Raw genomic sequence first — 112,173 nt, 5'->3', positions numbered from 1 at the left:
CCTCAAGGCCCCGCCGGCCCGACCGCGCCGCTTGCTTGGCGACGCGGGGCGGTGCGCGCGGTGATCAGGCCGTGGCCTGCCCCGCCCGTGACCCCTCCGGTTCTATCTTCGATCCCGATGCGCTTTATGCCGCCGACCCTATTGACTTTGCGGCGAAAGGATCATGATATATTATATATCAAGACGAAAAGGGGACGCGAATGGTCACGATCAACTGTGACATGGGAGAGGCTTTCGGCATTTACCGGTTCGGTGACGACGAGGCCTGCATGCCCTTTGTGACCCATGCCAACATCGCCTGCGGTTTCCACGCGTCCGACCCGGTCGTCATGGCGAAGACCGTGCGCCTGGCCAGGAAGGCGGGGATCAAGGTCGGCTCGCATCCGGGCCTGCCGGACCGGGAAGGCTTCGGGCGCCGGCCGATGCGCATGACCCGCGAGGAGGTCTCGGCGCTCACCATCTACCAGACGGGCGCGCTGGAAGGTTTCCTGCGGGCCGAGGGCGTGAAGCTCTCCCACATCAAGCCGCACGGTTCCCTGTTCGGCATGGCGCAGAACGAGCCTGAAGTCGCCGAGGGGATCGCGGATGCGGCCGAGGTGTTCGGCGTGCCGGTCATCGCCTTTTCCGATTGCTGCATGTCCGAGGTCTTCACCCGGCGCGGCATCCCGTTCAGCTGCGAATTCTATGTCGACATCGACTACGGCGACGACGGGCGGCAGATCATCTCCCGCGAGCACCCGCCGATCTCGGCGCAGGAAGTCGCGGAGAAAGTGCGCCGCGCCATCGATACCGGCCTGACCCGATCGGTCAACGGCAAGGATGTGCAGGTGGTGGCCGAATCGATCTGCGTCCACTCCGACACGCCGAATGCCATCGAGGTCGCCCGGGCGGTCTTCGACGAGTTGAACCGCAGCGGCAAGCTTTCCAGGGATTAGGGCGATGCGCACGCTGGCCGGACAACCGTTGCAGGAGGACATCGTCGAGGCCATCGCCCCGGCCTTGCGGGCGATCGCCGCGTCGATCGGCCCCGAGGGCCGTCATGTCATCTATTGCAACGGCGGCCGCGTGCAGGCTGCGCGCACCGGCAGCGAGATCGCCCGCCGGATCTGTTCGGATCATTTCGCCGGGCGCCTGCTGAAGGAAGCGCTTGTCGATGCCGAGCGGCAGTTCGGCGATGGAACCGCCCGACTGGCCGTGATGGCCGGCGCGGCCCTTGCCGAAGGGCGCCGGGCCGGCGAGGCGGCGATTGAGACGGATCGCCTCGTCGAGGCGCTCGCCTTGCTGCGGCCGAAGCTGGACACGGCCTTCGCGGAAGAGACCCGCGGTTGCGACACCGGCGCCGGGCTCGTCGCTGCCGCCGGGGTCGATGCCACGCTCGCCGGCCTCATTCTCGAAGCGGACGCCGCGGCCGGGCCGGGCGGGCTGGTCGAGGTTACGGAAGCGCTGGAAAGCGCCGTGACCGGGGTCGACGGTTTCAGCTTCGAGGCGCGCCATGTCGGGGCGGGCGAACTGGCGGCGATGGACGATGTCCATGTCATCGTCGCCAACGAGATGCTGACGGATTTCAGGACGCTCGTTCCCGTTATCGAGGGATTTGCCGAGCGCGGCAAGGCGCTGCTCGTCGTGGCGCGCGGCATCGAGGGCGCGGCGCTGCAACTGCTTGAACGGAACCGCAAGGCCGGCGTCGTCAAGACCGCGGGGCTCGTTCCGGGCGACGCCGGGCCGCGCGCCGTCGAAATCCTGGAAGACCTCGCGGCGGCGAGCGGCGCGACGATGATCTGCGCCCAGGCCGGCACCTCCATCGAGGCGCTGAAGCCCGCCATGCTGGGCAGGGCGGCGAAATTCCGCTTCGAGCGCGGGCGGGTCCATCTGGCCGGCGCTGAGGGTGCGCCGGAGCGCATCGCCATGCGCATCGCGCTGGCCGAGGCCGAGATCCGGGCGAAACGCTACCTGCCGCTCGATCGCGAACATGCCGAGCGCCGCCGTGCGCGCCTCGCCGGACGCTGGGTGGAACTGGCTGTCGCCCGCGGGTTCGAATCCGCCGTGCAGATGGAAAGCGCGCGCCGCGCCCTCGTTGCGCTCCGCGCCGCACGTACGGAAGGCGTCATCGCCGGCGGCGGGCGCGGGCTGGAGAACATCGCCGACCGCCTGAGGAGCGTCGCCGCGCACGATGCCGCCGGGCGTGCCGCTGCCGCCATGGTCGACGCGGCCCTGCGGGCGCCGGGCCGGTGCCTTCGCCGCAACGCCTCGGAAACACCCTCGCAGGCGCGCGGTGCCATGCCTGCCTCCGTCGCGGATCCGGCGCGGCTTTCCCGCGACGTGCTGGACGTTGCGCTTTCGCTTGCGGTGCGCCTTGCCGGGATCGGCGGGGCGGTCCTGCGCCATTGAACCTGAATATCGGACAAGAGTGAGACCAGAGCACATGAACAGCGACGTCGTGGATCCGATGCTTGAGATCGAGGATCTCGTCCACTGCTACGGCCCGGTGAGAGCGCTTTCGCATGTCTCCGTCTCCGCCGCCAAGGGGGAGTTCCTGACGATCCTCGGCTCCAGCGGATCCGGCAAGACCACGATGCTGCGGGTGATCTCGGGCCTCGAGATGCCGACATCGGTAAAGAGGCTGCGGATCGGCGGCCAGGACGTCGCCCGCCTTCCGGCGGCCAAGCGCAACTGCACCACCGTGTTCCAGAGCTATGCGCTCTTCCCGCACATGAACGTCGTGGAAAACGTCGCCTACGGCCTGAAGATCCGCAAGGTGAATGCGGCCGATGCGCTGAAGGAGGCGCGGCGGGCGCTGGCGATGGTGCAGCTCGAAGGCAAGGCGGACCGGCGGATCGGGCAGTTGTCCGGCGGCGAGCGCCAGCGCGTGGCATTGGCCCGCGCCGTGGTCACGCAGCCGGCCGTGCTGCTGCTGGACGAACCGCTGGGAGCCCTGGACGAGCGCTTGCGCCAGGACATGCAGATCGAGCTGATGGAGCTCCAGCGCAGCCTGGGCATGACCTTCATCTACATCACCCACAGCCAGGAGGAAGCCCTGACGATGAGCGACCGCGTCGTCCTGATGCGGTTTGGCCAGATCGTCCAGAGCGGCAGCCCGCTCGATCTCTTCGACCGGCCGGAAAGCCGCTTCGCCGCGGGTTTCATGGGCTACGAGAACATTCTGGAAGCGACGCTGGTGGCGCGGGAAGGGACCCTCGGCACGGTCGAGTTCCCCGGCGGGCTGCGCATCCGCGGCGTGGTCACGGCGACCGGCCCGAAGGTCGGCGATACCGTCGCCATCGCGCTGCGTGCCGAGCGCATCTCGCCGGTTTCGACCGTCACGCCCGACAGCGTCGAGGCGACGATCACCAGCCGCATCTACCGCGGCAAGTACACCGACGTCACCGTCGCCACGGGCGCGGGGCCGCTGCGCCTGCGGAGCTGGCATGGCGGGGCAGGCGAGGCCGAGGAAATACAACGGGTTGGCTGGAACACGACGGATGCCGTGATCTTCGCCGCGCAGTGAAATGCAAGCCAGGAAAACCAAAAGGGGATCTACGATGACAGACAGATTTTCGACATACAGCCAGTTCCAGCTCAGCCGCCGCCAGATGCTGGCGGGCATGACGGCGCTGGCCGGCGCCGCCGCGGTCGGCGGCCTACCCGGCATGGCGGGCGCGCAGGACGTGGCGTCCGTGAAGATTTACGGCGTCCCGACGGCCGCCCTGAAGGACTGGACCCCGATGGAGAAATCCATCGGCGTGCGCGCCGAGCTCAGCGGCTCCAGCAATGACGTCGGCGTCTTCATGCGCGACGTCATGGGCGCGAACATGGGCGACAGCGTCGACATGTTCGTCTTCGAATCCGGCACGGAGGACATTCTCGGGCCGCAGGGCTTCTACGCCCCGCTCGACGAGGCCAATCCCGAACTGACGCTATGGGAGCGCACGTCCGACGACTGGAAGCGCTCGCCCGTCGTGCAGGACCGCGAGGGCAAGCAATGGGGCGTGCCCGTTATCGGCAATGCCGACAGCTTCGGCTACTTCCCGGAAAAGCTCGGCATGGCGCCCGACAGCGAGGACGAGCTCTCCTGGTCGCTGATGTTCGACGACGAGAAGACCCGCGGCCGCGTCGCCTACGGCAATGCCTATACCTATTCGATGGGCGTGGCCGCGCTCTATCTCCAGTCGAAGGGCGTGGCGACCTTCGCCGACATCGCGGACCTCAAGCCGGAGGAAGCCAAGGTCGTGGCGGACTTCCTGATCGAGCGCAAGAAGGCCGGTCAGTTCCGCACGCTCTACGGCGCCTTCGAGGAGCAGATCCAGCTTCTCACCAACAAGGAAGTGGACGTCATCAACTGCTGGGAGCCGGCGGTGCGGGAAGCCAATCTCAAGCTGGGGCCGGACGCCACGCGCTATGCCTACACCAAGGAAGGCTACTTCAAGTGGGGCCACGGCGCCTACATCGCCGCGCAGGCCGCGGACCGCGACAATCTCACCGCGATCTACAAGGTGCTGAACTACTTCCTCGGCGGCGAATACCGCGCGCTTCAGGCGCGTGACCGCGGCTATGCCGGCCCCAACATGGATCTCGGCGTCGAATATGCCGAGAAGAACGGCTGGAGCGCGGACGAAATCGCCGCGCTGAAGGCGACGGAAGCCAAGGTGAACAAGAAGTTCTCCAAGCCGTATGTCTCGACCACCACGCCGGACAATGCCGGCGCGATGGAAGAGGAATGGCAGCGCTTCCTCAACGCCTGAGCGAAGACAGGCTCCGGGCCCGCACCGACATGGGCCCGGAGCCGTCAACGATCCGGAACTTCTTTGGATGAGTGAGATGCAACAGTTTGCAGGCGCCTCGGAAACGACGACGGCCGGCCGCCAAGGCTTCCTGCGCGCGTTCGCCGGAAGGCTCGCCGACATGAACCTGGCCGTGACGGCCATCCTCGTGACCTGGTTCGTCCTGGTCATCGTGCCGATCGTCGTGCTTTTCGCGTTCAGCTTCTTTTCCACCGTGCAGTTCCGCACGGTCTACGAGCCGACGCTCGACACCTGGATCGGACTGTTCTCCTCCGGCCGCTGGGAGGTGACGCTGCGCACCCTGCGCATCGCCCTGACGGTGACGGTGATCGAACTGCTGATGGCGTTTCCCTTCGCGCTGTGGCTCGCCAAGGGCTGCCGCTCCGCCACGGGCCGGGCCGTCTGCCTCGCCATGCTGACGATCCCCTTCTTCCTCGACATGTCCTCGCGCACCATCGTCTGGCGCGCCATCCTCGGCCAGTCAGGGCTGATCAACACCATGCTGCTCGGCGCGGGCATCGTCGATACGCCGGTGGAATGGCTGCTCTATTCGGAAGTCGCCGTGCATTTCGGCATGATCGTCAGCCTCTTCCCGCCGATGGTGATGCCGATCTACCTCGCGATCAACCTGATCGACGATACCCTGCTCGAAGCCAGCAACGACCTCGGCGCATCGCCCTGGCAGACGCTGACCCGCGTCATCATCCCGCTTTCGCTGCCGGGCATCATGGCCGGCGTGGTGTTCTGCCTCGGTCCCGCGCTCGCCGCATGGGTCGAGCCGGGCATGCTGGGCGGCGGCTTCGTCAACCTCATATCCAATTCGATCGAGAGCGCCTATTCGGCCCTGCGCTATCCCGTCGTCGCGGCCCTGTCGGCCTTCGTGATCCTGCTGCTGCTCCTGCTGCTGGCGGCCATGTACCTGATCGCGCGCCGCTTCGGTGATCCGTCCTCCTCCGTAAGCGTCCTGAAGGGGTGAGACCATGACAAGCCAACACCCCCTGAAGCTGCGCCCGATCGCCTCGAAGCTCGAGCCCAGCTATGCGCCGATCTGGAAGCGCCTCGGCAAATGGAGCGGGTTCGCCATGCTGGCGCTCATCTATTTCCCGCTGCTGTGGCTGATCCTGCTGTCGATCAGCCAGAACCCGCTCGGCGGCATTCCCGGCGCGTTCTCGCTGGAGCATTATCGCGCGCTCTTTTCCAGCAGCGCCTGGCACAAGCCCATGCTGGCAAGCCTCGGCATCGGCGTTGCCGTCGGGCTGATCTGCGCCATCGCCGCGACGATCATCGGCCGGGCCCTGCCGACGCTGAACAGCCCCGGCCGCGTGCTCTTCATGTTCGTCATCCCGCTCTTCGTGCCGGGCATGTCGATGGGGGCGGCCCTGTTCATCTTCGCAAGGGCCGTCCTCAACCTGAAGCTCGGCTTCTGGTCGGTCGCGCTCGGCCATTTCGTCTGGGCGTTTCCCTTCGCGCTGCTGATCGTGCTGGTGGTGACGATCCGCTTCGATCACCGGCTGGTCGAGGCCGGCAAGGATCTCGGCGCCAGCAACTGGCGCGTCTTCTGGGACATCGAGTTCCCGATCCTGATGCCCGGCATCGTCAGCGCGGCGCTGTTCGGCTTCCTGATGTCGTTCAACGAGGTCATGCGGTCGATCTTCCTGCGCGGAACCGCCGAGACCATGCCGGTCTGGAGCTGGGTCCAGGCGGCGGCCCAGCAGAGCCAGGTGCCGATCATCTTCTCGCTGGCCTCGCTGGTGCTGCTCATCACCCTGCCGCTGCTGTGCGGCGTGTTCTGGCTGCTCTTTGCGCGGGTGGGCCGGTCATGGGCATGATGGCGCGGTGCAAGGCCGCCGACGGCTCAGTCCGCCGGCGTGCGCAGGAGGCGCGGCAGCAATGCCTTGGCGGCCAGCTTCAGGTCGTCGGCCATCGCCTCGCGCGCCGCGACGGCGTCCCGGTGCTTCATCGCCGCCAGGATGTTGCGGTGCTCGTCATTGGCATGCTCGCGGTAATGGTCGGCGTCGAACAGGCCGTTGAAGACCGGGCCGACCTTCAGCCAGAGCCCCTGGATGACGAGAAGAAGCTCGGGATTGCCCGACTTCTCGTAGATGCTGAAATGGAACTCCCGGTTCAGCTTCAGGTAGGCGCGGGCATCGAAGGTCAGCGTGGTCTCGGCGATCCGGCCGATCAGCGCTTCCATCCGGACGAAATCCTCGTCGGTGAAGAGGGGCGTCGCCAGCTCGGCGGCCATGCCCTCCAGCGCCACGCGCATCGGCAGGAGATGGTTGAAGCGCTCGACCGTCATCTGCGGAACGACGATCTGGCGGTTGGGCAACTGGACGAGCAGCCGCTCGGCGACCAGCCGCTGCAACGCCTCGCGGATCGGCGTTGCGGAAATCCCGAAACTGTCGGCAAGGTTGCGGATGACCATGGGCTGCATCGGCGCGAAGGTCCCGTCGGACATGCCCTTGAGGATTTCGCCGTAAGCCCTGTCACTCAGCGGTTCCCGCTCGATTTTGGTCATTTTGCCCATTCCCCCGGCAGTTGCGGCGCATGTTGCTCGTCTTTTCGTCAATACACGAGCGCGCATCGTCTGGCGACAAGATATATCATATATCTAAACAGGTTTGTTCGCCGCCCAGCGGTCCCGCGGGCATCATTTTCGCTCTGGCAGAGGCGTCTTCATGCTGCATGAAACTCTACGTTTTTTCCCCGGCGGCGACCGTGCCGTCGAGGTGGAACTCGGCGACGGGATGGACTTCACGCTGAATTTCACCGTCCACCGGCTCGTGGCCGCGATCCGCGAGGCGGCGATCCCGGCCATCGAGGACATCATCCCCGAGCTGGCATCGCTCCAGATCAACTACGACCCCGACAGGATGTCCTACGAGGATCTCGTGCGGGAGATCGCGGCGATCTACGAGCGCATCGGAACGGGCATTTCCGGCACGCTGCCGAGCCGGCTGGTGACCATGCCGGTCTCCTATTTCGAGGCGGAGACGACGGCATGCATCGAGGACTATCGCAGGACCTATCCCGAAAAGCGCGCCGATCCCGACCTCCTGTGCGCGCTGAACGGGCTTGAGGACAGGGCCGCGCTCGCCCGGCGGCATTCCGCAACGGAGTACTGGGTCGCCGCCCTCGGCTTCTGGCCGGGCCTCTGCTCGCTTCTGCCGCTGCACCCCGGCTCGCGCATCACCGCTCCCAAGTACAACCCGCCGCGGACCTGGACCCCGAAGGGCGCGGTCGGCATCGGCGGCGCGCTCTCCTGCATCTACCCGGACCGCACGCCCGGCGGCTACCAGTTGATCGGCAGGTGCCCCGCGCCGATCTACGACGGCGCGCAGCGCCTGCCGGCCTTCCGCGACAGCCTCGCATTGCTGCGGGCCGGCGACAGGGTGCGCTTCCGGCCCGTCAGCGCCGAGGAATGCGCCTGGATCGACGCCGAGGTCGCCGCGGGCCGCTACGAGCACGACATCGTCGAATACCAGGTCTTCTCGGTCGACCGCTATCTCGACTGGGCGAGGGCCCATGGAGAAAAGGCATGAGCACGCATTCCATCACCGTCCTGAAACCCGGCCTTGAGACCACGGTTCAGGAACTGCCGGGCCGGATCGGTTACCTGGAACAGGGGTTCCCCGTCTCCGGTCCTTTCGACAAGTGGTCGTTCCGGCAGGCGAACCTGCTGGCCGGGAACCCGCGCGATGCCGCGGCGCTCGAATGCCAGTTCCTCGGCCCCGCGCTGCGCTTCGAGTGCGACGCCGTGGTCGCGGTCACCGGCGCGGACATGCGCCCGAAGCTGGACGGCCAGCCGGTGCCGATGTGGCAAAGCGTGCAGGTCGCCGCCGGACAGGTCCTGGAACTTGCCGCCGCCTATACCGGCGCGCGCGGCTACATCGCCGTCTCCGGCGGCATCGACACGCCCGTCGTGCTCGGCTCGCGCGCCGTGTTCCACATGGCGCGGGTCGGCGGCCAGGCGCTGGCGAAGGACCAGATCCTTCCGCTCGGCGCGCAGCCCGCCGGTCCCCGTGATCTCCTTGCGGTCCCCGAAGCCGTCCGCCCGCCGTTCCCCACCGACAGGACATGGCAGATCGAGGCGCTCGCCGGTCCGAACGACGACTGGCTGGACGACGCCTCGGTGGAGATGTTCTTCTCCGCCGACTGGTCGGTCCAGGCCAAGAGCAACCGCACGGGGATTCGCCTCACCGGGCCCGAATTCGGCTTTGCCGGGCGGGCGCTGTCGAAGGGCAGCGACCACGGCCAGGATCCCTCCAACATCATCGACCACGGCTATCCTCTGGGCGCCGTGAACCTGGCGGGCCAGACGCCCATCATCCTCGTCAACGATGCCCCGAGCACCGGCGGCTTCATCAATCCCTTTACCGTGGCCAGCGCTGCGTTCTGGAAACTCGCGCAGGCCAAGCCCGGCGACATCCTCCGTTTCCGCCGGGTCGACCGCGAGGAAGCGGCCCGCCTTCGCGCCGCGCTCGAAACGGTGACAAGTGCAGGAGTGACCGTTCGTGTCTGAAAGTCTGAATACCGTATCCACGAGCGATCCCGTTCACGGCGCGCTCGGCGGAACGCTGAACAGCCCGCCGCCGGCCATCGACGAGGCGACGGCGGTCCGGCTGATGAAAACCCATTTCGGCATAACGGGCGTGGCGGAGACCATCGCCTGCGAGCGCGATGCCAATTTCCACATCGTCGCCGATGACGGCCGCGGCTTCACCCTGAAGGTGTCGAACCCGGCGGAGCCCGAAATCAACACCAATTTCCAGACCGAGGCCCTGCTCTGGCTGCAGGCGCGCGATCCCGGCCTGCCGGTGCCCAAGGTCGTGCGCACGCTCGACGGCAGGAGCGAGTTCCCGCTCGTGCTGGAGGACGGACGGTCCAGCGTCATCCGCGTCCTCACCTGGCTTGAGGGCGTTCCCGTCGTCCGGGTCGGCGTGACCCCGGCGCTGCGGCGCGACATGGCCCGCTCGCTGGCGCGGCTCGGCGCCGCCTTCGAGGGGTTCGACCATCCCGCTTCGGGCCATGAGATCCTCTGGGACGTCAAGAATGCCGCGACCCTGCGGCCCTTGATCGAGGCCTTGAAGGAGCCGGACCTGCGCGGCCAGCTCACGGCGGAGCTCGACCGTTTCGAGCGCGCCGTCCTTCCCGTCCTTCCGACGCTGCGCCAGCGCGTGGTGCACAACGACCTCAACCTGCACAATGTGGTGCTGGATCCGGCCGATCCCGACCGGATCACCGGGATCCTCGATTTCGGCGACATGGTGAAGACGCCGCTGATCATCGACCTGGCGGTGGCCGCCTCCTACCACACGCAACTGCCGCAGGAGAATCTGGCGGCCGTCTGCGACATGGTGCGCGCCTATCATGCCGTGCTGCCGCTGGAGCGGCGCGAGGTGGAGGTGCTGCGCGATCTCGTCGTGGCGCGGCTGATGACGACCGTCGCCATCACCGAGGGACGCGCCGCGCGCTACCCGCAGAACGCGGCCTACATCCTGCGCAACAACGGTCCCGCCCGCGAGGGACTGCGTCTTTTTGCAACTCTTCCCCGAGATCAGGTCACGGCGGCGCTCATGGCCGCGTGCAACATGGAGTGAGCTATGAATACCCAGGAATCGATGGTCAATGCCTTTATAGAAGGCGCTGCGGAGCTCGACGAGGCGACGGCCTCCATGATTGCGGAACGCAAGGCGCTGCTTGGGCCCGCCTACCGGCTGATGTACGAGCGCCCGCTGCACTTCGTGCGCGGGGAGGGCGTGTGGCTCTATGATCCCGAGGGCAACGCCTATCTGGATGCCTATAACAACGTCACCTCGATCGGCCATTGCCATCCGAAGGTGGTCGAGGCGATCCGCGAGCAGGTCGGCGTGCTCGCCACGAATACCCGCTACCTGCACGGCGGGGTGCTGAGCTACGCAAGGCGCCTGCTGGCCACCATGCCGTCCGAGGTCGAGCATCTCATGTTCACCTGCACGGGCTCGGACGCCAACGACCTCGCGGTACGGATCGCCCAGGCGCATACCGGCGGCAAGGGCATCGTCGTGACGGAGACGGCCTATCACGGCATCACCCAGGCGGTGTCGGAATTCTCTCCGTCGCTGGGCGAGAACGTCAATCTCGGCGTGCATGTGCGCACCGTGCCGGCGCCCGATTCCTACCGCTCCGGCAATGTGGCCGAAGAGTTCACCGCCGCCGTCGAGGCCGCCATCGCTGATCTGCAGCGCCACGGCATCAAGCCGGCGCTCTTCATCTGCGACGGCCTGTTCGCGAGCGACGGCGTCTTCGACGGGCCGGCGGGCTTCCTCAAGGGCGCGGTCGATGCGATCCGCGCGGCGGGCGGCGTCTACATCGCCGACGAGGTGCAGTCCGGCTTCGGCCGCACGGGCGAGGCCATGTGGGGCTTCCAGCGCCACGGCGTCGTTCCCGATCTCGTGACCATGGGCAAGCCGATGGGCAACGGCTTTCCGGTGGCGGGCGTTGCCGCGCGCGCCGAGCTGCTCGCCGAGTTCGGCAAGAAGGCACGCTATTTCAACACCTTCGGCGGAAATGCCGTCGCCGTTGCCGCCGCATCGGCCGTCCTCGACGTCATCGAGGAGGAGAACCTCCTGGAAAACGCCCGCACGATCGGCCTTCACCTCAGGCAAGGCTTCGAGGCGCTCGCCCGCACGCATCCATGCATCGGCGACCTCAGGGGCGCGGGGCTTTTCCTCGGCGTCGAGATCGTTTCCGACCGGGCTCGCAAGACGCCGGACGGCGCCACCGCAACCCGCATCATCAATGGCCTGCGTGACGAGAACGTCCTCATCTCGGGCTGCGCCAAGGCGGCGAACGTCCTGAAGATCCGCCCGCCGCTCGTGTTCTCGCGCGAGAACGCGGACGAACTGATCGCCAAGCTCGGCCGCGTGCTGCAACGCCTGTCCTGAACCAAGCAAGCCTTCCGGAGATATCCATGACCATCAAGACTATCGAAGCGATCCTGCCGGGCGTCATCTACCTGTCCTCTTCGCCCGATGCCCCGCCTTTCAAGAACGCCGGCGACAAGGTCGCCGCGGGCGAGACCGTGGCGCTGGTCGAAGTGATGAAGTCCTTCCTGCCGGTCGAGGCGGATGCCGAGGGCACGTTCCTCGGCTACTCCGTCGAGAGCGGCAGCAATGTCGAGCCGGGCGAGGCCGTCTGCCGGATCGAGAGCGCGCAATGAGCGCCCCGATCCGCAAGCTGCTCGTCGCCAACCGCGGCGAGATCGCGGTGCGCATCATCCGGGCCGCAAAGGAACTCGGCATCGCGACCGTCCAGGTCGTCAGCGAGGCCGACCGCGACATGCTGGCGGCGCGGATGGCCGACGAGACGATCGAGATCGGACCGGCGGCAGCCGCGAAGTCCTATCTGAATGTCGACAATGTGCTCGATGCGCTGCGCCGCAGCGGCGCGGACGCCCTGCATCCGGGCTACGGGTTCCTTTCGGAGAATGCCGGGTTCGCGCGGGCGGTCACGGATATGGGCCGCATCTTCGTCGGGCCGGATGCCGATACGATCGAGCGCATGGGCGACAAGGTGAATGCCCGTCGGGCCGCCATCGAGGCGGGCGTGCCCGTCGTGCCCGGCAGCGAGGGGCGTCTCGACGATGCCGGGGACGCGCTGAAGCTGGCCGGCGAGATGGGCTATCCCGTCATGGTCAAGGCCGCGGCCGGCGGCGGCGGGCGCGGCATCCGCGTCGTGCGCAGCGCCGGGGAGCTTGCGGCTGCAGTGCCGCAGGCGATCGCCGAGGCCAGGGCGTCCTTCGGCGACGGCGGGCTCTACATGGAAGCCTTCATCGAGAATGCGCGCCATATCGAGGTGCAGGTGCTCGGCGATGGCAAATCCGTCGTGCATCTCTTCGAGCGCGAATGCTCCCTGCAGCGCAGGCGCCAGAAGGTCTGGGAGGAGGCGCCCGCCGCCGCGCTCCCGCCGGAGATGCGCGAGGCGCTTTGCGCATCGGCGGTGCGGCTGGCAAGCGCGGTCGGCTATCGCGGCGCGGGCACGATGGAGTATCTCTACGATCCCGCCCGCAAGGCGTTCTATTTCATCGAGATGAACACCCGCATCCAGGTCGAGCATCCCGTGACCGAGATGATCACCGGCGTCGATCTCGTCCGCGAGATGCTGACGATCGCCGGCGGGGCGGCCCTGTCGATGACGCAGGACGACATCCGCTGCGACGGCCACGCGATCGAGGTCAGGATCAATGCCGAGGACCCGGCGCGCAATTTCCTGCCCAGTCCGGGTCCGGTCGACCGGTTCAAGGTGCCGCACGGAGACGGCATCCGCTTCGATACGGGTTTCGACGCCGGCAGCCGGGTGCCGCCCTATTACGATTCCCTTGTCGGAAAGCTGATCGTCAGGGGCGCCTCCCGCGCCGAGGCCATCGCGCGCCTGGCGGCGGCCCTGAAGGAGACCGAGATCGGCCCCATCGCCACGACTCTCGCCCTGCATCGGGCGCTGGCGGAGGCACCGGACGTCCTTTCGGGCGAGGTCTCGACGCAATGGCTGGAGACGTGGCTGGCGGAAAGCCCGCCCGGCCTCTAGAGCAATTCCAGCAAAAGTGCGCAGCGGTTTTGCGTCCGGAATTGCGTAGAAACAAAAGGATAGAGCGTTTTCGCGATTCGAAGAAAAGCGGAATTGCTCTAGCGCTTCAGCGATGTCCCGGCTCCGTGACCTTTCGCCTGCGGAGCCGGCACCCGCTCAGGCCGGTCCGCGAGAGCAGGCCGTGGCCGGCAGCAGAAGGGCGCCGAGCGCCCCGTGGCTTTCCACCGCGGTCCTCGCGCCGGCCTCGCAAAGCAGGCGGCGCTGGGCGTCGCGGTGGCCTTCGAGATGGCTGCCGCCGAGAAAGCCGATGCACGCCATGCCGGCGGCTCCTGCCGCCTCTGCGCCCGCCACGGCGTCCTCCACCACCACGCTTTCGCCTGGGGCATATCCCATTTCGGCCGCCGCATGGAGGAAGAGGTCCGGCGCCGGCTTGCCGCGCGGCACGGCTTCCGCGCTGAAGGCCGCGCCGGCGAACCGGTCCGTAAGGCCGAGGCAGTCGAGCGCGAAACCGATCCGCTGCGGACTGCCGCCCGACGCGATGCAGCAGGCGATGCCTTGCCGCTCCAGATCGTCCAGCAGCCCGGCGATGCCGTCCATGGCGGCAAGCTCGGAACGATAACGCCGGTAGAGGCGCGCGTGCCAGACATCCGGGAAATCGGGCACGCACGGCGCGCCCGTCCGCTCGGCGATATAGTCCATGTGGCGGGCGGTGGACACGCCGAGGAAGAGGGCGCGGGCTTCCTCGTAGGAGACCGCCGCGCCGCGTTCCGTCATCTCCGCCGCCAGCTCCTCCAGCGCGATGGCCTCGCTGTCGGCGATCACCCCGTCGAAGTCGAAGATGACCAGGCGGATGGTCTCCGGAATCCGCGCCGTCATCGCGTCACTCGCCATAGGGCAGCCAGATCGTCTTCACCTGCGTCGCGCGGCGCAGGTATTCCTGGCCCTGGCCGAAGCGCGGATCGCGCCAGTCGCGCAGGCGCCCCTGGTCCGCCCAGACCGGCTTGAGGTTGCCGGCGGATGCCGTTTCCACCATGCGCGAGCCATCCTCGCCGCCGCAATACCAGAGGGCCGACACGTCGTCGTGCTCGGCGAGCGTCCTGGCCAGAACGTCGCGCTCGCCCGTCAGGAGATTGACGACGCCGGCGGGAATGTCCGACGTCTCGAACACCTGGTAGAGGCGGGCGGCGACGAGGGGATGGGCCTGCGAGGCGACCGCCACCACCCGGTTGCCCATGGCGATCGCCGGCAGCACCAGCGACAGCAGGGCCAGAAGCGGCGCCTCGTCGGGCGCCACGATCCCGATCGTGCCGTAGGGCTCGTTGACGGTCATCGTCACATGCTGCGACTTCGTCGCCGTCACCGCGCCGTCGAACTTGTCGGCCTGGGCGGCATACCAGAAGCAGCGGCGGATCGCGGCGTCGACCTCCTCCTCGGGCTTCGCCACGGCGCCCGTCGCGGCGAGAGCGGCGGTGAATTCATCCCGGCGCTGGCCGAGGTTCTCGGCGAGGAAATAGAGCACCTGCGCGCGGTTGTGCGCGGTCACGCCGCCCCAGCCCTTCGCGCCGTTCGCCGCCTCGACGGCGTTGCGCACGTCCTTGCGGTTGGCAAGGCCGGCCTGGCCGATGCCGGCGCCGCCCTTGCCGCGCACGGTGTAGCTCTGCCCGCCGTCCGGCCGGACCTGCTTGCCGCCGATATAGAGCTTCGCCGTGATGTCGATTGCGGCGCGGTCGGCCTTGCCGGCGGCGGGGGCGACGTCGACCGGCGCGGCGGTGGCCGCGCGGGGCTTGCCCTGCCGTTCCCAGCCGGTGGAAAGATATTCCAGCATGCCCGCCCGGCCGCCCTCGCGCCCGTATCCGCTCTCGCGATACCCGCCGAAGGGGGCGGCCGCATCGAACATGTTGGTGGCGTTGATCCACACCACGCCCGCCTTGACGCGCGCGGCAAGGTCGATCGCGCGGTTGACGTTCTCCGACCAGACCGAGGCGGCAAGGCCGTAGCGCGTGTCGTTGGCGAGCGTCACCGCCTCGTCGGGCGTGCGGAAGGTCGCCGTGGTGGCGACGGGGCCGAAGATCTCGACCTGCGAAACGATGTTCGCCGGCTGGCTCTCCGTGAAGAAGCCCGGCGTGCAGAAGGCGCCGCGCTCGGGCAGCGTCACCGGCGCGAGGTTGAGTTTGGCGCCTTCGGCCTCGCCCGCCTCCAACAGGGACTGGATGCGGGCGAGCTGCTTCATCGAGACAACGGCGCCCATGTCCATCGTCTTGTCGAGCGGGTCGCCGACGCGCAGCCGCGCCATGCGGGCCTTCAGCTTGTCGAAGAAGCGCGGCGCGATCCCTTCCTGCACGAGAAGGCGCGAACCGGCGCAGCACACCTCGCCCTGGTTGAACCAGATGGCGTCCACCACGCCTTCGACGGCCGCGTCGAGATCGGCGTCCTCCAGCACGATGAAGGGCGACTTGCCGCCGAGTTCGAGGCTCAGCTTCTTGCCGGAGCCGGCGATCTGCCGGCGGATGGTGCGGCCGACCTCCGTCGAGCCGGTGAAGGCGACCTTGTCGACATCGGGGTGGCCGGCGATCGCCGCCCCGGTCTCGCCGTCGCCCTGCACGATGTTGACCACGCCCGGCGGCAGCCCTATCTCGTCGAGCAGTTCGGCAAAGGCGAAGGCGGTCATCGGCGTGAGATCGGCCGGCTTCAGGACGACCGTGTTGCCGGCCGCAAGCGCCGGAGCCACCTTCCAGGCGAGCATCAGCAGCGGAAAGTTCCAGGGAATGATCTGGCCGCACACGCCGACCGGACGGTGCTGGGGGAACTCGTCCGCGACGAGCTCGGCCCAGCCGGCATGATGATAGAAGTGGCGGGCGACGAGCGGGATGTCGATGTCGCGCGTCTCGCGGATCGTCTTGCCGTTGTCCATGGTCTCCAGCACGCAGAAGAAGCGCTCGCGCTTCTGGATGTGCCGCGCGATCGCATAGAGATATTTCGCCCGCTCGTGGCCGGAAAGCGCCGACCACCGGGGAAATGCCGCGCGCGCCGCGGCGACCGCGGCGTCGACGTCGGCCGCCGTGCCCTTGGCGAGGCGGCCGATGATCTCTTCCGTCGCCGGGTTGACGACGTCGAGAAGCTCGCCGTCCGCCGGCGTGAACTTGCCGTCGATATAATGGCCGATGCCGGTGGCGCGGGCGGAGAGCCAAGCCTTGACCTCTGCATTGCTTTCGGGGGCGGGGCCGTATTCCATGGTCTGCATGATGTCCTTGATGGAAGGCATGGTCTAACCTCAGGCCAGCGCGTGGCGGTTGGCGGCCGAGTAGCGGCCCGTAACGTGGTGTTCGAGCTGGCGTTCGATGTCGCCGAGCATGGAGGAGGCGCCGATGCGGAAGAGATCGGGCATCATGAAGCGCGTGCCGAGCTCCTCCTTCATGAGGATCAGCCAGTTCATCGCGTCCTTGGCGGTTTTCAGCCCGCCGGCCGGCTTGAAGCCGACCATCTGGCCGGTGCGGCCGTTGTAGTCGCGCAGCGCCCGCACCATGGTCAGCGAGACCGGCAGCGTCGCGTTGACGTCCTCCTTGCCGGTCGAGGTCTTGATGAAGTCCGAGCCGGCCTGCATGGCGACCATGGAGGCCTTGTAGACGTTGGAAAGCGTCTTGAGGTCGCCGGTCGCCAGGATCGCCTTCATATGCGCCTCGCCGCAGGCCTCGCGCATCTGCCGGATCTCGTCGTAGAGCGCCGCCCAGTCTCCCCGCAGTACATGCTCGCGGGTGATGACGATGTCGATTTCCTTCGCGCCCTGCTCGACGGCATAGCGGATCTCGGCCAGCCGCAGCGGCAGCGGCATCAGGCCGGCAGGAAAGCCCGTGGCGACCGAGGCCACCGGGATGCCGCTGCCTTCGAGCGCCCTGACCGCATGCGCCACCATGGTCGGATAGACGCAGACGGCACCGACCGTCAGGCGCTCGATGCCGAGCGCTTCCAGGATGTCGGCGCGCACCGGCGCCCTTGCCTTCGCGCACAGGCGCTTGACGCGCCCCTCGGTGTCGTCGCCGGACAGCGTGGTGAGGTCGATGCAGGTGACCGCGCGCAGCAGCCAGGCCGCCTGCCAGTCCTTCTTGACGGAGCGCCGGGTGGGCAGGCTCGCGGCGCGGCGCTGCGCGGCCGACAGGTTGACCGTGTGGGTCTCGAACCAGTCGGGTGTCAGCGGCGTGCCCTGCGGGCGGGCGAAATGGTCTGTCATGGTGGGTTCCAGCGTTTTTCCTTGGGGTTTCATGCCCGGCCTCTGCGGATGTCGATGAAGCGGTTGAGGAGGATGGCCGCGATGATGATCAGGCCCGTCACGGTCATCTGGTAGAACGAGCCGAGGCCGAGGAGGTTGAAGATGTTGCGCAGCACCTGCAGCAGCATGACGGCGAAGAAGGTGCCGAGGACGCCGCCCCGCCCGCCGAACAGCGAGGTGCCGCCGAGCACCACCGCGGCGATGGCGTCGAGCTCCAGTCCCTGCGCGGCCGTCGGCTGGCCGATGCGCAGGCGCGACGTCAGCAGGATGCCCGCAAGCGCGCTCATGATGCCGGAAACCGTGAAGACCAGCACGAGGATGCGCGTCGTCGGCAGGCCGGAAAGCCGCGCCGCCTCGGCATTGCCGCCGGTCGCGTAGACGGATTCGCCGAAGACCGTCAGCCTGAGCAGCGCGCCGGCGGCAACGCACAGCACGACGAAGATCAGCCCCATCGAGCTGACCTGCAGGCCGGGCAGGACCGGAACCATCGTCGACGAGATCGCCCCGAAGGACGGCGGGAGGCCGGAGACGGGAACGCCGTCCGTCAGGAGATAGGTGATGCCGCGGAAGGAGACGAGGCCCGCCAGCGAGACGATGAAGCTCGGCACCTCGGCAAGCGCGGTGATGAGGCCGATGACGGCGCCGGCAAGCGCGCCCGTCAGGATGGTGAGGGCGAGGGCGGGCAGGATCGGCATGCCGCCGGCAAGCAGCACGGCGACCAGCATTCCGCACAGCGCCACGACCGAACCGACCGAAAGGTCGATATTGCCGGTGAGGATGACGAAGGTCATGCCGACCGCGACCACGCCGACCACGGCGGCCTGCTGGAAGAGGTTGGCGATGTTGGTCGGCGTCAGGAAGTTCGGCGACAGCACCGCCGCGATCGCCACGACGACGAGGAAGATCGCGATGAAATTGTACTCGATCAGGAGATCGGCGATGCGGCGCCCGGAATTGCGCGCCGGCGGAACGCCCGTCGCAGTATCAGTCATGATGGTGGTCTCCGAGAATCTGATGCTTCAGGATGGTGTCCTGGTCGGTCGTGGCGGGGTCGAAGCGGGCGATGTTGCGCCCCTCGTGGAAGACCCAGATCGTGTCGCAGGCCGCGTAGAGCTCGTCCAGTTCGGATGAGGCGACGATCACCGCCGCACCGTCCGCCGCCAGTTCGTCGACCAGCCGGTAGAGGTCGGCCTTGGCGCCGATGTCGAGGCCGCGCGACGGCTCGTCGAGCAGGAGGAGCCTGGCGCCCTTGATGATCCACTTCGCCAGCACGACCTTCTGCTGGTTGCCGCCCGAGAGCTGGACGACCTTCTGTTCGGGCGAGCCGTATTTCGTGGAAAGCTGCCGCAGGACCGGGACGGTCCGCGCCTTCAGGAGGCCGTGCCGGGCAAGGAACTGGCCCTGCATGGCCGGCAGCGTGGCGTTGCGGTAGATCGGCGCGTCGAGGATGAGGCCTTCCGTCTTGCGGCTTTCGGGCACAAGCCCGAGGCCGGCGGCGATGGCGTCGCGCGGCGACCTTGCCTTGTAGGGCCGGCCGTGGAGCGTCATCTGCGCCTCGTGCGGGTCGGCCCCGAAAAGCGCCTTCAGGAAGGAGGTGCGGCCGGAGCCGTTGAGGCCGGTGAGCCCGCAGATCTCGCCGCGCCGCAGTTCGAAATCGCTGATGTCGAGGCCCTGCGCGCCCGTCAGCCTGTTGACCTTCAGCACGACCTCGCCCGTGACGGGCGCGCGCTCGCGGCGCTCCACGAAGGCGCGGTCGCGGCCGAGGATGGCCTCCACCAGCGCGCTGTCCGGCGTGCCCTCGACGTCGAAGGTCTCGATGGTCCGCCCGCCGCGCAGGACCGTCACGCGGTCGCCGATCTCGCGCAGCTCCCCCAGCCTGTGGCTGACATAGAGGATCGCGACACCCTGCGCGGTCAGTTCCCGGATGACGCGGAACACGGCCTTCAGCTCGGTCTCGTTGAGCGCCGCCGACGGCTCGTCCATGATGATGACCCTGGCCTCGCGCGTCAGCGAGCGGGCGATGGCCGTCAGCTGCTGGTTGGCGATGGACAGGTTCCCCACCCGCTGTTCGGGGCCGAAGGTCGCCCCGACCCGGGCCAGCGCCTCGCGTGCACGGGCCTGCCGCCCGCGCTTGTCGAGAAAGCCGAACCGCGAGGGGGGATGGCCGAGGAAGAGGTTTTCCGCGACCGTCAGCTGCGGCACGAGGTCCAGCTCCTGGTAGATCATCGAGATGCCGGCGGCGGCCGCTTCCGCGGGCGCGCGGAAATGCACCGGCTGCCCGTCCACCCGGATATTGCCGGCCGACGGCGACAGCGCCCCGGCGATGAGCTTGAGGAAGGTCGACTTGCCGGCGCCGTTCGCGCCGAGAAGGCAATGGACCTCGCCCCTGCGCACGGCGATATTGGCCTCGTCGAGCGCGACGATGCCGGGCGGGAAGCGCTTCGAGAGGCCCTCGATCGTCAGAACGTCCTGCGTCATACGCCTTCCTCCAGGATGCGGCGGGCGGTCACCTCGTCGGTCACGAGGTCCGTGACGTAGCCGGCGCGCAGGCACGCTGCGGCGATGCGGTGCTTGTCCTCGCCCGCGGCGACGCCGATCACCCGCTCCTTGGCCGCAAGCGATTCCAGCCTGAGGCCGATCGTGCGGTCGTCGAGCTGGCTGTCGGCGACCCGGCCGTCGCGGTCGACGAACCGCCCCATGATGTCGCCGACCGCCCTGAGGTCGCGCAGCCGCGCGATGTCGTCGTCGCCGAGATAGCCCGATCCGAGCAGGACCGACTGGGATGTCAGTCCGCCGAGGCCGAAGCAGAGCACGGGCGCTTCCTCGGCAAGGGCGAAGACCCGGCCGAGGACCGGATCCTGCTCGAGGGCCTGGCGGGTGGATTTCGAGCCGATGATCGCCGGCACGGGAAGCAGCGTCGCCCGCCCGCCGGTCGACTGGGCGAATTCCTCCGCGACGGCGGAATTGCGGCTGTTGGTCGCCGTCAGCGCCGTCGAGCCGTTGATGAGCACGACATGAAGCCCCGGGCACCAGTCCTTCGGCAGGGCACGGGCGACCGCCGACATCGTGCGCCCCCAGCTCACGCCCATGAGGGCGGGCTTCGGGCTGAGGCTCGCCAGATGCGTGGCGGCCGCCTGGGCGACGCTGTCGGTGACGAGCCCCGGATCCTCGATGTCGCCGGTCGGAACGACGATCGCCTCCTTGACGCCGAAGCTGCGCTGCAGTTCCAGCTCCATCGTCGTGCGGCGGCCGGCGCGGGGCGTGATCTCGATGCGCACGATCCCCGCTTCCTTCGCTTCGGTCAGCAGCTTGCCGACCTGCCAGCGCGTCAGCCCGAGCTCGCCGGCGATCTGCGACTGGGTCCGTTCGAGGTCGTAATAGAGCTTGGCGACCTGCACGATCAGGTGGTCGCGCTGGTCGCTCGACGGCAGGCGGGCCGAATAGGGGTTGCGCTCTGCCATCCTCATGCCTCCCTCTGGCGGTCTGCGAGCTGGTGCAGCACGGGCCGCAGCCGTTCCGTCGCGTCCTGGTAGAGCGGCAGCATCCTGTCGAACCATTCGGCGCGCGCCGGATCGGGCAGCAACGCCTTCGACGGCGCAACGCAGGCCGCGGCGGCGGATGCAAGGTCCGCGAAGGCGCCGATGGCGGCGGCGGCCGCCGCGGCGGTTCCCACGAGCGAGAGATTGTCCTCGCGCGCGACCTCGACCGGCTGGCCGATGGCGTCGACCGTCGCCTGGAGCCAGGCCGCGTTCTTGACGATGCCGCCCGCCATCATGACCCGCCCGACGGAAACGCCGCGCGCCTTCAGCACGGAAAGCACGTTGGCCGAGCCGAGCGCGATCGAATCGATCGCCGCGGCATAGACGTCGGCGCGGGTGTGGCCGAGCGTCAGCCCCATCAGCGCGCCGCGCAGCGCGGCATCCCGGTAGGGCGTGCGGTTGCCCATCATGTAGTCCAGCGCCAGCAGCCCCTCCGAGCGCGAGGGAGCGGCGGCCACGTCGGCAATCAGCGCGGCATGGCCCGCCGCATCCAGCCCGAACATCTCGCCGGACAGCCAGTTCAGCATCGACCCCGCCGCCACCTGGCCGCACTCGACCAGCCAGCGGCCGTCGTTGAGCGCATTGGGGTAGGGGCCCCAGAAGCCCGAGACGTCGGCCTCCTGCGCAAGCTGGATGAGCTGCACGATGGAGGTGCCGCCGATGAAGAGCATGCCGCCCGGCTCGATCGTATCCGCGCCGAGAATGCCGATATGGGCGTCTATGCCGCCCTGGGCGACGACCGGCCGGTTTTCCAGCCCCAGCTCCGCGGCCATCCCGGCGCGCATCGGCGCGATGACGCCGCCGACGGGAACGATGCGCTGCGGCAGGCGCTCGATCAGGTCCGCGACGCCGAACGCCTCGTAGATGTCGGGCACGAACCGTCCCTCGGCGCTGTCGTAGTTCCATTTGCAGGCGGCGTTCATCCGCGAGCCGACCCAGTCGCCCGTCAGGTCGAAATTGATGTAGTCGAGCGCCTCGCAGACGATCTCGGCCCCGTTCCAGATCTCCGGCCGGTTGCGCTTGAGCCACATGGCTTTCGGCACCAGCCATTCCACCGCGTCCGATCCGCCGCAATAGCGCATGACGGGGTGGCTGAGTTGGGCCGTGGCGCGCGCTTCGGCCTCCGCGCGGCAATCCATCCACAGGATGGCCGGCGCCAGCGGCGTGCCGTCGCGCCGGCAGATGGCCACCGTGGAGGCGGTCGTGGCGGTGCAGACGGCGTCGACCGTCCTTCGGCCAGCCGCTTCGAGGGCGGCGCGGCCGGCCTGGCGCAAGGCGGTGCGCCACTCGGCGGGAGACTGCTCGGCCCACCCGACCCGCGGATAATGCGTCGCATAGGACGCCTCGGCCTGGGCCAGCATCTGCCGCCGGTCCGTGTCGTAGACCCCGGCGCGAACGCCGCCCGTGCCGAAGTCGAAGCTCAGGATGTGAGCCATGACAGACGTTCCTCCCTAACTCTCCTTCGCCCGGCGGCCCTCCAGAGCCGGGCGCCCCGTCAGGGGCGGAACATGATCTTCGAAAAGAAGAATTCGCGGTCGGTGCGAAGGCGTTCGAAGATCGCGGGCAGTTCCTCCAGATCCAGATCGTGCGTGATCATGAACTCCCACTTCAGCGATCCGGACGCAAGCTTGTCGAGCGTCACGGTCCATTGCGGGCCGGGATAGGGCGCGCCGAAGGAATTCCAGGAGCCGTGCAGCGACACCTCCTGCCGCAGGAAATGCTGGAAGGCCGCATTGGAGAGGGGAACCTCGCCGACGGGGATGCCGATGAAGACGACATGGCCGCCCGGCGCGGCGAGCCGCACGGCCGCGTTGATCGACGTCGGATGCCCGGCCGCCTCGACGATGACGTCGGAAAGGAGTTCCTTCGGCAGTTCGGCCCCGGCCAGGAATGCATGCGTCGCGCCCGCCTGCCGGGCCAGCGCCAGCTTCTCTTCCGACACGTCGATGGCGACGACCTCGCGCGCGCCCATCAGCAGCATCCACTGGATGGCGAAGAGGCCGATCGGGCCGCAGCCGATGACCGCGCCGCGATCGCCCATCCGCACGCCGCCGGCCTTCCAGATCGCATGGAGGGCGATGGAGGCGGGATCGACCATGGCGGCGGCGCGCGGATCGCAACCCGCCGGCGCCTTCAGGAGGTTTTCCACCGGCGCGCAGACCCATTCGGCATAGGCGCCGTCCCGGCGCGAGCCGAAATAGTCGTAGTTGCGGCAGCGCGAGAAATTGCCCGTCGCGCACTGGTCGCAGGTGCCGCAGGGCAGCATCGGCGGAACGGTGACGAGGTCGCCCTTCGAAAAGCCGGTGACCGACGCCCCCAGTTCCTCGATATGGCCGGAGAATTCGTGGCCGCAGATGATGGGCATCTTGTGCGCGCCCTTGACGAGCATGCGCGGCAGGTCCGAGCCGCAGACGCCGACGGCTGCCACGCGCAGCAGCACCTCGTTCGCCCCGGGCACGGGTTTGTCGACATTTTCGAGGCGTATGTCTCCGGGCGTATGGAGTACGGCGGCGCGCATGAAGTGGTTCCTTTGAAAACGAAATGGACTGCGCCGGCGGCAAGGATCCGCCTGCGTTCGGAAAAGCGGGAGGAGCCGTTGGCTCCCCCCACCGCCCTGGGAGTTACTTGTCGAGAACCTGCGGCCGGTATTCGGCGAAGAGTTCGCTGTGCGGGTATTCGCCCACCTTGTCCGGCGTCACCAGCGCCGTGCCGCCGTCCACGAAGGCGGGCACTTCCTTGCCGGCGGCCACTTCCCGCGCGACCTGGATCGTCACGTCGCCGAGATATTGCGGATCGTTCAGCGCGGTCGCGATGTACTTGCCGTCGGCCATGGCGTCGAGCGCCTCGGAGAGGCCGTCGACACCGGCGATCAGCACGTCGTCGCGGCCGTTCTCCTTGAGGACCTGCAGGGCGCCGAGCGCCATGTCGTCGTTGTGCGCGTAGACGACCTTCACGTCGGCATTGGCCTGCAGCAGGTCCTGCATCGCCGTCACGGCATTGGCGCGGATATATTCCGCATAGGGACCTTCGACGATCGTGTGGCCGGAGCCTTCCAGCGCGGCATGGAAGCCGTCGCGCCGGTCCATCATGACCGCGCCGCCGGCATCGCCCTGGATCTCGATGACCTTGGCGCCGGTGACGCCATCGGCCTTCAGCTTGGCGACGACGGCCTCGCCCACCAGCCTGCCCATCGCCTTGTTGTCGCGGCCGACATGGGCGGCGACCTTGCCGCCGGTGACCGGGCGGTCGACGGTGATGACCGGGATGCCGGCGGCGGCGGCCGCTTCCAGCGACGGCGCGACGGCTTCCGGGTTGACGGGGTTGATGATGATCGCGCTGACGCCCTGGGTGATGAGATCCTGGATGTCGTTGTTCTGCTTGCTCACGTCGCCGTTGGCGTCGAGGAACACCAGCGTATCGCCGGCCGCCTTGGCGGCGGCCTCCGCCCCGTTCTTGAGCTGCACGTAGAAGGGCGACTGGAGCGTTACCTGGCTGAAGCCGATCTTGAGGCCTTCGGCATGGGCCGCGATGGGCATGATCGCCATGACGGCGAGAACGGAAACGGCACCCGAAAGACCGGCCAGAAATGTACGACGCGTGTTCATGGATTCCTCCCTGTAGAACCGAGAAAAGCCTTCCCTCCCGGAAGACAACATATGTGATATTATTTCACTTATGTTGCTGATATGGCATCATGCCCCTGGGAAGGTTGTCAATGCGGTTGCGCGGTCGCACCCGACATATCGCGCAACTATTTGAACTTACGCGATATTTATCGAATTCACCCGGCCGGCACCGGCTGGAAGCACGAAAATCGCGGCGCGAAAGTCTCGCCGCACAGTTCGCCCGCGTCAAAATGCCGGCAACATTTGCAGCTTTACAGGGTGGGTCGCGGACCATGCGGCCCGGCCTTCGGTATCGGTTCACGGCCGGCTGGCGATTTTCCTGGAACCATCCGCGAGAATGGACGGGAGATGATATTTTTCGGTGCCGTGTCGGTTTCGCGCCGGTTCGTTCGTCTTAACCGTATCGAGTGGCGATCGGCTGCCTCCGGAGAGGCCCGTCACCACCGAACACCGATGAAACCGAACGAGAGGAGAACACCATGCCCAGCACGATCCGCCTGCACCGCGTCTTCGCCGTCAGGCCCGAGAAGCTCTATCGCGCGTTCCTTGAGCCGGACGCGGTTGCGAGCTGGCTTCCGCCCTACGGCTTCCTGTGCACCGTCCATGAGCTGGATGCGAAGGTCGGCGGCCGTCACAGGATGTCGTTCCGGAATTTCACGACGGGCGAAAGCCACGCCTTCGGCGGCACCTATCTGGACCTCGTCCCGGGCGAGCGCCTCGTCTACACCGACAGTTTCGACGACCCCAACCTGCCGGGCGAGATGAAGGTCACCGTGAGCCTGAAGGCGGTGTCGGTCGGCACCGAGGTGAACATCGAGCAGCAGGGCGTGCCGGACATCATCCCCGCCGAGGCCTGCTATCTCGGCTGGCAGGACTCGCTGGACAAGCTCGCAAAGCTCGTCGTGCCCGAGATCAACCAGTAGCCACGCAAAAAGGAAAGGACGAGCACATGACAGCCGCCAAGAACACCATATGCCTCTGGTACAACGGAGATGCCGAGGCCGCGGCCCACTTCTACGCCGCGACGTTTCCCGACAGCGTCGTGAGCGCGGTCCATCGCGCGCCCGCCGACTTCCCGTCCGGCAAGGCCGGCGACGTGCTGACGGTCGACTTCACGGTCGCCGGCATTCCCTGCATCGGCCTCAATGGCGGATCGGCGTTCAGGCACAGCGAAGCCTTCTCGTTCCAGATCGCCACGGACGACCAGGAGGAGACGGACCGCTACTGGAACGCCATCGTCGGCAACGGCGGCCAGGAAAGCGTGTGCGGCTGGTGCAAGGACAGATGGGGCATCTCCTGGCAGATCACCCCGCGCACGCTGACCGACGCCATGGCCGCCGGCGGCGCCGAGGCAAAGCGCGCCTTCCAGGCGATGATGGAGATGAAGAAGATCGACGTCGCCGCCATCGATGCCGCCAGACGCGGCTGACGTCATCCCGCCCCGGACCGCCGCCGTGCGCCGTCAGGATGTATGGCGGGCGCGATGTCGTCGAGTATCGGGCCTTCCGGGGCGAGGGCCATATCGCCCATGGCGACCGGGCTTCGCTTCGGAGGGGCGCCGGCACGGACGTGCAGCCGTTCTGCGGTCCTCGCTGGAGCACGGCCGGGACGCCGGCCATCGTCCGTGAGGCCTGCAAGGCGGATGCGGCGGTGAGCCTTGTTGCCCGCCGTCATGGCATCGCTCGAGGTCGCTTGGCGGTCTCATTCGAATGGAGCCCGTTTGGGCAGGTTGCGTGCGACCCCGGCAGGCACTGAGAGGCCGCACCGAGGCGTTCCGGCCAATGTGGACCGGACAGCCGCGATGGCGCAATTCGTGTGTTGTCCGGCGCATATCATGCCGTTCCGCCGGTGAAAAAGCGCCAGTATCGCGCTCAACGCACCTCCAGGCCAGACGGGACGCCCCATGATGAATATTGCGCAGATGCAGGAACAGCGACTTGAGGCAATCCGGTTGACGGGAGCGGGAGCCCCGGGGCTGCCGTCCAATCCCTTCTTCGGCGTCGGCCCCATCACGGACGCCACCACCGACGAGGTCGACAGCCGCCTGAGGCGCATCGCATTCGATACCTGGATCGAGAAGACCTACCGCAAGTTCGACGACAGGGGCAACGACATCGGCGGCTTCACCACCGCGGAGATTTCCCGCAGCATGCATCGCGGCTATCCGGCCGACAAGATCCTCGCCGACATGATGCGGGCGATCCATTCCTATTTCGGCTTTCCCGGGACGAACCGCATGGCGGTCGGGCTCGGCGGCGGCCATAGCGGGTATACCGTCTGCGTCCAGCATCTCCTGAATGCCAACGATGCATCCCAGCGCGTCTATGTCGACACGCCCGCGCCGGAAAGCGACCCTTCCAGGGCTGCCGGCTTCTTCCGCCAGTCCTGGGCGACGCAGCTCATCGAGATGCATCGCTTCGCCAGGGAAGGAAACGAGAACCGCATCCATTTCGCCGCGACGGAGGGTGTCATTCCGACGGCGGACGAGCTTTCCGCCCTCGGCATCGCGATCTTCGTCGGCGTCGGCCACGAGACGACCGGGGCCAATGCCTATACGAGCGGGGAGATCCGCGAACTGCTCCGCTGGCTCGACGGCGATCCGGCAAACCGCCATGCGGTCTTCGACGCCACGTCGATGCTCGGCGCGATGCCCTGGGAGCCGGAGCTGGTCGAGGCCGTCATGGCGAAGTGCTGCCTTTTCATGCCGTTCCAGAAGGCGATCGGCGGCATTTCCGGCTATTTCGTAGCCTCCTTCACCCCGCATGCCCTGGCCTTGATCGAGCGGAACCAGCAAAATCCGTCCTGGGCCATCCCGCGCCAGCTCAAGATCGCCCCGCCGGTCGATCCGCGTCAGCCGTTTTCGGCCAGGCGTTCGGTCGATGCCGGCCCGTTCTACGACGCGGCGGAAGACCGCATGCTCGGCGGCGTCATCAATACGTACAGCGCACTCGCCTTCGCCGAAACGACCTTCGGCCTCCTGCAGTCGGAGGCGCGGGTCGGCTCGATCGTGAACCTCAACCGCCGCTCGGCCGCCAACCGTGACGTCATCGACCAATGGGTGAAGACGCATCCGCTCTTCTCGCTGACCGTCACCGATGCCGAACGGCGCGGCGCGGCGGTGACGTTGTTGAAGGTCGAGGATGCCGGCATCACCGATCCCGGCATCCATGCCCGCATCATCGCCCGCTCGAAGCAACTGCTCGGTTATGAAGGCATCACCCATCCGAACGGCGAATACGAGCCCGGCCTCGATGCCGCGCGCTATGTCAACGCCTTCCCCGGCACGCCCGGCGACTACCGCGCCTGGGTCGGCGGCATCCGCGAGCCGGAAGACGTCGTCGCGCTGCTGGAGAACCTGCAATACGCCTATCTGCGCGCCAAGATCGTCGTGCTGGAGGAGGAGCTGGCGAAGAGCAGCGTCACCTTCGAGGCCGCCGCCAGGGCGGGCGAGGCCGTCCGCAAGGACGATCCGTCCCGCGCCTATACCGTGCTGATCGCCGACATGGTGGGCCTGCGCTTCGGCGCCGACGGCCGGCCGGACCACAGCGAGGTCAAGGCCTATATCGAGGAGAAGGGCGGCGTGTTCCATCTCGGCCCGCTCGGCGACCGTGAGGGCCTGGAGAAGGGCCGTATCCACTTCTTCTACCAGCCGGATCTCAGCACCGAGGCGGAGATCCTGCCGCAGACGGACCGGGGCCAGTACGATGCGCTGATCGCCGCGGCCACGTTCATTCCGAAGGCGTCCGTCTTTCCGCTCGGCGGCGTGCGCATCGGCGCGGGCACCGGCAACATGGGGTCCGCGTCCTGGGGCGGCGGCAATGGCGAGGGCGGCGTCGCGCCGCTGATGAACACGCCGGGCATCAACAGCCGCGCCACCGCGCAGATGGCCATGAAGGCCGTCCTCAAGGTCCTGCCGGACCTTCCGGTCGCCACGCTGCATCGCATGGTCGCCGAAGGCGATTTCGATACCGGCCGGCAGCTCAAGGACTTCCCGACCGCCAAGCTGGAGGGCCGGAAGATGGCCGTGCTCGGCTACGGCAATATCGGCCGTGAAGTCGCCAGGCTCGCCAAGGCGTTCGGCATGAAGGTCGCGATCTACGCGCGTGAGCATCACAAGCGCTGGATCGAGGCGGAAGGCTTCGAATATGCCGCAACGCCGGTTGCTGCGGCGACCGGCGCGGATGTGCTCTCCGTTCATATCGGCCTCGGCCGCCTGGATCCTGAGACCGGCGCCTATTCCAATGCCGAAACGGTGGACGCCTCCGTCCTCGGCGCGATGAACGAGGGCGCGGTGCTGGTCAATTACGACCGGGGCGAGGTGGTCGACGTGGCCGCGCTCGACGCGGCGCTCGCGTCGGGCCGCATCGCGCACGCGGCGATCGATGCCGATCTCTTCAAGGATGCCGCGACCGGCAGGCTCAGCGGCCCGATGCTGCCCTACCTGCCGCTCGAGGAGCGCCACAAGGGCAAGCTGGAGCTTCTGCCGCACGCCGCCGCCGACACCGACCACCCCTCGCGGGTGGCCGGCGCCAGGCAGGCCGTCGATCAGATCATGGACGTCATCCGCATCAAGTCCGTCACCAATCTTAAGGGCGACCTGCCGGAGGGCTACGTCTCCGCCGGCAGCCGCACGCCCGCCGGCATCGGCAAGGTGACGAAGCAGGTCGCGGCGACCGCCGCCGCAAAGGCGGATCTTCTGGACGAACTGCGGCAGGCCTCGGAAAACCTTGCCGCCATCGTCGGCGCGCTCTCCGCCGTTTCCGATCCCGGTCATCGCGAACGGATCGTCGATCGCTATACCGGCCTGCTGGCCGAGAGCGCCGACCGGCAGCGCGCGTTGCTGGATCAGCTCGGCCTCTATGGCCCCGCGTAAGCTCCCGGTCGAAAATCGCCGCGCCACGGTCCGATCGACTTGCGAAAGTCGACCGGGCCGTGTCGCCGGCAACCTGCGCCTTTTCATCCCGATGCGTTTCGAGACGCGCAAGCCCCATCCCGGCGACGTCTGCGCCGAGGCCGGCCCGCAGATGGAGGTCTCCGGCGAGCAAATCGCGATCGAAGCGAGGGGGCGTTGTGAACGCGCTCAACGACGCCGACAGCATCGTCATCGTGCCGGCTGGTCAACGCGACCAGGCACAATAACACTCTGGGTTGGCGCATTCCTGTGCAGCAAAGCAAAGGCGTCAACGAAACGGCCGCTTCAGCCAAGTGCGTCTCAATAGCGGTCGGTCAGCAAACGGCCCCGCTGGAAACCCCGGTCGTCAAGCTCCTGATCAGACCGCCACGGGCCTACGAGGGGAATCCTGTCAGTTTTCGTATCGGGAAGTTTTCGTCAGCCCTCGGGATGGCCGCAAATCCTCTTGGCAAGGATTTCCGCTGGTCGGAGTGGAGTGATTCGAACACTCGACCCCCACGTCCCGAACGTGGTGCGCTACCAGACTGCGCTACACTCCGTGACCAGCGGGGCATCGTATAGAACAGGCTTTTCGTTTCGACAAGCGCAAAATATCAAAAAATTACGCCATGTTGGCGAAAATGCCGGGATGCCGCGGATTTTTTTCAAGCGGGCGCGGGCCGGGGGGAACCGCGGGGCGGCTGCGGCGTTCGCCACGCCATGGAACAGATCCTTGCCGACTTCTATCCGAGAACCGAAGTGCCCTATCCGGTCATCCTGGCGCGCATGGTGGGCGCGATCCTGCTTGGCGCGGTGATCGGCGCGGAGCGGGAATATCGCGCCCATGCGGCGGGCCTTCGCACCCATATCCTCGTTGCGCTTTCGGCCTGCGTCTTCGCCATCCTCGCCCTGGAGAGCGTGCACATGGAGGGCCTTGCCGACGAGCAGGTGCGCATCGATCCGCTGCGCGTCATCGAGGCCGTCACGGCCGGCGTCGCCTTTCTCGCCGCCGGCATGATCGTCTTCTCGCGCGGCCAGGTGAAGGGGCTGACGACCGGGGCGGGCATGTGGCTTGCCGGTGCCGTCGGCCTTGCGGTCGGGCTCGGCTACTGGTTCGTCGGCTTCTTCGCCACCCTTGCCTGCTTCATCGTGCTCTTCATCGTCGGCAAGATCGAGGCGCCGGACGACGCCAGCAAGGCGAAGAAGAACGCAGATAGGTGAAGACCTTCCGTCTTCATGGCCGGATGCTGGTGGAACAATCCGGCCGATGGCGCGTTGCGCGATCAACGGAATGATCGAAAGGATACACGGATGGCTCGGGCGTTGATTCTCTGGTTGATGGGCGTGCCGCTCTTTATCGTCGTCTTGCTCTGGTACTTCTTCTTCTGAGCGGGAGACACAGGAAAAAGGGGCCTTGCGGCCCCCTTTTTTTGTCTGCATTTCCGCCGTCTACTCGTCGAGATCGGCAAGGATCTCCGCCGCCCGGCCGGCGCTGGTGTGGCGCACGTCGACATCGTGGCGGCGATTGGCGAAGAGCTCGCTCGCCATGATCTTCCCGGCGAGGTCGGCGGGCAGGGAGATGAGCACGCGCTGGTCGTCCTTGTGGATGCCGCCGAGCTCGGAGCGGCGGCCCGTGATCATGCCGCCGGCCACCGTGTTGTTGGTGTCGGGGTCGATCAGGATGAAGGCGCCGGTCGTGCGGTTCTGCTCGTAGGTGTCGAAGATCGCCTGCTCGTCGAAGGTGAGATGCACCTTGCCGATGGCGTTCATGCCGAGCCTGTCCGCCGCGCCCCACTTGGAGGTCTTGAGGTCGAGCTGGCTCACCGGCTCGACGGTGACGCGCTGGCGGCGCGAGCCGCTCTTCAGCCAGTAGCGTTTTCCCGGTTCGATGCCATCGGGCTGGAGGGCGACGAGCTGCGCATCGAAACCGCGGCCTGTCATCGGCTGGCTGTCGATGGCGACGATCATGTCGCCGCGCGCCACGTCGACCTGCCGGTCGAGCACGAGCGTGATGGCGTCACCCGCCACGGCCGCGTTGCGCACGAGGTCGAAGGTGACGATCTTGGTGACGTTCGCCACCATGCCCGAGGGCAGGACGACGACGCTGTCGCCCGGCTTCACCGAACCGCCGGCAACGGTGCCCTGATAGCCGCGAAAACTTTCGCCGGGGCGGGAGACGCGCTGCACGGGCAGGCGGAAGCCGACCGTCTGGTTGGAGCGGGTGGTGGCCTTTTCCAGCGTCTCGACCAGCGTCGGGCCGTCGTACCAGGGCATGGCGGCGCGGCCGTCATAGACGACGTTCTCGCCCTTCAGCGCGGAGATCGGGATGGCGGTGATCTGCTTGACGCCGAGCGTCAGCGCGAACTCCTTGAAGTCGTGCACGATCTCGATGAAGCGGGCACGGTCGTAGTTCGTCAGGTCGATCTTGTTGACCGCGAGCACGAACTGGCGGATGCCCATCAGCGAGGCGATGGTGGCGTGGCGGCGCGTCTGCTCCAGGATGCCGGCGCGGGCGTCGACCAGCAGCACGGCAAGGTCAGCCGTGGAGGCGCCGGTCGCCATGTTGCGGGTATATTGCTCGTGGCCGGGCGTATCGGCGACGATGAAGGAGCGGCGGTCCGTCGAGAAGTAACGGTAGGCGACGTCGATGGTGATGCCCTGCTCGCGCTCGGCCTGGAGCCCGTCGAGCAGCAGCGCGAAATCGGGCAGGCCGAGGTCGTTCTGCTTGCCGCTGTCGCGGTGGAGCGTCGCGGCCTGGTCTTCCTTGACGGCCTTGGTGTCCCAGAGCAGCCGGCCGATCAGCGTCGACTTGCCGTCGTCGACCGAGCCGCAGGTGATGAGGCGAAGCGGGCGGGAATCGCGGATCGCACGGGCCGGTTCTTCGAGCGGAAGAGCCTCGGCGGTTGCTGTGGCGGAAACGGTCATCTCAGAAATACCCTTCGCGTTTCTTCTTTTCCATGGAGCCGGACTGGTCGCGGTCGATCGCGCGGCCCTGGCGTTCGGAGACGGTGGCCGTCTCCAACTCGGCGATGATGTCGTCGAGCGTCTGGGCATTGGAGCGGATGGCGCCGGTCAGCGGGAAGCAGCCGAGCGTGCGGAAGCGGATGACGCCTTCCTGCTTCACCTCGCCGGGCAGAAGTTCGAGGCGCGAATCCTCGGCAAGGATCATCATGCCGTCGCGCTCCACATAGGGACGCTTCTTCGCGAAATAGAGCGGCACGATCGGGATGTCCTCGGCCTGGATGTAGCGCCAGATGTCGACCTCGGTCCAGTTGGAGAGCGGGAAGGCGCGCACGCTCTCGCCCTGGCGGATCATGCCGTTGTAGACGTTCCACAATTCCGGGCGCTGGTTGCGCGGGTCCCAGCGGTGGTCGGGCGTGCGGAAGGAATAGATGCGCTCCTTGGCGCGCGAGGCCTCCTCGTCGCGCCGTGCGCCGCCGAAGGCCGCATCGTACTTGCCGGCGTCGAGCGCCTGGCGCAGCGATTCCGTCTTCATGATGTCGGTATAGAGCGCCGAGCCGTGGGAGAAGGGCGTGACGTTCTCCGCCGCACCGCGCGGGTTGACGTGCTCGATCAGGTCGAGATCGTATTCCTTGACGATATTATCGCGGAACGCGATCATCTCGGCGAACTTCCAGCCCGTGTTGACATGCAGCAGCGGGAAGGGCACGCGGCCGGGATAGAAAGCCTTGCGCGCGAGATGCAGCAGGACGGAGGAGTCCTTGCCGATCGAATAGAGCATGACGGGACGCTCGAATTCGGCGGCGACCTCGCGGAAGATGTGGATGGCCTCGTTTTCCAGCGCCTTCAGATGCGGATCGAGCGGCGGTTTTTGCGTTGCGTTGTGCTTCGCTTCCGCTTCGTGACGGATATCGGACATTAAACTCTTCACTCCGGATGGGATGCCCTGAGAGGGCTGTTCGGGTCAGGCCGCGCTGGGGGCCGGGATGGGGGAGGCGGCGGCCTCGTGGACGTGCAGGCCGCATTCGCGCTTCTCGTCGTTCTCCCACCACCAGCGGCCGGCGCGCTCCGGCTCGCCGGGCTTGATGGCGCGCGTACAGGGCTCGCAGCCGATGGAGGGATAGCCGCGGGAATGCATCGGGTTCACCGGCACGGCATGGTCGGCGACGTAAGCCTTGATGCGGTCGATGTCCCAGTCGGCGAGCGGGTTGATCTTGATGAGGTTGCGCTCGGCGTCATATTCGGCGAAGGGCGTGTCCGCCCGATTGCCGGACTGGCCGCGGCGAAGGCCGGTGATCCAGAAGGATGCCCCTTCGAGCGCGCGCTGAAGAGGCTTCAGCTTGCGCACGCTGCAACAGGCATGCCGCGCCTCGACGCTCTCGTAGAAGCCGTTGAGGCCGTATTGCGCCGCATAGGCGTCAATGTCGTCCTGCACGGGCATGTAGCGGGTAATGGTGATGCCGTACTGTTCCTCGGTCTCGTCGATGAGGTCGAGGGTCTCCTTGAAGAGCCGGCCCGTCTCCAGCGTCACGACGTCGATGGCAAGGCGGTCGGTGCCGATGGCCGCGGTGATCACCTGGTCCTCGATGCCGAGGCTGGTGGTGAAGACGGCGCGCCCGCCAAGCCCGGCGACGAGCGCGAGGCGCCCGGCAAGGTCGAGGCCGGCCAGTTTGTCGTTCAGGGCTTCCGCGATCCCGTTTCCGGTAAGAGCAGTCATTCCGTTTCCAAGCCTTTGCGAGAATTTGCCGGATTATCGCAGGCTCGGGCGAGGGGAGACAGCAAAACGGATTTCCAAAGCCTCAGGCGCAGGAGCAAATATCTCTCCATCTGCGCCCCGGGGCAGAAATCCTGCCGCCGGGGAAGGCTTTGATATTATTCTATGAATTTAGTAGAAAATAAGGTGCGTCCTTACGAGGCAGGAACGAGCGCATGTGGAAGCTGCCCCTCACCCTCACCGTCTTCCCGCAAGTGTGGAGAGAGGACTTGCCCCACGCAACATTATAGATGTGGGAAGCGGGCGCGGCATATCTCCTTCTCCCCGCTTGCGGGGAGAAGGTGGCCGGCAGGCCGGATGAGGGGCAGCCCTATGAAGGGACATCTTCTAGACAGTTACTGCGACCACCGCCTACCGATCGCTCACCGCTGCCCGCGGATTGACCCACGGCTCCTGATTGGAGCGGGCCAACGGCTGTTTTCCGAGGATGTGGTCGGCCGCCTTCTCGCCGGTCATGATCGAGGGCGCGTTGAGGTTGCCGTAGGTGACGTGCGGGAAGATGGAGCTGTCCGCCACGCGCAAGGCCTCGACGCCGATGACGCGGGTCTGCGGGTCGACCACCGCCATCGGGTCGTCCGCCGCGCCCATGCGGCAGGTGCCGCAGGGGTGGTAGGCGCTTTCCAGGTGCTCGCGCAGGAAGGCGTCGATCTCCGCGTCCGTCTGCACCTTTGCGCCGGGCTGGATTTCCGGGCCGCGGTATTCGTCGAAGGCCTTCTGGCTGAAGATTTCGCGGGTGAGGCGCACGCAATGGCGGAACTTCACCCAGTCCTCCTCGTGGCTCATGTAGTTGAAGCGGATCACCGGATCGGCCATCGGATCGGCCGAGCGGAGCGTCACGTTGCCGCGCGATTTCGACAGGTTGTAGCCGACATGCACCTGGAAGCCGTGGCTCCTGGCCGCCGCCTTGCCGTCATAGGAGATGGCGACGGGCAGGAAGTGATACTGGATGTCCGGCTGCTTCAGCCCCGCCGCCGAGCGCAGGAACGCGCAGGCCTCGAACTGGTTGGAGGCCCCGAGCCCGCCCTTGGAGAGCAGCCACTGCGCGCCCGCCACGCCCTGCCAGAACCAAGGCAGCCAGGAATAGAGCGAGACCGGCTTGGTGGAGACCTGCTGGAAATAGAACTCCATGTGGTCCTGCAGGTTCGCCCCGACCCCCGGCCGGTCCACCTTCACCGCGATCCCCATGTCCTTCAGGTGCTGTGCCGGGCCGATGCCCGAGAGCATCAGCAGCTTCGGCGAATTGAAGGAAGAGGCCGAGACGACGACTTCCCGGTTCGCCTTCACCACCTCGATCTTCCCGTTCCGCTCGATCTCGACGCCGACCGCACGGCCGTTCTCGATGACGATCTTCCGCGCGAAGCAGCGCACGAGGGAAACGTTCTGCCGCTTCATCGCCGGGCGCAGATAGGCGTTCGCCGCCGACCAGCGACGGCCGTTATGGATCGTCTGCTCCATCAGGCCGAAGCCTTCCTGCTTGGAGCCGTTGTAATCGTCCGTCGTCTCGAAGCCCGCCTGCTGGCCGGCCTGGATGAAGGCGTGGAAGAGCGGGTTCGTCACCGGCCCGCGCCGCACATGCAGCGGCCCGTCCGTGCCGCGCCAGCCCGCCTCGCCGCCGAGCGAGGTTTCCATGCGCTTGTAGTAGGGCAGCACGTCCGCATAGGCCCAGCCCTGCGCGCCGAGCGCCTCCCAGCGGTTGAAGTCCTCCGCATGGCCGCGCACATAGACGAGCCCGTTGATGGAGGACGAGCCGCCGAGCACCTTCCCGCGCGGCGCGGTGATCCTGCGGTTGTTGAGGTTCGGCTCGGGCTCGGAGAGATAGCCCCAGTTATAGCGCTTCATGCTCATCGGCCAGGCCAGCGCCGCCGGCATCTGGATGAACGGCCCGATATCCGAACCGCCATATTCCAGCACCATGATCGTATGCCTGCCGTCCTCCGAGAGCCGATAGGCCAGCGCCGAGCCGGCCGAGCCGGAACCGATGATGATGTAGTCTGCGTTCTGCATGGCGGTGTTCTCTTTCGTGTGATGCTTGGCCCCTCATCCGCCTGCCGGCACCTTCTCCCCGCAAGCGGGGCGAAGGGGATGTGGCACGCGCTCAATCCGGCCATGACCACCCCCGATATGGAGGAAACCGGGGCAGCGACTTTCCTTCTCCCCGTTTATGGGGAGAAGGTGCCGGCAGGCGGATGAGGGGCATTCACCATCAAATCAATACGGCGCCTCGACCTTGCCCATGGACACATAGACCGTCTTCAGCTCCGAATAGTGCTCCAGCGCGGCAAGCGAGTTCTCCCGCCCGAAGCCGGACTGCTTGGAGCCGCCGAAGGGGATTTCCACGGGGCAGAGGTTGTAGGTGTTGATCCAGAGCGTGCCGGCCTCCAGCCGGTCGACGACGCGGTGCGCGCGGGTGATGTCCGATGTGAAGACGCCGCCGGAGAGGCCGAACTCCGTGGCGTTGCCGCGTTCGATCACCTCGTCCTCATGGTCGAAGTCGAGCACGCACATGACCGGTCCGAAGATCTCTTCGCGTGCGATGGTCATGCCGTCGATGACGTCGGCAAAGACGGTCGGCTGGATGTAATAGCCGTCGCCCGACACGTCGTTTGGAATGCCGCCGCCGGTGATGAGCGTCGCGCCCTCGGCCTTGCCCTTCGCGATATAGTCGAGGACCTTGTCGCGCTGCGCCTTCGAGACCATCGGCCCGAGCTGCGTCGCCTCGTCCATCGGATCTCCGATGACGATCTTCTCCGTCCGCTCCTTGAGGCGAGCGAGGAACCGCTCCTTGATGCCCTTCTGCACGAAGACGCGCGTGCCGTTCGAGCAGACCTGCCCGGTCGAATAGAAGTTGCCGAGCATCGCCCCGCCGATGGCGCTTTCGAGGTCGGCGTCGTCGAAGACGATGAGCGGCGACTTGCCGCCGAGTTCCATCGTCACATGCTTGAGGTCGGCGGCCGCCGCGCCCGCCACCTTCTTGCCCGTCGGCACGGAACCGGTCAGCGAGACCTTGGCGACGTCGGGGTGGTTGACGAGCAGCGGGCCGGTCGTCCGGTCGCCCTGGATGACGTTGTAGAGCCCCTTCGGCAGGCCGGCCTCGATGAGGATTTCCGCGATCTTCAGCGCGCCGAGCGGGGTGTTCTCCGAGGGCTTGAACACCATGGCATTGCCGCAGACGAGCGCCGGCGCGCCCTTCCAGCAGGCGATCTGCTGCGGATAGTTCCACGCGCCGATGCCGACGCACACGCCGAGCGGCACGCGCTTGGTGAAGGCGAAGTCCTGCCCGAGCGGGATGTAATCGCCGTTGAGCCCCGCCGCCGCGATGCCGCCGAAGAATTCGAAGGCATCCGCCCCCGAGGTCGGGTCGGCGACGATGGTCTCCTGGATCGGCTTGCCGGTATCGAGCGTCTCCAGCTCGGAAAGCTGCCGGTTCCTCTCGCGCATGATCTCGGCCGCACGCTTGAGGATGCGGCCGCGCGCCGTCGGGCTCATCGCGGCCCATTCCTTCTGCGCGCGTTTCGCCGAGGCGACGGCCTTTTCCACGATGGCGGGCGTTGCGGCGTGAAGGCGCGCGATCACCTCGCCGGTGGCGGGATAGAGGCTCTCGAAGGGCGTGCCGGCGGTATCCTCGACATAGTCGCCGTCGATGAAATGCGAGGCTTTCGGTTGGGCTTTCATGTCATTCTCCCCGCGGATAGCGTTTCGATTCCTCGAGATTGTCGAGGTTCATGTGGTTGCGCATGTAGCGTTCGGATGCCTTCTGCAGCGGCTGGTGGTCCCAGGGGTAGTAGGCGCCGTTGCGCAGCGCCTCGTAGACCACCCAGCGCCGCGCCTGGCTCTCGCGCACGGCGGCGTCGAAGGCGGCCATGTCCCAGCGCGCCTCGCGCATCTGTCGGAAGGCCTCCATCGTCGCCCGGATCACCGGATTGTCGGAGGTCGCTAGATTGGTCAGTTCCTTCGGGTCGGCTTCGAGGTCGTAGAGCTGTTCCGGGTCGAGCTCGCAGTGGATGTATTTCCACTTGCCCTCGCGGATGCAGACGAGCGGCGCATAGGAGGCCTCCGCCGCATATTCCATCAGCACGGGCGTCGTGCGCCCCTCGCCGCCGATGACGGGCACGAGGCTTTCCCCGTCCGTCCACGGCATCACCTCGTCCATGGAAATGCCCGCGAGGTCGCAGAGCGTCGGCGTTACGTCGAGATTGGAGGTGGGGGCGAGATGCAGGCCCGGCGTCACGCCGGGACCGGCGATCATCAGCGGCACGCGGGCCGAGCCTTCGAAGAAGTTCATCTTGAACCACAGGCCGCGCTCGCCGAGCATGTCGCCGTGGTCCGAGCAGAAGAAGATCAGCGTCTCGTCCAGCATGCGCGTGCGTGCCAGCGTGTCGACGAGCTCGCCGACCTTCTCGTCGAGATAGGAGATATTGGCGAAATAGGCCTGCCGCGAGCGGCGCACATGCTCGCCGGTGATGGCGAACCTGGCATAATCGCAGGAATGCAGGATGCGGGCGGAATGCGGATCCTGCTCCTCCAGCATGCCGACCTGCGGCATCAGGTGCGCGCAGTCCTCGTAGAGGTCCCAGAACTTCCGCCGCGCCACGTAGGGATCGTGCGGATGGGTGAAGGAGACGGTGAGGCACCAGGGGCGGCGGTACTGGTCGTCGTTCTCTCGGGAGAGCTGGTAGAGCTTCTGGTTCGCGAGGAAGGCGACCTCGTCGTCATATTCCATCTGGTTGGTGATCTCGGCGACGCCCGCGCCCGTCACCGAGCCCATGTTGTGATACCACCAGTCGATGCGCTCGCCGGGCTTGCGGTAATCCGGCGTCCAGCCGAAATCGGCCGGATAGATGTCCGTCGTCAGCCGCTCCTCGAAACCGTGCAGCTGGTCCGGCCCGACGAAATGCATTTTCCCCGACAGCGCCGTGTAATAGCCGGCGCGGCGCAGGTGATGCGCGAAGGTGGGGATGGAGGAGATGTATTCGGCCGCATTGTCGTAGACCTGCGTGCGGCTCGGCAACTGCCCGGCCATGAAGGAGGCGCGGGCGGGCGCGCAGAGCGGGGAGGACGTATAGTTGTTGCGGAACCGTGCCGCGCGCGCCGCAAGCGCCTTCATGTGCGGCGCATGCAGGAAGTCCGCCGGCCCGTCGGGGAAGAAGGTCCCGTTGAGCTGGTCGACCATGATGATGAGGATGTTCGGCTTGCTGGCGGTCACGGGCTGGTCCTTGGTGCGAATGAAGCGGGCATCTGCAGTCTCTAGCGTTCCGGTGTGACAGGTAGCCGCCGGCCTCCGTCATGGCAGGCATCGCCAGCGACGGCGGCAAGCTGGGCATTGACGTAGCTCTCCGTCAGCGCGATCGAGGACTCGATGCTGACCGGCGCGGATTTCAGGCCCTGCCGCAGGTAGAGCCCGTCGATCATCGCGGCCGCGCCGTCGGCGATCTCGCTGGCGTGCCCGGCCGGGCAGAGCCGCTTGAGGCTCGCAAGCAGGTTGGAGTTCAGCCGCCGCGCATAGACGACGAGCAGCCGGCGCACCGCCTCCGAGCGCTGCGCCTCCGAATAGAAGGCAAGCCATGCGGCCACCGTTTCCGGCGCGAACTGGTGCGCCTGGAAATTGACGCGGATGACGGCCGAAAGCCTGTCGCGCGGCGTCGCCGCCGCCTTCAGCGCCGCCACCGCATCGGTGCGCAGCGTGCGCAGGAGGCTGCGGATCGTCTCGATGACGAGCTGTTCCTTGGAGCCGAAATAATGGTGCGCAAGGGCAGGGGAAACGCCGGCATGGCGGGCGATCTCCGACATGGTGACGGTCAGCGAACCATGGTCGCCCACGGCCCGCAGCGTCGCATCCACCAGCGCCTTGCGGCGCACCGGCTCCATTCCAACCTTCGGCATGTCGTTCCCCTGATTTCGGTCAAGAATATTTTTAATTGAGTGATCAATCAATAAAAATCTTGCGCATCGCGGGCTTCGCAATCAGATGTCGCAATGGCGTTTGGATCGTGCTAGCCTGCCTTTGTTTTCATTCATTTTTCGAGGTGCACCATGGTCCTCTCTCCCGGAATGAACCCTGTCTCCGAAGTGCGTGCGAAATGGGGCTGGTTCGTCGCCCTCGGCGTCATCCTGCTGGTCTTCGGCGGTATTGCCGCCGCCAACCTCTTCATGGCGACGGTCGCCTCGGTCTATTATGTCGGCATGCTGATGATCGTCGGCGGCGCGGTGCACCTTGCCCATGCCTTCCAGGTCAAGGCCTGGCGGGAGACGCTCTCCTGGGCGCTGAGCGCGCTGCTCTATCTCGCGGCCGGCGTGCTCGCCTTCGTCAATCCGGTGCTGACCTCGGCCGTGCTGACGCTGCTGATGGCGGCAGCCCTGCTCGTTGCCGGCGTCTTCCGTATCTTCGCGGCCTGGCGCGTGCGGCCGGAGAGCGGCTGGGGCTGGCTGATGGCGGGCGGCGTGGTCACGACGCTGGCGGGTATCGTCTTCATCCTCGGCTGGCCGGTGAACAGCCTCTGGCTGCTCGGCCTCTTCCTCGCCTTCGACCTTGCCATGCAGGGCTGGGCGCTGATTGCCTTCGGCCTGGCGCTGCGCAGGTAGCCGCTCCCGTTCACAGGCCGGCGGAGCGGTTTGACAGCCGCCCCGCCAGCGCCTAGAAATTCCACCGTGGGATGGGGATGGAGCTCCCCGACAACTGCCGTTCATCGGCTGATAGCTCCTGCCAGACCGGCCAGCGATGGCCGTCGACGGCGGGAGCGTTTCTGGCGACCGCCCGAGGGCGGTTTTTTGTTGTCCGCAAACCGGAACGCGAGACCTTTGAGGCAACGGACATGAACTATCTGATCGTCTTTCTCGGCGCGGGCATCGGCGGGGCGGGCCGGCACGGCGTGAACGTGCTCGCCGCGCGGCTCGTCGGCACCGCCTTTCCCGCCGGCACGCTCGTCATCAACGTGCTCGGCTGCCTGGCGATGGGGCTGGTCGCCGGCTTCTTCGCCTTCCGCGGCCACCTGCCGCAGGAGGCGCGGCTTTTCCTGACGACGGGCATCCTCGGCGGCTTCACCACCTTCTCCGCCTTCTCGCTCGATGCGGCGCTGCTGTGGGAGCGGGGCGAAGCGGGGCTGGCGGCGCTCTATGTCGGGGCCTCCGTCATTCTCTCGCTCCTCGCCGTTGCGGCCGGGCTCGCGCTGACGCGCGCGATGCTCGCGGGAGGTGCGGTGTGAAGGGGCTTCTGACGTCCTGGCAGGTCTGGGCGCTCGGCTCGGCGGTCTTCGCGGCGCTGACCGCCATCTTCGCCAAGATCGGCATCGCCGAGGTCAATTCCGACTTCGCGACCTTCATCCGCACCGTCGTCATCCTCCTGGCCATCGCCGTGATGCTGACGCTTGCCGGCAACTGGCAGGCACCCGGCGCGATGCCGATGCGGAGCTGGATCTTCCTCGTTCTCTCGGGGCTCGCGACGGGCGCCTCCTGGCTCTGCTATTTTCGTGCCCTGCAGATCGGCAAGGCCGCTGAGGTCGCGCCGGTCGACAAGCTGAGCGTCGTGCTCGTCGCCGTCTTCGCCGTCCTCTTCCTCGGCGAGCAGCTTTCCACCGCCCATTGGATCGCGGTGGTGATGATCGGTGGCGGGGCCTTGCTGCTGGCGCTTCCAATATGAGCAGTCTCTTTTTCAACTCCTTGTAGTTGTTGAAGTTTCACGAAAGTGTCACGCTGGGGAAACCCTTTCTTCAGGGATCGCGGCGGAGACTTCGCGGCATCGTCCACGCCTCGGAGCCGCGCATGTCCGCCGCCGAATTGCTTGCCCTTCGTCGCTTCGGCGACGGCGAGATCGTCACGCTCGCCAAGCTGGTGATCGAGACGGCCTTCCAGCCGATCGTCGAGGCTTCGACCGGCGCGGTCTTCGGCCATGAATCGCTGATGCGCGGCTTCGACCGCCTCGGCTTCCGCTCGCCGCTCGACCTGATCGACCGCGCCTACGAGGCGGGCCAGCTCCTGGCGCTGGAATACATGGTCAACAGCCGCGCCATCGCCGCCTTCTCGGCGCTGCCGGATTTCCGCTCGCGCACCCTCTTCATCAACCTCGATTCCCGCCTCGTGCCCGATGGCGCGGATCTCGTCGAGCGCCTCGTCGGCCATCTCGGCCGCGCCGGCATCCCGGCCTCCTCGATCTGCTTCGAGATTTCCGAGCGCTTCGACAACGACACGCTGCCCGACTTCGCCGTCCTCGTGCGCAAGCTGCGCCTTGCCGGCTTCAAGCTCGCCATCGACGATTTCGGCGTCGGCCACAACGGGCTGAAACTGCTCTGCGATCACCCGGTCGACTATCTCAAGATCGACCGCCACTTCATTTCAGGCATGGATGCGGACGCCCGCAAGCGCCATCTGGTGCGCAATACCGTCAATGCCGCCCATGTGCTCGGCATCCGCGTGATCGCGGAAGGGGTGGAGACCGAGGCGGAGTTCATCGCCTGCCGCGAGGCGGGCTGCGATCTCGTGCAGGGCTGGTTCGTCTCGCGCCCCGTCACGGATTTTTCGGCGCTGAGCCCGGTCTATGCGCAGGTCGCGCGCGCCGGCGGCACGCGCCGCAATTCCCGCACGCTCGACAGCATCCTCATCCGCCGCGAGATCGAGCATGTCGCGGTGCTGCGCGAGAACGAGAGCCTCGAATCGGTCTTCGAATTCTTCCGCCGCGATCCGAGGCGCACCTTCTTCCCGGTGCTGAACGCCAATGACGAGCCGCGCGGCATCCTGCACGAATATCACGTCAAGGAACTGAGCTATCATCCCTTCGGCCGCGACCTCCTGAAGAACAGGCTCTACCAGAAGAGCCTGTCGCACTTCGTCACGACGGCGCCGATCGCCGATCTCGACACGCCCGCCGAACAGCTCCTCGACGTCTTCACCGGCATGGGCGGCAACGAATGCGTGATCCTGACGGAGAACCTGCGCTATGCCGGCATCCTCTCGGCCTCCTCGCTGCTGAAGATCATCAACGAGAAGCGCCTGAAGACGGCGGAGGACCAGAACCCGCTGACCGGCCTTCCCGGCAACCGCTCGATCCGCGACTACCTGCAGGACAAGGCGCTCGACGGCGACCAGCTAAGGTGCCTGTGCTATTTCGACTTCGACAATTTCAAGCCGTTCAACGATCGCTACGGCTTCCACAAGGGCGACCTTGCGCTCTCGCTCTTCGCCACGCTGCTGCGCCGCGACTTCGTCGGGGAGGATGTCTTCGTCGGCCATGTCGGCGGCGACGATTTCTTTGCCGGCATCTGCGGCCGGCCGGTAGGCGTGGTGCGCGAAACGCTGGAGCGGCTGCTTGCCGATTTCGCCCGCGAGGTGCGCCTGCTCTATTCGCCGGAGGACCAGCTCGCCGGCGAGATCCGCGGCCACGACCGCGCCGGCCAAGCCGCCGGCTTCCCGCTGATGCGCTGCTCGGCGGCGGTGCTCGTCGTCCCCGAGGGCGAGGTGATCGGCGAGGCGGCGCAGATCAGCAGCCGGATCGCCGCGCTGAAGGCCAATGCCAAGGGCGATGCCACGGGGCTCGTCTTTTCCCCGGCGCTGGACTGAAGTTTGAGCTTTCCCCTGGAACCGATTCAAAAGACTCGCGCTTTGGGCTAGAACCGACATTGATGTTCTACGTGAAGCGCGGGAAGGAAAGCCATGTCAGTTCCATCGTCCATGTCCTATGTCGGGCTCAGCGAACATGGCGGGCCGGATAACCTGGCCGTCACCGAGGGGCGCACGCCCGAGGTCCGGCCCGGCGAGATCCTCGTGCGCGTGGAAGCGGCGGGCATCAACCGCCCGGATGTGCTCCAGCGCAAGGGCGACTATCCGCCGCCGCCCGATGCCAGCCCCATCCTCGGCCTCGAAGTCGCCGGCAAGGTCGTGGCGCTCGGCGAGGGCGTGACCGGTCACAAGCTCGGCGACCCGGTCTGCGCGCTCGCCAATGGCGGCGGCTATGCGCAATATTGCGCGGTGCCGGCCACGCAGGCGCTGCCCTTCCCGAAGGGCTACGACGCGGTGAAGGCGGCGGCGCTGCCGGAGACCTTCTTCACCGTCTGGGCGAACCTCTTCATGATGGCGGACCTGAAGCCCGGCGAAAGCGTGCTGATCCATGGCGGCACCAGCGGCATCGGCACGACGGCGATCCAGCTTGCCGCCTCCCTCGGCGCGCGCGTCTTCGCCACGGCCGGCTCGGCGGAAAAATGCAAGGCCTGCCTCGACCTCGGCGCAAGCCGCGCCATCAACTACCGCGACGAGGACTTCGCCGCCGTCATCGCCGGGGAGACCGGCAAGGCCGGCGTCGACGTCATCCTCGACATGATCGGCGCGGCCTATTTCGAGCGCAACGTGAAGTCGCTCGCCCGCGACGGGCGCCTGTCGATCATCGCCTTCCTCGGCGGCGCCGTCGCCGAGCGCGTGAACCTTTCTCCCATCATGCTGAAGCGCCTGCGCGTCATGGGCTCGGCCATGCGCCCGCGCACGGCGGCGGAAAAGCGGAAGATCCGCGACGAACTTCTCCAGAAGGTCTGGCCGCTCCTGGAGGAAGGGCGTGTGGCGCCGGTCATCCACGCGGTCATGCCCTATGCCGAGGCCGCCGCCGCCCACCGCATGATGGAAGAGGGCGATCACATCGGCAAGATCGTGCTGACCGTCGATTGACCGGGCGGAAGGGGCGTCGGCGCGTTCAATCGGGCGCCGCCGCCCGTTCGTGCGGCAGGCGCACGGCGAGCAGGATCGCCAGCGCGGCCGGAAGCGCCAGCAGGGCATAGAGCCAGTGCGCCGCCGTCGATGCGCCTTCGATGCCGCCCGGCTTCACCAGTCCCGTCGAATTGACGATGATGCCCGCAAGGGCCGCCCCGAAGGCCGCGCCCAGCGCCTGCATGGTGGTGATCGCCGCCGAGGCCTTGTCCGTCTCGCCGGCCGGCGCGAGGTGAAGGACATGGGTGACGAGATGCGCCCAGCCCATGCCGATGCCGAAGCCCATGAGGAAGATGAAGACGGTGGCGGTCGCTAGCGGCAGGAGGCCGCCTTCGGGATTGTGCCGGGCGAGCGTGAAGACGAGGAGGGCGGTCGCCAGCGCCTCCATCGCCGCGCCGGCGACGATGACCCGGTTGGCGCTCCGGCCCCTCAGCCCCGCCGTGGCGAAGGCCGCCGCCGTCCAGCCGAGCGCCAGCAGCGCCACGAGGTAGCCCGAGATCAGCGGCGTCACCCCATGCAGCACCTGCAGGAAATAGGGGATGTAGATGTCGGAGCAGACCGTCACCAGCAGCATGAGCATGATGAGGTAGACGCGGGCGAGCGGCGAGGCGAGGCGGATCGTGCCGGCCGGCAGCAGGCGCGCCTCGGCATGCCGCTCGATGGCGATGGCGGCGGTGACGCCGACGACGGCGGCGCCCGCCAGCAGGCCGCGCAGCGCCGGTTCGCTCACCGAGCTTGCGAGCGAAAGCACGATGACGGACGTCACCAGCAGGAGGATCTGCGCGAAGGGCGTCCGCGTCGTCACCCGTTCGCCCTCGCCGGAGGGCAGCAGCCTCGGCGCGGCGAGCGCCATGAGGATGGACAGCGGCACGAGCAGCGCGAAGGCCTCGCGCCAGGCGCTGCCGGCGGCGAAGATGCCGCCGATGGTCGGCCCGAGGAAGGTGGCGATGCCCCAGGCGGCGGCATAGAGCGTGGACGCCGTGCTCCACAGCGGCTCGGGATAGACGAAGCGGATGAAGGCATAGCCGAGCGCGACGAGGAAGCCCGCGCCCAGCCCCTGGATCGCCCGGCCGACGAGCACCGTCTCCATGGTCGGCGCGATGGCGCAGACGAGGCTGCCGATGCCGAACAGCGCCGCGCCGATGACATAGCAGCGGTTCAGCGTCACGCCCTCCGGCCGCACGGCAACGAAGGTCGAGCCGAGCACCGAGGCCGCGACATAGATCGTCGTCGCCCAGGCGAAGAGCGGAAGGCCGCCGATGTCGCGCACGATGGAAGGCATCAGCGTCGCGGTGATGTAGGTCTCCACCGCATGCAGCATGATGCCGCCGCCGAGCATCAGCGTCCCGAACAGGTAGCCGCGGGAGAACAGGCTGGAAAGCCGCGGCGCGGCTTCCTTGGGAACGGTGATGCTGTCGGACATTATCGGCGGCCTTGCGATGCAAAAAGAGGTTGAGGAAGAGGTCGCACGGCTCAAACCGCAGTTCAAGCCGCGACTTTTCACTGAAATCGGTTCGCCAGGCCCTCCTTACGGGGGCCATCCGCCCGAGACCTGCCGCGTCACCAAGTTGAAGCCGTCCGAATATTGATAGCGGCGATCTCCACGACGAAGACGGCGAGGCCCTTTTCGTCGAAGTGGCGGACGGCCGCGTTCCACACCGCGTCCCCGGCGCACAGCCCAGGGTGGTCGAGCTCGTGGAGGTGGAACGCGGCCGGATCGTCGAGATCGAATCGATCGCCGACCCGTCGCGGATCGCCCGCCATGGAGGTGGTGTATCCCTGATGCCGTAAGGCGGCGTCAGGCTGCCGGCTCGAACCGCAGGATTCCCGCGATCCGAGGGGCGGCGCCGGAATCCGAGGGATGGGTGACGCCGTCCATCACGTCTACGGCCGAAAAGTCGAAGGGGCTGGCGCCTTCGATGCAGGCGACGTTGATGCCGAACTGGTTCGGGTTGGAGCGGCGCTGGTGGTGGGTGTAGATGCCGCAGGTCTTGCAGAAATAGTGCTTCGCCGTGCCCGTATTGAACCGGTAGAGCGTCAGGTTGTCTTCGCCCTGCTCGAATTCGATATCGGCAAGCGCCGCGGAGACCGCAATCGCGCCGCGCATGCGGCAGTAGGAGCAGGTGCAGCGGCGGATGGTGTTGAACTCGTCCGTCAGCCGCACGCGGAACCGGACGGTGCCGCAGTGACAGGCCGCCGCATGCTGTCTTCTTTCGTCGCTCATGGTCGCCCTTCGCTCCTGCTCAATCCTGTTGCGGCTTACAATCGGTTGATGACACCGTCATGTCCGGCGCCCGCTAGATGCCGATCCGCCCGATCGCCGGTATCTTGATCGCCGGCCGCATGAGGTCGACGCCGGCGACGAGGCCCATGACGTGCAGTTCGAGGCCGGAGCGCATGCCGGCCGAAACGCCGAGAAGCCCGTAGAGCGTCGCATGCACGTCCCTGCCGTCGGCATCGACGGAAAAGAGCCTGCCCTCCGGCAGGTAATCGCGTCCCACGGCATCCGGCGGCAGCACGACGCCGAGTTCCGGCACGGAGCGCAGCACATGCGCGACGAAGGTGTTGGAGTTCGGCCCCGGCCAGATGCGGTAGGCGCCGGGCTTCGAATAGGGATAGGCGGCGATCGCCGCCTCGATCTTCGGGATCAGCCGGGCCGCCTCCGCGCCGCTGACGCTGACGACCACGCGCGGCGTGTTGGAATACCAGTAGGCGTCCGGCGCATAGGCGTTCCTGCGCACCGGCGTGCCCCAGCCGACCTTGTCGTAGCGATTGTAGGTCGAGGCGTTAGCCGCCTTGGTGACGATCCAGGCATGGCTTGCCACGGCGCCCTTCATGCCGCCCGTCGCGGCCGAGAAGATGTGGATCGTCGCCTGCGGCGTCTCCTTCGCTTTCGGCAGGATGCCGGCGGACGTCCAGTTCGCCACGCGCCAGCTTGCCGGCCGGTCCCGGATGTACCAGTAGCCCGCCGAGGCGAGCGCCGGCATGAGGTAGATCGCGAGAAAGAGGGCGAGGACGTTCCTCAGCAATTTCATCGGGCGCTCCGAAAGCAAGTGGGCAGGGTCGCGGATTTCGGATAATACCGCAGCGGAAATCGGAAATTTGAGGGCATGATCATGGCAAACCCCGTCCTTGTCGAAGTCACGCGCGGTAATCTCGTCGAAAGCCGCCATCGCGGCATGGTCGTCGTGCTGGACGGCGATGGCAAGGTGGTGTTCTCGCAGGGCGACATCGATGCGGGCGTCTTCCCGCGCTCGGCCTGCAAGGCCATGCAGGCCCTGCCGCTCATCGAGAGCGGCGCGGCGGATGCCCATGCCTTCGGCGACCGGGAGCTGGCGCTCGCCTGTTCCTCGCACAGCGGCGAGCCGGCGCATGTGCGCCTTGCCGGCATCATGCTCGCCGCCTCGGGCGTCGACGAGAGCGTGCTCGAATGCGGCTCGCACTGGTCCTTCGAGCAGCCGGTCCTCATCAGCCAGGCGCGCCTGCTCGACCATCCGACGGCGCTGCACAACAATTGCTCCGGCAAGCATGCCGGCTTCGTCTGCGCCGCCTGCCACACCGGCAAGGACCTCGAAGGCTATGTCCGCTACGAGCACCCCGTGCAGGCCGAGATCCGCGGCGTGATGGCGAACCTCACCGGCGCGGCGCTCGCGGTGGACAATTGCGGCACCGACGGCTGCTCGATCCCGACCTATGCCGTGCCGCTGAGAAGCCTTGCCCACGGCTTTGCGAAGATGGCGACCGGCGTCGGCCTCGCTCCCGTGCGCGCCAAGGCCTCGCGCCGCCTGATCGATGCCTGCATGGCCGAGCCCTTCTACGTCGCCGGCACGCGCCGCGCCTGCACCCGCCTCATGGAGGCCGCGCCGGGCCGCATCTTCGCCAAGACCGGCGCCGAGGGCGTCTTCTGCGCCGCGATCCCGGAAAAGGGCATCGCCATCGCCCTCAAATGCGAGGACGGCACCACGCGCGCCGCCGAGAGCATGGTCGCCGCCACGCTCGCCCGCTTCTTCACCGACGAGCCGGCCGTCCATGCGACGCTGATGGCCATGGCCAACCGCTCCATGTCCAACTGGAACGGTATCCATGTCGGCGACATCCGCGTGACGGACGCCTTCGCCGCCTGACGGCGCCGCGAGAAAAATCGCGCGGCCATGTCGGGAAGGCCAGGGCCGGGGCGTCCTTGGGGCATGGGGAGCCGCGGCTCCGCATCAAACAAGAACCAGGAGGATTTCCATGCGCATGATCTTCGTCAACCTGCCCGTCAAGGACCTGCCGGCCACCCGGCGCTTCTTCGATGCGCTCGGCTTCACCTTCAACGAGCAGTTCAGCGACGACACCGCCGCCTGCATGATCGTGGACGAGAATATCTTCGTCATGCACCTGACCGAGCAGAAGTTCGCGCAGTTCGTGACCGGCAAGGTCGGCGATCCCGAGCAGCAGACGCAGGTGCTGACCTGCCTTTCCGCGACGAGCCGCCAGGAGGTGGACGACTTCAAGGCCAGGGCGCTGGCCGCCGGTGGACGCGAGTGGAAGCCGAATATCGAATTCGGCCCGATGTACGGTTGCTCCTTCCAGGACATCAACGGCAATGTCTGGGAAGTCATGCATATGGGCCAGTCGGACGCCTGACCGGCGAGATCCGTCTGCCCGCAAGCGGGAGACGGCGGCGCGGCAGCACCGCGCCGCCGCGCCATGTGGTTGACCGGCCGCCGTCAATCGTCGTGGCTGTGCGCCTCGGCGACGAAGCTCAAGGTGGCGGTATAGCCGATCTTGTCGGCCTTCGGGTCGTTTTCCAGCGGCATGCTGTGATCGACCGAGAGCACGTTGAGCCCGTCGTTGCGGATCGCGACGACGACTTCGCCGTCCGCATCCGTCGGCGCGCTCTTCAGCGAAGCCTGGTTGACATAGTCGAGCGTCACGACCGCGCCGGCCAGCGGCTTGCCGTCGTGCAGCACGCGCAGCCGGATCGGATCCCCGGCCTTGCGGCCGACGGGATTGTCGAGCGGCACGATCTGCAGGTCCTGCCTCGGAAAGGCGGGCAGCGCGCCATGCACATGGATGAGCGCCAGGTTGTTCTTGATGTAATGGCCGGTCTCCTTCGCGTCGGCGACCTTGTCCTTCGGCTCGTTCACCCACTTGCCGTCGGTCTTTTCCGTCCAGTAGCCGTTGTCGAAGGTCAGCGCGATAGCCGCGGGCTCGCCGTCCGGCTTGAGGACCGCGGACTTTTCCCGCTTGTCGACATTCACCGCGACGGGCGCGCCGTCCTCGCCGACGGCGACGGCTTCGACGATGCGGGCCGGATCATAGGCATCGTCGCCGGCGCCATGGCCATAGACGACGCCGAGTTCGCCCCAGCGCTCCGCCACCCAGGCGCCATGCGCCCCGGCCGTCGCGGGAAGGGAAAGGGCGAGCGCGAGCGCGCCCGAAACAGCCATGATCTGCTTCAGCATCTTGGTCTCCAGAATGGTAATGTTATTACGTTACAAGCGCTTTGTGCCCGCTTGCCGCCGGGCTGTCAAGCGCGGTTCGCGAGAAATGAACGGCAGATCAGCCGCGCATCCCGCGCAGCGTCGCGGGGGCCTTGAAATGCCATGCCTCGGCAAGCCGCTGCCGCAGCTCCGCGTCGTCGATCGCCGCGGCGCGCACGAGGAGCGCCGGCCATCCCCTGTAGTGATCGGTTTCGTAATAGATGTCGGGCGCCATCTCGATCAGGCGCTCCTTCTCGTCCACCGGCGCCGTCAGCACCAGCGTCGCGGCGTCCTTGACGCGCACGAAGAGCTTGCCGCCGACCTTGAGCGCCGGCGTGCCGTAGGACGTGCCGGTCTCGACGCCCGGCAGGTCCCCGCTGAGCCGTTGAAGGCGGGCGAGCAGCGGATCCTTTTCATCCGGCATGAAAAATCCTCCCCGGCCAGCATAGACCGGGGAGGGCGGATATTCGAGGCGGGATCAGGAGGTCCGGCTGCCGCAGGCGGGCTTGGCCTCGCCCGGCATCCGGAACAGACCGAACGGCAGGTCGCCGAGCCGGCGCGAATCCATCGTTTCGATCTCGGGATGGGCGAGCGGGTCGCGCATCCAGACCGGAGCCTCCGCGGCATCGATCTTCGCCGTAAGGGCTTCGGCGAGCCTGGAGAAAATCTTGAACATTGCCTTCTCCTTTCGGTTCGTTATCATCGATCAGCCCTGATAATCGCGCCGGAAAACCACAGAGGCAATCGAGTAGTTCGAGACAGGAGTATAGGGAATCTATATGAGAAACCTCAACCGCGTGCACCTGAACGGCCTGCGGGCGCTGGAGGCGGTGGGCCGGCTCGGCTCGCTGCAGGCGGCGGCCGAGGAGCTGGGCGTCACCGTCGGTGCGGTCAGCCAGCAGGTCATCAAGGCGGAAGAACAGCTCGGCCGGACGATCTTCGAGCGCACCGCCCGCGGCATGCGCGAGACGGCGTTCGGCGGGCCGTTCCTCGCGCGTCTTTCGGCGGGTTTCCGCCAGCTTTCCGAGGCGGTCGCCGCTACGCGGCGGCGGGACGATGCGATCCTGACCATCTCCGTCGCGCCGATCTTCGCCTCCCGCTGGCTCATCCACCGCATCGACCGCTTCAGCGCCGCCCATCCCGATATCGGCCTGCGCATCGAGGCCTCGACGAGCCTCGTCGACCTCGCGCGCTCCGATGTCGATCTCGGCATCCGCGTCGGGCCGGGCAACTGGCCGGGCGTCACGGCCGAGTTCCTGATGCCGCAGGTCATGTTCCCGGTCTGCGCCCCGGCGCTGGCGGACACGCTGCGCAGGCCGGAGGACCTTGCCGACCAGCCCGCCGTCATCGACGGCAACGATGCCTTCACCTGGGAGCGCTGGCTGGCGGCGGCGGGCCTCGACGTGCCGCCGCCCAAGGCCCGGCACGTCTTTTCCGATGCCTCGCTGTGCCTCGACGCGGCGCTGTCGGGGCAGGGCGTGCTGCTTGCCTATCCGGTGCTCGCCTCCTGGGCGCTGAAGGAGGGGCGGCTCGTCGCGCCGTTCCCGATCCGGGTGGAGACCGGCATGGGCTATTATTTCGTCACGGCCCCGGGCCTGCCGGAGCCGCGCAAGGTCTCGGCCTTCAAGCGCTGGCTGCGCGCGGCCATGGCGGAAGACGCGGACGGCTATGCCGGCGCGGTCATTCCTGCTCGGCCTGCCGCACCTCCATCATCGCCTTGAAGGCCGGCCGCGACTGGCAGGCGTCGAGCCATGCCTTGACGTGCGGGGCGTCCTCGAAGAGCTGCGGCTGGCTCATCGCGTAGCGGAACACTTCCGCGAGGTTGAGGTCCGCCACGGTGAAGCGCCCGCCGACGACGTGGCCGCTTGCGGCAAGGTGCTGGTCGAGCCGCTGGAAGCTCTTCTTCAGCGCCTTGACGGCGCCGCGGATGACGAGGCGTCCCTGCTCGCTTCCCGCCGCGTTCGCGTCCAGCGTCAGGATGATCTTCACCGCGTGCGGCTCGACCTCCGTCGCCGCCCACATCGTCCATTGCAGCATCTCGGCCTCTTCCGTCAGCGTCTGGCCGGAAAGCGGGCCGCCGTGCTTGCGGGCGAGGTAGAGGTTGATCGCCAGCGATTCCGTCATCACGAAGCCGCCGTCGTCGATGCAGGGGATGAGGCCGGTCGGGTTCACCGCGAGGAAATCCGGCGACTGCGTGTTGAGCGGTGCATCGGCCGCAAGCGGGTCGTCCACGCGGCGGCCCTGGATGACCGGCACGGAGACGAAGGGCAGGCCGAGCTCGCCGGCAAGCCAGTAGGCGCGCGAGGCGCGGGAGCGATAGACGCCGTAGATGGTGAGCATGGATCCTCCGGGGGCAGGCCGCCGTTCGCGGCTTGCGCAAGAACAAAGAGCCCCGGCATGATCGCGGCTAGAAGAAAGCGATCCTGCACGGGCATCGCCGCCACAATAGGCGGCGACCCGGTCGAGCGGTAGGGTGCGGGCCTGATCGATCCATGAATTGTGGTGATGGCGGGCCTTCTTTGCCGCATTGACCATGCGCCACGGCGGGGCTAGAGCAGTTCAAGGTGACATGTCCGCAACCGCGGACGGGAACGGGCGATGACAGGACGCATGACGAGCTGGGCCGTATGCCTGCGCATTCTCTGCGCGCTCGCCCTGCTGTCCGTTGGTTTCGCCCACCAGCCGGCCTCGGCCGCCCAGCCGGGCGTGCTCCTGCTGTCCCAGTATGTGCTGCCCGATGGAACGATCGGCGACCTCTGCCTGGACGATCATGTCGACGGCAAGGTCAGGCATGACACCTCCACCAAATGCGAGGCCTGCCGCATCGGCGGCGCCATGCTGGTGCCGCAGCCGGCCGATCTTGCCGGAACCGTGCACGCCTTCCGCACCGCCGCCGTCCGCCCGCTGGTCGGCCAGGCGCTCGATGCCAGACGCGAGCGCCCCGGCGCGCCGCCCCGCGCGCCGCCCTTCCTGTCGGCCTGATCGCAAGGCGGCTTGCCGCCCTGCGCCCGCAATCCCGCCCGACAGGGCACCCCGCATGTCCGCGAAACATATGCGCCGGCCGGTGCCGCCGCTGCCGCGCATCCTCTTCCGATACGAAAGCCAGAAAGGAACTATCCATGAAACGCATTCTCGCAACCGCCGCCGCGCTCGCGCTCTCGGCCTCCGCCCTCTTCGCCCAGGATTTCACGCTCGGCAGCCTTCAGATCCACAACCCGGCCTCGCGGGCGACGCTGCCTGGCCAGCCCGTCGGCGGCGGCTTCATGACCGTCGTCAACAAGGGCGAGGCCGACCGCCTCGTCTCCATCGCCGCGCCGGACGTTTCCGACGACGTGCAGCTTCACGAGATGGCCATGGAAAACGACGTGATGAAGATGCGCCAGCTCCCCGACGGCATCGAGATCCCGGCCGGCGCCACGGTCGAGCTCAAGCCCGGCGGCCTGCATGTCATGTTCATGAAGATCAAGCATCCGCTCGCCGAAGGCGACACGTTCAAGGCGACCCTGAACTTCGAGAAGGCCGGCAAGGTCGACGTGGACTTCACCGTGGGCGCCGCCAAGCCCGCCGCAATGAAGATGGACGACGCCGCCGGCAATCACGGCCAGGGCGGCTGATGAAGCGGATGAGGGGGCCTGCGGAATGCGCCCCCTCATCCACCATGGCGCCTCCCCGTTCGGGCAGGAAGGGAAGGCGCATCGCGGGACGGGTCAGCCCGTCCTGTTCCGCTCGATCGTCAGGTGCGCGTGGCCGGCGGTGCCGTCGCGGGCAAGGTCGCCCGTGACGCGTTCGTTCCAGCGAAAGCCCGCGATCGCGCCCTGCGGCGTTTCCTCGAAGACATTGCCGGTAACGAGCGCCGTGCCGGCCTCCTCGACCACCGTCACGCCGCAGCCGACGGGGCTGCTGCGCACCAGGTTGCCGCTGACGACGAGGCCGCGCATGTAAGGCCCCCAACCGAGCATCAGCCCCCATTTCGCCGCGTTTTCGATGGTGTTGCCGGTAACGGCCGTGTCGGCCTCCACCGCGATGCCGAAGCCGAAGCCCGCGCCCTCGTGCACATAGGGGCCGTCGAGGTGCAGGTTGCGCACCACGTTGCCGGTGATGCTGGCGAGCCGCCCGCCCTCGTTGAAATTGACGACCACGATGCCGTTCGCCGCGCCGTCGACGAGGTTGCCGTTGACGACGGCGCCCTCGAAGCCGAATTCGGAGTAGATGGCCGTCTCGCCGCTGTCGAGGCAGGTATTGCCCGACACCTGCACGTTCGAGCCGGCATTGGAGCGGATGGCCGAGAAGGCGCAGCCCGAGACGTGGTTGCCCGAGATCATCACGTCGTCGGCGCGGAAGACGTTGATGCCGTTGCCGTACTGGCCGGTGCCGCCGCGCGTTGCCAGGATGCGGGCGATGCGGTTGCCCGAGACGATGGTCCCGTCGCGGCCCTTCTGCCAGCGATGGATCAGGATGCCGCCATTGCCGCAGTCGAGGACGCGGTTGCCGGTGACGGCAAGCTCGCGGCTCTCGACCGCGTAGAGCGCATAGTCCGCCGCGCCGGAAAGCCGGTTGCGCTCGATCCGCCCGCCCGAGCGCTCCAGATAGACCGCGCTCTTCGACGAGCCCTGGACCTCGCAGTTCTCGATGGTGACGTTCGCGACGCCGCCGAGATGCACGAGGCCCTCTACCGTGTCGTCCAGCCAGCGGTTCGCGCCGTCGATGACGAGGTTGGATAGCTCGATCCTGCCCGCGCCCTCGGCGGCGAAGAGGTGGCCGCCGCCGCCGTAGACGATGCGCGTCGCGCCGGCGACGCCGGTGAGCCGCGTATTGTCGGGCAGGGTGACGTTCGAGACGACATAGTCGCCCGGCGGCAGGAAGACGGGCGTGTTCTTCGCCGCCGCATCCTTCAGCAGCCTGGCGAAGGCCTGGCTCTTGCGGTCGTCCGCACCGGGCCGGATGCCGTGCGCCGCCGCGTCGATGCTGCCGCGCAGGTCGACGTCGACGACCGGCATCCGACGCGCCTGCGCCGCCGCCCCCGCGGCGATGCCCGCCGCGCCGAGACCGAGACCCGAGAGAAGTAACCGCCTGGTAACCATGAAAGCTCCTTGCGGACAGGAGAGCAGGAAACGTGCCAGGCGATTCTGTGCCGGAACGGGACAATTTCTGGTCTGCGCCTCTCGGTTGTTTTTATTTCGCGGGAATGCCGGATCGACCTCATTTCGCCGGTTTCCTTTAGGGTTGGATAACGACTTGAGGTGTAGCGTCGGGCGTTCCGGAAAGAGGCGGCGGCCGGCGGCGTCGTTCCTTGCGTTGGGGACCTCGGGGCTTCATGTCGATGAAACTGTCTCACTTTGGTAATGACGACACCGACGCGACGACGCGCCTGATGTCCGCCAGCCGGCGCCTCATCGACGAGGCCGCGCGGCTTTTCCCGCTGGCGTCGGGGCAGAACGAGCGCATGGTCTGGCTCGAGGCCATGATCGACGAGGTGCCGGACTACCTCTACTTCAAGGACAGGAACAGCCGCTTCATCGTCGCCAACCGCGCCATCGTCAACGACAACAGGCACGAAGGGCTGGACAGCCTCGTCGGCCTTTCCGATTTCGACATCCATCCCGAGCACGTCGCCCGCGACTTCTTCAACACCGAGCAGGAGATCATCCGCACCGGCAGGGCCATGCTCGACATGGAGGAACTGGTCCGCGATTCCAGCGGCAATCTCAAATGGCTGCTCACCTCCAAGCTGCCGGTGCGCGATGCCGGCGGCGAAGTGGTCGGCATCGTCGGCATCGCGCGCGACATCACCGGGCGCAAGCGCTCCGAGAGCCTGCATCTCGGCCAGGCGCACCTTCTGAAGATGATCGCGCTCGGCGCGCCGCTTGCCGAGGTCTTCTCCTCGCTTATCCTGCTCATCGAGGCCCATGTGCCCGATGTCGCGGGCTCGATCCTCCTGCTTGCGCCCGACGGCAGGCATATCGTCAACGGCGCGGCGCCCAATCTGGAGCCGGCCTACAGCAGCCTGATCGACGGCGTCGAGATCGGCCCGGCCGCCGGTTCCTGCGGCACGGCCATGTGGCGGGGCGAACCCGTCATCGTTTCGGATATCGAGACCGACCCGCTCTGGGCCGACTTCAAGGCCATCGTCGCCCCCTACGGCTACCGCGCCTGCTGGTCCTCGCCCATCCGCTCCTACCAGGGCAAGGTGCTCGGCAGTTTCGCGCTCTATTCCCGCACGCCCGGCGAGCCGTCAGCCGACTGCATGAAGCTCGTCGGCATGGCGACGCACATCGCCGGCATCGCCATCGAGCGCAAGGAGGCGGAAGACAGCATCCAGTTCATGGCCCATCACGACACGCTGACGGGCCTGCCGAACCGCAGCATGCTGGACGAGCGCATCGCCTCCGCCATCGAGGCGGCGGACGAGTGCGGCGGCACCCTGACGCTCGCCTTCCTCGACCTCGACAATTTCAAGCTGGTCAACGACAGCCTCGGCCACCATGCCGGCGACGAACTGCTGAAGATCGTCGCGGCGCGCATGAAGGACTGCGTGCGGGCGGGCGACAGCATCGTGCGGCTCGGCGGCGACGAGTTCGTGGTGCTGGTCGGCGGGGTGCGCGGGGCCGATAAGGTGGAGGAGTGCCTGCAGGCCGTGCGCCGCGCGGTCGCCGAACCGGTGGAGGTCGGGGGGCGTTCCTTCCAGGTCACCTGCAGCATGGGCGTCGCCGCCTATCCCGAGCACGGCCGCAACGCCACCGAGCTGATGGCCCGCGCCGATGCCGCCATGTACCGCGCCAAGGAGATCGGCCGCGACGCCATGCAGGTCTTCACCGCCGAGCTCGCCAACCGCGCGCACGAGAAGCTCGTGCAGCAGGAGGAGCTGCGCCGCGCGCTCGCCCGCTCCGAGCTCTTCCTGCAATACCAGCCGCAGATGGACCTTTCCAACGGCCGCATCTTCGCGGTCGAGGCGCTGATCCGCTGGCGCCATCCCGAGCGCGGCCTCGTCGCCCCCGGCGATTTCATTCCGCTCGCCGAGGAGACCGGCCTCATCGGCCCCATCGGCGACTGGACGCTGCGCGAGGCGTGCCGGCAGAACAAGGCCTGGCAGGTCTCCGGCCTGCCGCCCATCGTCGTCAGCGTCAATGTCTCGGCCCGCCAGTTCCAGGAGAAGGACTGGGTGGAGCGCGTCGCCGCCGCCCTCTCGGAAAGCGGGCTGGAGGCGCGCTACCTCGAGCTGGAGCTGACGGAAAGCATGATCATGGAGGACGTGCAGCAGGCGGTGGAGACCATGCACCGGCTGGAACGGCTCGGCGTGCACCTCGCCATCGACGATTTCGGCACGGGCTATTCGAGCCTTGCCTCGCTGAAGCGCTTTCCCGTCGGCCGCCTCAAGATCGACCGGTCCTTCGTGCGGGACCTGCCCGACGACGGCGACGACGCGGCCATCGCCCGCGCCGTCATCTCGCTCGCCCATTCCCTGCACCTGCGCGTCATCGCGGAAGGGGTGGAGACGCGCGAGCAGATCGATTTCCTGCGCGAGGCCGGCTGCGACGAGATCCAGGGCTTCTACCTCAGCCGCCCCATCGACGCCCGCGCGCTCCAGGCGATCCTCTGTATTCCCGATCTCTGATATTCCGTGCCCCGGCGGCGCGCAGCTCTTGACTTTGGTATGTTGATATCAACAGTAAGAACCATGTCGGACGATTCCCTGATTCCCTACGAGACCACGCTTTTCGTGCGCGACCATTGCCTGTGCCTGCATGCGCAGCGCGCGGCCCGGGCGCTCGCCCGCCGTTTCGATGATGCCCTGCGCCCGCTCGGCCTCACCAACGGCCAGTTCTCGCTGCTGATGGCGCTGAACCGCCCGGAGCCGCCGCCGATGGGGCCGGTCGCCGCCGTGCTCGCCATGGACCGCACCACGCTGACGGCCGCGCTCAAGCCCCTCGAACGGCGCGGCCTCGTCACCGTGGAGGCCGACCCGCGCGACCGACGCGGCCGCCTGCTGCGCCTGACCCACGACGGCCGCCGCCTTTTGACCGAGGCCTTCCCGGTCTGGAAGGCGACGCATGACAAGGTCGATGCCCAGCTCTCCGCGATCGACATGAAGGCGCTGCGGGACGGCATGCTGGCGATCACATAGAGGACTTGCCGTATGGCGTGGACCCTCGGATCGAGGCCGAGGATGACGGCGGGGAGGCAAAGGCGCCGGCCAGTCGAACGTTGCGGCATGCGTCGTCGGTGCCTTGGTTTTAGGCCTCTCTTCTTTTGTGATCCTCTGGCTTGACCCGAGGGATGCACCCGCGCGCACGGCTCGCGTGCCCGCCCACTGGCAGACGGCGCGAAAACGCCTATCTTTCCCGTCATGAAGCCCGACCAGCTCCTCCGTCCGGCGCCCGCCGGCCTCTATTGCCCCGCAGGCGATTTCTACATCGATCCCGTCCGCCCCGTGGCGCGGGCGCTGATCACCCATGGCCATTCCGACCATGCCCGCGCCGGCCACGGCGCGGTGCTGGCGACGCGGGAAACGCTCGACATCATGGAAATCCGCTACGGCGAGGATTTCTGCGGCACCCGGCAGGCCGCCGCCTTCGGCGAGCGCATCGACCTTGCCGGCGTCACCGTCTCCTTCCATCCGGCCGGCCATGTGCTGGGCTCGGCGCAGATCGCCGTCGAGGCGGGGGGCCTGACCATCGTCGCCTCGGGCGACTACAAGCGCGGTGCCGACCCGACCTGCGTTCCCTACGAGCCGGTGCCGTGCGACGTCTTCATCACCGAGGCGACCTTCGGCCTGCCGGTCTTCCACCATCCCGAGCCGAAGGCCGAGATGGGCAAGCTCCTGACATCGCTGAGGCAGTTCCCCGAGCGCAGCCACCTTGTCGGTGCCTATTCGCTCGGCAAGGCGCAGCGCGTCATCCGCCTGCTGCGCGATTGCGGCTACGACGCGCCGGTCTATATCCACGGCTCGCTGGCGCGCCTGTGCGACTATTATGTCAGCCGCGGCATCGATCTCGGCGACCTGCGTCCGGCCACGCTGGAAAAGGGCGACCCGACCGATTTCCGCGGCGCCGTCATCGTCGGCCCGCCGTCTGCCTTCGCCGACCGCTGGGCGCGGCGCTTCAACGAGCCGCTCGTCGCCTTCGCCTCCGGCTGGATGATGGTGCGCCAGCGCGCAAAGCAGGGCGGCGTCGAGCTGCCGCTCGTCATCTCCGACCATTGCGACTGGCCGGAACTGACCGAGACGATCCGCGAACTCGCGCCGCGGGAGGTCTGGGTGACGCATGGCCGCGAGGAGGCGCTGGTGCGCTGGTGCGAGCTTGCCGGCGTGCCGGCCCGCCCGCTGCATCTGGTGGGCTATGAGGACGAGGGGGATTGATGGTGCTTGGCAGTCAACATCATCCATGTGGCTCACCCCTCTCTGCCCCCGCGGGAGGCTCCCGCCCATGAGAGCCTTCGCCACGCTCCTCGACCGCCTCGTCCTCACCCCCTCGCGCAACGGCAAGCTCAAGCTGCTCGCCGACTATTTCCGCGACACGCCCGATCCCGACCGCGGCTACGGCCTTGCCGCCATCGCCGGCACGCTGGACCTCAAGAGCGTCAAGCCGGCGCTTCTGCGCGAACTGGTGCTGGAGCGCATGGACGAGGTGCTGTTCCGCTATTCCTACGATTATGTCGGCGACCTCGCCGAGACCATCGCGCTCGTCTGGGACCAGGAGCGCAAGGAGCGCGTGGCCGACGATGCCCAGCCGCGGCTCGGCGCGGTCGTCGCCCGCATGAACGCGCTCGGCCGCACCGAGGTGCGCGGCGCGGTGCGCGACCTGCTCGACCGGCTCGATCCCTCCGCCCGCTTCGCCTTCCTGAAGCTGGCGACCGGCGGCCTGCGCATCGGCGTCTCGGCGCGGCTCGCCAAGCAGGCGCTCGCCGATTTCTCCGGCCTCGATGTCACCGAGATCGAGACCCTCTGGCACGGCCTCCAGCCGCCCTACGAGCCGCTCTTCGCCTGGCTGGAGGGCAGGGCCGGACGCCCGGTGCTGGCGACGCCCGCGATCTTCCATTCCGTCATGCTCGCCAATCCCGTGGGCGAGGGCGATCTCGACGCTCTCGATCCCGCCGATTTCGCCGCCGAATGGAAATGGGACGGCATCCGCGTGCAGCTCTCGTCATCCGGCACGACGCGCCGGCTCTATTCCCGCTCCGGCGACGACATTTCCGGCGCCTTCCCCGATGTGCTGGAGGCGATCAATTTCGAGGGCGTGGTGGACGGGGAACTCCTCGTCGGCGGCACGGCGCGCACCAACAGCCCGACGCGCACCTTCTCCGATCTCCAGCAGCGTCTCAACCGCAAGACCGTCAATGCGAAGATGCGGGAGGACTACCCCGCCTTCGTGCGCGCCTATGACGTGCTGTTCGAGGGCGAGAAGGATGTGCGCCCCGAGAATTTCGCGACCCGCCGCGCCCGCCTCGGCGACCTGATCGCCGGCGCCCCGCACGACCGCTTCGACCTCTCCCCGCTCGTGCCCTTCGGCTCCTGGGCGCAGCTGGAGCAGATCCGCCGCGAGCCGCCCGATCCGGTCATCGAGGGCGTGATGATCAAGCGCCTCGACAGCACCTACCAGGCCGGCCGCATCAAGGGGCCGTGGTTCAAGTGGAAGCGCGACCCCTACAATATCGATGCCGTGATGATGTATGCCCAGCGCGGCCACGGCAAGCGCTCCAGCTACTATTCCGACTTCACCTTCGGCGTGTGGACGCAAGGCGAGGGCGACGACGTGCTGGTGCCCGTCGGCAAGGCCTATTTCGGCTTCACCGACGCCGAGCTCGAAATGCTCGACCGCTATGTGCGCAACAACACGACCGAGCGCTTCGGCCCGGTGCGGGCCGTGCGCGCCGAGCCCGGTTACGGCTTCGTGCTGGAGGTCGCCTTCGAGGGCATCAACCGCTCCACCCGCCACAAGTCCGGCGTCGCCATGCGCTTCCCCCGCATCGCCCGCCTGAGGCAGGACAAGCTGCCGGCCGATGCCGACCGGCTGGAAACGCTGATGGCGATGGTGGAGGCGAAGGACGTCTAGAGCAATTCCAGCAAAAGTGCGCAGCGGTTTTGCGTCCGGAATTGCGTAGAAACAAAAGGATAGAGCGTTTTCGCGATTCGAAGAAAAGCGGAAATGCTCTAGGACTGGCCCCCGTAATGGCCGAAAGACAGCATCACCTGGACGACGAAGGTCAGCGGCAGCAGCATGCCGCCCATGAAAACGCCGACCGACATGTTGTACTTGCGCCCCATATGGATCGCCAGCGCGGCCGGAGCGGCGACCACCAGCAGCAGGTGCGTGACGATGAGGTAGGTGGGCAGCGTCGTTTCGAAACCCATCTTGATCGCAAGGGCGTAGACCCAGATGATCGCAACGAGCAGAAGCCAGATCACGCCGGCGAGCAGCGGCCCGTATTTGCGGTAGACGCGAAGCGCTTCCGGAAAAGTCGCCATCAGCCCAAGGATCGTCACCGCCCATACGATTATCTGCATCTCAGAGCTCCAGCGCCGAAAGATCGGGCCCGAGCGGCACGATGCGGTTCGGGTTCAGCGACTTGATGGAATAGTAGCCGTGCTTGATGTGGTCGATATTGACCGTGTCGCGCACGCCGGGAAGATCGAGCACGCGCTTGGTATAGGCCGAAAGCGCCGCATGGTCGGCAAGGCGCTGGCGGTTGCACTTGAAGAGGCCGTAATAGGCCGCGTCGAAGCGGATGAGCGTGACGAAGAGGCGGATGTCGGCCTCGGTGAAGGCGCTTCCGGTCAGGAACGGCCGCCCGTCTGCAAGGCGCGCTTCCAATTCGTCCAGCATGGCGAAGACGCCCTGGTAGGCTTCCTCATAGGCGACCTGCGTCGTGGCGAAGCCGGCGCGGTAGACGCCGTTGTTGAGCGCGGGATAGATGCGCTCGTTGAGGGCGTCGATCTCGGCGCGCAGGGCCTGCGGGTAGAGGTCGACGCTCTCGTCCGCCAGCGCGCCGAAGCCGGTGTTGAGCATCCGCACGATATCGGCGGACTCGTTGTTGACGATGGTCTTCCGCTCCCTGTCCCAGAGGACCGGAACGGTGGCGCGGCCGGTGAAGGTCGGCTCGGCGCGGGAATAGAGTTCGTGCAGATAGGTCGCGCCGTTGAGCGCGTCGCGGTCGGAGCCCGGAAAATCGCCGAAGCGCCAGCCCTGGTCGGAGAGCGCCGGCTCCACGACGCAAACGGAGATCACCTCTTCGAGCTTCTTCAGCTTGCGGGCGATCAGCGTGCGCGAGGCCCAGGGGCAGATGAGCGCGACATAGAGGTGGTAGCGGCCGCGTTCGGCGGCAAAGCCCGCTTCGCCCGTGGGGCCGGCGCTGCCGTCCGGCGTCACCCAGTTGCGGAAACTCGATACCTGCCGCACGAAGCCGCCCTGGGCGTCCGTCGCCTGCACCGGCTGCCAGTCTTCCGTCCATTTGCCGTTGACGAGCATCGCGTCACCTCGCTTCGGTTGTGTCTGGCTGGCATACCGCCCGCGCGCGAAAACCGCAATTGCCCCGCGGATTGACACAGCGTTCACAAAGGCCGGCATGTGGCGGATGGTCGCCTTCCGTTCGCAGGAACAGGCTGCGCTGCACGCAGGGCACGCCCCTCATCCGGCCTGCCGGCCACCTTCTCCCCGCAAGCGGGGCGAAGGGGATATGCCGCACCGACTTCCCAAGCCCTCGACGTTGCGTCAGGTACGTCCCCCCTCGGCAGGACGATCGCATATGGAATTCGACGTTGCTGCCCTTTCCTTCTCCCCACGGGGGAGAAGGGGGATGGGGCAGCGGTGAGGGCACCCCCGGGACGCGCTTGCCCGCAATGCCGTTACCGCTCAGGCCATCAGCCGGTCGATCAGCGCCGAGGCGGCATCCGCGATGACCGTGCCCGGCGGGAAGATCGCGTCGGCGCCGGCCTTTTCCAGGTCGGCGAAGTCCTGCGGCGGGATCACGCCGCCGACGGCGATCAGCATGTCGCGCGCGCCGCGCTTGACGAGGGCGGCCTTCAGCTCGGGCACCAGCGTCAGGTGCCCGGCGGCCAGCGAGGAGGCGCCGACGATATGCGCGCCCTCGCGGATGGCAAGCTCCGCCACCTCTTCCGGCGTCTGGAACATGGCCCCGACGATGACGTTGAAGCCGAGGTCGGCAAAGGCGGTGGCGATGACCTTCTGGCCGCGGTCGTGCCCGTCCTGCCCCATCTTGGCGACGAGGATGGTGGGCTTCTCGCGCCGCGCCTTCCGGAAGCCGGCGACCTTGTCGACCGCCGTATTGAAGGCCCGGTCGTTGGCGCCCATCTCCTTGCGGTAGACGCCTGATATCGTGCGGATTTCCGCGACATGCCGGCCGAAGGCCTTTTCGAGCGCGAAGGCGATCTCGCCCACCGTGGCCCGCGCCCGCGCCGCCTTCACCGCGAATTCCAGCAGGTTGCCGTCGCCGCTTTTCGCGACCTCCGTCAGCCGGTCGAGCGCGCTTTCGGCCGCCGCCGTGTCGCGCGTGCCCTTGAGCTGCTGGAGCTTGGCGAGCTGGCGGGCGCGCACCTCGGAATTGTCGACCTTCAGCACGTCCACCTCGATGTCGCGCTCGGGCCGCGAGAAGTTGACGCCGACGACGGTCTGCTGGCCCGAGTCGATGCGCGCCTGCGTGCGGGCGGCGGCCTCCTCGATGCGCAGCTTGGGAATGCCCTTCTCGATGGCCTTGGCCATGCCGCCGAGCGCCTCCACCTCCTCGATATGGGAGAGCGCGCGGGCGGAAAGGTCGTGCGTCAGCCGCTCGACATAGGCCGAGCCCCCCCAGGGATCGATGATGCGCGTCGTGCCGCTCTCCTTCTGCAGGAGGATCTGCGTGTTGCGGGCGATGCGGGCGGAATGGTCGGTCGGCAGCGCCAGCGCCTCGTCGAAGGAGTTGGTGTGCAGCGACTGGGTGTGGCCCTGCGTCGCCGCCATCGCCTCCACCATGGTGCGCATGACGTTGTTCATCGGGTCCTGCGCCGTCAGCGACCAGCCGGAGGTCTGGCAATGGGTGCGCAGCGCCAGCGACCGGGCGTCCTTCGGCGAAAAGTTCTTCTTCATCAGCGCGGCCCAGATGAGGCGCGCGGCGCGCATCTTGGCGACCTCCATGAAGAAGTTCATGCCGATCGCCCAGAAGAAGGAAAGGCGCGGCGCGAAGGTGTCGATGTCGAGCCCGGCCGCGACCCCGGCGCGGGCGTATTCGATGCCGTCGGCAATCGTATAGGCAAGCTCCAGGTCCGCCGTCGCCCCGGCCTCCTGCATGTGGTAGCCGGAGATCGAGATGGAGTTGAACTTCGGCATGCGCCGGCTGGTATAGCTGAAGATGTCGGAGATGATCCGCATCGAGGGCTGCGGCGGGTAGATATAGGTGTTGCGGACCATGAACTCCTTGAGGATGTCGTTCTGGATGGTCCCGGACAGCTTGTCCTCGGAGACGCCCTGTTCCTCCGCCGCGACGATGAAGAGCGCCATGATCGGCAGCACCGCGCCGTTCATGGTCATGGAGACGCTCATCTGGTCGAGCGGGATGCCGTCGAAGAGCTGGCGCATGTCGAGGATGGAATCGATCGCGACGCCCGCCATGCCGACATCGCCGGCAACGCGCGGATGGTCGCTGTCATAGCCGCGGTGGGTGGCAAGGTCGAAGGCGACGGACAGGCCCTTCTGCCCGGCCGCCAGGTTGCGGCGGTAGAAGGCGTTCGATTCCTCCGCCGTCGAGAAGCCGGCATATTGCCGGATCGTCCAGGGCTGCTGGACATACATGGTCGGGTAGGGGCCGCGCAGATAGGGCGCCGCGCCCGGCCAGGTGTCGAGATAGGAAAGGCCGGAAAGGTCCGCCTCGCCATAGGCGCCGGCGACGGCGATGTCCTCCGGCGTCAGCCACCCGGCCTCGCCGGTTGCGGCAGCGGGCGCCGGCGTTCTCGACCAGGCGATGGAGGCGAAATCGGGAATCCGGCTCATGCGGCGGCTCCTTTGATGCGGCGTTGCGCTGCGGTTTCATCCCCCTCTGCGGGCGTCTCCTTCACGAGTGGGGACATCGGATGGAGCGCCGTCTTGCCCGTCGCCAGCATTGCCGATCGAGCGGGGACCGTGCCTCTTGCCGGTCTCGCTCCCTGGAGGCAGGGCGATTGCATATGGAATTCGGCGGGTGCCACCTGCCCCTTTACCCCCGCGGGGAGAAGGTCGCGGCAGCGGGATGAGGGGGAGCCGCAGGCAAAATTCGTCCTGCTTGCCCCCTCATCCGGCCCTTCGGGCCACCTTCTCCCCGGCGGGGAGAAGCAAAAAGCGGCAGCGACCCGCCCTGCACGGTTGCCCTGTCCCTGTAGGGGAGAAGCCCGGCGGGGCAGAGGGGGATAGGCCGTGCCCATCACGCCGCCTCCACGCAATCGGCCAGCAGCACCGGCCGCAGCCCTGCCGGCGCGGTCTCATCGAGGGGGCCGAGCACCGTCACCGGCCGCTCGTCCTTCAGGGGAAACAGCGTCGTGCCGACGATGGGCCGCGCCTTGCGCGCCGCCCGCGCCGCCTCGACCATGGCCCGGACCGCGCCCGAGGCGATGGCGGCCGAAAGCCCGCCCTTCCTCTCGATATCCGTGAAGATCTCCCACGCCTTTTCCGCCAGCCCTTCCGTCAGCGCCTCGATGCCGCCCGCGCCGGCGGCGGGGTCGGCGACATGGGCAAGGTTGCTTTCGGTGATCAGCACCACCTGCGTGTTGCGGGCGATGCGGCGGGCAAAGGGATCGGGCACGCCGAGCGCCAGCGTGTGCGCAAGCACGGTGATCTCGTCCGCCCCGCCGGTGCCGGCGGAAAAGACGGCGATGGTGCTGCGCAGGATGTTGGTTTCCGGGTCGCGCCGCGTCAGCATGCGCCAGCTCGTCTCGGCGTGGAGATGCGCGGGCTTCGGCTCGGAAATGCCGCAGGCCGCCTGCATGCGGGCATGGATCAGCCGCGCCGCGCGCATCTTCGCCGTGGTGAGGAACTGGTCCTGGTCGGCGGCAAGCGACAGCGAAGTCGCCGCGAAAGCGTCCTCCGGCGCGACGCCCGCCGCATCGAGCAGGCGCAGGCTTTCCGCCAGCGAGGCCGCGACGATGGCAAGCTCCAGCGCCTCGCTGGCCCCCGCATTGTGCGCCAGCCGCCCGTCGGCATTCAGCACGGAACCGGAAAAGCCGAAGCCGATCAGTTCCCTGGCAGCGCCGGCGAGCGCGCCGCTTTCGCCGTCGCCGCCGGCAAGCGCCGTGGTGAAGGGATCGAGCCCGAAATGCACCGGCGCCGCCTGCGCGCCGGCCTCGGCAAGCGCGCGGGCAAGCGTCGTCGCGAGCGCCCGGTCGGCAAAGCCGGCCTCGAGGCGCAGCGAGAAGGGGGCTGCGGCGCGCGCGGCGGCGGTCTTGCGGAAGGCGGTCTCGCTGCCGGCCGCAATGCCCGTGCCGTGCGCGGCGGCGCTGCCGCGGAAGACGAGGGAGATACCCGTCGCGCCGTTTTCGAGGTCGTCGGCCATCTGCACGCGGGCGCGCACGGGGTCGGCATCGTCGCGGCGCTGGTTGACGGTCCAGGCATCGCCGGCATGCGGCGTGGCGGCATGGCTGTGGGCGAGCGGGACCGCGCCGTCGCGGCGGCTGTAGATCGGCCGGATGGCAAGGCCGTCGTCGCTGTGCGACACGAGGCTCGCCTCGAAGTCCGCGCCCTTCAGCGCCTTTTCCGCAAGCCTGCGCCAGCCCGCCTCGTCAAGCGGCGCAAAGCCCGCGTCTTTCAATATGCTCGCGTCCATGCCGTCGCGCTCTCCGTTTTCCGGCATTTCTATCCATCCCGGATACCGCGTAAAGCGCCACTTTGGTAGAGTGACGTTCGGGTGACATCGGGCGAGGATTGTGGCGCGCAAGCCTGACGCCAGCCGCAATTGCCACAATTATGGCAGGGTCGTGGACCTAATTTGCCTTTCGTTAGTTAGTGATTCAGCCTCCTCGTCCATCCTGCCTTCCCGACAATCGGATACCGACGCTTTCATGACAGACACCGCGCTTTCCCGCCGCCGCTTCCTCCAGTTCTCCGGCCTCGCCCTGGCAAGCGGCCTTGCCGGCTGCACCTCGTCCATGAACACGGACCGTTTCCGCGAGGAGACGCGGCCCTATTTCCGCAATCCCGCGCTGGAAGGCCGGCCGGAATATATCGACAACCGCCAGCCGATCGGCCTTTATGGCCAGACGCCGCCCTCGGGCCTCCTGCCCGAATCCTCGCGCTATGCGGCGATCTACGGCCCGGTCTATGACGGCGGTTACCAGGTGCCGGCCGTGCCCTACCAGCAGATCGACGCACGCTTCTATCGGCAGGAGGTGGAGAGCCCTTTCGCTGAAAAGCCCGGCACGATCATCGTCGATACGGGCAACCGCTTCCTCTACCTCATCCTGCCGTCCGGCCGCGCCATGCGCTACGGCGTCGGCATCGGCAGGCAGGGCTTTGCCTGGTCGGGCCGCGGCGTCATCCAGTGGAAGCAGGCCTGGCCGAAATGGACGCCGCCGGACGAGATGGTCAAGCGCCAGCCGGAACTCGTCAAATATTCCGGCGCCAACGGCGGCATGCCAGGCGGCCTCAACAACCCGCTCGGCGCTCGCGCGCTCTACATCTTCCAGAACGGCCAGGACACGCTCTACCGCCTGCACGGCTCGCCGGAATGGAAATCGATCGGCAAGGCCGTCTCCTCGGGCTGCGTGCGCATGCTGAACCAGGATGTGATCGACCTCTACGACCGCGTGAAGGGCAAGGCGCCGATCCTGGTGATCTGAGGGGCGCTCGCTTCTCCGTCGCTCTCGCTCTCGGCCTCAAGCGGCCCGCTCTGTCGCCAGACAACGTCTCCTCCGTCATTTTCGGCCTTGAGCCGGATGACGTCGGCGGGTGGGTGAGGGCGCAGCACGGCAGCCGATGACCCTCCGGGGGGCCGTTCAGCGGTCTGCAAGGCGCTGAGGCAATCTCTGCGGCCTTACGCCGCCGGCGAAATCAGATACGCCCCGTCGACCTGCGGCAGGTCGCCGGAAGCAACGGCCTTGCCGCCCTCCATCCGCACCTTGCCTTCGGCAACGAGCCGCAGCGCCAGCGGGTAGCTGCGGTGCTCCACGGTGAGCACCCGCGCGGCGAGCGTGTCGGCGGTATCGGCGGGCAGGACCGGCACGGCCGCCTGCACGATCACCGGGCCTTCATCCATGCCCTCGGTCACGAAATGCACCGTGCAGCCGGCGATGCGCAGCCCCGCGTCGATGGCGCGCTGGTGCGTGTGGAGGCCGGGAAAGAGCGGCAGCAGGGAGGGGTGGATGTTGAGGATGCGGCCTTCATGGCGCTTGATGAAGGTGCCGGAGAGCAGGCGCATGTAGCCGGCGAGGCAGATGATGTCGGGTGAGAGCGCGTCGAGCGCATCGAGGATCGCCGCCTCGTGCGCTTCCTTGCCGGCGAAGTCCCGGCGCAGGAAGGTACGGGTCGAAATGCCCAGCGCCTCGGCCTTCGCAAGCCCGCCCGCCTCCGCCTTGTCGGAGAAGACCGCGACGATCTCGGCCGGGAAATCCGGCGCCTCGGCCGCCTTCGCCAGCGCCAGCATGTTGGAGCCGCCGCCGGAGATGAAGGCGACGACGCGCTTGCGGGGCGACGTCATAGGGCGAGCGTGCCCTTGTAGATCGTGCCGGCCGCGCCCTCTTGACGGGCGACCATGCGGCCGAGGCGGAAGACTGATTCACCTTCGGCGACAAGCGCGGCGGAGACCGCATCGGCCTTGTCGGCGGGAATGACGGCGATCATGCCGACGCCGCAGTTGAAGGTGCGCAGCATTTCCTTCGCTTCAACGCCGCCGGTCCTGGCGAGCCAGGAGAAGACGGCCGGGGCCTTGACCGCGTCGAGGTCGATCTCGGCGGCAAGGTGCTTGGGCAGCACGCGCGGGATGTTTTCCGGGAAGCCGCCGCCGGTGATATGCGCCAACGCCTTGATCGCCCCCGTCTCGCGGATCGCTTTCAGCAGCGGCTTCACATAGATCTTCGTCGGCGTCAGCAGGGCCTCGCCGAGGCTCTTTTCGTCGTCGAACGGGGCGGGCGCATCCCAGGCAAGGCCGGAGAGCGTCACGATCTTGCGCACCAGCGAATAGCCGTTGGAGTGGACGCCCGAGGAGGCAAGGCCGAGGATGACGTCGCCTTCGGCGATGTCGCCCGCCGGCAGCAGTTGTCCGCGCTCGGCCGCGCCCACGGCAAAGCCGGCAAGGTCATAGTCGCCGTGCGAATACATGCCCGGCATTTCCGCCGTCTCGCCGCCGATCAGCGCGCAGCCGGCCTGCCGGCAGCCCTCGGCGATGCCCTCGACGATGGCCGCGCCCTGTTCGGGATCGAGCTTGCCGGTGGCGAAATAGTCGAGGAAGAAGAGGGGTTCGGCGCCCTGCACCACGAGGTCGTTGACGCACATGGCGACGAGGTCGATGCCGACCGTGTCGTGGCGGTCCGCGTCGATGGCGATCTTCAGCTTGGTGCCGACGCCGTCGTTGGCGGCCACGAGCACCGGATCCTTGAAGCCGGCCGCCCGGAGGTCGAACAGGCCGCCGAAGCCGCCGATCTCGCCGTCCGCGCCCGGGCGGCGCGTGGAGCGCACCGCCGGCTTGATCTTCTCGACCATCAGGTTGCCCGCGTCGATGTCGACGCCCGCATCGCTGTAGGTCAGACCGTTCTTTTCCGACTGGCTCATGCTCTCGTCTCCGGCTCGCGCGCTGTTCGCGCCCGATTGGCATGATGGGGGCACAAGTGCAAGAAGAATGCCGGGAAAGCCGGGATTTTTTCACCGATTTGCCGCAAGGTCCTGCCGCGGAAGCGCCCTTCACCCCAGCCCTCTCCCCGCCGGCGGGGAGAGGGGACGTACCCTGCGCAACGGGGAAATCGGGGAAAACGATGCGGCATATCCCTTCTTCCCGCAGCCAGGGAGAAGGCGGCGGCGGCCGGATCAGGGGCTGTCGCCTCGAAAACGGGCATCAGGGCTTTTCCCCTCCGAGCCTTGACCTTTCTCGGCCGCGCATCCTATCTCGTCTGCAAACGGCGGCAGAACACGGGAAAGAGCACGATGGCAGCCCATATCAGCGGCGCGGGACTGAAGCGGCAGGTGGTCTTCTGGCTCATCGCGCTCGCCTTCTTCGTCCTCTTCCTGCTCGTCTTCTCCGACATCCTGCTGCCCTTCATCGCCGGCATGGCGCTCGCCTATTTCCTCGACCCGGTGGCCGACCGGCTGGAGCGCATCGGCCTTTCCCGCATGATGGCGACGGTGGTGATCCTGATCGCCTTCGTCGTGCTCTTCGCGCTGTCGCTGATGATCGTCATCCCGCTGCTCGCCACCCAGGCGGCCGATTTCCTGGAGAAGCTGCCGGGCTATGTCAGCCAGCTCCAGGGGCTGGTGGCGAGCTTCAATCCCGATCTCCTGCCCAAATGGATCAGCAGCCAGATGGGCACGATCAAGCAGAGCTTCTCCTCGATCCTCGCCGAGGGCGCGGGCTTCCTCGGCACGGTCTTCAAGCAGCTCTGGAATTCCGGCATGGCGCTGGTCAACATCGTCTCGCTGCTCGTCATCACGCCGGTCGTCGCCTTCTACCTGCTGCTCGACTGGGACCGCATGATCGCCAAGGTGGATAGCTGGGTGCCGCGCGACCATGTCGACAACGTGCGCCAGATCGCCAGCGAGATGGATGCGGCGATCGCCGGCTTCGTGCGCGGGCAGGGCTCCATCTGCATCATTCTCGGCCTGTATTACGGCGTGGGCCTGTCCTTCGCCGGCCTCAATTTCGGCCTGCTGATCGGCCTTTTCTCCGGCCTCATCAGCTTCATCCCCTATGTCGGCTCGCTGGTCGGGCTGGTGCTGGCCATCGGCGTCGCCGTCGTGCAGTTCTGGCCGGATTACTGGATGGTCGTGCTCGTCGCCGCCATCTTCTTCTCCGGCCAGTTCATCGAGGGCAACATCCTCCAGCCGAAGCTCGTCGGCTCGCGCGTCGGGCTGCATCCGGTCTGGCTGATGTTCGCGCTGGTCGCCTTCGGCGCGCTGTTCGGCTTCGTCGGCCTGATGATCGCCGTGCCGGCGGCCGCCGCCGTGGGCGTGCTTGTCCGCTTCGGCCTCAGGCGTTACCTTGACAGCGACCTTTATTACGGGGCGAGCAAGCCCGTTCTCCTCGAAGAGAGCACGCCGAAAGAGCAGCGGTGGCAGTAAGAGTACCCGAGAACCTCATGACGTCGCGCAAGACCGCCGAACAGTTGCCGCTGGCCTTCGGTCACGACCCCGCGACGGGTCGCGACGACCTGCTCGTCGCCGGCCCGGTGGACGCGGCCGTGGCGATGATCGATGCCTGGCCGCACTGGCCGGCCCCGGTGGTCGTCATCGCCGGGCCGGTCGGCTCGGGCAAGTCGCACCTTGCCGCCATCTGGCGCGCGAAGGCCGGCGCGACGCTGATCGAGGCCAAGGCGGGGCAGGGCGCGGAGGAAGCGGCCGGGCGCGGCCCCGTCCTCATCGAGGATGCCGACCGCAACGGCTTCGACGACCGCACGCTGTTCCACATCATCAACAATGTGCGCCAGCACGGCCACACGCTGCTCATCACCAGCCGCCTCTGGCCGATGTCCTGGCCGGTCGACCTGCCGGACCTGCGCTCCCGCCTCAAGGCGGCGACCGTGGTGGAGATCGGCGAGCCGGACGACGAACTGCTCTCGCAGGTCATCGTCAAGCTCTTCGCCGACCGCCAGCTCTTCGTCGACGACAGGCTGGTCGCCTATATCGTCGCCCGCATGGAACGCTCGCTGGAAGCCGCGCAGACGCTGGTCGAGCGCCTCGACCGCCTCGCGCTCGCCCGCGGCAGCCGCATCACGCGCTCGCTGGCGCAGGAGGTGCTGGGGGAAATGGTGGGCAGCGGGGATTTCGGGGAGTAGGTCCGGGTGGGGGTGAGGGGCAATGCTCCGCACACGATTGTCCCCCGAATTCCACCGCCCCCGATTGACTGTCACAGTTCTGTCGTCAAACTGCGCTAAGCGCTTCGCGGAAAAGCAGAAATAGAGCGCGGCCGATCTTGCGGCGAACTGGGCGGACCTTCCATGGATACAGCGACTTCCGATCTTTCTCAGGAAAACCCCGCCGGGAGCGCGGCGCCCGAAGGCGCGCGTGTCGACGTCGAGACCCTGATGGCGAGCCCCGAGCGCTTCATCAACCGCGAATTCTCCTGGCTCCAGTTCAACCGCCGCGTCCTGGAGGAAACGCTGAACACCGCACATCCGCTGCTGGAGCGCGTGCGGTTCCTGTCGATCTCGGCGGCCAATCTCGACGAGTTCTTCATGGTGCGCGTCGCCGGCCTCGAAGGCCAGGTGCGCCAGGGCGTCGGCATCCGCAGCCCCGACGGCAAGACCTCGGCCGAGCAGCTCGACGACATCCTCAAGGAGATCGACAATCTCCAGATGGAGCAGCAGGCCTCGCTGGCCGTGCTCCAGCAGTATCTCGCCAAGGAAGACATCCTCATCGTCCGCCCGACGGCGCTTTCCAGCGACGACAAGGTCTGGCTGCAGCAGGAATTCACCCAGTCGATCTTCCCGGTGCTGACGCCGCTTTCCATCGACCCGGCGCACCCGTTCCCCTTCATTCCCAACCTCGGCTTCTCCATCGGCCTCCAGCTCGAAAGCACGACCGGCAAGGAGCCGATGACGGCGCTCTTGCGCCTGCCCGTCGCGCTCGACCGCTTCATCCGCCTGCCGGACGCCAGGGGCGCGATCCGCTACATCACGCTGGAGGATGCCGTCGGCCTCTTCATCGGGCGGCTCTTCCCCGGTTATATCGTGCGCGGCTCCGGCACCTTCCGCATCATCAGGGACAGCGACATCGAAGTGGAGGAAGAGGCCGAGGATCTCGTTCGCTTCTTCGAGACGGCGCTCAAGCGCCGCCGCCGCGGCTCGGTGATCCGCATCGAGACCGATTCGGAAATGCCCGAATCGCTGCGCCGCTTCGTGGTCGGCGAACTCGGCGTGCCGGACAACCGCGTCGCCGTCCTGCCGGGCCTGCTCGCCCTCAACACGCTGTCGGAGATCGCCAGGGCGCCGCGCGACGACCTGAGGTTCGAGCCCTACAATGCCCGATTTCCCGAACGTGTCCGAGAGCACGCCGGAGACTGCCTCGCCGCCATCCGCGAAAAGGACATGGTCGTCCACCACCCCTACGAAAGCTTCGACGTGGTGGTCCAGTTCCTTCTCCAGGCTGCGCGCGATCCTGACGTTCTGGCGATAAAGCAGACGCTCTACCGCACCTCCAACGACAGCCCCATCGTGCGCGCGCTGATCGACGCCGCCGAGGCCGGCAAGTCCGTGACGGCGCTGGTGGAGCTGAAGGCCCGCTTCGACGAGGAGGCGAACATCCGCTGGGCGCGCGATCTGGAGCGCGCCGGCGTGCAGGTCGTCTTCGGCTTCATCGAACTGAAGACCCATGCCAAGATGTCGATGGTCGTGCGCCGCGAGGAGGGCAGGCTGCGCACCTACTGCCACCTCGGCACGGGCAACTACCACCCGGTCACGGCGAAGATCTACACGGACCTCTCCTTCTTCACCTGCAACCCGACAATCGCCAGCGACATGGCGAACATCTTCAACTTCATCACCGGCTACGGCGAGCCGGAGGCCGGCATGAAGCTCGCCTTCTCGCCCTATACGCTGCGCCCGCGCATCCTGCGTCACATCGACGAGGAGATCGCGCATGCGAAGAACGGCGCGCCTGCGGCGATCTGGATGAAGATGAACTCGCTGGTCGATCCCGAGATCATCGACGCGCTCTACCGCGCGAGCCAGGCGGGCGTGGAGATCGACCTCGTCGTGCGCGGCATCTGCTGCCTGCGCCCGCAGGTGCCGGGGCTTTCCGACAACATCCGCGTCAAGTCCATCGTCGGCCGGTTCCTCGAGCATTCCCGCATCTTCTGCTTCGGCAACGGCCACGGGCTTCCCTCGGATAAGGCGCTGGTCTATATAAGCTCGGCGGACATGATGCCGCGCAACCTGGACCGGCGGGTCGAGACACTCGTGCCTTTGATCAATCGGACGGTGCATGAGCAGGTTCTCTCGCAGATCATGCTGGGCAATCTCATCGATAACCAGCAGAGCTACGAGATTCTGTCGGACGGGACGTCCCGGCGCATGGAAGTGCAGCCCGGCGCCGAACCGTTCAACGCTCAGCACTACTTCATGACCAACCCCAGCCTGTCCGGCCGGGGCGAGGCCCTGAAGTCCTCGGCACCGAAGGCGATCGCGGGCTGGCAAGGCCGCCGGAAGAAGTAACTGGATCTGCATGGTCGAATCTGAAGCCCAGGGGCGTCTGCCTGGAATAGCCCCGGTGTCGGTCGTGGATATCGGCTCCAACTCGATTCGCCTCGTGATCTACGAGGGCATGAGCCGTTCCCCGGCCATCCTCTTCAACGAGAAGGTCATGTGCGGCCTCGGCAAGGGCCTTGCCAGGACCGGCCGCATGGACCAGGCGAGCGTCGACCGGGCGCTTGCGGCCCTCCACCGGTTCAGCGCGCTGTCGCGGCAGGCCCGCGCCTCCACCATGTTCGCGCTGGCGACCGCCGCCGCGCGCGAGGCGGAGAACGGCCCCGACTTCATCCACCGGGCCGAGATGATCCTCGGCCAGAAGGTCCGCGTGCTGACCGGCGAGGAGGAGGCATACTTCTCCGCGCTCGGCATCGTCAGCGGCTTCCATGATACCGACGGCATCGTCGGCGACCTCGGCGGCGGCTCGCTGGAACTGATCGACGTCGCCGGCGGCATGATCGGCAAGGGCGTCACCCTGCCGCTCGGCGGCATCCGCCTGTCGGAAGCGGCCGGCGGCTCGCCCGCCCAGGCCCGCATCGTCGCGCGGAAATACCTGCGCACCGCCAATCTCCTCAAGAACGGCGCCGGCCGCGCCTTCTACGCCGTCGGCGGCACCTGGCGCGCCATCGGCGCGCTGAACATGGAAGTGCGCAACTATCCGCTGCACATGATCCAGGGCTACGAGCTCGGCTTTTCCGACGCGATGGATTTCCTCACGGACATCGTCACGGCCAAGGATCCCAAGGACGCGGCCTATGCGTCGATCTCCAAGAACCGCCGCAACCTCCTGCCCTTCGGCGCCGTCGCCATGCAGGAGGCGATCGCCATCATGAAGCCCTCGCGGGTCTTCTTCTCCGCCCAGGGCGTGCGCGAGGGCTATCTCTATTCGCTGCTGCCCGAGCGCGAGAAGGCGCGCGATCCGCTGCTCGCCGCCGCGGGCGAGCTTGCCATCCTGCGCGCCCGCTCGCCCGAGCACGCCCGCGAACTCGCCGACTGGACCGGCCGCATGATGCCGCTCTTCGGCATCACCGAGACGGACGAGGAGCGGCGCTACCGCGAGGCGGCCTGCCTCTTGGCGGACATAAGCTGGCGCGCCCATCCCGATTACCGCGGCCTCCAGGCGCTGAACCTCATCGCGCACGGCACCTTCATCGGCATCACCCATCCCGGCCGCGCCTTCATCGCGCTCACCAACTACTACCGCTTCGAGGGCCTCAACGACGACGCCGTCAGCAGCGCCCTGGCGATCATCGCGACGCCGCGCCTGCGCGAACTCGCCAAGCTCGTCGGCGGCCTGCTGCGCGTCCTCTATCTCTTCTCGGCCTCCATGCCCGGCGTCGTGCCGCGCCTCGTCTTCCGCAAGGCGGCGCAGGCGGATGTCGACCTCGAACTCGTCGTGCCGCCTGATTATGCCGAGCTTGCCGGCGAACGGCTCGACGGCCGCCTCCAGCAGCTTGCCCGCCTGACGGGCAAGAAGCTCGCCTTCCGGTTCCTGTGAGGCCGGCCGTGCGGATCGTGCCGAAGCTCGTCTTCCTCGCCGGCCTCCTCCTTTCGGCAGGCGCTTGCGCCGCCGCGGACTGGCAGGCGGTCGAGCGCGTGGAACCCTATGCGGTGGAGGGGGCGACCGGCCTTGAGATCTACCGCTCGATCGGCGAGCGCGGCCCCAGGCTGGGCATCGCCCGCGTCATCGCCCATACCGGCTTCAAGCTGACCTGGACGCGCAAGTACGAGCGACAGGGCGATGCCTGCGTCATCACGGTCAACCGGCCGAAGCTCATCATCACCTACACGCTGCCCAGGCTGAAATCGACGCTCTCCGGGCCGCTGAAAGGCCGCTGGGACACCTTCATCGCCGGCGTGACCGCGCACGAGAAGGTGCATGGCGACTTCATCAGGGACATGGTGAAGGAGATCGAGGCGATGAGCGTCGGCCTGACCGCCGAGAACGACCCGAAGTGCCAGAAGATCCGGGCGCGGCTGCAGACCCGCCTCGGCGAACTCTCGCAGGCCCAGCGCGCCCGCAGCCGCGATTTCGATGCGGTCGAGATGAGCGAGGGCGGCAACGTGCACCAGCTCATCCTGCATCTGGTCGGATCGGATTGATCCGCCGCCTTACGCGGCGGCGAGCGCCGCGAAGCGGCCGGGCGTCATGCCGAGCGCCTTCTTGAAGTGCCGGTTGAGATGCGCCTGGTCGGCAAAGCCGCTGGCGAACGCCGCCCCCGCGATGCTTTCCCCCGCCGCGATCAGCCCCTTGGCGCGCTCCAGCCGCCGCATGACGAGATAGCGGTGCGGGCTCGTGCCGAGCAGCAGGCGGAACTGCCGGGCGAGCGCGAAGCGGTCCAGCCCCGTCACGTCCTCCAGGTCGGCCGAGCTGATCCGGCGTGACAGGTTTTCCCGAAGGAAATCGCAGGCCTTCTGCACCTGCGGGCCCGCCGGCCGTCCGGTGCGCGCCTGCGGCGCGCCGGCATGATCGAGCAGGGCGGCCGCGATTTCCTCCACCAGTTCCTCGATCGCCAGCGGCTCGGCCGTCGCGCGCATGCCGCCGAAGGCATCGAGCAGCAGCCGCGCCAGCCCGGGGTCGTCGACGACGGGCGCCGCCACGAAGGGCAGCGCCCGCCCGCGGTGCGCCGTCGCCGGCAGGAAACGCTCCGGCGGGATGTACATCATGCGGTAGGTGAGCCCGTCGTCGGTGCCGGCGCCGCCGTCATGCACCTCGTCGGGATGCAGCACGATCACGTTGCCCGGCGGGCTGAACCGTTCCTCCCCGCGATAGCGGAAGGTCTGGATGCCGGCCATGGTGACGCCGAGCGCATAGGTGTCGTGCCGGTGCGGCTCGAACCCCTTGCCGCGGAAACGCGCCTCGATCCTCTCGATGCCGGCAAGCTCCGGGGCGACGACGATGCGGTCCCTTTCCGCGCACGAACGTTCAAGCGGCGCTTCCACCGCGCCTGCTACCGCATTGGCCGCGGAATGGTCCGCAGCCTTTTCCCGGGAGTATACCTGCATGTTCGATACCAAGTTCGCCGTCGTCCTGCGCGAGGATCTGGAAGTCTGGCAGAAGCTCAACGTGACCGCGTTTGTCTCCGGCGGCGTCATCGGCCGCAAGCCGGAACTGATCGGCCAAGCCTATCGCGACGCGGCCGGCAATGTCTACAACGCCCTGAGCGTGCAGCCGATCATCGTGCTTTCCGCCGACGGCGCGACGCTCGCGAAGATCCACGCCCGCGCGCTGGAGCGCGCGGTGCCGGCCTCCGTCTATATCGAGGAGATGTTCGCGACCGGCCACGACACCGCCAACCGCGCCGTCTTCGCCGAATTTAGCCCCGGCAATGCCAGCGTCGTCGGCATCGCGCTGCACGCCGACCGGAAAACGGTCGACCGCATCACGAAGGGCGCGAAGCTGCACGCCTGAGGTCTCAGAGCTCCACCGCCTCGATCTTCCTGTCGACGAAGCGAAGCGCCACCTTGCCGCCGATGAGGTTGAGCGCGGTGTCGCCGAAGAGGTCGCGGCGCCAGCCGTGCAGCGCCGGCACCTCGGCGGCCTCGCCGTCGACGGCGATCTTCTCGAGATCGTCGGAATTGGCGATGATCTTGGCCGCGACGCCTTCCTTCTCGGCGACGATCTTCAGGAGCACCTTCAGCATCTCGCTGGCGGCGGCGGCGCCCTCCGGCACATGGTTCTGGCGCGGCAGGCGCGGCAGGTCGGCCTTGGGGATGGCGAGGGCCTCGTTGATGGCCTCAAGCAAGGCGGCGCCGGACTGCGAGCGCTCCCAGCCCTTGGGAATGGTGCGGAGGCGGGCCAGCGCCTCGGCGTCGGCCGGCTGCTGCTGGGCGATCTCGTAGATCGTGTCGTCCTTCAGGATGCGCGAGCGCGGCACGTTGCGCCCGCGCGCCTCGCGTTCGCGCCAGGCGGCGACCTTCTGCAGGACGGCAAGCTCCACCGGCTTCTTGACGCGCATCTTGAGCCGCCGCCAGGCGTCGTCCGGATGCAGGTCGTAGGTCTCGCGCGATTCCAGCACCGCCATTTCCTCGGTCAGCCACAGCGAGCGGCCGGCGCTTTCCAGCTTCTCCTTGAGCGCGAGATAGACGTCGCGCAGGTGCGTGACGTCGGCCAGCGCATATTCGAGCTGCTTTTCGGTGAGCGGCCGGCGGCTCCAGTCGGTGAAGCGCGAGGACTTGTCGATGTGCACGCCCTTTATCTTCTGCACGAGCTGGTCGTAGGACACGCTGTCGCCGAAGCCGCAGACCATGGCGGCGACCTGCGTGTCGAAGATCGGGTGCGGGATGAGGTTGCCGCGGTTGAAGACGATCTCGATGTCCTGCCGGGCGGCATGGAACACCTTCAGCACCGCCGGGTTGGCCATCAGTTCGAAAAAGGGCTGGAGGTCGATGTCCCTGGCGAGCGGATCGACGATCACCTCGATCTCGGGACCGGCAAGCTGGATCAGGCAGAGCTCCGGCCAGAAGGTCGTCTCCCGCAGGAACTCCGTGTCAACGGTCAGATACTCGGAACGGGAGAGTGTCTCACAGGCGTCGCGAAGGGCTGCGGTCGTGTCGATGATCTGCATGATGGGCGGGCTTTTCTTGAAATTTTTGATCGGGCAGCTTTAGACGTTCCACGGTTTTGCCACAATCGAAAACTTGCCGCCTGCGATGCGGTACGGGCGCCGGCGCGCGCGGGGAGGGGATCCCCGGGCCGAGCCGGGGATCCGCAAGCCGGTCAGGCGACCGTGGTCTTGACGTCGAGGTTGCCGCGCGTGGCGTGGCTGTAGGGGCAGACGACGTGGGCCTTCTTGATAAGGTCTTCCAGCACGGCCTTGTCGACGCCGGGGGCGGAAACTTCGAGCGCGGCCTCGATGCCGAAGCCGCCGCCGTCCTCGCGCGGGCCGATGCCGACCGTCGCGGTGACCTTGGCGTCATCCGGGATCTTCACCTTCTCCTTGCCGGCGACGAATTTCAGCGCGCCGAGGAAGCAGGCGGAATAGCCGACCGCGAAGAGCTTTTCCGGGTTCGCGCCGGACGCGCCGTCGCCGCCGAGTTCCTTCGGCACGGTCAGCGTCACGTCGACGGTGCCGTCTTCCGTTGCGCCATGGCCGGCGCGGCCGCCCGTTGCGGAAGCCTTGGTCCTGTAGAGAATGGGCATGGGTGTCTCCTTCCTGTCGTCGTTGATGGTGGATAGTTGATAGCGCAAAATTAGATTGCGCGCAATATAATTTTGCAAATTGCAATTTCGGCCGTTTCTGCGAGAATGGCAGCATGAGCGACAAACGTGACGAAGCTGAGACGAACGATATTGCACAGGGGATGCTGGCCCTCGACCGGCAGCTCTGTTTCGCCGTCTATTCCGCGGCCCATGCGCTCAACCGCACCTACAAGCCGCTGCTCGACCCCTATGGCCTGACCTATCCGCAATATATCGCGCTGATGACGCTGTGGGAGGAGGACGGTCGCACGGTCAAGGCGCTCGGCGAGAAGCTGGGGCTCGATTCCGGCACGCTCTCGCCGCTGCTCAAGCGCCTGGAGGCGGCGGGCTATATCCACCGCGCCCGCGACAAGGCCGACGAGCGCCAGGTCCTCGTCACCCTTACCGACAAGGGCCGTGCCATGCAGCGCGACGCCGTCGCCATCCGCATGGCGATCGGCGAGGCGACGGGCTGCTCGCTGGAGGCGCTGCAGGCGCTGACCGGCGAATTGCAGCGGCTGGCCGAACGGCTGGAGACCGGTCCGGCGCGCGGCGATGCCGCCTGAAACGTCGGATTTTTCACCGCCTCACCCCGCGATACCTGTTCGCCCTGCAACCTTCGCGCTAAGCTGCGCGCGGCGAAACGGAGCGCCGAGGGGGCAGGGGTGACGCGGCAATGGTCCTGGCGGAAGGCGAATGTCGCGGCGGGCCTCTGGTGCATCGCCGTTGGCCTTGCCATGATGGCGCTCTGGCTGGCCGAGCCGGCCGGCCTGGCCGCGCGCCATCCTTTCCTGTTCGGCATGAAGTTCAACGCGGCGCTCGCCTTCGTCGTCGTCGGCGCGGCGCTGCTTCTTGCCACGCGCGGCCTGCGGCGGCTGCCGGCACTCATGCTGCTGCCGGTCTTCCTCTATGGCGCGCTCGCCCTTTCGCAGCACCTCTTCGGCATAGACGCCGGCATCGACACGCTGCTCGACCGGCCTTTCGTCGATATAGGCACCAGCCGCCCGGGCCGCATCGCGCCCAACACGGCGCTCTGTTTCATGCTGGTGAGCCTGGCGCTGTTTCTGCGCGCGGTGCGGCAGAGGGGCGACATCGCGCAGGTGGCGCTCGGCTTTACCACCTTCATCGTCGCGGCGGCGGCCCTCGTCGGCTATGCGATCGGGCTCGAATTCGCGCATGACTGGGTCCGCTTCACCCGCATGTCCTTCCAGAGCGCGAGCTGTTTTGCGGCGCTCGGCCTCGTGCTCGTCTTCGCCGGGCCGCAGGCGACCGGCTACTACCGGCTGACCCTTGCCGGCGTGCTCGGCCTTGCCACCTACCTCCTGCTGCTCGCCATGACCTACTACGAACTGGCGCGCTACGAATCGGCCTTCGGCATCACCTTCTCCGGGAGCGGCGGCGGCACGCGCTCGACGCTTTCCTCTCTGGTGCTGATTTCCGGCGCGCTCTACGGCGCGCTGATCGCCCATCTCTACGTCTCATCCCGCCGCGCCCGCCGCATGGCGTCTGACCTTGCCGAAAGCCGGGCGCGCCTTGCCGCCATCATCGACAATGCGGTGGACGGCATCGTCACCATCGACGAGCGCGGCATCGTGCTCACCGTCAACGCGGCCTGCACGCGCATCTTCGGCTATGCGGACGGGGAGATGATCGGCCGCAACGTGAAGATGCTGATGCCGGAGCCCTACCACGGCGAGCACGACCGCTATCTCTCCAGCTACCGCCGCACCGGCGAGGCGAAGATCATCGGCATCGGCCGCGAGGTGGAGGGCCGGCGCAAGGACGGCACGACCTTCCCGCTCGAACTCGCCGTCGCCCGGCTCGACGTCAACGGCGGCACGATCTACAGCGGCATCGTGCGCGACATTTCCGGGCGCAAGGCGAGCGAGCAGGCGCTGATCGAGACCAATGCCGAACTGGAGGAATTCGCCTACCGCACCTCGCACGACCTGCGCTCGCCGATCGCCTCCTCGCTCGGCCTGCTCGGCATCTCGCGCGACATGCTGGCGGAGGGCGACCTTGCCGGGCTCGGCCAGATGCTCCAGCGCATGGAGCGGAACTTCCGCCGCCTCGACCACCTGATCCAGAACATCCTCACCGTCACGCGCAACCGGCTGATGGAGGAGGAGGACGGGCCGATCGACCTCCGGCGGCTCGTCGCCGAGGCGGCCGACGCGCTGTCGCATCTCGACGACGTCAGGAGGATCCGCATCGAAAATCATGTGCCGCCGGAATTGACAATCGTCAGCAAGCCGTCGAAATTCCAGGTCATCGTCGGCAACATGCTGTCCAACGCGGTCAAGTACCACGACCCGAAGGAGGCCGAGCCGAGGATCGACATCCGCGCCTTCCGCCATGCCGGCAAGCTGCGGCTGACGGTGGAGGACAACGGCCTGGGCATCCCGCCCGCCAGCCGCCACCTGTTGTTCCAGATGTTCAAACGGTTGCACCCGAACCGGTCCTTCGGCAGCGGGCTCGGCCTCTACATATTGAAAAAGACCGCGCAATCCCTCGGTGGGACCGCGTTTTACGAAGCAAGGGAGAAGGGCAGCCGCTTCATCATCGAACTGCCCGATGGGGAATGAAATGAAGATCACCTCGATCCTGGTCGTCGACGACGACGAGAACGACCAGTTCATCTGCGAATACACGATCCGCAAGTTCGATCCGTCGATCCGCGTCGTCAAGGCGTTCGACGGCACCGAAGCGCTCGACGCGCTGCGTGCCGGCACGCCCGATGCCATCATCCTCGACATCAACATGCCCGTGATGAACGGCTTCGAGTTCCTCGACCGCTATGCGCAGGAATTCGAGGTGCACGCCCCCGTCGTCGCCATGCTCACCAGCTCCCATCTCGGCAAGGACCGCGAGCGGGCCATGCAGTACAGCTTCGTGAAGAGCTATTTCGAAAAGCCCCTCCAGGCCGACCACCTGCGCGTCATGACCGATCTGCTCGAGGCATGACCGGCGCCACGCGCCTTGCCCCTCGCGGGCAGAAGCCCGGGCGGGGGCGTCCCTCACCCTGACCTTCTCCCCGGCAGGGAGAAGGCGCCGGCAGGCCGTTGAGGTGGACGCAAAAGGCGGGAGAATGACAAGCGTGTTCGCACACCTCTGCATCCGACCCTTCGGGCAACCTCTTTCCCGGGGGAGCAGGGAAGGGCGGCAACGTCGAACTCCATAAGCGATGGCCGTACCACGAGCGGGGGAGGGCTTGCCGCACGCGGTGGGGAGCCGTCGCGGCATATCTCCTCCGCCCGGGAGACGGTATCGGCAGGCGGGGGCGAAGCGGTGATCGCGTGCAATTCCAGCACCCCGCCGCCGCTTTCCCTCTCCCTTTCCGCGAAAGCTTCGCCATAGTGGCCGCATGTCCAAGATTCGTCCCCTGATTCCCCTTCTCGTGACCGCCGGCATCCTGATCGGGGGCAACGGGCTGCAGGGCACGTTCATCGCGCTGCGTGCCTCGCAGGAGGGCTTCTCCACCTCGGTCATCGGCATCGTCGGGGCGGGCTACAGTATCGGCTTTGCCATCGGCTGCATCTATGTCACCCGCGTGCTGCGCGCCATCGGCCATATCCGCACCTTCTCGGCCATGGCGGCCATCGCCTCGGCCTCGGCCATCGCCATGGTGCTCGTCATCGACCCGGTCTTCTGGTTCCTGATGCGCCTCGTCGCCGGCATCTGCTTCGCCAGCCTCTTCGCGACCGTGGAAAGCTGGCTGAACGCCGCCGTCACCAATGCCAACCGGGCCCGCACGCTCTCCGTCTACCGCCTCGTCGACCTCGGCTCCGTCACGGCGGCGCAATATGTCATTCCGGGCATCGGCATCGGCGGCTTCGAGCTCTTCGCCATCGTCGCCATGGCGCTGTCGCTGTCCCTCGTGCCGATCTCGCTCGCCGACCGCTCCAGCCCGACCGTGCCGGAGGCGATCCGCTTCGACGTGAAGAAGCTCTGGAACATCTCGCCGCTCGCCACCGTCGGCTGCATCGTCGTCGGCCTCACCAATGCCGCCTTCCGCAACCTCGGGCCGATCTACGCCCACGACATCGGCCTGTCGGTGACCGCCATCGCCAGCTTCATGAGCGCCGGCATCGTCGGCGGCGTGGTGCTGCAATATCCGCTCGGCATCTATTCCGACCGGCTCGACCGGCGCCTCGTCATCCTCGTCGCCACGCTCGGCTCGGCGCTCGCCGCGCTGTATCTCGCCTTTTTCGCCGGCGGCGACGAATGGAAGAACCTCGTCGGCATCTTCGTCTTCGGCGCCTTCGCCATGCCGCTCTATTCGCTGTGTTCGGCCCATGCCAACGACCATGCCGGCGAGGGCGAGCATGCGCTGGTCTCGGCCGGCATGCTGTTCTTCTGGTCCTGCGGGGCGATCATCGGCCCGCTTTTCGCCTCCATCCTCCTGCAGGTCTTCGGCCCGCAGGCGCTCTTCCTCTACACCGCCGTCGTCCTCGTCGCCTTCATGGGCTACACGGCGCTGCGCATCAGCGCGCGTCCGGCCGTGCCCGCCGGCGAAAGGCGCAGCCGCTTCCGCAACCTCCTGCGTACCTCCTTCTTCTTCAACAAGCTCGCCGCTTCCGAAAAGGACCGCAACGGCCCTCGCTGAGCCTGCGGCAATCTGGTCGCGACGCGCTTATTGATGAGCGCCGCGCTCAGGTTTAGAAGCGAAGGACGCACCGGAGGGACCGCCATGCTGACACGCCGCACGCTGTTGAAGAGCACTCTTGTCGCCGGGGCCTATGCCGGCGGCCTCGGGCTTGCCGGCCGGCTCGGCGGCATCGCCAGCGCTCAGGCCGCGATGCCGCTCGTCGCGCGCCGCACCGACGCGCTGATCACCGACAAGGGGCCGACGCGGGGCGCCATGACCTATGGCGATGCGGAAATCCCGCCGGTGCTGCGCATGCGCCGCGGCGAGCGCTTCAACCTGCGCCTCGACAACCGGCTCGACGAGCCGACGACGGTCCACTGGCACGGCCTTCGCATCGACAACGCCATGGACGGCGTGCCCTTCCTCACGCAGCCCTATGTCTATGGCGGCGACGGCTTCGACTATGCCTTCACCCCGCCCGATGCCGGCACCTTCTGGTACCACCCCCATTGCAACACGCTGGAGCAGATGGGCCGCGGCCTTGCCGGCCTCGTGGTCGTCGAGGACCCGTCCGATCCCGTCTTCGACGCCGAGATCGTGCTGAACCTGCGCGACTGGCGGCTCGGCGGCGACGGGCAGTTCATCGCCCAGTTCAAGCCGCGCGACGCCGCCCGCGCCGGCACCTTCGGCACCGTGCGCACCGCCAACTGGCGCCAGGCCCCGCAATACGACGCGCCGGCCGGCGGCCTCGTGCGCCTTCGCCTTGCCGCGACGGATGTCACCCGCATCCTCGCCATCGTCGTGGAGGGCGCGAAGGCCGAGGTCATCGCCGCCGACGGCAACCCGGTGGCCGAGCGCTTTGCGCCCGATCACCTGCTGATCGGCCCCGGCCAGCGCCTTGACCTCGTGCTGCGCATGCCCGATGCGGAAGGCGCCGTGGCCGCGCTCAAGGACCTGCGCGGCACCAGGCCCGCCACGCTCGCCACCTTCCGCGCCGCCGGCGCCTCGCTGAAGCGCCACATCCGCGACCTGCCGGCACTCGCCCCCAATCCGCTGCCCGAGCCGGACCTTTCCGCCGCGACCGAGATCCCCTTCGTCCTCAGCGCCTCGGCGGAGGAACGGCCGAAGGACGGCATCTGCGGCTCGCTCGGCTACAATTTCTGGGCCATCAACAAGGTGCCGTGGGCGGATGACAACGGCGACCCGACCGCCCCGCTCGCCGAGATGAAGACCGGCCGCACCTATATCTTCAACGTCGAGAACCCGACGCCGCAGGTCCATCCGCTCCACCTGCACGGCCTCGTCTTCCGGCCGATGAACTCGAACAAGCAGGCGATCCGCCCGCATTTCTCCGACACCTACCTCATCCTGCCGGACGAGAAGGTGCAGCTTGCCCTCGTTGCCGACAATCCCGGCGACTGGGTCTTCCATTGCCACATCATCGAGCACCAGAAGACCGGCATGACGAGCTACATACGGGTGGCGTGACAGGTTAACTCTTGTCATCGGAAAAATATGGCCTATATTCTTTCTCATGAAAGGAGATTAGGCCATGCAGCGCAAACCCGTCCCGCAAGCCGATGCCGAAGGCGTCGTGCTCACCAAGGCAGCCGTCCGGGCGGCGGAGCGGCTGGGGCTGACGGCCCGCATCCTGTCGGCGGTCATCGGCGTTTCGGAAGCGACGGTCTCGCGGCTGAAGCGGCAGGACGTGCTCTTGGAGCGCGGCACCAAGCCCTTCGAGCTTGCCGTGCTGCTCGTGCGCCTTTTCCGCTCGCTCGATGCCATCACCGGCGGCGACGAGGGTGTCGCCCGCGCCTGGATGACGGCGCAGAACACCGCGCTTCGCGCCCGTCCCGTCGACCGCATCGTCTCCGTTTCCGGCCTTGTCGATGTCCTTGCCTATCTGGACGCCCGCCGCGCTCTCGTCTGAGGCGCGGCCCTTCGCGGGCCCCGTCTGGCGGTTCGTCGAGGCGCAGCACCGCGTCTCGACGCTGAAGCTCGTCGATACGCTGGACGAGCAGGCGCTGCTGGAAGACCTGCTGGAGGAGAGCAAGCCGGTCCTGCCGCCCGAATGCGCCGGGCTCGACTATCTGCTGGCCACCCCCTTCCGCTACGGCGCCGTCTATCCGCACGGCTCGCGCTTCCGCCGGGCAGGGCGCACGCTCGGCGTCTACTACGCGGCGCTGACGGTGGAGACGGCGCTCGCCGAGATGGCCTTCTACCGCCTGCTGTTCTTTTCCGAATCGCCGGCAACGCCGCTTCCGGGCAACGCCGCCGACTACACCGCCTTCTCAGCCGCCGTCGCGACGGACAAGGCTATCGACCTCACCCTGCCGCCGCTCGATCGCGATGCCCCGCACTGGACGCACCCGACCGACTACGCGGCCTGCCAGTCGCTGGCCGACGGCGCGCGGCAGGGCGGCATTTCCGCCATCCTCTACCGCTCGGTGCGCGATCCCGCCCCCGGCACCAACATGGCCCTCCTGACGGCCGCCGGCTTCGCCGAGCCGCGGCCGGTGGAACGCCAGACCTGGCGCATCCGCCTCTCGCCCCTCGGCGTGCAGGCCCTCTGCGACCACCCGCCAAGACGCATCGGCTTTTCCCGCGAGGATTTTCGCGGGGATCCGCGGATCGGGTGAGGCGGGCATCGTCGCTATGATGCAAGACGTGCCGCCCGGACTCTCCGCGAAAAGCGAAACTTGGCTTCCCGGCGGGACGTGACGTTCAGGTTGCAGGCAAACGCGTCCATCCCTGTACACCCCCCCTCCGTCGCCATGGTCTCCCGCCCGACATACCTCCGCCGTCGTCATCGTCGGGCTTGACCCAACCATCCACGCCCCCGGGTGTCGCGTGGGTCCTCGGGGCGAGCCCGAGGATGACGGAGGAGAGGGGGCGGACTTTGCCGGCAATCCAAGTTGCCTTTCGTTTCCGCCATTCGAGACAGAACCCGCCCCACCCTCACTGCTGAAAGGAAAGCATCTCCTTACCCCCTTCTCCCCAGCGGGGAGAAGGTGCCGGCAGGCGGATGAGGGGGGTGCCGAAGGCAGGAAGGAAACGTCACTCCGTGCCGCGCCCCCTCATCCGACCCTTCGGGCCACCTTCTCCCCGAGGGGAGAAGGGAAGAGGAGCAACGTCGAGTTCCATGGGCGGCAGCCTGCCCCTACCGGTCCCGCTCACGCCAGCAGCGCCGTCTCCTCAAAAAAGTCCTCCGGCCCGTCCACCTCGACCAGCCGCCGCCTCTCGATCAGCCAGAACCGGTTCGCCACCGCCCGCACGAAGGCGCGGTCGTGCGAGACGAAGAGGCAGCTTGCCTCCTGCGCCGTCAGTTCCCGCTCCAGCGCCTCCTGCCCCTCGATGTCGAGATGGTTGGTCGGCTCGTCCAGTAGATAGAAGTTCGGATTGGTAAGCCGCAGCACCAGCATGCCGAGCCGCGCCTTCTGCCCGCCCGAGAGCTGCCCGACCGGCCGCCCCTGCATCTCCAAGGAAAAGCCCGCGCCGGCAAGCAGGCTGCGCGCCCGCTGGTCGCCGACGTCGAAGCGGTGGAGGATCGTGCCATGCGGGGGTTCCTCATCGGAAAGGTCGGACAGCCCCTGGTCCCCATAGCCGAGCACCAGCGAGGGCGTCGGCTTGATGCCCGGCTCGCCCGCGCCCTCGATCGCCTGCCGCAGCCGCCGCACCAGCCGTGTCTTGCCGGTGCCGTTGAGACCGAGCAGCGCGATACGGTCGCCCTGGCAGATGAATTTTTGGCCCGTGCGGAAGAGGAGCGTTCCGTCCGGCGTCTCCACCGCGGCATCCTCCAGCGTCACCAGCACCTTCGCATGGGTGCCGCGATTGGCGAGGCGGATCGCGCCGGCCGAACGCTCCAGATGCGCCGGCTTCGCCGCCTCCTCGATCCGCTCGGCCCGGGCCTTGAGTTGTTTGGTCTTGACCACCAGAAGGTCGCTGCCGGAATTGATGCCGATATTGTTGAGCTTGGCCGCCTGCTGGCGAAGCTGCTGGGCGGTCTTCATCTCCTTCTCGAAGCGCCGCTCCTCCGCCGCATCCGCCTCGTCCAGCGCTGCGCGGGCGCGGGAATAGGGCAGCGCGAAGAGCTGCGAGCGCTCGGGGCGCAGGAAGAGCGTGCGGTTCGTCACGGCATCGAGGAAGGCGCGGTCGTGGCTGGAGAGGACGACCGGCATGTCGCGCGGCAGCGTGGCGAGCCAGTTTTCCAGCCTGGCGATCTTTTCCAGGTCGAGATGGTTGGTCGGCTCGTCGAGCAGCAGCACGTCCGGTTCGCCGACGCGCACGCGGGCGACGAGCGCGATGCGCTGCCAGCCGCCGCTGAGGGCTTCCAATGGCCGCTCGCGCAGCGCCTCGGGCACCTCCAGTTCCTCCAGCGTCACGTCGGCGCGCCAGCTTTCGCTCTCCTGCTGCTCGGGCGAGAGCGCGCCCAGCACCGCCTCGCGGAAGGTGAGCCTTTCGAGGCCGACAGGAAGGTTCTGCTCCATATGACCGATGGTGAGGCCGCGGGCGCGGGTGATCTCGCCCGCCGTCGGCTCGAAGGCGCCGGTGATGCATTTCAGCAGCGTGGACTTGCCGCGCCCGTTGGCGGCGACGAGCCCGATGCGGTCGCCGGCGGCGATGGAGAGGTTGAGATTGGCAAAGAGCTCGGTGGACAGCGTGACGCCGAGCGCACGGATATTGATGAGCGACATGGGAATTCTCTGGTCTTCATGGCCCTCGCGGCGCGGCGTCAGCCGTCAGGCACGCGAAAGGGCGGGGAGATTGATGCCGGCACAGGGCCGCATCGCCGGATAGGGCAGACCAGAGAGAAAGTGTGTTCGTTCCGATCAGCCCTGCAAACGCATTTGCAGGGCAAGATCAGGGCCATGGGTGCGATGTGGCAGGAAGCCGGACTTCACGGCACAGCCCTCTCTTGTGTGTTGCGAACGGGATATGGGTAGCATCGGATGCCACCATTGGCAACGCCGCCCCTCATCCCGCCGCCGCCACCTCCACGCGGGAGGCGAGGCCAGCGCCTATGGAACTCGGCGCTGTCCCGTTCACCTTCTCCCCAGCGGGAGAAGGTGCCGGCAGGCGGGTGAGGGGCTATCGCGACCCCTACCGCCGCAGGCTCCCCAATATTCCCCGCACCAGCGCCCGCCCGAGCGAGGAGGCCACGGTGCGGGCGACCGACTTCATCGCCGCTTCCGCCACCGTCTCGCGCTGGTAGCCGGCGCGGGGCTTGGCCTGCTTCGGAGCCGGGGATGCGGCCGGTTCCTCGTCGCCGAAACCGGGAAGGGTCCAGCGGCCGCCGCCGGAGGTGGGCTGGCTGGCCTGCTGGTCGGCCTGCGCCTGCGCCGCGGCGGCGTCGGCCGCCTTCTTGGCGCGGGCCATCAGGATCTCGTAGGCCGATTCGCGGTCGAAATCCTCGTCGTAGAGGCCGGCGACCGGGCTGACCTTCATGATGTCCTGCCGCTCGGCATCCGTGATCGGCCCGAGCCGGGAGGCCGGCGGGCGGACCAGCGTGCGCTCGACCATCGAGGGCGCGCCCTTGCCTTCGAGCGTGGAGACCAGCGCCTCGCCCGTGCCGAGCTGGGTGATCACCTCGGCGCAGTTGAAGTCCGGGTTCGGACGGAAGGTGTCGGCGGCGGTCTTCACGGCCTTCTGCTCGCGCGGCGTATAGGCGCGCAGCGCGTGCTGCACGCGGTTGCCGAGCTGGGCGAGCACGGTTTCCGGCACGTCGAGCGGGTTCTGCGTGACGAAATAGACGCCGACGCCCTTGGAGCGGATGAGGCGCACGACCTGCTCGACGCGCTCGGTCAGCACCTTCGGCGCATCGTTGAAGAGGAGATGCGCCTCGTCGAAGAAGAAGACCAGCTTCGGCTTTTCCGGATCGCCCACTTCCGGCAGCACCTCGAAGAGCTCGGAGAGCATCCAGAGCAGGAACGTGCCGTAAAGGCGCGGGTTCATCATCAGCTTGTCGGCGGCGAGCACCGAGATCGCCCCGCGCCCGTCATTGGTAGTGCGCATGATGTCGGAAATCTTCAGCGCCGGCTCGCCGAAGAACTGCACGGCGCCCTGCTGCTCGAGAATCAGCAGCTCGCGCTGGATCGAGCCGACGGAGGCCTTGGAGATGAAGCCGTACTGGTTGGACAGCGCCGAGGCGTTCTCGCCCATGTAGTTGAGCAAAGCCTGCAGGTCTTTCAGGTCGAGCAGCGGCAGGCCGCCCTGGTCGGCGATCTTGAAGGCGATGTTGATGACGCCTTCCTGCGCATCCGTCGCATTCATCAGGCGCGACAGCAGGAGCGGGCCCATCTCGGAGATGGTGGTGCGCACCCGGTGGCCCTTCTCGCCGTAGAGGTCCCAGAAGATGACCGGGAATTCCTGGAAATCGTAGGGCGCAAGGCCGATCTGGTCGGCGCGCTTCTGGAGAAAGTCCTTCGGCTCGCCCATGGCCCCGATGCCGGAAAGGTCGCCCTTCACGTCGGCGCAGAAGACGGGCACGCCCGCATTGGAGAAGCCCTCGGCGAGGATCTGCAGCGTCACCGTCTTGCCGGTGCCGGTCGCGCCGGTCACGAGGCCGTGGCGGTTGCCGAATTTCAGCTCGAGATATTCGGGCTTGTTGATTGTATCGTCCGGCTTGCGGCTGGTGCCGATATAGAGCTTTCCGTCCTGAAGAATGGGATCCGCCACGTTGAAACTCCCTGGCTGCCGGTCCTGCGATTCGTGGGCCAAGATGTCGCCCAGGCCATGTTTTCATTGAATCGTCTTCAACAGTTTATAAGGATAGTCCGGCAGGCAAACAACACGATTTCCGGGCTGCGCGGGATGCACGAAAGCGCGCCGGGGCAGCTTGAGTTTGCCGGCGAATTCATTTACCTTGACGTTAACGTCAATTCCCTCGGAGGATTTTCCATGAACGATCTCGTCACCCGCGTTGCCGATGCCGTCGGCATCGATGCCGCCCTTGCCGAAAAGGCGATCGGCATGATGCTCGGCTTCCTGCAGCGCGAGGCCGCCGACGGCCCGGTCGCCAAGATGATCGAGGCCATTCCGGGCGCCTCCGACCTCGTCGCCAAGTACAATGGCGAAGGCGAGGGCAAGGGCCTGCTCGGCGGCCTGATGAGCGCCATCGGTGGCGGCGGCGTCATGGGCCTCGGCCAGCAGCTCATGAGCCAGGGCCTCGGCATGGGCGAGATCACCGGCCTTGCCAAGGAAACCATGGCGGTCGCCCGCGAACATGCCGGCAGCGACGTGGTCGACGAGGTCGTCGCCTCCGTGCCCGGCCTCAGCCAGTTCGTCTGAGATTGCCTTCGCCATCCCGCGCCCGCGCGGGATGGCCCGCCTCGCCTTGTCAGCGGGCTTTCAGCCATGCCCGCAGGCGGCCGCGCGCATTGGCATAGGGCGATGACGTGTTGAACTGGATCATCCTGCCCATCGTCCATTTCCCGTACCACGGGCGGCCGTAGAGCGCGGCATCCTCCGCCAGGACTATGGCGGCGACGATCCGCGCCTTTGCTGCATGGAGCCGCTCCACGAGCTGCGGATAGGGGATGTCCGCATAGTCGCCGTAGAATTTCCCGGCGAGCCTGCCCAGTTCGTTCCACTTGAAGCCCGTTTCCGGAAAGTCGATCGCCGCGCCGGCGGCGTCCCGCTCCAGCCATTTCAGCACCAGCTCGTTCCATCCGGTGAGGTAGGCGACGAGGTCGAAGGGGCTCATCTGTGTGCCCTTGACATGCCCTTCCATCGTGCGCTCGTGGACGAGCGCCGGCGGCACCTCTTCCAATGTCCTGTTCAGCTTGCGGAATTCCGTCTCGATTGCGGCCAGCAGTTCGTCCTTGTCCTGTGGAACGGCCATGGCCCTAGCGTCTCCTCGAATAGATCAGCGCGGCCGTGAAGAGCGCAAGGCCGATGCCGACGGAGAGCGGGCCGGCCTCCGGCCCGCCCGCCTCCATGATGGTGCCGGTGACGCCGGAGCCCGCGCCGCTGCCGGCGGCATAGGCGAGCGCGAAGGCCGCGCTGCCGGCCACCAGCATCGCCCCGTTGTAGCGCTCGCCCAGCATGGTCAGCGCGCAGGTATAGAGCGAGAAGGTGGCCGTGCCCATCAGCGCGAAGACGGCGAGGATCGCCACTTCCGATTTCATCGAGGGCAGGATGAGGTAGCTTGCGGCCGCCACGGTGACGGCGGCAAGCGCCACGCGCTCGCGCGGCAGCCGGTCGAGCAGCATGCCGATGAAGGGCTGGGCGATCGCCGTCGGCAGGGCGAGCACGGTGACGCTGATCGCCGCGAAGGCTTCCGAATGGCCCATCTTCACGAAATAGACCGGCATGGCGGAAATCGCCGCGATGTCGGCGAAGCCGAAGGCGAAGACCATGCCGACCAGCAGCGGCGCGGCCCTGAAGAAGCGGAAGACGTCGCCCGTCGAGGACGGTTCCGGCACCGTCTTCGTCGAGAACATCAGCATGGCGGTCGCAAAGGCGACGATGGCGAGATAGACGGCCGTCATGGCGAAGCCGAGGCCGCCCTGGCTGCCGAGGAGCGGAATGGCGAGGGGACCTGCCGCAAAGCCCGCGCACATGCCCGCGCCGTAGATGCCGGAGACACGGCCGCGCAGCCTGTCCGGGCAGGCGGCGTTGAGCCAGGCTTCGCCGAGCATGAAGATGAGGCTGGCGAAGAAGCCGAGCAGGAAGCGCGCGCCGAACCACACGGCAAACGAGGTGGAGGCGGCGAAGGCGGCAAGGCACAGCGAGCAGCCGACAAGGCTGGCGATGATCAGCCGGTCGGCCCGCCAGCGCGCGGTGAGGCTGCCGAGCAGCAGCGTCGAGGCGGCAAGCCCGCCGGCGAAGGCGAGCGCGTTGACGCCGATCAGCGCCGGCGAGAAGCCGCGCGCCTCCAGCGTTAGCGAGATCAGCGGATAGGTGAGCCCCTGCGCCACGGAAAAGGCGGTGACGCCGAGAATGACGGCGGCAATGGCCGGCCAGTCCGGCGAAAAGACGGTCGGGGACGAGGTCTGCATGAAGGGCTCCAGGGCCGCCGATGGCGCGGCACCTCTCCTTACCCGGCCGGCGAGCCCTTGGGAAGCCGGGCCGGCGGGGCGGAACCGCCCAGCGGGCATGTGGATAGCGGCGCATCGATAGGCTAGCGTCGAGAGGCGGCCTGCCGGAGGAGGTGAGTCCCATGCCGACACTGGTCGAAATCGTTCCTTACGATCCGGAATGGCCGTTGCATTTTTTGGAAGCCGAAGCCGATCTGAGAGGGCGGCTCGGCCCTGCCGTGCTGGCGGTGGAGCATGTCGGCAGCACGTCTGTTCCGGGCCTGCCGGCCAAGCCCGTCATCGACATGGACGTCACATTGACGGGCTTGTCCGCCATTGCGGGCGCCGGCGCATGCCTTGTCGATGCGGGCTATGAACCGCGCGGAAACCGGTATGACGATGATGTCTGGGCGTTCCTGTTGAAAAGATCCGCGCCCGATCTTCGGGTCTCTCTCTGTGCGCCGCGAAATCGAACGCATCGGCATCGCCTGCTGTTTCGCGATTACCTGCGCTGTAACGAGGATGCGGCCGGGGCGTATGCGCGCTTGAAGGAGCAGCTTGCAAAACGATTTCCATTCGATGGAGATCGCTACACATCGGAAAAGAGTGCGTTCATTCAGGAGATGGTGAGCAGGGCGCGGGCGCAGTTCCGATGACGACGTAGGGCGAGGGCGGGCGCCCGCGTCGGACAGAATGGTTTGTCCGGCTATGCCTTCACGGCGATGAGGAAGAGCCGCGGGAAGCGCAGCAGGAGCCGCCCGTCCGCCATCGGCGCATAGGCCTTGGCGATGCGTTTCTCGTAATCCCCCAGGAAGCCGTCGCGCTCTTGCTGCGGGATACGGTCGAGATAGGGCCGCAGCCCCGTCCCCTTCACCCATTCGACGATGGCCGCCGCATCGGCCATCGGATGGTTGTAGACGGTGTGCCAGACATCGACGCGCGCCGCCTTCGGCCCGAGCGCGTCGAAATAGGCGGCCGGGGCGGGCAGCGGCCCGCGGCGCGGCGTGCCCTCGGCAAAGGCGCTTTTCCACGGGCCGGCGAGCGCGCTTTCCTCCATCAGCAGATGCGAGGGTTCGGAAAGGTTGTCCGGCATCTGCACGGCCAGCACGCCGCCCGGGCGAAGCCCGTCCATCAGCCGCGCAAGCAGCGTCACATGGTCGGGCAGCCACTGGAAGACGGCATTGGCGAAGAGCAGGGCGGCCGCCTCGTGCGGGCGCCACTTCGAAAGGTCGCATTCGACGAAATCGACGCCCGGCAGGCGCGCCCGCGCCGCCTTCAGCATGTCGGCCGCATTGTCGACGCCGCGCACGCCCCGGCCGGGAAAGCGCCTGGCCAGAAGCTCCGTCGAATTGCCGGGCCCGCAGCCAAGATCGTAGACCGTGCCCGCGACGAGATCGGCCGGCACCTGGGCAAGGAGGTCTGCGGCCGGGCGCGTGCGCTCGTCCTCGAATTTCAGGTATTGCGCGGCGGACCAGGCCATTCAGAGGCTCTCCAGCGAGGGCAGGATCAGGGCCGGGCCGAGGTCGAAATACTCGTCCGGCATGTTGGAGCGGTTGATCCAGACGGTGCGGAAGCCGAACTTCGTCGCCCCGGCAATGTCCCAGCGGTTGGAGGACTGGAAGGAAACGGCGTTCGGATAGAGCCGGTAGTTCGTCGTCACCAGATCGTAGACCGCAGGCGCGGTCTTGTAGGTCTTCAGCGCATCGACCGAGAAGATGTCGTCGATGACGGTATCGAGCGCGGCATTCTTCACCGCAGAGGCGAGCATGGCGGGCGAACCGTTGGAGAGGATGGCGATATGCGCGCCGCGCTGCTTCAGCGCCTTCAGCACGGCCGGCACCTCCGGGTAGCAGTCGAGCTTCCAGTAGGCGTCGAGCAGCTTCTGGCGCAACGCCGGGTCGACGCCGCCGATGCGCTGGAACGTGTAGTCCAGCGCCTGCTCGGTGAGCTGCCAGAAATCGGCATAGGCGCCCATCAGCGCCCGCGTCCAGGAATATTCGAGCTGCTTGGCGCGCCAGATCTCGGAGAAGATCTGGTAGTTCGGCCCCACGTCCCCCGCATGGCGCCGCACCGCCGCATGCACGTCGAACAGCGTGCCATAGGCGTCGAACACATAGGCGGCATGGGACATGGCGGCGATTCTCCTGCGCTTTCGCCGGCGATTGGCGGCCATCGGGCGGTGAATGTCAATTGCCTGTCTTGCCACTCATCCCTCTGCCGGCACCGTCGCCCCGGCTGCCGGGCGAAGGCAGGGATGCAAGCCCTCTTTCCCGCCGCCGGCCTTTCGCGATGGGAAACCGGCAAGGGACGCTGCCGCAAGGGGATTTCCCGGTCCGGCCCCGCCCACCAACGTCATCCTCGGGCTTGACCCGGGGATCCACATGCGCGGCGTGCCGGTGGATGGATGGTCGGGTCAGGCCCGACCATGACGATGGAGAGGGCGGTTTCCAGGGAGATGGAGATGACGAGCCTCTTGTGCCTTCTCCCTGCTTGCGGGGAGAGGGCCGCGGCAGCGGAATGAGGGGCGGCCGCCTTGCCCGCGACCCTCAGAACCGCGTGATCACGCTGATCCCGAGCTCCGTCGCCCGGTCCATCGCCATCAGCGCCGGCACGGCCTCCTCCAGCCCGATATGCCGACCGATTAGCTTCTGCGGCGCGAGCTTGCCGCTCTCGATCATCGAAAGCATGGCATCGTAGCGCCAGGCCTGCATGCCGTGGCTGCCGTAGATCTCCAGCTCGTGGCCGATGACCTGCGCCATCGGGATCTGCGGCGTCGCATGGTCGGCCAGCATCAGGCCGACCTGCACATGCCGCCCGCGCCGGCGCAGGTTCTTTATGGAATTGAAGCAGGTGACGGGCGAGCCCAGCGCGTCGACGGAAGCATGCGCCCCGCCGCCGGTGATCTCCCGCACCGCCTCGGCGACATCGCAGACCGCGCGGGCATCGATCGTCGCGACCGCGCCCATCTTCCGCGCGAAGTCCAGCTTCTCGGGGGAAATGTCGATGGCGATGGGGTTCGCCCCCAGCGCGGCGGCGATCATGATGGCGGAAAGGCCGACGCCGCCGCAGCCATGCACCGCCACCCATTCCCCGCCCGTCACCCGCGCCTGGTCGACCACCGCGCGGAAGGAGGTGGCGAAGCGGCAGCCGAGGCTGGCGGCCGTGGCATAGTCGATGGCGTCCGGCAGGTGCACGAGGTTCTGGTCGGCATGGTCGATGGCGACATATTCGGCGAAGGACCCCCAATGGGTGAAGCCCGGCTGGAACTGTTCCTCGCAAACCTGCTGGTTGCCCGAACGGCACTCGCCGCAATGGCCGCAGCCGGAGACGAAGGGCACGGTCACCCGCTCGCCCTCGCGAAAGCGGGTCACGGCCTTGCCGACCGCCGCCACCGTGCCGGCGAGTTCGTGCCCCGGCACATGCGGCAGCTTGATGTCCGGGTCGTGCCCCATCCAGCCGTGCCAGTCGCTGCGGCAGAGCCCCGTCGCCTCCACTTTGATCACCACGCCGCCGGGTGTCGGCGCCGGGTCCGGCAGGACCCGGATATCCGGTTTCGCTTCAAAGGCTTCGTAGTACATCGCGCGCATGGCCGTCTCCCTTTCCGCCTGTATCGCACGCGCCCGCAAGGCCCTCAACCGCGCCATCCATGATAAGACCTGATGCATCCATTCAACATCTTGAATGGACAAGCGGCGCGCTCTGGCGGAAGGCAATTGCGACTTGACCGCAAAGCCCGGTCGGGCCTTGATGGGCCAGAAGGAGTAGAAAAATGCCAGTCGACACTTCACCACGCACGACGACCTGGACCTTCGTGGACGGCGAATGGATTTCCGGCAACCCGCCGCTCATCGGCCCGACCTCGCATGCCATGTGGCTCGGCTCGACCGTCTTCGACGGCGCACGCTGGTTCGACGGCATCGCGCCGGACCTCGACCTGCATTGCCGGCGCGTCAACCGCTCCGCCGAGGCGCTGGGTCTTGCGGCGACCGTCTCTTCGGAAGAGATCGAGGCGCTCGCCCTGGAGGGCGTCCGCAAGTTCGACGGCAGGACCGCGATCTACATCAAGCCGATGTACTGGGCCGAGCACGGCTCGCCGATCAGCGTCGTCGCGCCGGATGCGGACTCCACCCGCTTCGCGCTCTGCCTGTTCGAGGCCTCGATGGGCGATCCCAAGGCCGGCTCCTCGCTGACCCTCTCGCCCTTCCGCCGCCCGACGGTGGAATGCATGCCGACGGATGCCAAGGCCGGCTGCCTCTACCCGAACAACGCCCGCATGCTGGTGGAGGCCCGCAGGCGCGGCTTCGACAACGCGCTGGTGCGGGACATGCTGGGCAACGTCGCCGAGACGGCCTCCTCCAACATATTCATGGTCCGCGACGGCGTGATCTTCACCCCGGCCGCCAACCGCACCTTCCTTGCCGGCATCACGCGCAGCCGCGTCATCGGCCTGCTCAGGGACGCGGGCTTCGAGGTGATGGAAACCACGCTCACCCCCGCCGACTTCGCCGCCGCGGACGAGATCTTCACCTCGGGCAACTATTCCAAGGTCGTCCCCGTCACCCGCCTGGAGGACCGCGATCTCCAGCCCGGTCCCGTCACCGCCAAGGCCCGCGACCTCTATTTCGACTGGGCGCATTCGAACGGCGATGCGTGAATAAGGGCCGGCCTTCGGCCGGCTTTCGACCCTCGGCTCAAGGCCGAGGGTGACGGAGGGGCGCCCCCCAATCGAACGGTGTCGCACGGCTACCTGCCTTCAATGGCACCCTTCCTCTCTCTCTCTCTCTCTCTCTCTCTCTCTCTCTCTCAACCGGCCTGCCTCTCCGTCGTCATCCTCGGGCTTGACCCGAGGATCCACAATCCTCGGCGCGTGGGTGGACTCATGGTCGGGGCAAGCCCGACCTTGACGGTGAGATGGGATGCTTTCCCTGAAGACGGCGAGAGGAATACAGGAAGGCGCACCTCCCTGACGGGCTCCTATTCCTGCCCCGCAGGATCCTGCGTGGTGTTGTCACCGGTCTCCGCGCGCTTCTTGGCGGCCGCCTCGCGCTCGCTCTCGCGCACCACATGCAGGAATTCCGCGGCGATCGGCGGGGAGACCTCCACCGTCTGCTTCTGCTTGTCGTAAATGCAGACATAGGTGATCTGGCTCTTCGATTCCGGCGAGAGTCCCTCGATGGCGGCGATGCCGAAGGATTGCGTGCCGGTCGGCTCGACGAAGACGTTGGGCGTGCCGAGCGCTTCCGGCAGGCTGGCAAGGCAGCTTTTCTCCACATCCGCACGGAATTCTTCCCAGGCATCCGGGGAGGAGGCGTGCGCCATGGGGGTGGCGAGAAGGACGGCGAGGAGGGCGGGGGGGATGGCGCGCATGAAGGGGCTCCGTGCTGGGGGACGAGACGGAAACGGCGCGAATCGCCGACAGGTTCCGCCCGCCCTTGATCTGACAGGCGAAACAGGAAGGATTTTGCCGCATGTCAGGAAAATTTGGAAGGCGGGCGGTTGCCTCTTCCGGTTGCCGCTCCTATGTTCCGCTCACGGATTTCCTTCACAAAATTCCGTCGCCAGAGCAATTCCAGCACCGCCCGGGAAACCGGCCCGCCTTCGGAATTGCGGCAAACAAAGAGGAGACACCATCATGGCTTTCGAACTTCCGCCGCTTCCCTATGATTACGACGCGCTCGCCCCCTTCATGTCGCGCGAGACGCTCGAATATCACCACGACAAGCACCACAAGGCCTATGTCGACAACGGCAACAAGCTGGCGGAGGAAGCAGGCCTTGCGAACCTCTCCCTCGAAGAGATCGTCAAGAAGTCCTACGGCACCAACCAGGGCCTCTTCAACAATGCTGGCCAGCACTACAACCATCTCCATTTCTGGAACTGGATGAAGAAGGGCGGCGGCAAGAGCCTGCCGGGCGCGCTCCAGAAGGCCATCGACAGCGATCTGGGCGGCTATGACAAGTTCAAGGCCGATTTCGTCGCCGCCGGCACCACGCAGTTCGGCTCGGGCTGGGCCTGGCTCTCCGTCAAGGACGGCAAGCTCGCCATCTCCAAGACCCCGAACGGCGAGAACCCGCTGGTCCACGGCGCGGAACCCATCCTCGGCGTCGACGTGTGGGAACACTCCTACTACATCGACTACCGCAACGCCCGCCCGAAATACCTCGAAGCCTTCGTCGACAGCCTGATCAACTGGGACTACGTCCTGGAGCGCTACGAAGCCGCAACGAAGTAAGCCTTCGGTTTGCCGATTACGCAAACCCCGGTCGGAAACGGCCGGGGTTTTTGTTTGGCGAGCCTTCTCTCCGTCTGCCGAAAAGGAACGGGTTATCCAATTCCGCCCGAATGTGTGATATTGTGCTGGCATGTACACAAACCAGTACCGAGGCCACCCATGAGCAGCACGACGATGACGATCCGCGTCAGCACCGACACCAAGGAAAAGCTCGACAGGCTGGCGGCGGACACGCGCCGCAGCCGCTCCTTCCTCGCCGCCGAGGCGGTTTCGGCCTATGTCGCCAGGGAGTTGGCGATCGTAGAGGGCATCGGCGAAGGCCTTGAGGACGTTCGCAACGGGCGGACGGTTTCGCATGAGGAAGCCATGTCCGAACTTGCCTCCGCGATCGATACGGCTGAGCGCGACCGGTCGTGAAGCGTCCCGTCCGATGGTCCCGCGCGGCCCTCGATGACCTGAAGCAGCAGGTCCGCCACATCACGAAGGACGATCCCGCAGCGGCACGCTCGGTTGTCGCGCGGATCGATGCGGCGGCGGTCGTTTTGGGCGAACGCGCCGTCGGCCGGCCGGGCCGGGTCGGCGGCACCTACGAGAAATCGGTGAGCGGTCTTCCCTATGTTCTCGCCTATTGCATGGAGATGGCCGAGGGGCGGGAGACCCTGTTCATCCTGCGCGTCATCCATACCGCGCGGCAATGGCCGCGCGAGGAATGGCCGGAATAGGGCAATTCCAGCAAAGTGGATCGCGGGCTCTGCGTCCGGAATGCGTGAAACGCTTAGGAACCCGCCGCCGCCCGGTTCTCCGCCCAGCCGGAAATCCACATCTGCCGCAGCCCGTCGCCTTCGCCGCGAAAGTTCTCGCCCGTCGCTTCGCAGGCCTCCACCCGGTCGGCGCGGAAATTGCGGATGGCCTGGCGCAGCTCGCACCAGGCGACGATGTTCGCCGTTTCCGAATAGTAGATGAGCGCGATGGGGCGGATGGTGCGCTCGGTGGCGCGGGCCTGTTCGTCGCGGTAGTCGATGAGCAGCTTCTCCTCGTCGCGGATCGCCCGGCGCACCGTGGCAAGGTCGATGCCGTCGGGCTGGCGCGGCGCGGTGCCCCAGGCGTGCAGCGCGCGGGCGGAAAGCGTCTGGCGCAGCGGCGGCGGCACGGCGCCGGCGATCTTCTCGCCCACCCTTCTGGCGGCCGCCTTCAGTTCCGCGTCCCCCGCACGCTCCAGAAGGGCGAGCGCCAGCACCACGGCCTCCGTCTCCTCGATGGAAAACATCAGCGGCGGCAGGTCGAAGCCGGGGCGCAGGATATAGCCGATGCCCCGCTCGCCCTCGACGGGCACGCGCATCGCCTGCAGCGCGGCGATGTCGCGGTAGATCGAGCGCACCGTCACCTCCAGCCGTTCGGCGATCTCGGCGGCGGTCACCGGGTGGCGGGAGAGCCTGAGGATCTGGATGATCTCGAAGAGCCGGGATGCCTTGCGCATGGTTTTCTCCGTCACAACTGACACATCCCTGTCAGTTGGCCTTCGCTATAGCACGCCTCAAGCGCTTGAAACAAAAAGCAGCATAGGGCTGCGGCGCGGAAAAAGGCAACGGCCAACTGACATGAACTACAGCGAAAACCTCTGGCTCTTCTTCCTGCTCGTCTCAGGCATCGTCATCGTGCCGGGCATGGACATGGTCTTCGTGCTGGCGAGCGCGCTCTCCGGCGGCCGCAGGGCTGGGCTCTCGGCGACCTTCGGCATCATGGCGGGCGGGCTGGTGCACACGCTCTATGCCGCCCTCGGCGTCGGCATGCTGCTGCATTTCGCGCCGAAGCTCTTCAACGGGCTGCTGGTCGCCGGCGCGGCCTATGTCGCGTGGATCGGCTGGCAGCTCTTCCGCAGCTCCATCGTCATCGGCGACGTCGGCGATCTCGGCAGGCGCGGCCTTGCCACGCGCTTCCGCCAGGGCGCGCTGACCAGCCTCATGAACCCCAAGGCCTATCTCTTCATGCTCGCCGTCTTCCCGCAGTTCCTGCACCCGGAATTCGGCCCCCTCTGGCGCCAGACGCTCGTCATGCTGCTGATGATCTGGGCGGCCCAGCTTGCCGTCTACGGCGGCCTCGCGCTCGCCGCCGCGCAAAGCCGCGACGCGCTGGTCGGCAGCCCCGCCGCCACCCGCCTCATCGGCCGCGCCGCGGGCGTGCTGCTTGTCGTCATCGCGGCGGTCACGGTCTGGCGAGGTTGGGGGACGGTTTGAGGTCTTCGACAGGTGCCGCGGACCCGGCCGCGAACAGGCGCTTCAGTGCGATGTGCAGGACAAGCACGACCAATATGGAAGTGTAGCCGTCGATCAGATAGTGCCAGCCGAGGAGCGTCGAACTCACCAGCGTGACGAAGACATAGGCAAAGGCGAGAAGACCGGCGGTACGGCTGAATTCCCGCAGGAAGAGGGCGTTCATCATCGTGACGCCGACATGAACGCTCGGGAAGGCGGAAATGCCCGTTCCAAGCCCCGCGACGTCCTGAAGGTAGTTCTGCCACAGATAGGCCTGGAAGGTCGCCGCGACGCCATTGTCGAGCATCCGCAACTGTGCCCCGAAGCGCGCGGCATCGCCGGTGACATATCCGTAGAAGGCGGGACCGGCGGAAAGAAAGGCGTAGGCGAGGAGGTTGCCGAGTACCGCCCAGACGAGAGCGAAGCCGAGGCAGTAGCGCAGGCGGACGGCGCCCCTTGCGCGCAGCACGATGAAGAAGATCGGGACGAAGGCAAAGGCGGTCCAGGCGACGGAATAGTTCCATTCGAGGATGGAGAGGATATGCGGGTTGCCGAAGAGCGCCATCAGCCGCGGCCCGGGATCGACGCCTCCGAAGAGCAGGGCATCCAGGTCGGCCTGCGCGCGGTCATAGGGGAAGCCGCCCCGCATGGCCGGCATCAGCGTCTTGAACGTCGTGAACGAGCCCATGAAGAGGATGAAGGAGCCGAAGACGGCGGCGGCGCCGGCCAGATGGCCGAGCAGCGCGGGCGTCGGCAGCGTCATCCAGGCGAGCGGCGCTTTCGGGTTGCGGAACACGCCCGTGACGAGCTTGTCGAGGAGGAGAATGGCCGGGAGCCCCAGGAAATAGACCGGCCCGAACTGCGCGGCATATTGCCGGTAGGCCGTTGCCGTGAAATCGGCATGCCAGGTGAGGATGCCGATGACCAGCGCCGCATGCGCGAGCACGAAGGCGTGGAAGGGCAGCATCTGCCGCAGGTCGGCGGACAGGGTCTTGAGGAATGCGTTCCGCATGCTGGTGGGCCTCGGACCGGCAATGTGTCGATGACCGAGTTGTGCTTACAAAAGATCAAGAAACGTTAAAGATGCAGCCGCCCGTGGTGTGCGGCGCACCGCCGGCATCAAAAAGATTTTACTATCGTGGGTTTTCTAAAATGCAATCATGGCCGCGCATCGCAAATCGGCGGCGCGGCCCGGGCCCGCCGCCAGAACGGGAGAACTCCATGAAGTTCAGGATTTTGGCGGCAGCGGCCGCGCTTTCGATCATCGGCGCGGGCTTCGTCGCGGCGGCGGACGAGCCGCAGGTTGTCCGCCAGGAGATGATGAAGAAGGTGGGCGGGGCCATGGGCGCGCTTTCCGGCATCGCCAAGGGCGAGAAGCCCTATGACGCAGAGGTCGTCAAGGCGTCGCTGACCACGATGAGCGAGGTCGCCAAGGCCTTCCCCGACCAGTTCCCGGCCGGCTCCGAGACGGGCCACGACACGGAAGCCAAGGCGGCGATCTGGGAACAGATGGACGACTTCAAGGCGAAGGCCGCCAAGCTCGGCGAGGCCGCCGACGCTGCGCTCGCCGGCCTGCCGGCGGACCAGGCCGCGGTCGGCGCGGCGCTCGGCGCGATCGGGCCGAATTGCGGCGGCTGTCATGAGGTCTACCGGGTCAAGAAATGATCGCGGTGGACCGGACGATCCCCACACGATGAAACACCTTCCCGGCGCAGGCCGCCGGGAAGGTGTCCATGTTCAGGCGCCGCGCCGGCACGGCCGCGGCGGGAGCGGTCCGGCAACCGGCTGAAGACGCTCCAGCGAGGGAAGGGCTCATGGCATTTGGAAGATTTCTTGGCGGCATCGTCGTGCTCGGCGCGCTCGGCGCCGGCGCGTTCCTTTTCCTGACGGCGCCGGAACGGTTGCCGGCCGAGACCTGGGCCACGGCAGGCGAGCCGGACCTTGCCAATGGCGAGCGCCTCTTCCATGCGGGCGGCTGCGCGAGCTGTCACGCGGCGCCGGGCGCGCCCGACGACCAGAAGCGCGTGCTGGCCGGGGGCCTTGCGCTGAAAAGCCCGTTCGGCACCTTCCACGCGCCGAACATCTCGCCCGACGAGACGGCGGGCATCGGCGCCTGGACGCTGGCCGAATTCGGCGATGCCATGAAGCGCGGCACCGGCCGCAACGGCGAGCATCTCTATCCTTCCTTTCCCTACGCCTCCTACGCGCGCATGACGGTGACGGACGTCCGCGACCTCTACGGCTACCTGAAGACCCTGCCGAAGAGCGGCAATGTCGCGCCGGAGCACGAGCTGCCGTTCCCCTTCAACATCCGCCTGGCGCTCGGCGGCTGGAAGTTCCTCTACCTTGACGAAGCGCCGCGCGTGGACCTCGCCAATGCCGACGAGACCGTGAAGCACGGCCAGTACCTCGTGGAAGGGCCGGGCCATTGCGGCGAATGCCACACGCCGCGCGACATGCTGGGCGGGCTGAAGACGGACCAGTGGCTCGCCGGCGGGCCGAACCCGGAAGGCGAGGGCCGCATCCCCGACATCACCCCCGTCGAGGGCCGCTTCGGCAGCTGGAGCGCGGGCGACATCGTCAACTACCTCGAAACCGGCTTCACGCCGGAGTTCGACAGCGTCGGCGGCGCGATGGTCTCCGTGCAGAAGAACATGGCGCAACTGCCGAAGGAAGACCGCGAGGCGATCGCCGCCTACCTGAAGGCGATCCCGGCGCGGTGAGCTTCGGGGGCGGGGGCTGGCGGTTGCGGCGAGGCTTGACGGTTCGGCGGAGCTCGAACGCCCGGTCGGCGGAACGCTCTGCGAACCGGAACGTTCGGCGGGCCTAAGCGCCCGGCAGGCCCGATGCCCGGTGGGCCTGACGCCCGTGCGCCTCAACGCCGCGTAGGCCTCAACGCCGTGTAGGCCTCAACGCCGCGTAGGCCTGAACGCCCCGTGGGCCCGGACGCCCCGGGGCCTTACGCGAGCGGCATCCTCTCTGCCGCCCTGACGGGACACCACCTCTCCTTTTTCATCCTCGGGCTTGACCCGAGGATCCTTGCGTCACGGCACGACGTGGGCTTGGGGCGTGGGTCCTTGGGTCAAGCCCGAGGATGACGATGGAGGGTGGGGAGGGGCAGCCTCCTGCCGCCGTGCAGGGCATGGCCGCCGCCAAACTGTAATGCCCCCAGCCCAAGCCGGGATGCATTCAGGCTGGTGAAGTGCCGCCAAGCCGCGACAATGCCGAAAAGTCGGGTGCTGCCGCCATCAGGCGGGGTGCTGCGGCCCATCAGGTCCGGCATTTCCGCGACGCGGTCGGCCGCTCCTGCCCGGGCCGGCGTGCGTTCCGCGTCGACCCGCCTCACTCCTCAGCCCTTCGCCGCCCGATGCTCATCCCCGTACATCGCCAGATAATCCCGCAGCTCCGCGGAGCCGAGCCCGATGGCCTCCAGGATTTCGCGGGCGAAGGTGGCCGGCGCCGCGCCGGAGGCGGTGATGATGCCGCCGTCCCGCACCGCCTGCGGCTGGTCGCGGTAGTGCGCCGCGCCGCGATAGTCCGGCACGAGCTTGCCGAGCTGTCCGGAATAGTTGCCGGTATGCGCCCGCGTATCGAGAAGGCCGAGGCGGGCGAGCTCCAGCGTGGCGTCGCAGATCGCCGCCACCGGCTTGCCGGCCTCGATGAAACGCCCGATCGGGCCCGAAAGATCGGGCGCCGCGCCGGATTGCCAGATCGTGCCGCCGCAGACGACCAGCGCGTCGAAATCGGCGGGCAGGGCCGCTTGCGCCTCCCCGGCGGCTTTGACGGTGACGCCGCCGAGCGAGGTGACGTCCGCCCCGCCCGGTGTCAGCACCAGGGTCTCCGCCCCGCAGTCGCCGCGGGCCGTCGCCATCAGCAGGGCGCATTCCCAGTCCGCGTAACCTTCCGTCAGCACGATTGCCAGTCGCTTCGCCATGCCGGCCTCCGTCGGTTCAGCCCAATGCATGGATGTAGCGCATCCCCGTCACCGGACCAGCCCGGAAGTTCATCTGCTCGTAGAAGCGGTGGGCGCCGAAATTGCCGGTGGCCGCGCTCACCGAAAGGTAGCCGCAGCCGGCCATGCGGGCATGTTCGCGCGCGCGGGAAACGAGATGGCGGCCGATGCCGTGGCCGCGATGGCCGTCGCGCACGAAGATCTGGTGCAGCTCCATGCCGCGCACGCCTTCCATGGCGCGGTACATCGGCACCAGCAGCGCGTAGCCGATCAGCTTTCCGCCGGCTTCCGCGACGAGTGCGGTGATCCAGGGATGGGCGCCGAAGAGGTCGCGGTCGAGATCGACGGCGGTGATCCTCGCCGTGTCGCCGTGGCATTCGGCGTGCAGCGCGATCATGTCGAGGATCTGCTGCAGGTCGCCCTGGCGCGCGGCGCGGATCGTCAGCATCGGCGGGCGTTCGACGGCGTGGGGATCGAGCTTGATGACGGTATTCAGCATTTCGGGCTCCTTGGGTTTCGTGCCATCAGGTGCCCTAAAACAACAAAGCCGCCTGATGGCGGCTTGTTGACATGATCGAACAGCCGCTCCTTATCGGAACAGCCAAAAATACGTCGCGGCGATGTGCGTGCTCTTGATCATGGACGCGATATTCTCCCTTTCGCGCCGTTTGTCAATCGGCTTTCTCATGGGAAAGAAAAAGGGTGAAACGAAGGCTGGTCAGGCCTTCGCTTCGTCGTTGCCGGCGGCGGGTTGCCCTGCCGCGTTGCCGGCCTCACGGGTGTCGTCGATGCCGAGCCGCTCCTTGATGGTGCGGCGGATCTCCTCCTCGATCGCCTCGCGCGCTTCCGGCGGCAGCTCTGCCAGGCTTTCCTCGGTGAGGCCCATCGATTCGAGCAGCTCCTTGCGCAGGCGCTCGACCGGGTTCATCTTCGAAAGCTCCATGAAATCGGACAGCAGGCCATCGCTTTCCCGTTCGGCCTTCTCCTGCCTGTTGACCCACAGCGCATGGGCAAGGCCGGAAGGCATGGCGGCGGAGGTCTCAGCCGTCGGGATGTTGCGCTTCCACGCGCCGCCGCCATCGCCCATGCCGCTGGAAAGGCTGTCGCCGCTGGCGGCCGCGCGCGGCCGGCCGAGCGCATGGGCGGAAAGCATGCTGCCGTCGATCTTCATGAAAAAGGCTCCCCGATAGGATCTCGGGGAACCATTACCGGTTGCGCCTGTCGCGAGGCTTTCGCCGTCAGTCCTCGCCCTCCACGCGCCCGCCGGCCAGCCGCACGACATGGTCGCGCGGGGCGATCACGCTCCTGCGGTGCGTCACGGCGAGAATCGTCACGTCGCCGGCAAGGCTGCGGATATGCTGCATGATCTCCGCTTCCGTCGCCTCGTCCAGCGCCGAGCTCGCCTCGTCGAGGAAGAGGAATTGCGGGTCGGCATAGAGCGCCCGGGCGATGGCGATGCGCTGGCGCTCGCCGCCGGAGAGCTTCATGCCCCGCTCGCCCACCAGCGTCTCGAAACCGTCGGGCAGGGCCTCGATGAAGGGCAGGATCGCCGCCTTGTCGGCGGCGCGCAGCAGCCTCTCGCGGTCCAGCGGCCGGCCGAGCGCGATGTTGACGGCGAGCGTGTCGTTGAGCAGCGTCGGCTCCTGCGGCACGATGCCGACGGCGCCGTACCAGTCGCGCTGGGAGACGGCCGCAAGGTCCTCGCCGTCCACCGTGATCCGGCCGGCGGAGGGCGAGAGCGACTTCAGCGCCAGCCGCAGCAGCGTCGACTTGCCCGAGCCGGTCTCGCCGACGAGATAGGTGATGCGCCCGCGCTCGGCGAGGAAGTCGACATTCTCCACCCCGCGGCCGTTCTCATGGGCATACGAGACGTTTTCGAAGGTGAGGCGGCCGTCCCGCGGGAAAAAGCCGCCGGGCGTCACCGTGTCGGGTTCCTCCGGCGCGGCCCAGATGCGGGCGAGCGGCAGCAGCGAGGCCCGTGCGCGCACCACGTCGTCGAGCGCATGGCCGATCATCTCGAAGGGCAGGTTGAGCTGGAGCAGCAGCGTGTTGAAGAGGACGAGGTCGCCGACGCTGAGCTCGCCCGCCCGGTAGCGCGGCAGGAGCAGGAGGAAGGTGACGACGAATTGCAGCGCCAGCCCCGCGCCGAGCACCGCGCTGTAGCCGATGCGGCGGCGGCAGAAGGCGGCCCAGTTGTCACGCTCCTCGCGGGCCTTGTCGGCAAAGCGCGCCTGCATCCAGCCGTGGCTGCCGAAATGGCGCAGCGTCTCCATCGCCGCCATGGCGTTGCCGACGAACTTGGCGTTCTCCTGCCCGGCCTCGATGGCCGCGTCGAGGAAACGCCGCGTGCGGTGGTTGGCAAGGGCGGTGAGGGCGACGAAGCCGGTGCCGTAGACGAGGACGATCAGCACGACCTCGAAATTGATCGTCGCGCCCAGCATGGCGAGCGCCAGCACGATCTGCGTGGCGCCCGGAATGAAGACGATGAGGCCGAGCTGCACGAGCGTCATCAGCGCGCCCTGTCCGCGCCGCCGCGCGCCCTCGATCTCGGCCGGGTTGTGCTCGACGAAGAAGCCGGCCGTCTTCTTCAGCAGCCGGTCGAACAGGCTGGTGCTGGCGATGAAGCTGAGATTCTCCGCGCTCATGTAGGAGAGGTACTGCACCATGTGCTGCATGGCCGCCGCGATGCCGATCAAAAGCGCATAGACGACGAGCCCGGCGGCCAGCCCCTCGGCGAGGCGGTCGGCGGCCATGGCGTCGACGAGGCGCGAGAAGAGATAGGGCGCGGCGACGGCCGAAACGGCCGAGAGGAAGACGATGACCGCGACCAGCGCCAGCAGGCCGCGCGAGGAACGCCAGTAATTGGCAAGGATGATCTTCACCGGCGCGGCGATCAGCCGCCAGTCGTCTTTCATGGCGAATCTCCCGGGAGGATGGGCAAGGCGCCATAATGGAAAGACCGGCGCGGAGAGGCAACCCCGCGCCGGTCTTTACTGTCTGCGGCGGCGACACCCTCAGGCCTGCCGGACATTTCCACAGGTTGGGGCGAACGCTTGTGGGAAGCCGTTTCCTCCACCCCCTTCTCCCCAGCGGGGAGAAGGTGCCGGCAGGCGGATGAGGGGGATGCCGAAGGCAGAAGGAAAAGACTCTCTGTGCCGCGCCCCCTCATCCGACCCTTCGGGCCACCTTCTCCCCGAGGGGAGAAGGGAAAAGCGGCAGCGTCGAGTTCCCTGAACGGCAGCCCCGCGTGGGAGGAGATGCCGGGCAGGGCCCGGTGAACCCTACGCCCCCTTACGGCAGCGTATAGGCGATCACGTAGTCCCCCGGCTTCGTGCCCACCGAGCCGTGGCCGCCGGCGACGATCAGCACATATTGCTTGTCGCCGACCGTGTAGGTCATCGGCGTTGCCTGTCCGCCGGCGGGAAGGCGGGCTTCCCAGAGCTGGCGGCCGGTCGTCACGTCATAGGCGCGCAGATAGTCGTCCACCGCCGCGCCGAGGAAGGCGACGCCGCCCTTGGTCATCATCGGGCCGCCGATGCCGGGCACGCCCACCTTGAAGGGCAGCGGCAGCGGCGTCATGTCCCTGACCGTGCCGTTCTTGTGCTTCCAGGCGATCTCGCCGGTGGCAAGGTTGGCGCCAGCGACATAGCCCCACGGCGGCGCCTGGCAGGGAATGCCGAGCGGGCCGAGGAACGGTCCCATATAGACGCCGTAGGGCGCGCCGTCGTTGCGGTTGAGGCCCTGCTCGGAACCCTTCTCGTCCTCTCCCTTCGGCGGCACCTGGTCGCGCGGCACGAGGCGGGAGGTGAAGGCGAGGTAGGTCGGCATGCCGAACATCACCTGCCGCTCGGGATCGACCGCGACCGAGCCCCAGTTGAACGTGCCGAAATTGCCGGGATAGACGATGGTGCCCTCAAGCGAGGGCGGCGTGTAGCGGCCCTCGTATTTCATCGACAGGAAGTCGATGCGGCACATCATCTGGTCGAACATGGTGATGCCCCACATGTTCTTCTCGGTCAGCGGATCGGGCATGAAGGTGAGGCCGGAGACCGGCTGGGTCGGGGCGGTGAAGTCCTCCGGGATCGCGCCGGTCGGGGCCGGCACTTCCTTGACCGGGATGATCGGCTCGCCGGTGCGCCGGTCGAGCACGTAGATGTCGCCCTGCTTGGTCGGGCCGACGAGGGCGGGAATGGTGTTGCCGTCCCTGGTGATGTCGACCAGCGCCGGCTGGGCCGGCACGTCCATGTCCCAGAGGTCGTGGTGCACGGTCTGGCGCACCCAGCGCACCGCGCCGGTCTTGATGTCGAGCGCGACGATGGAGGAGGAATATTTCTCCACATGCTCGCTGCGGCCCATGCCGAGCTGGTCCGGCACCTGGTTGCCGAGCGGGATATAGACGAGGCCGAGCGCGTCGTCATAGCTGAACACCGACCAGGAATTCGGCGAGTTGACGGTGTAGACCTGCCCCTCCGGCAGCGGCGTCGTCACGTCCGGATTGCCCGAATCCCAGTTCCAGATGAGCGCGCCGGAATTGACGTCGAAGGCGCGGATGACGCCGGACTGTTCCTGCGTCGAGTAGTTGTCGTTCACCGCCCCGCCGATGATGATCTTGCCGTCGGTGATGACCGGCGGCGAGGTGGAGTAGTAGTAGCCGGCCGGATTGTAGGGCATGCCCTTTTCGAGATGCAGCATGCCGTTGTCCGCAAAGCTGGTGCAGACATCGCCGGTCTCAGCGTCCAGCGCGATCAGCCGGGCGTCGGACGTCGGCAGGTAGACGCGCGTGGCGCAGGCCGTGCCGGCGGTGGCGGCCGGATCGGCAAAATATGTCACGCCCCGGCAGGTCTGGTGCTGGCGGTCCGGGTTCATGCCGGAATTGGAATCGTACTTCCACTTCTCCTTGCCGGTTCCCGCGTCGAGCGCGATCGCCCAGTTGTGCGGCGTGCACATGTAGAGCGTGTCGCCGACCTTCAGCGGAGTCACCTGGTATGTGGTCTCGCCGACGTCGTCGGGCAGCTTCACGTCGCCGGTCTGGTACTGCCAGGCGACCTTGAGCGTGGAGACGTTCTGCGTGTTGATCTGGTCGAGCGGCGAATAGCGCTGGCCGTAGGGGGTGCGGCCGTACTGGTGCCATTCGCCGGGCGGCACGTTGCCGCCGAGCGCCGGCGTGGCATTGGCCACCTCGCTCGGCAGGTTACCGGCGATGTCGTGTTGATCCTGCGTCATCGAATAGCCGGCAACGACGATGGAGACGATGACCGCGACGGCGAGCGGCATTGCCGAGGCCGGGTAGGGGATGCCGGTGGGGCTGGCAAAGCCGAGCGGGCGGCGGATGGCCGGCAGCATCAGCCACAGGCCCAGCAGCACGATGATGCCGCCGCGCGGGCCGAGCTGCCACCAGTCGAAGCCGACCTCCCAGATCGCCCAGCCGAGCGAGCCGAGGATGACGAGGGCATAGACCCAGAGCGCCGCGGCCGAGCGGCGGAACAGGAGCACGGCCGTGACGAGGAAGGCAAGGCCGGTAATGAGATAGTAGGGGCTGCCGCCGAGCGACAGCAGCCATCCGCCTCCGCCCGTCAGCACCAGACCGATGATGGTGATGACGGCGGCGGTAAGAGTTAGCAACATGATGGTCTCCGTTAGCGATGCCGGCCGGGGAGGAGGCCGACATGACGTCCGGCTCAAGGAGGGACGCTGGAGAAATTAGGGCGCAATCGTGACGCTTCAATGCGGGAGACGGTAACGCGGGAATTATCCGTGTGAAACCATGCTTTCGGCGCGCGATCGCCGCCGCATATGCCGTATCCTTTGCCACATCTCCCCGCTCGCGGGGGCGCGCGCCCGGGAATTCGGCGTTGCCATACTTCCCTTCTCCCCCCACGGGGAGAAGATGCCGGCAGGCGGATGAGAGGGACGCCGATTGCAAGAGGGCCAGCTTCTCCCCGAGGGGAGAGCGACTGTCTTGTCAGTCAAGCGCTTTGCCATGGTTTTCCGTCCCGGATGATGGCGTTGAGGATGGTGAGGAGCTTTCGCATGGTCGCGACGATGGCGACGATCTTCGGCTTTC

General features: G+C 67.2%; 103 protein-coding genes, 1 tRNA gene, 1 pseudogene and 1 riboswitch. Of the genes and pseudogenes, 53 read left to right on the top strand and 52 right to left on the bottom strand.

Features of this window, described 5'->3' with window-relative positions:
- The first annotated feature begins 200 nt into the window (after positions 1-200).
- The 6 genes from pxpA to L0976_RS21995 all read left to right on the top strand — a co-directional run bounded on the left by pxpA (position 201) and on the right by L0976_RS21995 (position 6,607).
- A complete protein-coding gene (pxpA, locus tag L0976_RS22020; RefSeq protein WP_234189291.1) occupies positions 201-935 on the top strand; it encodes a 5-oxoprolinase subunit PxpA in 735 nt (244 codons plus the stop codon).
- A 4-nt stretch (positions 936-939) separates the two neighbouring features.
- A complete protein-coding gene (locus tag L0976_RS22015; protein ID WP_234189290.1) occupies positions 940-2,388 on the top strand; it encodes a hypothetical protein in 1,449 nt (482 codons plus the stop codon).
- Between the two features lie 34 nt (positions 2,389-2,422).
- Positions 2,423-3,505, top strand: coding sequence for an ABC transporter ATP-binding protein (locus L0976_RS22010; protein WP_234189289.1), 1,083 nt, complete (start codon positions 2,423-2,425; stop codon positions 3,503-3,505).
- Positions 3,506-3,539: 34 nt separating this feature from the next.
- A complete protein-coding gene (locus tag L0976_RS22005; RefSeq protein ID WP_234189288.1) occupies positions 3,540-4,739 on the top strand; it encodes an extracellular solute-binding protein in 1,200 nt (399 codons plus the stop codon).
- 76 nt (positions 4,740-4,815) lie between these two features.
- Positions 4,816-5,754 (top strand): ABC transporter permease, encoded by a 939-nt coding sequence (locus L0976_RS22000; RefSeq protein WP_203318145.1) that lies wholly within the window; start codon positions 4,816-4,818, stop codon positions 5,752-5,754.
- Between the two features lie 4 nt (positions 5,755-5,758).
- Positions 5,759-6,607, top strand: a complete 849-nt coding sequence (locus tag L0976_RS21995; RefSeq protein ID WP_234189287.1) for an ABC transporter permease — start codon at positions 5,759-5,761, stop codon at positions 6,605-6,607.
- 26 nt (positions 6,608-6,633) lie between these two features.
- Here L0976_RS21995 and L0976_RS21990 read toward each other — a convergent pair whose 3' ends face one another.
- Complete coding sequence (locus L0976_RS21990) at positions 6,634-7,296, bottom strand: GntR family transcriptional regulator (RefSeq protein WP_234189286.1); 663 nt, start codon at positions 7,294-7,296, stop codon at positions 6,634-6,636.
- Positions 7,297-7,456: 160 nt separating this feature from the next.
- Between L0976_RS21990 and L0976_RS21985 the strand changes: the two genes are divergently transcribed.
- Genes L0976_RS21985 through L0976_RS21960 form a run of 6 tightly spaced genes read left to right on the top strand, consistent with a single transcriptional unit; the run spans position 7,457 to position 13,343 of the window.
- Positions 7,457-8,320, top strand: a complete 864-nt coding sequence (locus L0976_RS21985) for an allophanate hydrolase subunit 1 (protein ID WP_234189285.1) — start codon at positions 7,457-7,459, stop codon at positions 8,318-8,320.
- Entirely contained in the window at positions 8,317-9,300 is a 984-nt protein-coding gene (locus tag L0976_RS21980) for a biotin-dependent carboxyltransferase family protein (RefSeq protein ID WP_234189284.1), read from the top strand. The genes L0976_RS21985 and L0976_RS21980 overlap by 4 nt, the downstream gene beginning before the upstream one ends.
- Positions 9,293-10,378 carry a phosphotransferase gene (locus tag L0976_RS21975; protein WP_234189283.1) on the top strand — a complete coding sequence of 362 codons (1,086 nt, stop codon included), beginning with the start codon at positions 9,293-9,295 and terminating at the stop codon, positions 10,376-10,378. Before L0976_RS21980 ends, L0976_RS21975 begins: the two co-directional genes overlap by 8 nt.
- A gap of 3 nt (positions 10,379-10,381) precedes the next feature.
- Positions 10,382-11,704, top strand: a complete 1,323-nt coding sequence (locus tag L0976_RS21970) for an aspartate aminotransferase family protein (RefSeq protein WP_234189282.1) — start codon at positions 10,382-10,384, stop codon at positions 11,702-11,704.
- Between the two features lie 26 nt (positions 11,705-11,730).
- Positions 11,731-11,979 carry an acetyl-CoA carboxylase gene (locus L0976_RS21965; protein ID WP_234189281.1) on the top strand — a complete coding sequence of 83 codons (249 nt, stop codon included), beginning with the start codon at positions 11,731-11,733 and terminating at the stop codon, positions 11,977-11,979.
- A complete protein-coding gene (locus tag L0976_RS21960; protein WP_234189280.1) occupies positions 11,976-13,343 on the top strand; it encodes an acetyl-CoA carboxylase biotin carboxylase subunit in 1,368 nt (455 codons plus the stop codon). Before L0976_RS21965 ends, L0976_RS21960 begins: the two co-directional genes overlap by 4 nt.
- Before the next feature lie 156 nt (positions 13,344-13,499).
- Here the strand turns inward: L0976_RS21960 and L0976_RS21955 are convergent, their stop codons facing one another.
- The 9 genes from L0976_RS21955 to L0976_RS21915 all read right to left on the bottom strand — a co-directional run bounded on the left by L0976_RS21955 (position 13,500) and on the right by L0976_RS21915 (position 24,751).
- The gene (locus L0976_RS21955; RefSeq protein WP_234189279.1) at positions 13,500-14,219 is read right to left on the bottom strand and encodes an HAD family phosphatase; all 720 of its coding nucleotides are present in this window, start codon (positions 14,217-14,219) and stop codon (positions 13,500-13,502) included.
- Between the two features lie 4 nt (positions 14,220-14,223).
- Positions 14,224-16,605, bottom strand: a complete 2,382-nt coding sequence (locus L0976_RS21950; RefSeq protein WP_234189278.1) for an aldehyde dehydrogenase family protein — start codon at positions 16,603-16,605, stop codon at positions 14,224-14,226.
- Positions 16,606-16,614: 9 nt separating this feature from the next.
- Positions 16,615-17,568 carry a deoxyribose-phosphate aldolase gene (gene deoC / locus L0976_RS21945; RefSeq protein WP_203318154.1) on the bottom strand — a complete coding sequence of 318 codons (954 nt, stop codon included), beginning with the start codon at positions 17,566-17,568 and terminating at the stop codon, positions 16,615-16,617.
- A 29-nt stretch (positions 17,569-17,597) separates the two neighbouring features.
- Entirely contained in the window at positions 17,598-18,599 is a 1,002-nt protein-coding gene (locus L0976_RS21940; protein ID WP_234189277.1) for an ABC transporter permease, read from the bottom strand.
- Positions 18,592-20,085: a sugar ABC transporter ATP-binding protein gene (locus L0976_RS21935; RefSeq protein WP_234189276.1), complete on the bottom strand. Its 1,494-nt coding sequence runs from the start codon at positions 20,083-20,085 to the stop codon at positions 18,592-18,594. The genes L0976_RS21940 and L0976_RS21935 overlap by 8 nt, the downstream gene beginning before the upstream one ends.
- Positions 20,082-21,068, bottom strand: a complete 987-nt coding sequence (locus L0976_RS21930; RefSeq protein ID WP_234189275.1) for a sugar-binding transcriptional regulator — start codon at positions 21,066-21,068, stop codon at positions 20,082-20,084. The genes L0976_RS21935 and L0976_RS21930 overlap by 4 nt, the downstream gene beginning before the upstream one ends.
- Positions 21,069-21,070: 2 nt before the next feature.
- On the bottom strand, positions 21,071-22,582 hold the full coding sequence (locus tag L0976_RS21925; RefSeq protein WP_203318158.1) for an FGGY-family carbohydrate kinase: 1,512 nt from the start codon (positions 22,580-22,582) through the stop codon (positions 21,071-21,073).
- A 59-nt stretch (positions 22,583-22,641) separates the two neighbouring features.
- On the bottom strand, positions 22,642-23,664 hold the full coding sequence (locus tag L0976_RS21920) for a galactitol-1-phosphate 5-dehydrogenase (protein ID WP_234189274.1): 1,023 nt from the start codon (positions 23,662-23,664) through the stop codon (positions 22,642-22,644).
- Positions 23,665-23,767: 103 nt separating this feature from the next.
- On the bottom strand, positions 23,768-24,751 hold the full coding sequence (locus L0976_RS21915) for a substrate-binding domain-containing protein (protein WP_203318160.1): 984 nt from the start codon (positions 24,749-24,751) through the stop codon (positions 23,768-23,770).
- 500 nt (positions 24,752-25,251) lie between these two features.
- On the opposite strand from L0976_RS21915, the gene L0976_RS21910 reads away from it, so the two are divergent.
- From L0976_RS21910 to L0976_RS21895, 3 genes are all read left to right on the top strand, one after another.
- Complete coding sequence (locus L0976_RS21910; RefSeq protein WP_234189273.1) at positions 25,252-25,695, top strand: SRPBCC family protein; 444 nt, start codon at positions 25,252-25,254, stop codon at positions 25,693-25,695.
- Between the two features lie 26 nt (positions 25,696-25,721).
- Positions 25,722-26,201 carry a VOC family protein gene (locus L0976_RS21905; RefSeq protein ID WP_203318162.1) on the top strand — a complete coding sequence of 160 codons (480 nt, stop codon included), beginning with the start codon at positions 25,722-25,724 and terminating at the stop codon, positions 26,199-26,201.
- 474 nt (positions 26,202-26,675) lie between these two features.
- Positions 26,676-29,645 (top strand): NAD(P)-dependent oxidoreductase, encoded by a 2,970-nt coding sequence (locus L0976_RS21895; RefSeq protein ID WP_234189272.1) that lies wholly within the window; start codon positions 26,676-26,678, stop codon positions 29,643-29,645.
- Positions 29,646-30,146: 501 nt separating this feature from the next.
- Here L0976_RS21895 and L0976_RS21890 read toward each other — a convergent pair.
- Positions 30,147-30,223, bottom strand: a tRNA-Pro gene (locus L0976_RS21890).
- Positions 30,224-30,383: 160 nt separating this feature from the next.
- Between L0976_RS21890 and L0976_RS21885 the strand changes: the two genes are divergently transcribed.
- Complete coding sequence (locus L0976_RS21885) at positions 30,384-30,884, top strand: MgtC/SapB family protein (protein ID WP_234189271.1); 501 nt, start codon at positions 30,384-30,386, stop codon at positions 30,882-30,884.
- Between the two features lie 228 nt (positions 30,885-31,112).
- Here the strand turns inward: L0976_RS21885 and cysN are convergent, their stop codons facing one another.
- From cysN to betI, 7 genes are all read right to left on the bottom strand, one after another.
- Positions 31,113-32,588, bottom strand: a complete 1,476-nt coding sequence (cysN, locus tag L0976_RS21880) for a sulfate adenylyltransferase subunit CysN (protein WP_234189270.1) — start codon at positions 32,586-32,588, stop codon at positions 31,113-31,115.
- Between the two features lies 1 nt (position 32,589).
- Complete coding sequence (gene cysD / locus L0976_RS21875; protein ID WP_234189269.1) at positions 32,590-33,543, bottom strand: sulfate adenylyltransferase subunit CysD; 954 nt, start codon at positions 33,541-33,543, stop codon at positions 32,590-32,592.
- Between the two features lie 45 nt (positions 33,544-33,588).
- The gene (locus tag L0976_RS21870) at positions 33,589-34,341 is read right to left on the bottom strand and encodes a phosphoadenylyl-sulfate reductase (RefSeq protein ID WP_234189268.1); all 753 of its coding nucleotides are present in this window, start codon (positions 34,339-34,341) and stop codon (positions 33,589-33,591) included.
- A gap of 408 nt (positions 34,342-34,749) precedes the next feature.
- Positions 34,750-36,402, bottom strand: coding sequence for a choline dehydrogenase (gene betA, locus L0976_RS21865; protein ID WP_234189267.1), 1,653 nt, complete (start codon positions 36,400-36,402; stop codon positions 34,750-34,752).
- 204 nt (positions 36,403-36,606) lie between these two features.
- Positions 36,607-38,070, bottom strand: coding sequence for a betaine-aldehyde dehydrogenase (betB, locus tag L0976_RS21860; RefSeq protein WP_234189266.1), 1,464 nt, complete (start codon positions 38,068-38,070; stop codon positions 36,607-36,609).
- Between the two features lies 1 nt (position 38,071).
- Positions 38,072-39,601 (bottom strand): choline-sulfatase, encoded by a 1,530-nt coding sequence (gene betC, locus L0976_RS21855; protein ID WP_234189265.1) that lies wholly within the window; start codon positions 39,599-39,601, stop codon positions 38,072-38,074.
- Between the two features lie 41 nt (positions 39,602-39,642).
- Entirely contained in the window at positions 39,643-40,278 is a 636-nt protein-coding gene (gene betI, locus L0976_RS21850) for a transcriptional regulator BetI (protein ID WP_234189264.1), read from the bottom strand.
- A 150-nt stretch (positions 40,279-40,428) separates the two neighbouring features.
- On the opposite strand from betI, the gene L0976_RS21845 reads away from it, so the two are divergent.
- The 5 genes from L0976_RS21845 to L0976_RS21825 all read left to right on the top strand — a co-directional run bounded on the left by L0976_RS21845 (position 40,429) and on the right by L0976_RS21825 (position 45,039).
- Entirely contained in the window at positions 40,429-40,977 is a 549-nt protein-coding gene (locus L0976_RS21845) for an HdeD family acid-resistance protein (RefSeq protein ID WP_203318174.1), read from the top strand.
- A gap of 64 nt (positions 40,978-41,041) precedes the next feature.
- Positions 41,042-41,105, top strand: a riboswitch (Fluoride riboswitch).
- Positions 41,106-41,207: 102 nt separating this feature from the next.
- On the top strand, positions 41,208-41,597 hold the full coding sequence (gene crcB / locus L0976_RS21840; protein WP_203318175.1) for a fluoride efflux transporter CrcB: 390 nt from the start codon (positions 41,208-41,210) through the stop codon (positions 41,595-41,597).
- Positions 41,594-42,031: an EamA family transporter gene (locus L0976_RS21835; protein ID WP_234189263.1), complete on the top strand. Its 438-nt coding sequence runs from the start codon at positions 41,594-41,596 to the stop codon at positions 42,029-42,031. The genes crcB and L0976_RS21835 overlap by 4 nt, the downstream gene beginning before the upstream one ends.
- A 122-nt stretch (positions 42,032-42,153) precedes the next feature.
- Positions 42,154-43,944, top strand: a complete 1,791-nt coding sequence (locus tag L0976_RS21830; protein ID WP_234189262.1) for a bifunctional diguanylate cyclase/phosphodiesterase — start codon at positions 42,154-42,156, stop codon at positions 43,942-43,944.
- Between the two features lie 93 nt (positions 43,945-44,037).
- The gene (locus L0976_RS21825; RefSeq protein ID WP_234189261.1) at positions 44,038-45,039 is read left to right on the top strand and encodes an NAD(P)H-quinone oxidoreductase; all 1,002 of its coding nucleotides are present in this window, start codon (positions 44,038-44,040) and stop codon (positions 45,037-45,039) included.
- Between the two features lie 25 nt (positions 45,040-45,064).
- On the opposite strand, the gene L0976_RS21820 is transcribed toward L0976_RS21825, so the two are convergent.
- The 4 genes from L0976_RS21820 to L0976_RS21805 form a co-directional block, all read right to left on the bottom strand.
- Positions 45,065-46,501 carry an MFS transporter gene (locus tag L0976_RS21820; RefSeq protein WP_234189260.1) on the bottom strand — a complete coding sequence of 479 codons (1,437 nt, stop codon included), beginning with the start codon at positions 46,499-46,501 and terminating at the stop codon, positions 45,065-45,067.
- 137 nt (positions 46,502-46,638) lie between these two features.
- Positions 46,639-46,842, bottom strand: coding sequence for a hypothetical protein (locus tag L0976_RS21815; RefSeq protein WP_234189259.1), 204 nt, complete (start codon positions 46,840-46,842; stop codon positions 46,639-46,641).
- A gap of 34 nt (positions 46,843-46,876) precedes the next feature.
- On the bottom strand, positions 46,877-47,302 hold the full coding sequence (locus L0976_RS21810; RefSeq protein WP_234189258.1) for a GFA family protein: 426 nt from the start codon (positions 47,300-47,302) through the stop codon (positions 46,877-46,879).
- Between the two features lie 73 nt (positions 47,303-47,375).
- Complete coding sequence (locus tag L0976_RS21805; RefSeq protein WP_234189257.1) at positions 47,376-48,113, bottom strand: DUF3750 domain-containing protein; 738 nt, start codon at positions 48,111-48,113, stop codon at positions 47,376-47,378.
- A gap of 81 nt (positions 48,114-48,194) precedes the next feature.
- Between L0976_RS21805 and L0976_RS21800 the strand changes: the two genes are divergently transcribed.
- Positions 48,195-49,202 carry an asparaginase gene (locus L0976_RS21800; RefSeq protein WP_234189256.1) on the top strand — a complete coding sequence of 336 codons (1,008 nt, stop codon included), beginning with the start codon at positions 48,195-48,197 and terminating at the stop codon, positions 49,200-49,202.
- 109 nt (positions 49,203-49,311) lie between these two features.
- The gene (locus L0976_RS21795) at positions 49,312-49,707 is read left to right on the top strand and encodes a VOC family protein (protein WP_234189255.1); all 396 of its coding nucleotides are present in this window, start codon (positions 49,312-49,314) and stop codon (positions 49,705-49,707) included.
- A gap of 83 nt (positions 49,708-49,790) precedes the next feature.
- Here L0976_RS21795 and L0976_RS21790 read toward each other — a convergent pair whose 3' ends face one another.
- From L0976_RS21790 to L0976_RS21780, 3 genes are all read right to left on the bottom strand, one after another.
- Positions 49,791-50,528, bottom strand: a complete 738-nt coding sequence (locus L0976_RS21790) for a DUF4198 domain-containing protein (protein WP_234189254.1) — start codon at positions 50,526-50,528, stop codon at positions 49,791-49,793.
- Between the two features lie 97 nt (positions 50,529-50,625).
- Positions 50,626-50,970, bottom strand: coding sequence for an MmcQ/YjbR family DNA-binding protein (locus L0976_RS21785; RefSeq protein WP_234189253.1), 345 nt, complete (start codon positions 50,968-50,970; stop codon positions 50,626-50,628).
- A 54-nt stretch (positions 50,971-51,024) separates the two neighbouring features.
- On the bottom strand, positions 51,025-51,222 hold the full coding sequence (locus tag L0976_RS21780; protein WP_234189252.1) for a hypothetical protein: 198 nt from the start codon (positions 51,220-51,222) through the stop codon (positions 51,025-51,027).
- A 103-nt stretch (positions 51,223-51,325) separates the two neighbouring features.
- Here L0976_RS21780 and L0976_RS21775 point away from each other — a divergent pair, with 103 nt between their 5' ends.
- Positions 51,326-52,267 (top strand): LysR substrate-binding domain-containing protein, encoded by a 942-nt coding sequence (locus L0976_RS21775; RefSeq protein WP_234189251.1) that lies wholly within the window; start codon positions 51,326-51,328, stop codon positions 52,265-52,267.
- On the opposite strand, the gene L0976_RS21770 is transcribed toward L0976_RS21775, so the two are convergent.
- Positions 52,227-52,886, bottom strand: coding sequence for a glutathione S-transferase family protein (locus L0976_RS21770; RefSeq protein WP_234189250.1), 660 nt, complete (start codon positions 52,884-52,886; stop codon positions 52,227-52,229). The two genes, L0976_RS21775 and L0976_RS21770, sit on opposite strands and share 41 nt — an antisense overlap.
- A gap of 258 nt (positions 52,887-53,144) precedes the next feature.
- Between L0976_RS21770 and L0976_RS21765 the strand changes: the two genes are divergently transcribed.
- Both L0976_RS21765 and L0976_RS21760 read left to right on the top strand, forming a co-directional pair.
- Positions 53,145-53,528: a hypothetical protein gene (locus L0976_RS21765; protein WP_234189249.1), complete on the top strand. Its 384-nt coding sequence runs from the start codon at positions 53,145-53,147 to the stop codon at positions 53,526-53,528.
- Between the two features lie 137 nt (positions 53,529-53,665).
- Complete coding sequence (locus tag L0976_RS21760) at positions 53,666-54,160, top strand: copper chaperone PCu(A)C (RefSeq protein WP_234189248.1); 495 nt, start codon at positions 53,666-53,668, stop codon at positions 54,158-54,160.
- Between the two features lie 93 nt (positions 54,161-54,253).
- Here the strand turns inward: L0976_RS21760 and L0976_RS21755 are convergent, their stop codons facing one another.
- Positions 54,254-55,627 carry a TIGR03808 family TAT-translocated repetitive protein gene (locus L0976_RS21755; protein ID WP_234189247.1) on the bottom strand — a complete coding sequence of 458 codons (1,374 nt, stop codon included), beginning with the start codon at positions 55,625-55,627 and terminating at the stop codon, positions 54,254-54,256.
- 233 nt (positions 55,628-55,860) lie between these two features.
- Between L0976_RS21755 and L0976_RS21750 the strand changes: the two genes are divergently transcribed.
- From L0976_RS21750 to L0976_RS21735, 4 genes are all read left to right on the top strand, one after another.
- A complete protein-coding gene (locus L0976_RS21750; protein ID WP_370643766.1) occupies positions 55,861-58,158 on the top strand; it encodes an EAL domain-containing protein in 2,298 nt (765 codons plus the stop codon).
- Between the two features lie 63 nt (positions 58,159-58,221).
- Complete coding sequence (locus tag L0976_RS21745) at positions 58,222-58,668, top strand: MarR family winged helix-turn-helix transcriptional regulator (protein WP_234189245.1); 447 nt, start codon at positions 58,222-58,224, stop codon at positions 58,666-58,668.
- A 222-nt stretch (positions 58,669-58,890) separates the two neighbouring features.
- Positions 58,891-59,901, top strand: a complete 1,011-nt coding sequence (locus L0976_RS21740) for a ligase-associated DNA damage response exonuclease (protein WP_234189244.1) — start codon at positions 58,891-58,893, stop codon at positions 59,899-59,901.
- Between the two features lie 67 nt (positions 59,902-59,968).
- Positions 59,969-61,594: a cisplatin damage response ATP-dependent DNA ligase gene (locus tag L0976_RS21735; protein WP_234189243.1), complete on the top strand. Its 1,626-nt coding sequence runs from the start codon at positions 59,969-59,971 to the stop codon at positions 61,592-61,594.
- A 98-nt stretch (positions 61,595-61,692) separates the two neighbouring features.
- Here the strand turns inward: L0976_RS21735 and L0976_RS21730 are convergent, their stop codons facing one another.
- From L0976_RS21730 to L0976_RS21715, 4 genes are all read right to left on the bottom strand, one after another.
- Positions 61,693-62,046 (bottom strand): hypothetical protein, encoded by a 354-nt coding sequence (locus tag L0976_RS21730; protein WP_234189242.1) that lies wholly within the window; start codon positions 62,044-62,046, stop codon positions 61,693-61,695.
- Between the two features lies 1 nt (position 62,047).
- The gene (locus tag L0976_RS21725) at positions 62,048-63,007 is read right to left on the bottom strand and encodes a glutathione S-transferase family protein (protein ID WP_234189241.1); all 960 of its coding nucleotides are present in this window, start codon (positions 63,005-63,007) and stop codon (positions 62,048-62,050) included.
- A gap of 384 nt (positions 63,008-63,391) precedes the next feature.
- Positions 63,392-65,524, bottom strand: coding sequence for a methylmalonyl-CoA mutase (scpA, locus tag L0976_RS21720; RefSeq protein ID WP_234189240.1), 2,133 nt, complete (start codon positions 65,522-65,524; stop codon positions 63,392-63,394).
- Between the two features lie 406 nt (positions 65,525-65,930).
- Positions 65,931-67,352, bottom strand: a complete 1,422-nt coding sequence (locus L0976_RS21715; RefSeq protein ID WP_234189239.1) for a methylmalonyl-CoA mutase family protein — start codon at positions 67,350-67,352, stop codon at positions 65,931-65,933.
- Between the two features lie 208 nt (positions 67,353-67,560).
- Between L0976_RS21715 and L0976_RS21710 the strand changes: the two genes are divergently transcribed.
- Complete coding sequence (locus L0976_RS21710) at positions 67,561-68,337, top strand: L,D-transpeptidase (RefSeq protein ID WP_203318196.1); 777 nt, start codon at positions 67,561-67,563, stop codon at positions 68,335-68,337.
- Positions 68,338-68,531: 194 nt separating this feature from the next.
- Here the strand turns inward: L0976_RS21710 and purN are convergent, their stop codons facing one another.
- Entirely contained in the window at positions 68,532-69,194 is a 663-nt protein-coding gene (purN, locus tag L0976_RS21705; protein WP_234189238.1) for a phosphoribosylglycinamide formyltransferase, read from the bottom strand.
- Positions 69,191-70,264: a phosphoribosylformylglycinamidine cyclo-ligase gene (gene purM / locus L0976_RS21700; RefSeq protein WP_234189237.1), complete on the bottom strand. Its 1,074-nt coding sequence runs from the start codon at positions 70,262-70,264 to the stop codon at positions 69,191-69,193. Before purM ends, purN begins: the two co-directional genes overlap by 4 nt.
- Before the next feature lie 369 nt (positions 70,265-70,633).
- On the opposite strand from purM, the gene L0976_RS21695 reads away from it, so the two are divergent.
- The 5 genes from L0976_RS21695 to L0976_RS21675 all read left to right on the top strand — a co-directional run bounded on the left by L0976_RS21695 (position 70,634) and on the right by L0976_RS21675 (position 76,989).
- A complete protein-coding gene (locus L0976_RS21695; protein ID WP_234189236.1) occupies positions 70,634-71,764 on the top strand; it encodes an AI-2E family transporter in 1,131 nt (376 codons plus the stop codon).
- 17 nt (positions 71,765-71,781) lie between these two features.
- Positions 71,782-72,477, top strand: coding sequence for a DnaA regulatory inactivator HdaA (hdaA, locus tag L0976_RS21690; RefSeq protein ID WP_234189235.1), 696 nt, complete (start codon positions 71,782-71,784; stop codon positions 72,475-72,477).
- 162 nt (positions 72,478-72,639) lie between these two features.
- The gene (locus L0976_RS21685) at positions 72,640-74,853 is read left to right on the top strand and encodes an RNA degradosome polyphosphate kinase (protein ID WP_234189234.1); all 2,214 of its coding nucleotides are present in this window, start codon (positions 72,640-72,642) and stop codon (positions 74,851-74,853) included.
- 10 nt (positions 74,854-74,863) lie between these two features.
- Positions 74,864-76,384 (top strand): Ppx/GppA family phosphatase, encoded by a 1,521-nt coding sequence (locus L0976_RS21680; protein WP_203318202.1) that lies wholly within the window; start codon positions 74,864-74,866, stop codon positions 76,382-76,384.
- 8 nt (positions 76,385-76,392) lie between these two features.
- Positions 76,393-76,989, top strand: coding sequence for a DUF922 domain-containing Zn-dependent protease (locus tag L0976_RS21675; RefSeq protein WP_370643765.1), 597 nt, complete (start codon positions 76,393-76,395; stop codon positions 76,987-76,989).
- A gap of 9 nt (positions 76,990-76,998) precedes the next feature.
- On the opposite strand, the gene L0976_RS21670 is transcribed toward L0976_RS21675, so the two are convergent.
- Positions 76,999-77,892, bottom strand: a complete 894-nt coding sequence (locus L0976_RS21670; RefSeq protein ID WP_234189233.1) for an AraC family transcriptional regulator — start codon at positions 77,890-77,892, stop codon at positions 76,999-77,001.
- Here L0976_RS21670 and L0976_RS21665 point away from each other — a divergent pair.
- Positions 77,891-78,298, top strand: a complete 408-nt coding sequence (locus L0976_RS21665) for a DUF2000 family protein (protein ID WP_203318205.1) — start codon at positions 77,891-77,893, stop codon at positions 78,296-78,298. The two genes, L0976_RS21670 and L0976_RS21665, sit on opposite strands and share 2 nt — an antisense overlap.
- Positions 78,299-78,302: 4 nt before the next feature.
- On the opposite strand, the gene rnd is transcribed toward L0976_RS21665, so the two are convergent.
- On the bottom strand, positions 78,303-79,448 hold the full coding sequence (gene rnd, locus L0976_RS21660) for a ribonuclease D (protein ID WP_203319684.1): 1,146 nt from the start codon (positions 79,446-79,448) through the stop codon (positions 78,303-78,305).
- Between the two features lie 158 nt (positions 79,449-79,606).
- On the bottom strand, positions 79,607-80,029 hold the full coding sequence (locus tag L0976_RS21655; protein ID WP_234189232.1) for an organic hydroperoxide resistance protein: 423 nt from the start codon (positions 80,027-80,029) through the stop codon (positions 79,607-79,609).
- Positions 80,030-80,142: 113 nt separating this feature from the next.
- Here L0976_RS21655 and L0976_RS21650 point away from each other — a divergent pair, with 113 nt between their 5' ends.
- The 7 genes from L0976_RS21650 (at position 80,143) to L0976_RS21620 (ending at position 87,295) form a co-directional block, all read left to right on the top strand.
- Positions 80,143-80,634, top strand: a complete 492-nt coding sequence (locus L0976_RS21650) for a MarR family winged helix-turn-helix transcriptional regulator (RefSeq protein WP_203318207.1) — start codon at positions 80,143-80,145, stop codon at positions 80,632-80,634.
- A 99-nt stretch (positions 80,635-80,733) separates the two neighbouring features.
- Complete coding sequence (locus L0976_RS28800; protein ID WP_234189231.1) at positions 80,734-82,653, top strand: PAS domain-containing sensor histidine kinase; 1,920 nt, start codon at positions 80,734-80,736, stop codon at positions 82,651-82,653.
- Position 82,654: 1 nt separating this feature from the next.
- Positions 82,655-83,032: a response regulator gene (locus tag L0976_RS21640; RefSeq protein ID WP_234189230.1), complete on the top strand. Its 378-nt coding sequence runs from the start codon at positions 82,655-82,657 to the stop codon at positions 83,030-83,032.
- Positions 83,033-83,432: 400 nt separating this feature from the next.
- Positions 83,433-84,674, top strand: a complete 1,242-nt coding sequence (locus L0976_RS21635) for an MFS transporter (RefSeq protein WP_234189229.1) — start codon at positions 83,433-83,435, stop codon at positions 84,672-84,674.
- Positions 84,675-84,758: 84 nt separating this feature from the next.
- The gene (locus tag L0976_RS21630; RefSeq protein WP_234189228.1) at positions 84,759-86,144 is read left to right on the top strand and encodes a multicopper oxidase family protein; all 1,386 of its coding nucleotides are present in this window, start codon (positions 84,759-84,761) and stop codon (positions 86,142-86,144) included.
- A gap of 64 nt (positions 86,145-86,208) precedes the next feature.
- Positions 86,209-86,586, top strand: a complete 378-nt coding sequence (locus tag L0976_RS21625) for an MbcA/ParS/Xre antitoxin family protein (RefSeq protein WP_234189227.1) — start codon at positions 86,209-86,211, stop codon at positions 86,584-86,586.
- Positions 86,546-87,295: an RES family NAD+ phosphorylase gene (locus tag L0976_RS21620; protein WP_203318213.1), complete on the top strand. Its 750-nt coding sequence runs from the start codon at positions 86,546-86,548 to the stop codon at positions 87,293-87,295. Before L0976_RS21625 ends, L0976_RS21620 begins: the two co-directional genes overlap by 41 nt.
- Positions 87,296-87,829: 534 nt before the next feature.
- Here the strand turns inward: L0976_RS21620 and L0976_RS21615 are convergent.
- Together L0976_RS21615 and L0976_RS21610 are read right to left on the bottom strand one after the other, a co-directional pair.
- Positions 87,830-89,350 carry an ABC-F family ATP-binding cassette domain-containing protein gene (locus L0976_RS21615; RefSeq protein ID WP_234189226.1) on the bottom strand — a complete coding sequence of 507 codons (1,521 nt, stop codon included), beginning with the start codon at positions 89,348-89,350 and terminating at the stop codon, positions 87,830-87,832.
- A gap of 406 nt (positions 89,351-89,756) precedes the next feature.
- A complete protein-coding gene (locus L0976_RS21610; protein WP_234189307.1) occupies positions 89,757-91,319 on the bottom strand; it encodes a helicase HerA-like C-terminal domain-containing protein in 1,563 nt (520 codons plus the stop codon).
- A gap of 234 nt (positions 91,320-91,553) precedes the next feature.
- Here L0976_RS21610 and L0976_RS21605 point away from each other — a divergent pair, with 234 nt between their 5' ends.
- Positions 91,554-91,943, top strand: coding sequence for a hypothetical protein (locus tag L0976_RS21605; RefSeq protein ID WP_203318215.1), 390 nt, complete (start codon positions 91,554-91,556; stop codon positions 91,941-91,943).
- Between the two features lie 49 nt (positions 91,944-91,992).
- Here the strand turns inward: L0976_RS21605 and L0976_RS21600 are convergent, their stop codons facing one another.
- Both L0976_RS21600 and L0976_RS21595 read right to left on the bottom strand, forming a co-directional pair.
- A complete protein-coding gene (locus L0976_RS21600; protein ID WP_234189225.1) occupies positions 91,993-92,496 on the bottom strand; it encodes a ClbS/DfsB family four-helix bundle protein in 504 nt (167 codons plus the stop codon).
- A 4-nt stretch (positions 92,497-92,500) separates the two neighbouring features.
- Positions 92,501-93,655: an MFS transporter gene (locus L0976_RS21595; RefSeq protein WP_234189224.1), complete on the bottom strand. Its 1,155-nt coding sequence runs from the start codon at positions 93,653-93,655 to the stop codon at positions 92,501-92,503.
- Between the two features lie 161 nt (positions 93,656-93,816).
- Here L0976_RS21595 and L0976_RS21590 point away from each other — a divergent pair, with 161 nt between their 5' ends.
- Positions 93,817-94,329, top strand: a complete 513-nt coding sequence (locus L0976_RS21590) for a GrpB family protein (protein ID WP_234189223.1) — start codon at positions 93,817-93,819, stop codon at positions 94,327-94,329.
- 50 nt (positions 94,330-94,379) lie between these two features.
- On the opposite strand, the gene tam is transcribed toward L0976_RS21590, so the two are convergent.
- The 3 genes from tam to L0976_RS21575 form a co-directional block, all read right to left on the bottom strand.
- The gene (gene tam, locus L0976_RS21585; RefSeq protein ID WP_234189222.1) at positions 94,380-95,153 is read right to left on the bottom strand and encodes a trans-aconitate 2-methyltransferase; all 774 of its coding nucleotides are present in this window, start codon (positions 95,151-95,153) and stop codon (positions 94,380-94,382) included.
- The gene (locus L0976_RS21580; RefSeq protein ID WP_203318219.1) at positions 95,154-95,804 is read right to left on the bottom strand and encodes a haloacid dehalogenase type II; all 651 of its coding nucleotides are present in this window, start codon (positions 95,802-95,804) and stop codon (positions 95,154-95,156) included.
- A 415-nt stretch (positions 95,805-96,219) separates the two neighbouring features.
- Positions 96,220-97,260: a zinc-dependent alcohol dehydrogenase family protein gene (locus L0976_RS21575; protein WP_234189221.1), complete on the bottom strand. Its 1,041-nt coding sequence runs from the start codon at positions 97,258-97,260 to the stop codon at positions 96,220-96,222.
- 182 nt (positions 97,261-97,442) lie between these two features.
- On the opposite strand from L0976_RS21575, the gene L0976_RS21570 reads away from it, so the two are divergent.
- Positions 97,443-98,327 (top strand): branched-chain amino acid aminotransferase, encoded by an 885-nt coding sequence (locus L0976_RS21570; RefSeq protein WP_234189220.1) that lies wholly within the window; start codon positions 97,443-97,445, stop codon positions 98,325-98,327.
- A 320-nt stretch (positions 98,328-98,647) separates the two neighbouring features.
- On the opposite strand, the gene L0976_RS21565 is transcribed toward L0976_RS21570, so the two are convergent.
- Positions 98,648-99,040 (bottom strand): hypothetical protein, encoded by a 393-nt coding sequence (locus L0976_RS21565; protein ID WP_234189219.1) that lies wholly within the window; start codon positions 99,038-99,040, stop codon positions 98,648-98,650.
- Between the two features lie 265 nt (positions 99,041-99,305).
- Between L0976_RS21565 and L0976_RS21560 the strand changes: the two genes are divergently transcribed.
- The 3 genes from L0976_RS21560 to L0976_RS21550 all read left to right on the top strand — a co-directional run bounded on the left by L0976_RS21560 (position 99,306) and on the right by L0976_RS21550 (position 100,627).
- Entirely contained in the window at positions 99,306-99,905 is a 600-nt protein-coding gene (locus L0976_RS21560) for a superoxide dismutase (RefSeq protein WP_234189218.1), read from the top strand.
- A gap of 159 nt (positions 99,906-100,064) precedes the next feature.
- Entirely contained in the window at positions 100,065-100,322 is a 258-nt protein-coding gene (locus tag L0976_RS21555; RefSeq protein ID WP_203318224.1) for a CopG family ribbon-helix-helix protein, read from the top strand.
- Positions 100,319-100,627, top strand: coding sequence for a type II toxin-antitoxin system RelE/ParE family toxin (locus L0976_RS21550; protein WP_234189217.1), 309 nt, complete (start codon positions 100,319-100,321; stop codon positions 100,625-100,627). Before L0976_RS21555 ends, L0976_RS21550 begins: the two co-directional genes overlap by 4 nt.
- A gap of 53 nt (positions 100,628-100,680) precedes the next feature.
- Here L0976_RS21550 and L0976_RS21545 read toward each other — a convergent pair whose 3' ends face one another.
- Positions 100,681-101,382, bottom strand: coding sequence for a YafY family protein (locus tag L0976_RS21545; protein ID WP_234189216.1), 702 nt, complete (start codon positions 101,380-101,382; stop codon positions 100,681-100,683).
- A 121-nt stretch (positions 101,383-101,503) separates the two neighbouring features.
- Here L0976_RS21545 and L0976_RS21540 point away from each other — a divergent pair, with 121 nt between their 5' ends.
- Positions 101,504-102,139, top strand: a complete 636-nt coding sequence (locus tag L0976_RS21540; protein ID WP_234189215.1) for a LysE family translocator — start codon at positions 101,504-101,506, stop codon at positions 102,137-102,139.
- Here L0976_RS21540 and L0976_RS21535 read toward each other — a convergent pair.
- The gene (locus L0976_RS21535) at positions 102,108-103,169 is read right to left on the bottom strand and encodes a phosphatase PAP2 family protein (RefSeq protein WP_234189214.1); all 1,062 of its coding nucleotides are present in this window, start codon (positions 103,167-103,169) and stop codon (positions 102,108-102,110) included. The two genes, L0976_RS21540 and L0976_RS21535, sit on opposite strands and share 32 nt — an antisense overlap.
- A 209-nt stretch (positions 103,170-103,378) precedes the next feature.
- Here L0976_RS21535 and L0976_RS21530 point away from each other — a divergent pair, with 209 nt between their 5' ends.
- Positions 103,379-103,822: a cytochrome c gene (locus L0976_RS21530; protein ID WP_234189213.1), complete on the top strand. Its 444-nt coding sequence runs from the start codon at positions 103,379-103,381 to the stop codon at positions 103,820-103,822.
- A 149-nt stretch (positions 103,823-103,971) separates the two neighbouring features.
- Positions 103,972-104,880: a cytochrome c gene (locus tag L0976_RS21525; RefSeq protein ID WP_234189212.1), complete on the top strand. Its 909-nt coding sequence runs from the start codon at positions 103,972-103,974 to the stop codon at positions 104,878-104,880.
- Between the two features lie 626 nt (positions 104,881-105,506).
- Here the strand turns inward: L0976_RS21525 and L0976_RS21520 are convergent.
- From L0976_RS21520 to L0976_RS21495, 6 genes and pseudogenes are all read right to left on the bottom strand, one after another.
- Entirely contained in the window at positions 105,507-106,091 is a 585-nt protein-coding gene (locus L0976_RS21520) for a DJ-1/PfpI family protein (RefSeq protein ID WP_234189211.1), read from the bottom strand.
- A gap of 16 nt (positions 106,092-106,107) precedes the next feature.
- Positions 106,108-106,608, bottom strand: a complete 501-nt coding sequence (locus L0976_RS21515; protein WP_234189210.1) for a GNAT family N-acetyltransferase — start codon at positions 106,606-106,608, stop codon at positions 106,108-106,110.
- 219 nt (positions 106,609-106,827) lie between these two features.
- A complete protein-coding gene (locus tag L0976_RS21510) occupies positions 106,828-107,280 on the bottom strand; it encodes a hypothetical protein (RefSeq protein WP_234189209.1) in 453 nt (150 codons plus the stop codon).
- Between the two features lie 67 nt (positions 107,281-107,347).
- Positions 107,348-109,024, bottom strand: coding sequence for an ABC transporter ATP-binding protein (locus L0976_RS21505; RefSeq protein ID WP_234189208.1), 1,677 nt, complete (start codon positions 109,022-109,024; stop codon positions 107,348-107,350).
- Positions 109,025-109,400: 376 nt separating this feature from the next.
- Entirely contained in the window at positions 109,401-111,734 is a 2,334-nt protein-coding gene (locus L0976_RS21500; protein WP_234189207.1) for a glucose/quinate/shikimate family membrane-bound PQQ-dependent dehydrogenase, read from the bottom strand.
- A gap of 341 nt (positions 111,735-112,075) precedes the next feature.
- Positions 112,076-112,173, bottom strand: a pseudogene (locus L0976_RS21495) (IS110 family transposase); the annotation flags it as partial.

Source organism: Shinella sp. NM-101, from assembly GCF_021401195.1.
GTDB lineage: Bacteria > Pseudomonadota > Alphaproteobacteria > Rhizobiales > Rhizobiaceae > Shinella.
Note: the sequence above shows the minus strand (reverse complement) of the source record. Positions and strands in the feature narration are given on the sequence as shown.

What these genes read in the sequence shown, in the direction of transcription:
- pxpA (WP_234189291.1), top strand. Translation starts at nt 201, where the DNA reads ATGGTCACGATCAACTGTGACATGGGAGAGGCTTTCGGCATTTACCGG.
- L0976_RS22015 (WP_234189290.1), top strand. Translation starts at nt 940, where the DNA reads ATGCGCACGCTGGCCGGACAACCGTTGCAGGAGGACATCGTCGAGGCC.
- L0976_RS22010 (WP_234189289.1), top strand. Translation starts at nt 2,423, where the DNA reads ATGAACAGCGACGTCGTGGATCCGATGCTTGAGATCGAGGATCTCGTC.
- L0976_RS22005 (WP_234189288.1), top strand. Translation starts at nt 3,540, where the DNA reads ATGACAGACAGATTTTCGACATACAGCCAGTTCCAGCTCAGCCGCCGC.
- L0976_RS22000 (WP_203318145.1), top strand. Translation starts at nt 4,816, where the DNA reads ATGCAACAGTTTGCAGGCGCCTCGGAAACGACGACGGCCGGCCGCCAA.
- L0976_RS21995 (WP_234189287.1), top strand. Translation starts at nt 5,759, where the DNA reads ATGACAAGCCAACACCCCCTGAAGCTGCGCCCGATCGCCTCGAAGCTC.
- L0976_RS21990 (WP_234189286.1), bottom strand. Translation starts at nt 7,296, where the DNA reads ATGACCAAAATCGAGCGGGAACCGCTGAGTGACAGGGCTTACGGCGAA.
- L0976_RS21985 (WP_234189285.1), top strand. Translation starts at nt 7,457, where the DNA reads ATGCTGCATGAAACTCTACGTTTTTTCCCCGGCGGCGACCGTGCCGTC.
- L0976_RS21980 (WP_234189284.1), top strand. Translation starts at nt 8,317, where the DNA reads ATGAGCACGCATTCCATCACCGTCCTGAAACCCGGCCTTGAGACCACG.
- L0976_RS21970 (WP_234189282.1), top strand. Translation starts at nt 10,382, where the DNA reads ATGAATACCCAGGAATCGATGGTCAATGCCTTTATAGAAGGCGCTGCG.
- L0976_RS21965 (WP_234189281.1), top strand. Translation starts at nt 11,731, where the DNA reads ATGACCATCAAGACTATCGAAGCGATCCTGCCGGGCGTCATCTACCTG.
- L0976_RS21960 (WP_234189280.1), top strand. Translation starts at nt 11,976, where the DNA reads ATGAGCGCCCCGATCCGCAAGCTGCTCGTCGCCAACCGCGGCGAGATC.
- L0976_RS21955 (WP_234189279.1), bottom strand. Translation starts at nt 14,219, where the DNA reads ATGACGGCGCGGATTCCGGAGACCATCCGCCTGGTCATCTTCGACTTC.
- L0976_RS21950 (WP_234189278.1), bottom strand. Translation starts at nt 16,605, where the DNA reads ATGCCTTCCATCAAGGACATCATGCAGACCATGGAATACGGCCCCGCC.
- deoC (WP_203318154.1), bottom strand. Translation starts at nt 17,568, where the DNA reads ATGACAGACCATTTCGCCCGCCCGCAGGGCACGCCGCTGACACCCGAC.
- L0976_RS21940 (WP_234189277.1), bottom strand. Translation starts at nt 18,599, where the DNA reads ATGACTGATACTGCGACGGGCGTTCCGCCGGCGCGCAATTCCGGGCGC.
- L0976_RS21935 (WP_234189276.1), bottom strand. Translation starts at nt 20,085, where the DNA reads ATGACGCAGGACGTTCTGACGATCGAGGGCCTCTCGAAGCGCTTCCCG.
- L0976_RS21930 (WP_234189275.1), bottom strand. Translation starts at nt 21,068, where the DNA reads ATGGCAGAGCGCAACCCCTATTCGGCCCGCCTGCCGTCGAGCGACCAG.
- L0976_RS21925 (WP_203318158.1), bottom strand. Translation starts at nt 22,582, where the DNA reads ATGGCTCACATCCTGAGCTTCGACTTCGGCACGGGCGGCGTTCGCGCC.
- L0976_RS21920 (WP_234189274.1), bottom strand. Translation starts at nt 23,664, where the DNA reads ATGCGCGCCGCCGTACTCCATACGCCCGGAGACATACGCCTCGAAAAT.
- L0976_RS21915 (WP_203318160.1), bottom strand. Translation starts at nt 24,751, where the DNA reads ATGAACACGCGTCGTACATTTCTGGCCGGTCTTTCGGGTGCCGTTTCC.
- L0976_RS21910 (WP_234189273.1), top strand. Translation starts at nt 25,252, where the DNA reads ATGCCCAGCACGATCCGCCTGCACCGCGTCTTCGCCGTCAGGCCCGAG.
- L0976_RS21905 (WP_203318162.1), top strand. Translation starts at nt 25,722, where the DNA reads ATGACAGCCGCCAAGAACACCATATGCCTCTGGTACAACGGAGATGCC.
- L0976_RS21895 (WP_234189272.1), top strand. Translation starts at nt 26,676, where the DNA reads ATGATGAATATTGCGCAGATGCAGGAACAGCGACTTGAGGCAATCCGG.
- L0976_RS21885 (WP_234189271.1), top strand. Translation starts at nt 30,384, where the DNA reads ATGGAACAGATCCTTGCCGACTTCTATCCGAGAACCGAAGTGCCCTAT.
- cysN (WP_234189270.1), bottom strand. Translation starts at nt 32,588, where the DNA reads ATGACCGTTTCCGCCACAGCAACCGCCGAGGCTCTTCCGCTCGAAGAA.
- cysD (WP_234189269.1), bottom strand. Translation starts at nt 33,543, where the DNA reads ATGTCCGATATCCGTCACGAAGCGGAAGCGAAGCACAACGCAACGCAA.
- L0976_RS21870 (WP_234189268.1), bottom strand. Translation starts at nt 34,341, where the DNA reads ATGACTGCTCTTACCGGAAACGGGATCGCGGAAGCCCTGAACGACAAA.
- betA (WP_234189267.1), bottom strand. Translation starts at nt 36,402, where the DNA reads ATGCAGAACGCAGACTACATCATCATCGGTTCCGGCTCGGCCGGCTCG.
- betB (WP_234189266.1), bottom strand. Translation starts at nt 38,070, where the DNA reads ATGAAAGCCCAACCGAAAGCCTCGCATTTCATCGACGGCGACTATGTC.
- betI (WP_234189264.1), bottom strand. Translation starts at nt 40,278, where the DNA reads ATGCCGAAGGTTGGAATGGAGCCGGTGCGCCGCAAGGCGCTGGTGGAT.
- L0976_RS21845 (WP_203318174.1), top strand. Translation starts at nt 40,429, where the DNA reads ATGGTCCTCTCTCCCGGAATGAACCCTGTCTCCGAAGTGCGTGCGAAA.
- crcB (WP_203318175.1), top strand. Translation starts at nt 41,208, where the DNA reads ATGAACTATCTGATCGTCTTTCTCGGCGCGGGCATCGGCGGGGCGGGC.
- L0976_RS21830 (WP_234189262.1), top strand. Translation starts at nt 42,154, where the DNA reads ATGTCCGCCGCCGAATTGCTTGCCCTTCGTCGCTTCGGCGACGGCGAG.
- L0976_RS21825 (WP_234189261.1), top strand. Translation starts at nt 44,038, where the DNA reads ATGTCAGTTCCATCGTCCATGTCCTATGTCGGGCTCAGCGAACATGGC.
- L0976_RS21820 (WP_234189260.1), bottom strand. Translation starts at nt 46,501, where the DNA reads ATGTCCGACAGCATCACCGTTCCCAAGGAAGCCGCGCCGCGGCTTTCC.
- L0976_RS21815 (WP_234189259.1), bottom strand. Translation starts at nt 46,842, where the DNA reads ATGGCGGGCGATCCGCGACGGGTCGGCGATCGATTCGATCTCGACGAT.
- L0976_RS21810 (WP_234189258.1), bottom strand. Translation starts at nt 47,302, where the DNA reads ATGAGCGACGAAAGAAGACAGCATGCGGCGGCCTGTCACTGCGGCACC.
- L0976_RS21805 (WP_234189257.1), bottom strand. Translation starts at nt 48,113, where the DNA reads ATGAAATTGCTGAGGAACGTCCTCGCCCTCTTTCTCGCGATCTACCTC.
- L0976_RS21800 (WP_234189256.1), top strand. Translation starts at nt 48,195, where the DNA reads ATGGCAAACCCCGTCCTTGTCGAAGTCACGCGCGGTAATCTCGTCGAA.
- L0976_RS21795 (WP_234189255.1), top strand. Translation starts at nt 49,312, where the DNA reads ATGCGCATGATCTTCGTCAACCTGCCCGTCAAGGACCTGCCGGCCACC.
- L0976_RS21790 (WP_234189254.1), bottom strand. Translation starts at nt 50,528, where the DNA reads ATGCTGAAGCAGATCATGGCTGTTTCGGGCGCGCTCGCGCTCGCCCTT.
- L0976_RS21785 (WP_234189253.1), bottom strand. Translation starts at nt 50,970, where the DNA reads ATGCCGGATGAAAAGGATCCGCTGCTCGCCCGCCTTCAACGGCTCAGC.
- L0976_RS21780 (WP_234189252.1), bottom strand. Translation starts at nt 51,222, where the DNA reads ATGTTCAAGATTTTCTCCAGGCTCGCCGAAGCCCTTACGGCGAAGATC.
- L0976_RS21775 (WP_234189251.1), top strand. Translation starts at nt 51,326, where the DNA reads ATGAGAAACCTCAACCGCGTGCACCTGAACGGCCTGCGGGCGCTGGAG.
- L0976_RS21770 (WP_234189250.1), bottom strand. Translation starts at nt 52,886, where the DNA reads ATGCTCACCATCTACGGCGTCTATCGCTCCCGCGCCTCGCGCGCCTAC.
- L0976_RS21765 (WP_234189249.1), top strand. Translation starts at nt 53,145, where the DNA reads ATGACAGGACGCATGACGAGCTGGGCCGTATGCCTGCGCATTCTCTGC.
- L0976_RS21760 (WP_234189248.1), top strand. Translation starts at nt 53,666, where the DNA reads ATGAAACGCATTCTCGCAACCGCCGCCGCGCTCGCGCTCTCGGCCTCC.
- L0976_RS21755 (WP_234189247.1), bottom strand. Translation starts at nt 55,627, where the DNA reads ATGGTTACCAGGCGGTTACTTCTCTCGGGTCTCGGTCTCGGCGCGGCG.
- L0976_RS21750 (WP_370643766.1), top strand. Translation starts at nt 55,861, where the DNA reads ATGTCGATGAAACTGTCTCACTTTGGTAATGACGACACCGACGCGACG.
- L0976_RS21745 (WP_234189245.1), top strand. Translation starts at nt 58,222, where the DNA reads ATGTCGGACGATTCCCTGATTCCCTACGAGACCACGCTTTTCGTGCGC.
- L0976_RS21740 (WP_234189244.1), top strand. Translation starts at nt 58,891, where the DNA reads ATGAAGCCCGACCAGCTCCTCCGTCCGGCGCCCGCCGGCCTCTATTGC.
- L0976_RS21735 (WP_234189243.1), top strand. Translation starts at nt 59,969, where the DNA reads ATGAGAGCCTTCGCCACGCTCCTCGACCGCCTCGTCCTCACCCCCTCG.
- L0976_RS21730 (WP_234189242.1), bottom strand. Translation starts at nt 62,046, where the DNA reads ATGCAGATAATCGTATGGGCGGTGACGATCCTTGGGCTGATGGCGACT.
- L0976_RS21725 (WP_234189241.1), bottom strand. Translation starts at nt 63,007, where the DNA reads ATGCTCGTCAACGGCAAATGGACGGAAGACTGGCAGCCGGTGCAGGCG.
- scpA (WP_234189240.1), bottom strand. Translation starts at nt 65,524, where the DNA reads ATGAGCCGGATTCCCGATTTCGCCTCCATCGCCTGGTCGAGAACGCCG.
- L0976_RS21715 (WP_234189239.1), bottom strand. Translation starts at nt 67,352, where the DNA reads ATGCCGGAAAACGGAGAGCGCGACGGCATGGACGCGAGCATATTGAAA.
- L0976_RS21710 (WP_203318196.1), top strand. Translation starts at nt 67,561, where the DNA reads ATGACAGACACCGCGCTTTCCCGCCGCCGCTTCCTCCAGTTCTCCGGC.
- purN (WP_234189238.1), bottom strand. Translation starts at nt 69,194, where the DNA reads ATGACGTCGCCCCGCAAGCGCGTCGTCGCCTTCATCTCCGGCGGCGGC.
- purM (WP_234189237.1), bottom strand. Translation starts at nt 70,264, where the DNA reads ATGAGCCAGTCGGAAAAGAACGGTCTGACCTACAGCGATGCGGGCGTC.
- L0976_RS21695 (WP_234189236.1), top strand. Translation starts at nt 70,634, where the DNA reads ATGGCAGCCCATATCAGCGGCGCGGGACTGAAGCGGCAGGTGGTCTTC.
- hdaA (WP_234189235.1), top strand. Translation starts at nt 71,782, where the DNA reads ATGACGTCGCGCAAGACCGCCGAACAGTTGCCGCTGGCCTTCGGTCAC.
- L0976_RS21685 (WP_234189234.1), top strand. Translation starts at nt 72,640, where the DNA reads ATGGATACAGCGACTTCCGATCTTTCTCAGGAAAACCCCGCCGGGAGC.
- L0976_RS21680 (WP_203318202.1), top strand. Translation starts at nt 74,864, where the DNA reads ATGGTCGAATCTGAAGCCCAGGGGCGTCTGCCTGGAATAGCCCCGGTG.
- L0976_RS21665 (WP_203318205.1), top strand. Translation starts at nt 77,891, where the DNA reads ATGTTCGATACCAAGTTCGCCGTCGTCCTGCGCGAGGATCTGGAAGTC.
- L0976_RS21670 (WP_234189233.1), bottom strand. Translation starts at nt 77,892, where the DNA reads ATGCAGGTATACTCCCGGGAAAAGGCTGCGGACCATTCCGCGGCCAAT.
- L0976_RS21655 (WP_234189232.1), bottom strand. Translation starts at nt 80,029, where the DNA reads ATGCCCATTCTCTACAGGACCAAGGCTTCCGCAACGGGCGGCCGCGCC.
- L0976_RS21650 (WP_203318207.1), top strand. Translation starts at nt 80,143, where the DNA reads ATGAGCGACAAACGTGACGAAGCTGAGACGAACGATATTGCACAGGGG.
- L0976_RS21640 (WP_234189230.1), top strand. Translation starts at nt 82,655, where the DNA reads ATGAAGATCACCTCGATCCTGGTCGTCGACGACGACGAGAACGACCAG.
- L0976_RS21635 (WP_234189229.1), top strand. Translation starts at nt 83,433, where the DNA reads ATGTCCAAGATTCGTCCCCTGATTCCCCTTCTCGTGACCGCCGGCATC.
- L0976_RS21630 (WP_234189228.1), top strand. Translation starts at nt 84,759, where the DNA reads ATGCTGACACGCCGCACGCTGTTGAAGAGCACTCTTGTCGCCGGGGCC.
- L0976_RS21625 (WP_234189227.1), top strand. Translation starts at nt 86,209, where the DNA reads ATGCAGCGCAAACCCGTCCCGCAAGCCGATGCCGAAGGCGTCGTGCTC.
- L0976_RS21620 (WP_203318213.1), top strand. Translation starts at nt 86,546, where the DNA reads ATGTCCTTGCCTATCTGGACGCCCGCCGCGCTCTCGTCTGAGGCGCGG.
- L0976_RS21615 (WP_234189226.1), bottom strand. Translation starts at nt 89,350, where the DNA reads ATGTCGCTCATCAATATCCGTGCGCTCGGCGTCACGCTGTCCACCGAG.
- L0976_RS21605 (WP_203318215.1), top strand. Translation starts at nt 91,554, where the DNA reads ATGAACGATCTCGTCACCCGCGTTGCCGATGCCGTCGGCATCGATGCC.
- L0976_RS21600 (WP_234189225.1), bottom strand. Translation starts at nt 92,496, where the DNA reads ATGGCCGTTCCACAGGACAAGGACGAACTGCTGGCCGCAATCGAGACG.
- L0976_RS21595 (WP_234189224.1), bottom strand. Translation starts at nt 93,655, where the DNA reads ATGCAGACCTCGTCCCCGACCGTCTTTTCGCCGGACTGGCCGGCCATT.
- L0976_RS21590 (WP_234189223.1), top strand. Translation starts at nt 93,817, where the DNA reads ATGCCGACACTGGTCGAAATCGTTCCTTACGATCCGGAATGGCCGTTG.
- tam (WP_234189222.1), bottom strand. Translation starts at nt 95,153, where the DNA reads ATGGCCTGGTCCGCCGCGCAATACCTGAAATTCGAGGACGAGCGCACG.
- L0976_RS21580 (WP_203318219.1), bottom strand. Translation starts at nt 95,804, where the DNA reads ATGTCCCATGCCGCCTATGTGTTCGACGCCTATGGCACGCTGTTCGAC.
- L0976_RS21575 (WP_234189221.1), bottom strand. Translation starts at nt 97,260, where the DNA reads ATGCGCGCGATGTACTACGAAGCCTTTGAAGCGAAACCGGATATCCGG.
- L0976_RS21570 (WP_234189220.1), top strand. Translation starts at nt 97,443, where the DNA reads ATGCCAGTCGACACTTCACCACGCACGACGACCTGGACCTTCGTGGAC.
- L0976_RS21565 (WP_234189219.1), bottom strand. Translation starts at nt 99,040, where the DNA reads ATGCGCGCCATCCCCCCCGCCCTCCTCGCCGTCCTTCTCGCCACCCCC.
- L0976_RS21560 (WP_234189218.1), top strand. Translation starts at nt 99,306, where the DNA reads ATGGCTTTCGAACTTCCGCCGCTTCCCTATGATTACGACGCGCTCGCC.
- L0976_RS21555 (WP_203318224.1), top strand. Translation starts at nt 100,065, where the DNA reads ATGAGCAGCACGACGATGACGATCCGCGTCAGCACCGACACCAAGGAA.
- L0976_RS21545 (WP_234189216.1), bottom strand. Translation starts at nt 101,382, where the DNA reads ATGCGCAAGGCATCCCGGCTCTTCGAGATCATCCAGATCCTCAGGCTC.
- L0976_RS21540 (WP_234189215.1), top strand. Translation starts at nt 101,504, where the DNA reads ATGAACTACAGCGAAAACCTCTGGCTCTTCTTCCTGCTCGTCTCAGGC.
- L0976_RS21535 (WP_234189214.1), bottom strand. Translation starts at nt 103,169, where the DNA reads ATGCGGAACGCATTCCTCAAGACCCTGTCCGCCGACCTGCGGCAGATG.
- L0976_RS21530 (WP_234189213.1), top strand. Translation starts at nt 103,379, where the DNA reads ATGAAGTTCAGGATTTTGGCGGCAGCGGCCGCGCTTTCGATCATCGGC.
- L0976_RS21525 (WP_234189212.1), top strand. Translation starts at nt 103,972, where the DNA reads ATGGCATTTGGAAGATTTCTTGGCGGCATCGTCGTGCTCGGCGCGCTC.
- L0976_RS21520 (WP_234189211.1), bottom strand. Translation starts at nt 106,091, where the DNA reads ATGGCGAAGCGACTGGCAATCGTGCTGACGGAAGGTTACGCGGACTGG.
- L0976_RS21515 (WP_234189210.1), bottom strand. Translation starts at nt 106,608, where the DNA reads ATGCTGAATACCGTCATCAAGCTCGATCCCCACGCCGTCGAACGCCCG.
- L0976_RS21510 (WP_234189209.1), bottom strand. Translation starts at nt 107,280, where the DNA reads ATGAAGATCGACGGCAGCATGCTTTCCGCCCATGCGCTCGGCCGGCCG.
- L0976_RS21505 (WP_234189208.1), bottom strand. Translation starts at nt 109,024, where the DNA reads ATGAAAGACGACTGGCGGCTGATCGCCGCGCCGGTGAAGATCATCCTT.
- L0976_RS21500 (WP_234189207.1), bottom strand. Translation starts at nt 111,734, where the DNA reads ATGTTGCTAACTCTTACCGCCGCCGTCATCACCATCATCGGTCTGGTG.